This is a genomic window from Cellulomonas phragmiteti (assembly GCF_016862775.1).
Taxonomy (GTDB): Bacteria; Actinomycetota; Actinomycetes; order Actinomycetales; family Cellulomonadaceae; genus Cellulomonas; species Cellulomonas phragmiteti.
In genome coordinates, this window is record NZ_BONP01000008.1 from 1 (window position 1) to 115343 (window position 115343).

Below are 115343 nucleotides of genomic sequence, written 5' to 3' on the forward strand. Positions count from 1 at the left end.
CCACTTCTTCCCGCTGTCGGGCGACCCCGACGGTCGGCACTTCGAGTGCTGGACGATGCTCGGGGCCTGGGCGGAGCAGACCAGCCGCGTCGAGATCGGTGCGCTGGTGTCCTGCAACTCCTACCGCAACCCCGACCTGCTCGCGGACATGGCGCGCACGGTCGACCACATCAGCGGCGGGCGGCTGATCCTGGGGATCGGGGCGGGGTGGTTCGAGCGGGACTACGTCGAGTACGGGTACGACTTCGGCACCGCGGGGTCACGGATCGCGGACCTCGCGCAGGCGATGCCGCGGATCCGTGCGCGGTGGGCGGCCATGAACCCCGCACCGACGCGCGACATCCCGGTGATGATCGGCGGGGGCGGTGAGCGCAAGACGCTGCGCGTCGTCGCGGAGCACGCGGACATCTGGCACTCGTTCGGCGACATCGACACCCTGCGACGCAAGAGCGCGATCCTCGACGAGCACGGCTCCGCCGTGGGCCGGGACACCGCTGCGCTGGTGACGCGGTCCACGGCCGTGGACGGCGCCGACCCCGGCGAGGTCGGCGCCGAGCTGGTGGCGGCGGGCGTCCGGCTGGTCACGTGCAGCACCAGCGGCCCGGACTACGACCTCACCCACGCCGCCGCGTGGGTCCGCTGGCGCGACGAGCGCGCCTGATCCCCCCGCTGCCGTGGCGCGCACCTCACCCGGCGCCACGCGACCGCGGCCGCGCTGACGTGCGCGACCGCGTCTAGGCTCGGCACCGATGACCGACCCGACCACCGACCCGACCACGGACCCGACGACCGGAGCGACGGCTGCCCGCCTCCTGGGGCGCGCCCGGCGGGGCGCCGTCCGCGCGGTGCGGTCGGTGCGCGGGTGGCGGCCCCGGCACGGCTGGCTGCCGATGGTCGGGCTGGTCGTCGCCGGGCTGCTGGCCTCGGTGGTGTTCGGGGTGACGACCGCGTCGGTGCAGTCGGCCCTCGGGCCCCACGTGACCCGGTACGACGTCACGACGGACGCGACCGTCACCATCGACTTCGGGCCGCTGGGCACCCTGCAGATCGACTCGCCGCTGCCGGCCACCCTGGGGATCCGCGCGACGGTCCAGGAGATCCCGGCGAGCGTCACGGAGCTCGGCGAGGCGCGCACGCTGCAGGCGCTGAGCGAGGACCTCAACGCCTACGTGGCCTTCTTCTCGGGTCCGGCCGCCGCGGTGCGGGACGTCGGGTACGCGCTGGTCGCCGACGCCGTGGCGCGTGCCGTCGTCGCGTTCGTCGTGCTGGTGGGCGTCTGGTGGCTGGGATCGCTGCTGCTCGGCGGCGACCGGCGACGCGAGCTGCTCGCCCACCTGAGTGCGCGCGGGCGTCCCCTGCGGGCGGGGCTCGTGGTCGTCGTCGTCGGCACGACCGTGCTGACCTCCAGCGTCGGACCCGGTGACCGCCCCGCGTCCCGGCCGGTGGCGTCCGCCGTGTTCGAGGGCACGCCGTTGGCAGGTGCGCGGGTGACGGGCCGGCTCGGCGGCGTCATCGACACGTACGGCGGGTACGCGCTGGACGCCTGGCGGGCCAACGAGGACTTCTACCGCGGCGCGGACGAGGCTCTGGTCGTCGCCTGGCAGGAGTGGGAGGCCGACGAGGAGCGCCGGGCGGACGAGGCGGAGCGCCGGGACGCGGCGGAGCGCGCAGCCGCGCAGCGCGCGGCGCGCACGACCACGGACGGGCCCGGTGACGCGGCGCCGGAGCCCGTGGACGGCGCGACCGCGCCCGAGGGGCAGGACGAGGACGCCGGGACCGGGTCCGCCGACGCGGCGACGGACGGCGAGGCGCCGACCCCGAGCCCGACCCCGACCCCGAGCCCCACGCCCACGCCGACGCCCGCGGCGGACCCCGTGGTGCTCCTCGTCGTCTCGGACCTGCACTGCAACGTCGGGATGGCCCCGCTGATCGGGACGCTCGCGGAGCTCGCCGGCGCCGACGCGGTGCTCGACGCGGGTGACACGACGATGAACGGGACGTCGGTCGAGCAGTACTGCGTCACGTCGTTCGCGCGCGCCGTGCCGCCGGGCGTGCCGCTCGTGACCTCGCCGGGCAACCACGACTCGCGCGAGACCACCGCGAACTACGCGCGCGCCGGCGCCACCGTCCTCGACGGCTCCGTCCTGGAGGTCGCCGGGGTGCGCATCCTGGGGGACAGCGATCCGAACGAGACGCGCGTGGGAGGCGGCGGGACCGTGGCGGGCGTCGACGAGACGCCGGCCGAGGCGGGGCGGCGCCTCGCGGACGTCGCGTGCGACGACGGCGCGGTCGACCTGCTCCTCATCCACACCCCGACCGTCGGTGACGCCGCGCTCGACCGGGGCTGCGTCCCGGCACAGGTGTCCGGGCACTACCACCGGCGCATCGGCCCCGAGCAGGTCGGGCTCGGCGTGCGGTACGTCTCGTCGAGCACCGCGGGGGCGACGCTCAACCAGCCCACGGTCGGCCCGCTGCGCGGGGTGGCCGAGATGACGGTCCTGCGCGTCGACCCGGACTCGCGGCTGGTCGTCCAGTACCAGGTCGTGCGCGTCTCGCCGGACGCCACCGTCACCGTGGGGCGTCCCCAGCCCTGGCCCGCGGTCGTCGTGCCGCAGGACGAGGACGAGGCCGTCGACGGCCCGGGCGCCGGCGTCCCCGTGCCCGGGGGCGGGCCCGCGCCGCAGGGCTGACGCGCGCCACCCGTCGTCCCGCGGATGAAACCCCGCGCGACCTGTTGCGCATCCGCCGTCCGGGTGATCGCCTGGTCGGGTGCGTCCCGCACGCGGCCCACCGGCGTGCCGCGCGGGGCGTCACCCCGGGGGGTCGGTGTGCGGCGGACGACGGTCGCGGTGGTCACCGCGGTGCTGGTGCTCGCCGTGGCCGGGCCCGCGTCCGCCGGTCCGGGCGAGGACGTGCTGCGTCCGGGGGAGCGGCTCGGCCCCGGGCAGGCGCTGCTCGCGCCCGCCGGCGGCGACGTGCTCGTCGTGCAGCCCGACGGTGCGCTCGGGCTGTACGCGCTCGACGACCAGGTGCGCTGGTCCACCGGCCGCGGCGTCCCCGGAGCCACGCTCACGACCGACGCGACGGGCGACGTGCTGCTCGTCGCCCCCGACGGCGCGGTGCTGTGGAGCACCGCGACCGGCGGGTCGGGCGGGACGCTGCGGCTGCGGGACGACGGCGACGTCGTCGTGGAGGACCCCGACGGCGGTGTCGTGTGGAGCAGCGGGACGGGACGCGCCCCCGCGGTGCTCGACGCACCGGGCCGGCTGGACGACGGTGACCTGCTGTCCTCGCCCGACGGCCGGCACACGCTGCTGGTGGACGGTGACGGGGGCGTCCAGCTGCGAGGTCCCGACAGCTCCGTGCGGTGGGCACCGGGCGGCGCGGACGCCGCAGCGCAGCCGACGGTCGCCCTCGAGTTGCGCGCGGACGGTGACCTCGTGGCGCGCGGGGCTGACGGTGGCGCGGTGTGGCGCAGCCGTACCGCCGGACGCGGCGCGGTGACGCTCGTGGTGCAGGACGACGGGGACCTCGTACTGCTGGACGACGAGGACGAGCCGGTCTGGCGCGCGGGCACGGCGATCGGCCCGTCGACGCTCGACCCGGGCGCCGTGCTCGGCGAGGGGGCCTCCCTGGGCTCGCCGTCCGGGCACCTCGGGGTGTCGGTGACGGGCGGTGCGCTCGTCGCGACGTGGCGGGGCCGCCCCTTCTGGTCCTCGCCGGCCGCAGCGGCGCGGACCCTGCAGGTGAGCGACGACGGCGACCTGCTGCTGCTCGACGGTGCCGGGGCACCCGTGTGGAGCACGGCGACGGGTGGACGTGCGGGTGCGCGGCTCGTCCTCGAGGAGACGGCGGTGCTGCTCGTCGCGCCGCGGGGCGAGGTCCTGTGGCAGGTGGCGGTGCCCGCGGAGCTCGTGGCGGCGACCCCCGCGCCGGCGGTGCCGCCGCCCACGGACTGCGCCCTGGTGGACGCGCCGGTGGCGGAGGCGGACGTGGTGCGCTCGCGCAGCGGGATCCGTGTGCACCCGTGCCTCGCCGGGTCGCTCGACGCGCTCGTGGCCGCGGCCCGGGCGGACGGCGTCGTGCTGGGTGGTGGCGGGTGGCGCAGCAGCGCGCAGCAGGTCGCGCTCCGGCGCGCCCACTGCGGACCCACGGACGCCGAGGTGTTCGACGTCCCCGCGTCGGCGTGCTCGCCGAGCACGGCGCGACCGGGCAGCTCGCGCCACGAGCGGGGGCTCGCCGTCGACTTCACGGTGGGGGGCCGCACGGTGTCCGCCGGGTCCCCGGCGTACGCGTGGCTGGTCGAGCACGCCGGTGCGTACGGGCTGCGGAACCTGCCCTCGGAGCCGTGGCACTGGAGCGTCGACGGGCGGTGAGCCCTCTACGCTGGTCGTCGTGACGGAGAGCCCTGCACCCCTGTCCGCGGTGACCCAGGACTACCTCAAGGTCATCTGGGGCGCCCAGGAGTGGTCCGACGTCCAGGTGACGACGAAGCTGCTCGCGAGCAGGCTCGGCGTCGGCGCGTCGACCGTCTCGGAGACCGTCAAGCGGCTCGCCGACGCGGGCCTGGTCTCGCACCGCCCCTACGGCGCGGTCGAGCTCACCGCGTCGGGGCGTGCGCACGCGGTCGCGATGGTCCGCCGGCACCGGCTGATCGAGACCTACCTCGTCGAGAGGCTGGGCTACGGCTGGGACGAGGTGCACGACGAGGCGGAGGTGCTCGAGCACGCCGTCAGCGACCGGTTCGTCGAGCGGGTCGCCGCCCTGCTCGGTCACCCGGACCGGGACCCGCACGGCGACCCGATCCCGGCGGCGGACGGCACGGTCCACCTGCCGGACGCGCGTGCCATGTGGGAGGTCGAGACGGGGGAGTACCGGGTCGCGCGGATCTCCGACGCGGATCCCGAGCTGCTGCGGTACCTCGAGGGTGTCGGGCTGGTCCTCGACGCCCCGGTCGCCCTCGAGGAGCGGCGTGCCGTCACCGGCGTCGTCAGCGTGCGGATCGACGGGGCGCCGGACCGCGTCGAGCTCGGCGAGGTCGCCGCGAGCGCGATCTGGCTCGCCGCACGCGGCTGACCCGTGCCGTCGGCGTCCCGCCGGCGGTGGACCCGGGCGCCCCGCGCGCGTGGGGTGCGCCGCGCGTCGGTACGATTCCCCGGTGAGCGACCAGTCCCCGACCCCGGCCCCCGACGACGTCCCCTTCCGCTACACCGCCGCCCTCGCCCAGGAGATCGAGCTGCGGTGGCAGGACGAGTGGGAGCGGCGCGGCACGTTCTTCACGCCGAACCCCGTCGGGCCGCTCACGGACGGTCAGGGTCGCCACGCCGACCCCGGCGCGCGGCCGTTCTTCGTCATGGACATGTTCCCGTACCCGTCGGGCGCCGGCCTGCACGTCGGGCACCCCCTGGGCTACATCGCGACGGACGTCGTCGGTCGCTTCCGGCGCATGTGCGGCGACAACGTGCTGCACGCCCTCGCGTTCGACGCGTTCGGCCTGCCCGCCGAGCAGTTCGCCGTGCAGACCGGGCAGCACCCCCGCGTGACGACCGAGGCGAACATCGCGATCATGCAGCGGCAGCTGCGCCGCCTGGGCCTCGCGCACGACCCGCGACGCTCGTTCGCGACGATCGACGCCGACTACGTGCGCTGGACGCAGTGGATCTTCCTGCAGATCTTCGAGTCCTGGTACGACGAGGACGCCGTGCGCCCCGACGGCGGCACGGGCCGGGCCCGCCCGGTGTCCGAGCTGGTCGAGGAGTACGCCGCGGGCACGCGGGCGCTACCCACCGACGTCGAGGGCGTCCCGGCGGGGGCGACCTGGGCTGACCTGGACGACGTCACGCGCCGCCGCGTGGTCGACGTGCAGCGCCTGGCGTACCTGTCCGAGACGCCCGTCAACTGGGCGCCGGGGCTGGGCACGGTGCTGGCCAGCGAGGAGGTCACGTCCGAGGGGCGCTCCGAGCGTGGCAACATGCCGGTCTTCCAGCGCAACCTGCGCCAGTGGAACATGCGCATCACCGCCTACGCCGACCGCCTGACCGACGACCTCGAGCGCATCGACTGGCCCGAGAAGGTCAAGTCCATGCAGCGGCACTGGATCGGGCGATCGACCGGCGCGCGGGTGCGGTTCGCCGTCCAGGGCGGTGAGCAGGTCGAGGTGTTCACGACCCGCCCCGACACGCTGTTCGGGGCCACGTTCCTCGTCGTGTCGCCCGAGCACCCGCTGCTGGACGAGGTGCCGCAGGCGTGGCCCGACGGCACGTCGAGCGCCTGGACGGGCGGCCACGCCTCGCCGGCGGACGCGGTGGCCGACTACCGCCGGCAGGCCGCGGCCAAGACGGCCGTCGAGCGGCAGCAGGACGCCGGGCGCAAGACGGGTGTCTTCACGGGTCACCTGGCCGCCAACCCGGTCAACGGCGACCTGCTGCCGGTCTTCACCGCCGACTACGTGCTCATGGGCTACGGCACGGGCGCCATCATGGCGGTCCCGGGCGGCGACGAGCGCGACTTCCAGTTCGCCGAGGCGTTCCGGCTGCCGGTCGTCTACACCGTCGACGCCCCGGAGGGCACGCCGCCGGGTGCGCGCACGGGCGCCGGCGCGGTGATCAACTCCTCGAACGACGAGATCAGCCTCGACGGGCTGGACGTGGCCGAGGCCAAGGAGCGCATCGTCGAGTGGCTGAGCGCCAAGGGCGTCGGCGAGGGCACCGTCACCTACCGGCTGCGCGACTGGCTGTTCAGCCGGCAGCGCTACTGGGGCGAGCCGTTCCCCATCGTCTACGACGAGCACGACACCCCCATCGCCCTGCCCGACTCGGCCCTGCCCGTCGAGCTGCCCGAGGTCCCCGACTTCTCGCCGCGCACGTACGCGCCGGACGACGCGGACTCCGAGCCCGAGCCGCCGCTGGGCCGCAACACCGACTGGCTGCACGTCGAGCTCGACCTGGGCGACGGCCCGAGGCGCTACCGGCGCGACGCCAACACCATGCCCAACTGGGCCGGCTCGTGCTGGTACTACCTGCGCTACCTGGACCCGCGCTCGGACGACGTGCTGATCGACCCCGAGCTCGAGGCCTACTGGATGGGCCCGGGGCACGGTGCGCAGCCCGCCGGGTCGACCGGTGGCGTCGACCTGTACGTCGGCGGCGTGGAGCACGCCGTCCTGCACCTGCTGTACGCCCGGTTCTGGCACAAGGTCCTCTACGACCTGGGGCACGTCCGCAGCGCGGAGCCGTTCCACAAGCTCTTCAACCAGGGCTACATCCAGGCGTACGCGTACACCGACGAGCGCGGCGTCTACGTGCCGGCGGCCGAGGTCGTGGAGGACGAGGCGTCCGTCACCGGCTTCACGTGGGACGGTCAGCCCGTCCACCGCGAGTACGGCAAGATCGGCAAGTCGCTGAAGAACGCCGTCTCGCCGGACGAGATGTACGAGGCGTACGGGGCCGACACGCTGCGCGTCTACGAGATGTCGATGGGACCGCTCGACCTGTCCCGCCCGTGGGAGACGCGTGCCGTCGTGGGTGCCCAGCGCTTCCTGCAGCGGCTGTGGCGCAACGTCGTCGACGAGACGACGGGCGAGCTCGTCGTGTCCGACGACGAGCCGTCGACCGAGACGCTGCGCGTCCTGCACCGCACGATCGCCGACGTGCGCGAGGACATGACGAACATGCGGATCAACACCGCGATCGCCAAGCTGATCGTCCTCAACAACCACCTGACCACCCTCGAGCGCAGCCCCCGCACGGTCGTCGAGGCGCTGGTCGTCATGACCGCCCCCGTCGCGCCGCACGTGACCGAGGAGCTTTGGGCCCGCCTCGGCCACGACGAGTCGGTCGTGCACGCGGCGTTCCCGCAGGCCGACGAGCGGTACCTGGTCGAGGACACCGTCACGTGCGTCTTCCAGGTCCAGGGCAAGGTCCGGGGCCGTGCCGAGGTCGCCCCGTCCGTGGGGGACGCCGAGCTGCGTGAGCTCGCGCTCGCGGACGCCGGCGTCCAGCGCGCCCTCGCCGGACGGGACGTGCGCACGGTCGTCGTGCGCGCGCCGAGGCTCGTCAACGTGGTGCCCGCCTGAGCCCCGCCACGGTGCCGACCCCCCGCGTCGCGGTCGTCACCGACTCCACGTGCGCGGTGCCGCCCGCGCTCGCGCGGGACGCCGGTCTGCACGTCGTGCCGCTCGACGTCAGCATCGACGGCGCCTGGTACGCCGAGGGTGTCGACGTGACGCCCGACCAGCTGCTCCGCGCCCTCGAGCGCGGCGCGAAGGTCACCACGTCGCAACCGCCGCCCTCGGCGTTCGCCGCGGCGTACGAGCGTGCCGCCGCCGCGGGAGCCCACGAGATCGTGTCGGTCCACCTGTCGGGGGAGATGTCCGGCACGGTGCGCTCCGCGCGGACCGCCGCGACCGTCAGCCCGGTGCCCGTCCGGGTCGTGGACTCGCGCACCGCGGCGCTCGGGCTCGGCTTCGCGGCGCTCGCGGCCGCGCGGTACGCGGCGACGCCTCTCGACCCCGCCCCGGGCGACCCCGCCGACGTCGAGGACGGCGTCGGCGGTGCCGTCCGACGCTGGGTGACGCGGGCGGTCCACCGGGGTGCTGCGGCGCCCGTGTGGCCCGACGCCGCCCAGGTCGCGGGCGTCGCGGCTGCGGCGGCCGAGAGCAGCCGCGTCTGGTTCCTCGTCGACTCGCTCGAGCACCTGCGGCGCGGCGGCCGGCTCGGCACCGCGGCGGCCGCCCTCGGCACCGTGCTCGGCCTGCGGCCGATCCTCGCCGTGCAGGACGGCCGCCTGGTGGTGGGCGAGAAGGTCCGCACGCGTCGCGCGGCGCGCGAGCGACTCGAGCAGCTCGCGCTCGCCGAGCTCGCGGACCGGCCGTCGGCGCGCGTCGCCGTGCACCACGTCGGCCCGCCCGACGTGGCCGCCGAGCTCGCGGCGCACCTGGCCGCGGCGACCGGCGTGCGGCCCGCGGACGTCCTCGTGGCGGACGCGGGAGCGGTGCTGGCCGCGCACGTCGGCCCGGGGTTGCTGGCGGTCGTCGTCGCCGACGGCGAGCCGGCCGCTCCCGCCCCGCACGACGACGAGGCCGCCGCTCCCGGGCGACGCTGAGCCGCCCACAGCCCACCCCGGCGCCGGCGTCGTCCACGGGTCGGCCGCCCCGGCGCCTGCTCGCGAGCCGACGCTCCTAGCGTCACGCCGGTGCCACTCGACCGCTCCCGCGTGCCGCCCGACGTCGCGCGCAGGCTCGCCGCCCTCGGCGCGCACCTGACGGACGCCCCGGCGTCGCAGGACGGTCCCGGGGCCACCCTCCCGGACCCCGGCGGGTCCGCGCCCCCCGCCGTCCCCGTCGCTGGCGCCGGTGTCGGTGTCGGTGTCGGTGTCGGTGTCGCAGCGGACGCGACCGTGCCGCCCCGGACCGCCGGATGGACGCCCGACCCGCCCGTGACCGTGCCGCACGGGGCCGTGGACACTGCCCCGGTGCCCGCCCGTCCCGCGGCACCGGCGCCGCTCGACGGGTCGACGGTCACCGGCACCGCGGGCGCCCCCGGCCCCGCGCCGGCAGCCGAGGCGTCGCGCCCGTGGGACCCGAGCGTCCCGTCGGCGCTCGCGGCCGCCGCCGTCGCGTCGGCCGCGCCCGACGTCCCGCGGGTCCGCTGGGCGCCCGGGTGGCGTGCGACGGGTGCCGCGGTCCTGGTCCTGGCGATCGCCGCCGGGGGCGTCGCGCTCCGGTCCGCCTCGACGCCCCGCGCCGACGCGGTCGAGGTCCCGGTCCCTGCCGTGACCGCGGACGACGCCCCGGGCGCCGGCCCCGCCGGGGACGTCCCCGAGCACGTGGTGGTCCACGTCGTCGGCGCGGTCGCGGAGCCCGGCCTCGTGCGGCTCGCGCTCGGTGCGCGGGTCGGCGACGCCATCGCCGCGGCGGGCGGCGACGTGCCCGAGGCGGACCTCGCGCGCGTCAACCTCGCGCGGGTCCTGTCCGACGGGGAGCAGCTGGTCGTGCCGGTGGTCGGTGCGGTGGACCCCGGAGGTGCCGTGGACCCCGGCGGTGCCGGGCCCGCGGGCGAGGGCCTGGTCGACCTCAACACCGCGGACGCCGCCGCGCTCCAGGAGCTGCCGGGTGTCGGCCCGGTGCTCGCCGGACGCATCGTGCAGCGGCGCGAGGAGCGTCCGTTCGCGACGGTCGACGAGCTCGACGACGTCGCAGGCATCGGGCCGGCACTGATGGCCGACCTGCGACCCCTGGTCCGGGTGTGAGCCCCGGGCCGGCGGCAGCGGCGGCCGCGGCGGACCTGCGCCTGGTGCCGCCCGCGCTCTGCGCGTGGGCCACCGCGCTCGCCGTGGTGCACGCGCCCCACGCCGCGGTCCGCGGCGGGCCGGTCGCGCTCGGGCTGCTGGCGCTGGCGGGCGCGGCGGTGGTGTCGGCCGCGCTCCGGTGGGTGCTGCGTGGCCCCCGCGGCGGCCGGCCCGTCGTCGACGACGACGGGCGGAGCGGTGGGGCGCGGCGCGCCCTGCCCGCCGTCGCGCTCTGCCTGGCGACGGCCGCGCTCGTGGTCGTCTCGGGTGCCGCGGCCCAGCAGGTCCGCGCGCCCCACGCGCTGCTGGCGGCAGCAGCGACCGGCCGCACCGTCGAGGTCGTCGGCCGGGTGTCGACCGAGCCGCGCCCCGCGGCCGGTGACACCCGCGAGCGCTTCACCGTGACCGCCTCGGCCGTCCGACGGGACGGTGCGTGGGTCCGCGTGCGCGGTCCGGTGGAGGTCGTGGCACCGGCCGGGGCGGTCCTCGGCTCCGCGGTGCACCTGCACGGTGTCGCGAGCACCACGACCCGGGGCGACCGGGCCGCGGTCCGGCTGCGGGCCGACCGGGCGCCCCGCGTCACCGCGGGTCCGCACGGGCTCACCGCGCGAGCAGCACGTGTCCGCCTCGGCGCGCGGGAGGTGGCGCGGGACCTTCCCCCCGACGTCCGTGGCCTGCTGTCGGCCGTGACGGTCGGGTCCACCGCCGACGTGCCGGCCGACCTCGTCGAGGCGATGCGGACGTCGGGGCTCGCCCACGTCATGGCGGTGTCGGGCGCGCACTTCGCGATCGTCGGGGCCCTGGTGCTCGCCGTGACCGCCTCGCTGGGCGCGCCGCGGCCGCTGCGGGTGGCGGCTGCGGGCGCTGCCGGCGTCGGCCTGCTGCTCGTCGTCGGTCCCGAGCCCAGCGTCGTGCGCGCCGCGGTGATGGGTGCCGTCGGGTTGCTCGGGCTGCTCGCGGGCCGGCGCTCCGCCGGCCCGGCGGCGCTCGCGGCCGCGGTGGTGGTCCTCCTGGTGGCGGACCCGTGGCTCGCGGTCGACGTCGGGTTCGCGCTGTCGGTCGGGGCGACCGCCGGGCTGGTGGTGCTCGGTGCGCCGATGGTCGCGCGGTGGTCCCCGCGCTGCGGGCGGGACGTCGCCGCACTGCTGGCCGCGCCGGTCGCTGCTCAGCTCGGGTGCCTGCCCGTGACGCTGGCGCTGTGGCCGACGTTCGGCCCGTGGTCCGTCGCCGCCAACGTCGCGGTCGCGCCGGCGGTGGCCCCCGCGACGGTGCTCGGCCTGGGCGCTGCCCTGCTCGCGGGCCCGTGGCCGTCGGGGGCCGCGGTCCTGGCGGCCGGCGCGGGAGCGGCCTGCTGGTGGATCGCGGCGGTCGCGCGGTGGACGTCGGGACTGCCCGGCGCCGCGCTGGCGTGGTGGCCGGGAGCCGGGGGCGCCGTGGCCGCGGCCACGGTCGTGCTCGCGGTGGCGGCACTGGTCCTGCGTCCGCCCGGCCCGCCGGGCCGGTGAACAGTGGCGGTCGGACGCGCGTACCGGCGTTGTCGGCGCCGCGTGGCAGGCTGGGCCCGTGGCCGCCCGCACTCCCGCACGCTCGTCCCGCAGCACGGCAGGCTCCGCGCGTGGCCGAGCCGGTGGCGCGTCCGGCGGCGTGCCGTGGACCCAGGCCGAGCCCGCCCCCGTCGTGCTGGTCAGCGGCCCGGAGGACCTCCTGGCCGAGCGTGCGTGCGAGCGCATCGTCGCCCAGGCCCGTGCGTCGGACCCCCAGGTCGAGGTGACGCGCGTGGACGCGGCGACCTACGCGCCCGGCGAGCTGGCCGTCCTGACGAGCCCGTCGCTGTTCGCCGAGGGCAAGGTGCTCCTGGTCGAGGGCGTCGAGCGCGCGGGCGACGCGCTGCTCGTCGACGCCGAGGCGTACCTGGCGGCCCCGGTCCCCGACGTCGTGGTCGTGCTGCGGCACGCGGGCGGGCAGCGTGGCAAGCGGCTCCTCGACGCCGCCAAGCGCGCGCAGGTGCCCACGGTCGGCTGCGAGCAGGTGCGCAGCGACGCGGACAAGGCGTCGTTCGTGTCCGAGGAGCTCCGGCGTGCCGGTCGGCGCGCCGACGGGCGGGCGGTGCGGGCGCTCGTCGACGCGGTCGGCTCCGACCTGCGCGAGCTCGCCGCCGCGTGCGCCCAGTTGGCGGCCGACACCACCGGGCTGATCGGTGAGGACGCCGTGCAGCGCTACCACGGCGGGCGCGTGGAGGCGACGGGCTTCCAGGTGGCCGACGCGGCGGTCGCGGGGGACGCCGGCCGTGCGGTCGCGCTGCTGCGGCACGCGCTGGCCACGGGGCTCGACCCCGTGCCGGTGGTCGCTGCGGTCGCGGCACGCCTGCGCACCCTGGCGAAGGTCGGTGCGGTGCGGGGTCGGGGTGCCGCTGCGGCTCGGGAGCTCGGCATGGCGCCGTGGCAGGTCGACCGTGCGGCGCAGGACCTGCGCCGGTGGACCCCGGAGGGGCTCGCCGTCGCCATCGCGGCGGTCGCGCAGGCGGACGCCGAGGTCAAGGGGGAGGGGCGCGACCCGCGGTTCGCGGTGGAGCGTGCCGTCCTGCGGGTCGCGGCGGCGGTGGACCGGTGAGCCCGGCGCAGCGGTCGCGCACGTCTGCCCCGAGCGACTGACCTCGCCCGGCCCCCGGCGACCGACCCTGCCGGTCGGACCGCCGGCACCGGTCTCCCCACTGGTCACGCCTGAGGCGCTCGAGCGTGGTCACACCGCCCGTGCGGCGGTGGGCAGGAGGTCATGACGTCCTCGTCCGGGGCGTCACCCGAGCGGCCGCAGCCGGAACGGTGACGTCGTGACCGCGGCCTGAGCCGGTCAGTGGCCGACGAGCCGGGCGCCCGCGCGGTCCAGCACTCCGGCGCGCTCGATGAGGTTCCCCTGGAAGAGGGTGAAGCCGAGGTCGCGGGCGTGGCGCAGGACCTCCGGGGACTCGACGTACTCGGCGACGAGGGTCGCGCCGAACGACCGTGCGACGCGGACGACGGGGTGGCCCTCCACGTCGAGGTCACGCACGTCGACCTTGACGAAGTCGACGTGCGGCAGCAGCCGGCGCTGCTCCGGGCGGTCGGTGAACGAGGGGAGCGCGACACGGAACCCCTGCTCACGCAGGCGGCGCAACCCGGCGAGCGCGGCAGCGTCGACCTCGGTGGTCGTGCTGACCTCGATGACGAGGCGGTCGGGCCGTGCGGGCAGGGGCAGCTCGCCCAGGAGGTGGGCGCGGGGGCACCGGACGAAGAGCAGGCGTCCGTGCGCCACGTCGTCGAGGTCGACGCGGCCGAACGTCGCCCGCAGGACGTGGTCGGTGGCGCGCTCGTGGTCGGCGCGTCCCCACGTCCGCGCGAGCTGCGGGTGGTGCCCGGGCGCCCGGTAGGAGAACTGGTAGGCGAACGGCCGCCCGTGCGCGGAGTAGATGCCCTGGCGTGCGACGAGCACGGGCTCGTGCGCGAGGTGCTGCTCCCACGCCCGCCGCAGCGCCCGCGGGATCGCCGCGTCGACCGCCGCGCCGAGCAGCGCGACCGTCGCCTCCGGGTCGTCCGATGTCATGGCGACTATGACATCACAAGTCCGGACATGTGATGTTCTGGTCGCAGGGTGGAATCTCGACGCACCCGATCGGGTGGTCGGGGTGTTCGCACGGATCCGGTGGAATGTGTCACCCTGTCGGCGACGTGTCCCGACCTGGCGGGGCCGTCGGCGACATGCCCCCAGGGAGCACGGAGTCTCTGACAGGAGAACGACATGAAGGCCCTCACCAGCGCAATCGCCGCTCTCACCATCGTTGGATCGCTCGTCGTCGGTGCCCCGGCAGTGACTGCCTCCGTCTCGCTCAACGGCGGGGCCAGCGGCTGCTGCAAGGACTTCCACTGAGCTGATCGACCCGAGGGGTGCGGTGTCGCGACAGCTGTCGTCGCGCACCGCGCCCGTCCGTGCGGGCACGCGCCGGGGCCTCCGACCCTGCCCAGGGTGGGAGCCCCGGCGCGCCGTGCGCGACGGGGGATGGCAATCACGGACGTCATACGTACAATGACTTCTCATGACGACTATCGGTGACCGTGTGCGCGAGTCGCGGTTGGCCGCTGGGCTCTCCCAGACGGCCCTGGCGGGGAACGCGTTCTCGCCCAGCTACATCTCCCTCATCGAGGCCGGGCACCGTGAGCCCACGGACGCCGCGCTCGGTGTGCTCGCCGAGCGGCTCGGCACGACCCTGGAGTTCCTCAAGCACGGCGAGGACGGTCCCAACGAGGCCCGGACGCGGCTCGAGCTCGACTACGCGCGCCTGGACCTGGCCAGCGGCGACGCCGCCGGTGCCGTCCACCGGATCGGGGCCCTCGACCTGACGGTCGTCACCCCCGTGCTGCGCGTCGAGGCGCTGTCGACCCTCGCGCGCGCCCACGAGCTCCTCGGTGAGCTCGAGACGGCGATCACGCTGCTCGAGCCGCTGCTCGCCGAGACCCAGCAGCGCCCCGACCACCTGCGGGCGGCCGTGCTCACCACGGCACTCGTCGGGTGCTACCTCGAGGCCGGGGACCTGCACCGGGCGGTGGAGGTCGGGGAGCGCACGCTCGCCGACCTGGACAGCGCCGACCTGGTCGGGACCGACGAGCACCTGCGCCTGGCGTCGACCGTCCTCTGGGCGTACGTCGAGCGCGGCGACCTGCTGTACGCGACGCACCGCGCCGCCGAGCTGGTCCGTCTGGCCGAGTCGCTCGGCACGCCGCGGGGCCGCGGCAGCGTGTACTGGAACGCCGCGCTCGTGGCCGAGCAGCGGCGGGACTACGAGCTCGCCCAGCGCTACACGGAGCGTGCCCTCGCGCTCCTCTCGGAGGGCGAGCCCGACCGGGACCTGCCGCGTCTGCGGGTCAACTACGCGTGGCTGCTGCTGCGCTCCGAGCCGGCCGACCCGCACGCTGCGCTCGAGCAGATCGACCGGGCGGAGCCCGGCCTGAACGCCGTCGGGTCCGCCCTCGACGTCGCGCGGCTGCAGGTCGAGCGGTCGCGCGCGCACCTCATGCTCGGTGACGAGGCGGCGGCGGAGAGCGACGCGCGCGCCGCGCTGGCCGGGCTGGGGGACTCCCCGCGCCTGGAGGCCGCGACCGCGCACATCGCGCTGGGTGACGTGCTCGACGCGCGCGGCGACCACGAGGGCGCGTCCACCGCGTTCCAGTGGGGCGCCGACATGCTCGGCATGATGGCGGCCACCCGGCACTCGGCCGGCGTCTGGCGCGACCTCGGGGACCGGTACCTGCGGCGCGGGGACGTCGACGCGGCGGCCCGCGCCTTCGACCGTGCCCTGCGCGAGGCCGGTTTCCAGCCCTCCGTGCCGACGGGTGCGCCGCGGGAGACGTGGTCCCTGGGCGGCTGATCTGGTGGGCGGCTGAGTGGGTGGGCGGCTCAGCCGGCCGCACAGCGCGAAGGGCGGCACCCCCGAGGGGGTGCCGCCCTTGCGTCGTTCGTCGCGGGACGTCGTCCCGACGCGCGCGGGTGGAAGCCGCGCGCGGTCGCCTCAGAGGCTGTTGACGGCCTTCGACAGCGCCGACTTGCGGTTGGCGGCCTGGTTGGCGTGGATCACGCCCTTGGACACCGCCTTGTCGAGCTTGCGGGCCGCGACGACGAGCGCGGTGCTCGCTGCGTCCTTGTCGCCACCGGCGACGGCCTCGCGGACGCGCCGGACGTACGTCTTGAGCTCGGACTTCACTGCCTTGTTGCGCAGCCGAGCCTTCTCGTTCGTACCGATGCGCTTGATCTGGGACTTGATGTTCGCCACGTGTGGACTCTCTTGGGTAGGTCGCCGAAGCGATCTGACAGGTCGTAGAGGGCATGCGCAGCGCCAGGACTGGGGCGTGGGGACACCCGCGGGAAAGGCCTGCGCCCGCGCCCGCCGACCCGGGCGGGCACGCGGTTCAACATGCTACCAGCCGTGCAGGCGCGACGCGGCGCCCGCCTCGGCGTCCTGCGCCGTGACGGCGTCGTCGTGTCACGTAACGCGACGTTGACACGGGCCGACTACATTCGCGCCATGGCGGACCTCTTCGACGACTACCCGGCGGGGACCGCCTGGGACGAGATGATCGGTCCCGGGGGCGAGGTGCGCACGGCGTACCGGCACGTGCACTCGGCGCTGGCCCAGCTCTCCGCAGGTGAGCTGCGGGCACGCGCCGACACCCTGGCGCGCTCCTACCTCAAGCAGGGCGTCACGTTCGACTTCGCGGGCGAGGAGCGGCCCTTCCCGCTCGACGTCGTCCCGCGGGTGATGGGCGGCGACGAGTGGGAGCACGTCGCACCGGGCGTCTCGCAGCGCGTCCGGGCCCTCGAGGCGTTCCTCGCGGACGTCTACGGGCCGCAGAAGGCGGTCGCGGACGGCGTCGTGCCGCGCTCGGTCGTGGTGTCCTCCACGCACTTCCACCGCGCGGCGCGGGGCATCGAGCCGCCCAACGGGGTCCGGGTGCACGTCTCGGGCATCGACCTGGTGCGCGACTCGTTGGGCGGCTGGCGCGTGCTGGAGGACAACGTGCGCGTCCCGTCCGGTGTGAGCTACGTCCTGTCGAACCGTCGGGCGATGGCCCAGACGTTCCCCGAGCTGTTCGCCGCGCTGCGGATCCGGCCCGTCGTGGACTACTCGCGCCGCCTGCTGTCCGCGCTGACGGCGGCGGCCCCGCACGGTGTCGACGACCCGACCGTCGTCGTCCTCACGCCGGGCGTCTTCAACTCCGCGTACTTCGAGCACACCCTCCTGGCCCGCACGATGGGCGTCGAGCTGGTCGAGGGACGCGACCTGTACGTCTCCGGCGGACGGGTCTGGATGCGCACCACGCAGGGGCGGCGGCGCGTCGACGTCATCTACCGCCGGGTCGACGACGAGTTCATCGACCCGGTGACGTTCCGCTCCGACTCGCTGCTGGGGTGCCCCGGCCTCATGACGTGCGCCCGGCTGGGCAACGTGACCATCGCCAACGCCATCGGCAACGGGGTGGCGGACGACAAGCTCCTGTACACGTACGTGCCGGACCTCATCCGGTACCACCTGGGGGAGGAGCCGATCCTGCCGAACGTCGACACCTGGCGCCTGGAGGACCCCGGCGCGCTCGAGGAGGTGCTCGACCGGCTCGACGAGCTCGTCGTCAAGCCGGTCGACGGGTCCGGGGGCAAGGGCCTGGTCGTCGGCCCGCGGGCGACCCGTGCCGAGCTCGACGTGCTGCGCGGGCGGCTGCGCGAGGACCCGCGCGGGTGGATCGCCCAGCCGGTCGTCCAGCTCTCGACGGTCCCCACGCTCGTGGAGGACGGGCTCCGGCCGCGGCACGTCGACCTGCGGCCGTTCGCGGTGAACGACGGCGACTCCGTCTACGTCCTGCCCGGCGGGCTGACCCGCGTCGCGCTCCCCGAGGGGCAGCTCGTCGTCAACTCCTCGCAGGGCGGCGGCTCGAAGGACACGTGGGTCCTCGGGGGACGGGTGCCCCGGCGTGCCCAGACGCAGCACCAGTCCCTGCCGCAGGCGGTGCCGAAGGACGCGTCCGTGCCGATCGACTCCCACCCGTCCGACGTGCGCGGCCAGGTCATGCAGCAGCAGCAGCAGCGGACGACGGGGGGATCGACGTGCTGAGCCGCATCGCGGAGTCCCTGTTCTGGATCGGCCGGTACGTCGAGCGTGCGGACGACACCGCGCGGCTGCTCGACGTGCACGTGCAGATCCTGCTCGAGGACCCGTGGGCCGAGGAGGACCTGGCCTGCCGGTCGCTGCTGTCCGTGATGGACCGCCCGGACCCGCCGGCCGACCTCGACGTCGGGCGCGAGCACGTGCTCGACGTCCTCGGCTACGACCGGTTCTCGCCGTCGTCGATCGCCGGGGCGCTCGTCGCCGCCCGGGAGAACGCGCGCCGCGCGCGGGAGATCGTCTCGACCGAGCTGTGGGAGTGCCTCAACGCCAGCTGGAACCAGCTGCCGTCGCAGATGCGCCCGGCGCGACCGCACGACTACTTCACGTGGGTGCGCGAGCGGGCCGCGATCGTCACGGGGATCATCGAGTCGACGACGTCCCGCGACGACACGTGGCACTTCATGGTCCTGGGCCGTTCCATCGAACGTGCCGACATGACCGCGCGGCTGCTCACGACGCGCGCGCTCGCGGGATCGGCCGGCCCGAGCTGGGCGACGCTGCTGCGCTCGTGCGGCGCGCACGAGGCGTTCCTGCGGACGTACCGCGGCAACACCTCCGACGAGCGCGCGGCCGGGTTCCTGCTGCTCGACCGGCTCTTCCCCCGGTCCGTCGTGTACTCGCTCAACCAGGCCGAGGCGTCGCTGGCGGCGCTCGAGCCCATCGCGGACCGGACGACGATCGACGACGCCCGGCGCCACATCGGCCTGGTGCGCACCAACCTGGAGTACCGGCCGCTGCTCGAGATCGTCGACGCGCTGCCGCGCGAGATGGAGCTCGTGCAGCGGGCGTGCTCGGCGGCGTCCGACGCGATCCGCGCGCGGTACTTCCCGTCGGGTGCGGAGCTGACGTGGGTCGGGGAGGCACTGTGAGCAGGCTGCGGATCGTCCACACGTCGACGTTCCGGTACACGGACCCGGTCGTCGCGTCCTACAACGAGGCCCGGATGACGCCGTTGTCGCAGCCCGGCCAGGCGGTCCTCGAGTCGCGGCTCGACGTCCACCCGCAGACGTGGATGCACGACTACCGCGACTACTGGGGCACGCAGGTGACGGTGTTCGAGGTCCTCGCTCCGCACCAGTCGCTCCTGCTGACCGCGGAGCACCTCGTCGAGGTCGTCGAGCGTCCGGCGGCGTCCTCGTCGGTGGACTGGGAGGTCCTGCACGGTGCGGAGGTGCGCGACCGGCTCTCCGAGCAGCTCGCGGACACGGCGGCGACCGAGGTGCCCGACGAGGTCGTGCAGATCGCACGCCGCGTCGCCGACGGTCTGGACCCCGCGGCCGCGGCCGAGGCGGTGTGCCGCGCGCTGCGCGACGAGATGGAGTACATCCCGGGGGTGACCACCGTGCACACGCCGGCCACCGAGGCGTGGGCCAAGCGCACGGGCGTGTGCCAGGACATGGCCCACCTCGCGCTGGGTGCCCTGCGGGCGATCGGGATCCCGGCGCGCTACGTCTCCGGCTACCTGCACCCCGACTCGTCGGGCGAGATCGGCGCGACGGTCACGGGCGAGTCGCATGCGTGGGTCGAGTGGTGGACGGGGGAGTGGACCGGGTACGACCCGACCAACCGCGTGCGTGCCGGCGAGCACCACGTGGTGCTCGGGCGCGGACGCTGCTACGACGACGTCCCACCGCTGCGCGGCATCTACGCCGGGCCGCAGACGCAGGACCTCGTGGTGCAGGTGCGGATCACGCGCGAGGCCTGAGGTGTGCCGGCGGCCCCGGACCGCACGGCGTGTCAGGGGGTGAGGCCGGCCCCGAGCGCGGCGAGGAGGGCCGCGCGGTCGCCCGTGACCCGGAGGTCCCGGTCGTCGGGGGTCGTGCGCCCCCACACCAGCAGGGCGAGCGAGGCCGCGGGCCCGGCCACCTCGACCGCGGGCGCCTCGTCGACCGCGTCCAGGGTCCAGGTCCGGCCCGCGTCGGCCGCGACGAGCGTCAGCCGCACGGGCAGCGGGGCAGTGCGTCCCAGCGCGACCTGGCGGGGCTGCATCACGTGGACGACCTCGTCGACCGTGTCCGCCCACAGTCCGGGCGCCACGTCCAGGTGCAGCCCGCCCGCGGTCCGCAGGTCCCACAGGTGCACGAGCGTCTCGTGCACCTGCCGGCGGTGCCAGAACCGCACGACGCCGCTGTCGTCGAGCGTCCACGCGGGTGCGTCGGGGTCCAGGCCGGCGAGCGTCTCGCGCAGCTCGGTGGCCTGCGCCGCGTAGAACTCGTCGAGGACGAAGGGTCCGCGCCCCAGCGGCGTCTCCTGCCGGCGGCGTGCCTGGCCCGCCGCCCAGTGGTGGATGCGGCCGAGGTGCACCACGAGGTGCTGCACGCGCCACCGGCCGCACCACGGGACGCGGGTCGACGGGTCGACCTGCCCGATGGTGGTGAGGAACTGCTCCTGCAGGACCGCCAGCGTCGTCAGGTCGGCGGCGGGCCGGTCCACGGCTGCCGGTGCGGCGTCCACGTCGTGCTTCATGGGACCATGGTGGTGCCCACCACCGACGCCCGACAGGGCCGGGCCCGCCACCGCGGGTCGGGATCCCGCCGACCACCGGTCGCGCGGGCGCCGCGGCGGTGCGCCAGCCGTGGTCGACGACCGTCGACCGACCGTCCAGAAGCCGGAGAACGCCGAGTTGCCGATCCCGTCCGCCACCGCCGCCGAGCGGATCCGCCCCGCGGCGACCGCCCCCGAGCTGCTGCGCAACTTCTGCATCATCGCGCACATCGACCACGGGAAGTCGACGCTCGCCGACCGCATGCTGCAGCTGACCGGCGTCGTCGACGCGCGGGCCATGCGCGCGCAGTACCTGGACCGCATGGACATCGAGCGTGAGCGCGGCATCACGATCAAGTCGCAGGCCGTGCGCATGCCGTGGGGCGTCGCGGACGCGTCCGGCACCGTGCAGCCGTACGCGCTCAACATGATCGACACCCCCGGCCACGTCGACTTCACGTACGAGGTGTCCCGCTCGCTCGCCGCGTGCGAGGGTGCCGTGCTGCTCGTCGACGCCGCGCAGGGCATCGAGGCGCAGACGCTCGCCAACCTGTACCTGGCGATGGAGAACGACCTGCAGGTCATCCCCGTCCTCAACAAGATCGACCTGCCCGCCGCGCAGCCCGAGAAGTACGCCGAGGAGCTCGCCAACCTCGTCGGCGGCGACCCGGAGGACGTCCTCAAGGTCTCCGGCAAGACCGGCGTGGGCGTCGAGGCGCTGCTCGACCGCATCGTGCAGCTCGTGCCGTCGCCGGTGGGCGACGCGGGCGCGCCGGCGCGCGCCATGATCTTCGACTCGGTGTACGACACGTACCGCGGCGTCGTCACGTACGTCCGCGTCGTCGACGGCCGCCTCGACCCGCGCGAGAAGATCGTCATGATGTCGACCCGCGCGACGCACGAGCTCCTCGAGATCGGCGTGACGTCCCCGGAGCCCGTCCCGACCAAGGGTCTGGGCGTCGGGGAGGTCGGCTACCTCATCACCGGGGTGAAGGACGTCCGGCAGTCCAAGGTCGGTGACACAGTCACCAACAACGCCAAGCCGGCGGCGGTGGCGCTCGGCGGGTACTCCGAGCCCAAGCCGATGGTCTTCTCCGGTCTCTACCCGATCGACGGGTCCGACTACCCGGTGCTGCGCGACGCGCTCGACAAGCTCAAGCTCAACGACGCGGCGCTCAACTACGAGCCCGAGACGTCGGTGGCCCTGGGATTCGGCTTCCGCGTCGGGTTCCTCGGCCTGCTGCACCTCGAGATCGTGCGGGAGCGGCTCGAGCGCGAGTTCGACCTCGACCTCATCTCGACGGCACCCAACGTCATCTACGACGTCACGCTCGAGGACCTCACCGAGATCGTCGTCACCAACCCGAGCGAGTACCCGGCGGGCAAGATCCGCGAGGTGCGCGAGCCGATGGTCAAGGCCACGATCCTCACCCCGAGCGAGTTCGTCGGGACGATCATGGAGCTGTGCCAGGGCCGCCGCGGCGAGCTCCAGGGCATGGACTACCTGTCCGAGGAGCGCGTCGAGATGCGCTACGTGCTGCCGATGGCGGAGATCGTCTTCGACTTCTTCGACCACCTCAAGTCCAAGACGCGCGGGTACGCCAGCCTGGACTACGAGCCGACGGGCGACCAGGCCGCCGACCTCGTCAAGGTCGACATCCTGCTGCAGGGCGAGCAGGTCGACGCGTTCAGCGCGATCGTCCACAAGGACAAGGCGTACGCCTACGGCGTCTCGATGACCGCCAAGCTCAAGGACCTCATCCCGCGCCAGCAGTTCGAGGTGCCGATCCAGGCGGCGATCGGCTCGCGCATCATCGCGCGCGAGACGATCCGGGCGATGCGCAAGGACGTCCTGGCCAAGTGCTACGGCGGCGACATCTCGCGCAAGCGCAAGCTCCTGGAGAAGCAGAAGGAGGGCAAGAAGCGCATGAAGACGATCGGTCGGGTCGACGTGCCGCAGGAGGCCTTCATCGCCGCGCTGTCCTCCGACGGCGGGGGCGGCAAGGACGCCAAGGACGCGAAGAAGAAGTGAGCCGCCCGCCCACCCGCCGCGGCGGCGTGCGGTGAGCCCCGCACTGCCCGCGGGCGACCCCGCGCCGCCCGACGGCGCGCTGCCGGCCTCGGCGGCCACCGGTGCGGACGGGCGCGGGTTCGGCGTGTACCTGCACGTGCCGTTCTGCGCGGTGCGGTGCGGCTACTGCGACTTCAACACGTACACGGCGACCGAGCTGGGTGGTGGTGCGAGCCTGGCGTCCTACGCCGGGACCGCGCTGGACGAGGTGGCGCTCGCGGACCGCGTGCTGCGCACCTCCGGCCTGCCGTCGCGGCCGGTCGCGACGGTGTTCGTCGGTGGTGGCACCCCGACGCTGCTGCCGGTCGACGACCTCGCCCGGCTCCTCGAGGGTGTGCGCGGCACCTGGGGCCTGGTGCCCGGTGCCGAGGTCACGACCGAGGCGAACCCCGACTCCGTGACGCCCGACGCGCTCGCCCGGCTCGCGACGGCCGGGTTCACCCGGGTGTCGTTCGGCATGCAGTCCGCCGTCCCGCACGTGCTGGCGACCCTCGAGCGGACGCACGACCCGGCCCGTGTCCCCGACGTCGTGCGCTGGGCGCGGGACGCGGGCCTGAGCGTCTCGCTCGACCTCATCTACGGCACGCCCGGGGAGTCCCTCGACGACTGGCGGCGGTCCCTCGAGGTCGCGCTCGCCACGGGCGTCGACCACGTCAGCGCGTACGCGCTGGTCGTCGAGGCCGGCACCCGGATGGCGGTGCAGGTGCGGCGCGGGGAGCTCACGCTGCCCGACGAGGACGACCAGGCCGCCAAGTACGAGCTCGCGGACGACCTGCTCACCGCCGCCGGCCTGCACTGGTACGAGGTGAGCAACTGGGCGCGCACGCCCGCCGACGCGTCCCGGCACAACCTCGGCTACTGGCGCGGCGACGACTGGTGGGGGATCGGCCCCGGCGCGCACAGCCACGTCGGGGGCGTGCGGTGGTGGAACGTCAAGCACCCCCGTGCGTACGCCGACCGCCTCGCGCGCGGCCTGAGCCCGGCGGCCGGCCGGGAGGTCGTCGCGGGTGACACGGCGGCGCTGGAGCGCGTCATGCTCGGCGTGCGGATCGCCGAGGGGCTGCCGCTCGCCGACGTGCCCGCGGCGTCCCGCCCGGCCGTCGCCGGGCTGGTCGCCGACGGGCTCGTGGACGGTGCCGCGGCGCTCGGGGCGGACGGGCCGCGGCGGGTGGTGCTCACGCGGCGCGGACGCCTGCTCGCCGACACCGTGGTGCGGACCCTCGCGGCCTGAGCGACGCGCCGGCCCGGTGGCCGGGGCTCAGCCCACCAGGCGCAGCGTGCCGGGGTAGCGGTACCACTCCCACCGGTTCGCGGCGACGGCCGCCAGGATGCACAGCACGAGCCACGCCAGCAGGACGCCGAGCAGGACGGGCGTCGCCAGCCCGAACGTCACGACGGTCAGGACGGCGGCCACGACCAGAGCGATCAGGGCGGTGATCTGGAAGTTGAGGGCCTCCGTGGCGTGGTGCTCGAGGAAGCGCCCGCGGCCGCGGAACACCAGCCACACGACGAGCGGGACGAGGAGACCCGGTCCCAGCAGCGGCAGCACGTGCGCGAGGATCGCCCACGTGCGCTCCTCGTCGGGCCGCAGCGGCGGCGGTGGCGGCGGCCATCCCGCCGGCGCGTCGCTCACCGGACCAGCTCCAGGCTGAACGGGTACCGGTACGACCCGCCCCGGTAGACGGCGGCGGCCGCGAGCAGGGACAGCACGAGCGCGATGACGCCCACGGCGAGCTGGCCGACCCAGCCGATCACCCCGATGACCGGGAACTGACGGACCACCTCCAGGACCACCATCGCGATCAGGGCGGTGAGCTGGAAGTTCAGGGCCACGCGCGCCTCGTTCGCGGTCGCGGGGTCCTTGTCCCGCTGCACCAGCCAGACGACGAGCGAGGCGACCCACCCGGCGAACAGGTAGGTGAGCACACCGCCGAGGTGCGCCACCATCGCCAGGGTGCTGCCCTGCGAGGGCCGCCCGTGCGGGGCGGACCGAGGGTCGTGGGTCACGTGCGTCTCCCGGAGGTGGTCGTGGCGGCTGGTGCAGGCGGTGGTCCGGTGCAGACCCACCGACGTCGCGCCCGCAGCGTACCGGCGCGGGCGGGTGGATGTGGTTCTTCGCCCGGCGCGGTGTCTTGACACGTTCTGTGGCGTTTCGGTTCCCTGACGCCAGGGGCGTGCCTACGCCCCGCCACGCGCCAGGAGGCATGCATGAGCGAGAACCCCGGCGGAACTCCGCCGCGCGACGACGACGCGAGCGTCCCGCCGCCCCCGCCCCCGTACGGGTCGTCGGGGGGCAGCGTCCCGCCCACCCCGCCGCCGCCGCCCGGTGCCGCGTACCCGCCGCCGGCGTACGGCACGCCGGGCGCGCAGCCCGGCGGCTACCCGCCTCCCGCCTCGCCCTACGGCCAGCCGGGCGGCCAGCCCGGTGCCCAGCCGTACGCGCCGCCGCCGGGTCAGGTCGACATCGGCGCGGGCTTCTCGTGGGCGTTCTCGAAGTTCGGGCAGCACTGGGTGGCGTTCGTCCTGGGTGGGCTGGCCTGGTTCGTGGTCATCGCCGTCGTCGCCGTGGTCGGGCTCGGTCTGATCGGTGGCGCCGCGGCGCTCACCGGCGGGTCGGACGGGGTCGCCGGCGCCGCGGCAGGGATCGGCGCGTCGATCGGGATCGCGATCTACGTCGCGCTGATCGTGCTGCTGCTCGTGCTGTTCAGCGCGGCCTTCATCAAGGCCGCGCTCAAGGTGGCCGACGGCCACGCGATCTCGGTCGGCGACCTGTTCGACACCTCGCACGCCGGGCAGCTGGTCCTGCTCGCCCTCGTGATCGGTGCCGTCGGGCTCGTCGCGAGCTTCATCCCCGTGATCGGCCAGATCGCGTTCGTCGTCGCCGGGTTCTTCGTCTTCTACGCGGTGGTGGCGATCGTCGAGCGCAACGAGGGGGCGATCGACGCGATCCGGACGAGCGTCGCGCTGCAGACGCGCGACCTCGGCACGGGCGTCCTGGTGTACCTGGTCGTGGCCGTGGTGAGCTGGGTCGGGTCGCTGGTCTGCTTCGTCGGTGTGCTCGTGTCGCTGCCCGTGGGCGCTCTGCTCACGGTCTTCGCCTACCGGCGCCTGACCGGCGGCCAGATCGCCGCCTGACCTCCGCGACCCCGTGGGCCCGGCCGGTGGTCGGGCCCACGGCGTCCGTCCGACGCGCCGTCAGGCGGTGACGAAGTCGATGAGCTCCTCGACCCGGCCCAGCAGGCTGGGCTCGAGGTCGGCGTAGGACCGCACCGAGCGCAGGATGCGCTGCCACGCGCGGGCGACGTCCGCCTGGTCCTCGGCGGGCCACCCGAGCTCGCGCAGGATCCCGCGCTTCCACTCGGTGCCCCGCTCGATCGTCGGCCACGCCGTCAGGCCCACCCGCTCCGGGCGCACCGCCTGCCAGACGTCCACGTAGGGGTGCCCCAGGACCAGCACGGTGCCGCGCGGCACGGCCCGCAGGGCGTCGGCGGCGATCCGGCTCTCCTTGGCGCCGGGCACCAGGTGGTCGACGAGGACGCCGACGCGCCGGTCGGCGGTCGGGCCGAAGTCGCGCAGCGCGTCGGCCAGGTGGTCGACGCCGTCGAGGAGCTCGACGACCACGCCCTCGACCCGCAGGTCGTCGCCCCAGACCTTCTCCACGAGCTCGGCGTCGTGCTTGCCCTCGACCCAGATCCGCGACCCGCGCGCGACGCGCGCCGGGGCGTCGGGCACGGCGACGGAGCCCGACGCCGTGCGGGTGGGACGGACCGGGGCGCGGCTCGTCACGGGCGCGGTGAGCACGACGGGCTCGCCGTCGACCCAGAAGCCCGGGCCGAGCCGGAACGTGCGCGTGCGCCCGCGGCGGTCCTCCAGCACCACGACGTGCAGGCCCCCGGACTTCTCCACGCGGACCACGGCGCCGACCCACCCGGTCTCGACGTCCTCGACGACCAGGCCGCGGTCCGCCGCCTGCTCGCGGGCCGCGCGCGGCGGTCGGTGGTGGGCGGTGCGGGGTGCGGTGCGGCCCCCGCCGAGCACGTCGGAGCCGTAGCGGTCGTCGGTCACGCGGGCACTCTAGGAGGTCGGGCGCCGTGCTCGTCGAGCGACGCGCGGCGGCGCCCGGGCCCCGCCGGGACGACCGCGTAGAATTGGCACTCGGTCCTGCCGAGTGCTACGCAGGACCGCCGGCGCACCCGCCTCGGGCACGAGGCGGACGTACGGTGAGGACCCCGGGGGGACGGAGGGAGCGACATGAGCGAGGACCGCAGGCTGGACGTGCTGCGCGCGATCGTCGAGGACTACGTCGCGACCCGCGAGCCCGTCGGGTCGCGTGCTCTGGCCGAGCGCCACGCGCTCGGCGTGTCCCCGGCGACGATCCGCAACGACATGGCGGCGCTCGAGGAGGCCGGGCTGATCGTCCAGCCGCACACCTCGGCGGGCCGTGTGCCCACCGAGCAGGGGTACCGCGAGTTCGTCGACCGGCTGTCCGGGGTGCGGGCGCTGTCCGCGGCCGAGAAGCGCGCGATCGGCACCCTCCTGGAGGAGGCCGTCGACCTCGACGACGTCATGGACCGTGCGGTCCGCCTCATCGCCCAGCTCACCCACCAGGTCGCGGTCGTGCAGTACCCGTCGCTGCGGCGCTCGGCGCTGCGGCACGTCGAGCTCGTGCCGGTGGGCGCGCGCCACCTGCTGGTCGTCATCATCACCACGACGGGCCGCGTCGAGCAGCGCACCCTCGAGCTGACGGGCGACCTCGACGAGGGCGTCGTGGCACGGCTGCGGGTCCGCCTCAACGTCGCGGCCGCCGGCCTGCGGCTCTCGGAGCTGGACGTGGCGCTCGAGGCCCTGGCGGGGGAGTTCGGGCCCGAGGGTGCCGACCTGGCCCGGTCCGTCGTCGCCGTGGTCGCCGAGACCCTCGCGCAGGAGCGTGAGGAGCGCGTCGTCGTCGCCGGCGCCTCGCACCTGGCCCGCAGCGCGGGTGCCGACTTCCCCCACACCATCGGCCCCGTCCTCGAGGCGCTCGAGGAGCAGGTGGTCCTGCTCCGCCTGCTCTCGGAGATGGCCGAGGACTCGGCGGGCGTCGCCGTGCGCATCGGGCGCGAGACGCAGCACGAGGGCCTCGCCGAGACGAGCATCGTGACCAGCGGGTACGGCGGGCAGGGCTCGTCGGTCGCCGTCCTCGGCTCGGTCGGACCGCTGCGCATGGACTACCCCCAGACCATGGCGGCGGTCCGTGCCGTCGCCCGGTACCTCACCCGGATCCTCGCGGGCTGACCCCGTCGTCCCGCGTGCGCGCCGTCCGGCGCCCCGCACGCGGGCCCGGGCACCCCACGCACGAGCAGGAAGCGAGCAGCACGCCACGTGACCGACTACTACGAGATCCTCGGCGTCCCGCGGGACGCGACCCCCGAGCAGATCAAGAAGGCCTACCGACGCCTGGCACGCGAGCTGCACCCCGACGTCGCGGGCACCGACCCCGGCTCGGAGGAGCGGTTCAAGGACGTCTCGCGCGCGTACGACGTGCTCGGCAACCCCGACAAGCGCCGTGCGTACGACATGGGCGCCGACCCCGCGTCCCCCGGTGGCGGCATGGGCGGGGGCTTCGGCTTCCAGGACATCTTCGAGACGTTCTTCGGCGCCGCCGGCGGCGGGGCCCCGCGCGGCCCGGTGCCGCGCGCCCGCCGGGGTCAGGACGCGCTCGTGCGCCTCGACCTCGACCTCGCCGAGGCGGCGTTCGGCGTGCACCGCGAGGTCCAGGTCGACACGGCCGTCCTGTGCCCCACCTGCGGGGGGACCTGCTGCCGGCCCGGGACCTCGCCGCGCACCTGCGAGGTGTGCGGCGGGCGCGGGTCCGTGCAGCGGGTCGCGCGCTCGTTCCTCGGCCAGGTCATGACGACCCAGCCGTGCGCCGCGTGCCACGGCTTCGGCACCGTGATCCCCGAGCCGTGCACGGAGTGCGCCGGCGAGGGCCGGGTGCGCTCGCGCCGGACGCTGTCCGTCGACGTCCCCGCGGGCGTCGACACCGGCACCCGCATCAAGATGACGGGGCAGGGCGAGGTGGGCCCTGCCGGCGGCCCCCCGGGGGACGTCTACCTCGAGGTGCGCGAGCGCAAGCACGAGACGTTCGTGCGACGTGGCGACGACCTGCACGCCACGCTCCAGGTCCCGATGACGGCCGCGGCCCTGGGCACGGTCGTCTCGATGGACACGCTCGACGGACCGCAGGAGGTCGACCTGCGCCCCGGCACGCAGCCCGGCCAGGTCCTGACGATGCGCGGGCTGGGCGTCGGCCACCTGCACGTCGGGGGGCGCGGCGACCTGCACGTGCACGTCGAGGTCCAGGTCCCGACGCCGGCGGACGAGGAGCAGGCCGACCTGCTGCGCCGCCTCGCGGTGCTGCGCGGGGAGGAGCGTCCCGAGGCGCGGCTCGCCGCGGCGAACCCGGGGATGTTCGCCAAGCTGCGCGACAAGCTCTCGGGCCGGTGAGCGCGCCGGTCTTCGTCGTCGAGCCGGGTGATCTCGACGGTGTGCGCGCCGGCGGGGACTTCCTGCTCGACGGCTCCGAGGGCCGTCACGCGGGCGTCGTGCAGCGGCGCGGCACCGGTGAGCGCGTCGACGTCGTCGACGGCGCGGGGGTCCGTCTCGTGGGGCGCGTGCGGTCGGCGGGTCCCGAGGGCGTGCGCGTCGACGTCGAGGACGTCGTCGTCGAGCCCGCGCCCCAGCCGCGGCTGGTGCTCGTGCAGGCGCTCGCCAAGGGCGACCGCGACGAGCTGGCGATCGAGGCCGCCACGGAGGTCGGCGTGGACGTCGTCGTCCCCTGGCAGGCCGAGCGCTCGATCGTCGTGTGGCGCGGCGAGCGCGCGCAGAAGAGCCGGGCCCGCTGGATCGGCACCGTCCGGGCGGCGACCAAGCAGTCGCGACGCGCCCGCACGCCCGTCGTCGAGTACGCCCTCGACGACGCCGGTCTGGTCGCCCGCGCAGGCGCCGTCGTCGCCGACGGCGGCGTCGTGGTCGTCCTGCACGAGTCCGCGACGACCCCGCTGCACCGGGTCGACCTGCCCGGTGCGGGCGAGGTGCTCGTCGTCGTCGGCCCGGAGGGCGGCATCAGCGACCGGGAGGTGGCGGCCCTCGTCGGCGCCGGCGCGGTGACGTGCCGCCTGGGTCCGCACGTCCTGCGCACGTCGACCGCCGGGCCGGTGGCCCTGGCGATGCTCGCGGACCGCCTCGGTCGCTGGGGCTGAGGAGGCCCCGCCGGGGCGGGCCGGGCGTGGGGCCGGCGGCACGTGACGGGGAGTGGTGCGCCGCCGACCCCACGGGTCGGTGGTCAGCGGGAGTCGCTGGCCTCGTGCTCGACGGCCGCGCGACCGGCCTCCAGCCGCGCGATCGGCACGCGGAACGGTGAGCACGACACGTAGTCCAGGCCGACGGCGTCGAAGAACCGGATCGACTCCGGGTCGCCGCCGTGCTCGCCGCAGACCCCGAGCGTGAGGTCGGCACGGGCGGTGCGCCCGCGCTCGACCGCGATCCTCACCAGCTGCCCGACCCCCGTGACGTCGATGGTCTCGAAGGGCGACACGGACAGCACGCCGTTCGCGGTGTACTGCGAGAAGAACGCCCCCTCGACGTCGTCGCGGCTGAAGCCCCACGTCGTCTGCGTGAGGTCGTTGGTCCCGAACGAGAAGAACTGCGCCTGCGTGGCCAGCCGGTCCGCGGTCAGCGCCGCGCGCGGCAGCTCGATCATGCAGCCGACCGGCAGGTCCACGGTGACGCCCTGCTCGGCGCTCACCTCGGCCATGATCGTCGTGGCGCGCTCACGGACCAGCCGCAGTTCCTGCACGGAGGCCACGAGCGGGACCATGATCTCGGCGTGCGGGTGCCCACCGTCGGCGAGGCGGGCCGCGACCGCCTCGGCGACCGCCCGGATCTGCAGGTCGAACAGGCCGGGCACCACGAGCCCCAGCCGCACGCCGCGCAGGCCCAGCATCGGGTTGGCCTCGTGCATGCGGCGCACCGCGGCGAGCAGGGTGACGTCCCGCTCGTCGACCGAGCCGCGCTCGGCGGCGAGCGCGACCCTGACGGACAGCTCGGTGAGGTCGGGCAGGAACTCGTGCAGCGGCGGGTCGATGAGCCGGATCGTCGTCGGCAGCCCGTCCATCACCGCGAGCAGGTCCGTGAAGTCCTGGCGCTGCAGCGGCAGCAGGGCGTCGAGCGCCTCCTGGCGTCCGTCGTCGTCGTCCGCCAGCACCACGCGCTCGACGAGCACGCGCCGCTCGCCCAGGAACATGTGCTCCGTGCGGCACAGGCCGATGCCCTCGGCCCCCAGGCTCCGGGCGCGGGTGGCGTCCTCGGCGGTGTCGGCGTTGGCGTGCACCCGCAGCCGGCGGGTGGTGTCGGCGTGCTCGAGGATGCGGTGCACGGCCAGGACGAGGTCCCGCGTCTCGTCGTCCGGCGCCTCGTCGAGCGCGACCTCCAGGCCGTCCTCGAGGTACCGCTGCACCGGCGAGGGGACGACGGGGACGTCGCCGAGGAAGACCTCGCCGCTGGTGCCGTCGATGGCGATGACCTCGCCCTCGGTGACGGTCCGACCACCGCGGGTCACCATCGTGCGCGCCGTCGCGTCGACGACGAGCTCCTCGGCACCGACGACGCACGTGCGTCCCATGCCGCGGGCGACGACCGCCGCGTGGGACGTCTTGCCGCCGCGTGCGGTGAGGACGCCCACGGCGGCGATCATGCCGCCGAGGTCGTCGGGGTTGGTCTCGCGGCGCACGAGGACGACGTCCTTGCCCTCCGCGGCCCACTGCTCGGCCGTCGCGGGGTCGAAGACGGCCATGCCGACCGCGGCCCCGGGGGAGGCCGGCATCGCCCGCGTCAGGAGGACGCGGTCGACGCCGTCGGCGGCGAACTGCGGGAACTGCAGCTGCGAGAGCTGCGCACCGGTGACGCGGGACAGCGCCTCGTCCATCGTGATGAGGTGCTCGTCGACGAGCTGGCACGCGATCCGGAACGCGGCGGGCGCCGTGCGCTTGCCGACGCGGGTCTGCAGCATCCACAGCTTGCCGCGCTCGATCGTGAACTCGATGTCGCACAGGTCGCGGTAGTGGGTCTCCAGGCGCCGCATCGCCTGACGCAGCTCGGCGTACGCGGCGGGGTCGACCTGCTCGAGGTCGGCCAGGGACAGCGTGTTGCGGATGCCCGCGACGACGTCCTCGCCCTGGGCGTTGACGAGGTAGTCGCCGTAGTCGCCGAGCCGGCCGTTGCCGGGGTCGCGGGTGAACGCGACGCCGGTGCCCGACGTCGGACCCAGGTTGCCGAAGACCATCGAGCACACGTTGACCGCCGTGCCGAGGTCGTCCGGGATGCGCTCCTTGCGCCGGTAGAGCCGCGCCCGGTCCGTCCCCCACGAGTCGAGGACCGCCACGATGGCCAGGTCGAGCTGCTCGCGCGGGTGCTGGGGGAACTCCCGGCCCGACTCGTCGCGCACGATCTGCTTGTACGTGTCGACCAGGGCCCGCAGGTCACCGGCGTCGAGGTCGACGTCCGCCGTGACGCCGCGGGCGGCCTTGGCCTTGTCGAGGGCGTCGGCGAACAGGTCGGGGTCGATGCCGAGGACCGTGCGGCCGAACATCTGGACCAGGCGCCGGTAGGAGTCCCACGCGAAGCGCTCGTCGCCCGACAGCTCGGCCAGCCCCTGGACGGACGCGTCGTTGAGCCCGACGTTGAGCACCGTCTCCATCATCCCGGGCATCGAGAACTTCGCGCCCGAGCGCACCGAGACCAGCAGGGGCTCGTGGAAGTCGCCGAGGCGGCGGCCGAGCTCGTCCTCGAGGTGCCGCACGGCCATGGTGACCTCGACGCGCAGCTCGGGGGGGACCTCACCCGTGCGCATGTAGGCGCGGCACGCCTCGGTCGTGATGGTGAACCCGGGCGGCACGGGCAGACCGAGCCGGGTCATCTCGGCGAGGTTGGCGCCCTTGCCGCCGAGCAGGTCCTTCTGGTCCTTGTCGCCCTCGCTGAAGTCCTTGACGTACCGAGCCATGGGGCTTCCTCCGTCGCACGCAGCCGCCGGGCTCCGTTGCCCGGCGTCCTCGTCCCAGTGTTCTCCCACCCCCTCGGCGCCGCCCGGGGACGAAGGGCCCACGTCGGGGCCGTCCCCCGGGTGCGTCCTGGGGAAACCTGCCGGTACCGGACCGGCCGGAGCCGTAGGATGGCGACGTGCCCGCCGGAGGGCACGCGTCGAGAGAAGGAGCGCACGGCACCCGCCGAGCACATGGCCGAGCCCAGCACCACACCCCGCGTCCCCGAGTCCCGGCACGCGCGCATCGAGCACCGCATCACCGTCCCGCCGGACGTGTCGATGGTCGACCTGCTCGGCCTGCGCGACGAGGTGCTGCGCAGCATCGAGGACGGCTTCCGCACCGTCGACGTGCACGTGCGCGGCAACGAGGTCACGCTCGCCGGCCCGTCCGGGGACGTCGCGCTCGTCACCCAGCTGGTCGACGAGCTCGTCGAGATGGCCGCCTCCGGCACGCCGCTGAGCCCCGACGTCGTCGCACGGTCCGTCGTGATGCTGACGGACGCCGCGGCGGCCCGGCCCGCCGACGTGCTGTCGTTCAACATCCTGTCCTCGCGCGGCCGCACGATCCGGCCCAAGACCTCGGGGCAGAAGGACTACGTCGAGGCGATCGAGCGCAACACCGTGACCTTCGGCATCGGCCCCGCCGGCACCGGCAAGACCTACCTGGCGATGGCCAAGGCCGTGCAGGCGCTCCAGGCGCGCAAGGTCAACCGCATCGTGCTGACGCGTCCCGCGGTCGAGGCGGGGGAGCGGCTGGGCTACCTGCCGGGCTCCCTGTCGGACAAGATCGACCCGTACCTGCGTCCCCTGTACGACGCGCTGCACGACATGGTCGACCCCGAGTCGATCCCGCGCCTCATGGAGGCCGGCACCATCGAGGTCGCGCCCCTGGCGTACATGCGCGGACGCACGCTCAACGACGCGTTCGTCATCCTCGACGAGGCCCAGAACACGTCCGTCGAGCAGATGAAGATGTTCCTCACGCGGCTGGGCTTCGGGTCCAAGGTCGTCGTGACCGGCGACGTCACGCAGGTCGACCTGCCGAGCAGCACCACCTCGGGGCTGCGGGTCGTCGAGCAGATCCTGGCCGGGGTGGACGACGTGGAGTTCTGCCGGCTGACGTCGTCCGACGTCGTGCGCCACCGCCTGGTGGGGGAGATCATCGACGCGTACGCGAGGTGGGACAGGTCATGAGCGTCGAGGTGAGCAACGAGTCGGGCGTCGAGGTCGACGAGGCCGAGTTCGCGGCCCTCGGACGGTACGTGCTCGACGCGATGCACGTGCACCCGCAGGCCGACCTGTTCGTGCGCCTGGTCGACACGGCGACCATGACGGACCTGCACGTGCGGTGGATGGACGAGCCGGGCCCGACCGACGTGCTGTCCTTCCCCATGGACGAGCTGCGGCCCGGGCGCGAGGGCGAGCCGGCCGGCCCCGGCGTGCTCGGCGACGTCGTGCTGTGCCCCGAGGTCGCGGCCACGCAGGCGCGCGCCGCCGGTCACTCGACGGCCGAGGAGATGCTGCTGCTCACGACGCACGGCATCCTCCACCTGCTCGGGTACGACCACGCGGAGCCGGACGAGGAGAAGGAGATGTTCGCGCTGCAGCGACGCCTGCTCCTGACGTTCCTGGCCGGGCGATGAACGGGGTCCCCGTCGCCCTGCTCGTCACCGTCGCGCTGCTCGGGATCGTCCTGGCCGCCGCGCTGTCCGCGGGTGAGGTCGCCGTCCTGCGCGTGACGCGCGCGCGCGTCGCCGAGCTCGAGACCCAGCGACCGGGAGCCGCGGCGCGCGTGCGCCGGCTCGTGGACGACCCGGCACGGGTCGCCGCGGCCGCCGCGTTCGTCCGGCTCCTGGGCGAGATGACGGCGACCGTGTGCCTCACGCTGGCCATCAGCGCCGGCAGCCTGTCGTGGTGGGCCACGGCGCTCCTCGCGATCGCCGCGTGCGCCGTCGTCGCGTTCCTCCTGGTGCGCGTGAGCCCGCGCAGCATGGGCCGGCGCCACCCGGTGGGCGTGCTGGCGACCCTGTCCCGGCTGCTCCTGGTCGTGACGGTGCTCGCCGGCGGGGTCGGGCGACGCGCCGACCCGTCGTCCTCGACGAGCGCCGAGGACGACGCCGAGCTGCGCGACATGGTCGAGCGGGTCAGCGAGTCGGACGCGATCGAGGAGAACGAGCGCGAGATGTTCCGCTCGGTCCTCGAGCTCGGGGACACCCTCACGCGCGAGGTCATGGTGCCCCGCACCGACATGATCACCACGCCGGCCGACACGCCGCTGCACAAGGTGCTCGCCCTGCTGCTGCGCTCGGGCTTCTCGCGCGTGCCGGTGGTCGGGGAGTCCGTCGACGACGTGGTGGGCGTGCTCTACCTCAAGGACATCGTGCGGCGCGTGCCCGCGCGCGGTGCGGGCGCCGAGGCGGTCGCACCGGTCGAGGACGGCGACCCGCTGGACGCGCCGGCGTCCTCGCTGGCACGTCCACCGGTGTACGTGCCCGAGTCCAAGCCCGTCGACGAGCTGCTCCACGAGCTGCGCGACGGCTCCAGCCACATCGCCCTGGTCGTCGACGAGTACGGCGGCATCGCCGGGCTGGTGACGATCGAGGACGCGCTGGAGGAGATCGTCGGCGAGCTCACCGACGAGCACGACACCAGCGCGCCGGGTGTCGAGGAGCTCGCCGACGGCGGCTACCGTGTCCCGGCGCGGATGAGCCGCGACGAGCTGGGCGACCTGTTCGGCATCGACGTGGAGGACGAGGACGTGGACACCGCCGCCGGCCTGCTGGCCAAGGCCCTCGGCAAGGTCCCCCTGCCGGGCTCCGTGGGGGAGATCCACGGGCTGCGCCTGGAGGCGGAGCGCGTCGAGGGCCGGCGCAAGCGGCTCGCGACGGTGCTCGTGCACCGAGCGGTCGAGCCCGAGGACGCCGCCGCCCCGGCGACGCCCGCCCGCGGCACGTCGGCCGCGGGCACACCGGCGCGCGGCACCCCCGCCGCGCGCGACCACGGCTCGGAGGCCACCCGATGACCCACCGTTCCGGCTTCGCGTGCTTCGTCGGGCGGCCCAACACCGGCAAGTCGACCCTGACCAACGCGCTCGTCGGGCAGAAGGTCGCGATCACGTCCGGTCGGCCGCAGACGACGCGCCACGTCGTGCGCGGCATCGTGCACCGCGACGACGCGCAGCTCGTGCTCGTCGACACCCCCGGCCTGCACCGGCCCCGCACTCTCCTGGGCGAGCGGCTGAACGACCTCGTGCGCGACACGCTCACCGAGGTGGACGTCGTCGGGTTCTGCCTGCCGGCCGACGAGAAGATCGGGCCCGGCGACCGGTTCATCGCCGAGCAGCTCGCCCGTCTCACGTCGCCGGGCCGTGCCGGCGCGCCCGTGGTGGCGGTGGTCACCAAGACCGACACCGTGCCCCGGGCACGCCTGGCCGAGCAGCTCCTGGCGGTCGACCAGCTGGGGGAGTGGGCGGACATCGTGCCGGTGTCCTCGCGCGACGGCTACCAGGTCGACGTGCTGGCCGACGTGCTCGTCGGGCACCTCCCGGAGGGCCCGGCGCTGTACCCCGAGGGTGAGCTGACCGACGAGCCCGAGGCCGTGATGGTCGCCGAGCTCGTCCGTGAGGCCGCGCTCGAGGGCGTGCGCGACGAGCTGCCGCACTCGCTCGCGGTCGTCGTCGACGAGATCGTGCCCCGCGACCAGCCCCCGGGTGCCGACGGGCGCCCCCTGCTGGACGTCCGCGTCCACCTGTTCGTCGAGCGGGACAGCCAGAAGGCCATCGTCATCGGTCGCGCCGGCGCTCGTCTGCGTGACGTCGGGACGCGCGCCCGCACGCAGATCGAGGCCCTGCTGGGCGCCCGCGTGTTCCTCGACCTGCACGTCAAGGTGGCCAAGGACTGGCAGCGTGACCCCAAGCAGCTCGGACGGCTGGGATTCTGACGTGGCGGTGACCTCCTCCGGGGCGCGGGCCGCGCGGCCGGACGGCGGTCGGCCGCGCGCGGGACGCCTCTCCTCGGTCTACGGGCTCGTCGCGAGCGTCGCGCTCGGCTCCCTGCTGCTCGCGGTCGTCGGGGCCGTCACCGGGCCCCACTGGGACCCGGGGCCCCTCGAGGACGGCATCGAGGTGGCGACGACGGACACCGCGATCGGCGGCGCGCCCGAGCCCGGGACGTACGAGGTGCGCACCGTCGACGTCTCCGTGCGCCTCGACGGCACGAGCGTCGGCGCCCGGCTGTCCCTGCCCGTCGGGCTGGCCGAGGCCGGTCCCGCGGTCCTGTTCGTCCACGGCGCCGGGACCGGTCGGTCCACCCAGGCGTTCCGGCGCCAGGCGCAGGCGCTCGCCGAGGCGGGCGTCGTGGCGATGGTCCCGGACAAGCGCCTGGACACGTACTCGACGCGGCACCGCGACTACGTCGCGATGGCCGCCGACTACCACCGCTCGCTCGACGTGCTGCGGGACCGGCCCGAGGTCGACCCCGCCCGCGTCGTCGTCTACGCCGAGAGCGAGGGCGGCTGGATCGCCCCGGTGATGGCGGCCGACGACCCGGGGATAGCGGGCCTCGTGCTCGTGTCCTCCCCGGTGGTGCCGCCCCGCCAGCAGGCGGCGTTCGCGGTCGACGCCTACCTGCGCAACACCGGGGTGCCGCACGCGGTGTTCCGGGCGATCCCGCGGGCCGTCGGCATGTCGATGCCCGGGGGCGGGTTCGAGTACGCGGACTTCGACGTCCGGCCGTGGCAGCAGCGGCTCACGCAGCCGGTGCTGGTCGTCTACGGCACGGCGGACGCGTCGATGCCGATCGTGCAGGGCGCGCTGCAGGTCCGCGCCGACGCGGCGCAGGCCGGCAACCGGGACGTCACCGTCCGCTACTACGCGGACGCCGACCACGGCATCCGCGTGGGCGGCTCCCCGACGCCGGAGTTCCTGCGCGACCTGTCGGGCTGGGTGCTGGGTCTGCCCGCGACCGGGGACGGCGCCCCGCGCGTGGCGGGGGCGGAGCCCTCGCAGGCCTACGTCGCCGGTCCGGTGCCGCAGCCCCGGTGGCTGCGGGACGGGACCGCGCTCCTCGTGCTCGTGATCGGCGCGCCGGCGCTCATGGTGCTGTGCGCGCTCGCGGTCGCGGCGACACGCGTCGTGCAGCGCACGACCTCGGCACGGGCGGGCGGCGGCGCCGTGCGGACGCCCCGTCGGTTCGCGCCGGGCGTGGCGGTGCGGCTCGCGGCACTCGGCGGGGTGACGGTGGCGACCGTCGGCGCGCTGGTCTGGTACCTCCTGTCGGTCGCGCGGCTCGCGCTGGACTACCAGCGTGACGCCTGGGTCGTCCAGGGTGGGTGGCTCGGCGTCCGGGTGCTGGGTGTCGGGGCGGTGCTCGTCGCGGTGCTGCTGGCGCGTCGCGTGCACGACGCGCGGCAGGAGGGGGTGCCGGTGGCACCCGGGGTCGTCCGGCGGGTCGCGGCGGCCGGTGTGCTGGGCGGATCGGCCGTGCTGCTGGTCGTCCTGGCCTACTGGGGTGTCTACCAGCTGAACATCTGAGGGTGAACTGGACGGATGCACGTGAAGCGCACGCCTCGGGTGAGGCACCATGTGCGCCGGTGGCTTCTGAGGTTGGGACGGTGGTGGAGTGCGCACGTCGTGGGGTTCGGCGACGGACCGGGGACGCGTCCGTGAGGTGAACGAGGACGCGCTCCTCGCGTACCCCCCGGTCTTCCTCGTCGCCGACGGCATGGGCGGGCACGACGCGGGTGACCTCGCGAGCCGCATCGCCGTCGAGGAGTTCGCGCAGCTGGCCGGTCAGTCGTCCGCGACGTCGGACGACGTGCACGCGTGCTTCGCCCGGACGTCGATGCGCATCCGCACCGAGTTCACGCGCGGACGCCAGGGCGGCACGACGGTGGCCGGGGTCGCCGTCACCGAGCACGACGGCGGCTGGTACTGGCTGGTCTTCAACGTGGGCGACTCACGCGTCTACCGCTGGTCGGAGGGCGCACTGTCCCAGGTGAGCGTCGACCACTCGGTGGTGCAGGAGCTCATCGAGGCGGGCGAGCTGACGCCCGTGACCGCGCGCAGCCACCCGGAGCGCCACGTCCTGACGCGCGCACTCGGCACCGGTGAGCCCCCCGAGCCCGACTACTGGCTGATCCCCGCCGGCGTCGACGACCGGCTCCTGATCTGCACGGACGGCCTGACGCGCGAGCTCGCCGACGCCGAGATCGCGGACGTCCTGGCGGCGCTCGACGACCCGCAGGAGGCCTCGGCCCGGCTGGTGCAGGACGCGCTGGAGCGCGGGGGGCGTGACAACGTCAGCGCGGTCGTGGTCGACGTCGCGACGAGCACCGCTCCCGAGCAGACCCACACCACCCTGCCGCGCTCGGCACCCGACCTCGGCCCGCACCTGTGGGACGAGATGCTCAACGGCGCGACCGTGCCTCGGTCCGCTGCGCCGGACCACCCGCCCACGCCCGTCCCACCGGCGCCGTCGCCGGCCGACGCCCAGGAGGACCCCGCATGACCGAGCGCGCCCACCACGAGTACCAGGACGGGTCGTGGACGGCCGTCGCCGGCGACGGGTTCCTCGCGCTGGTCGAGCCCGACGCGCCGTGGCGTCTCGTCGACGGGTTGTGGCAGGTCGCGCTCGGCGGCGGTGACGTGCTGGGGGCGCTCGGCGTCGTCGCGGCCGACGGGTTCGCGGCACTGCCGCAGTTCGCGCTCGTGCGGACGGACGCCGACGGCTCCGTGCACGCCGTGCTGCGCGGACCGGTGCGGCTGCGGCTGCACGGCGCCGACGGTGCGCAGGAGGTCGACGCGCGCGACGGCGCGGTGTGGACCGAGCACCGTGCGCTGGGCGTGCAGGGGATCGAGGTCGTCGTCGAGGACGCGCCCGCCGCCACCTGGTGGCCCCTGGTCGGAGGCGTCGTGCGGGCCGGTGGTCTGCGCACCGGCGCGACCGCGCAGTCCGCCGTGCTGCCCGACACCGCCACGCACGAGCAGCCGGTGGTCGCCGAGCCGGTCCACGACGCACGGGAGGTCGGGGACGAGCCGGCGTCGGGCGCGGAGGCGGGGGCGGTCGTCGCGTCCGAGCCGGTCGAGCCCGTCGCCGCGGGCGAGCCCGAGCTCGTGGTCGCGCCGGAGCCGGTCGTCGAACCCGAGCCGCAGCCCGTCGTCGAGGCGGCGCCGGAGACCGTCGTCGAGCCGGAGCCGGAGCCCGTCGTCGATGCGGAGCCCGAGCCCGTCGTCGCGCCGGAGCCCGAGCCCGTCGTCGCGCCGGAGCCCGAGCTGTGGCCCGCCGCCGAGCTGTCGACCGCAGCCGTCGCCCCGCCCACGGACGCCCCGCCCACGGACGCCCCGGAGCTCACGGTCGACGCGTGGTCGTTCGCGCCCGAGCCGGCGCCCCAGCCGGCCGCGCCCGAGCCGGCCCCCGCCCAGCACACGGCACCCGAGCCCGAGGCCGTCCCCGACATCCCCTGGTGGCCGCTCGCGTCGCCGGGCGGTCCGGCAGCAGCGGCACCTGCACCGGCGCCTGCCGAGCCCGAGGCGACCGAGCCCGAGGGCGCCGACGACCACGACGGCATGACGATCCTGTCGAGCGACCTCGCGCGGCTGCGCGACCGCCTGCCCGCGTGGTCCCAGGACGCCGTCCCCGGACCGTTCGCCACGCCCGAGGCGACGCCGCTGCCGGCACGGCTCGTGCTGTCCACGGGACTGGTCGTCGCGCTGGACCGGGCGGTGCTGCTCGGCCGTGCGCCCCAGGTCGCGCGGGTCACCAACCGGGAGCTGCCGCGGCTCGTCACGGTGCCCAGCCCCAACCAGGACATCTCCCGCACGCACGCCGAGGTCCGCGTCGAGGGTGAGCACGTCGTGGTGACGGACCTCGACTCCACCAACGGGGTGCACGTCTCGCGGTCGGGCGAGGGCGTGCGACGCCTGCACCCGGGGGAGCCGAGCGTCGTGGGGACCGACGAGGTCGTCGACCTGGGCGACGGAGTGACGTTCACCGTGGAGCGCAGCGCGTCGTGACCGCACGTCGAGAGGCGTCCGCGCCACCGGACCTGCCCGGGTACGAGTACGTGCGCGTGCTCGGCCTGGGCGGTTTCGCGGACGTCTTCCTGTACCGCCAGCACCTGCCGCGCCGCGACGTCGCGGTCAAGGTGCTCCTGGCGGGCAGCCTCGACGACGACGTGCGCGAGAGGTTCCAGACCGAGGCCAACCTCATGGCCCAGCTGTCCCACCACCCGTCGATCGTCACGATCCACCACGCCGCCATCGCGGCCGACGGGCGACCGTTCCTCGTCATGGAGTACTGCTCGCGGGCGGGACTGGCCGAGCGCTACCGCGCCGAGCGGATCCCCGTGCCCGAGGTGCTGCGGATCGGCGTGCGGCTGGCGTCGGCGGTCGAGACGGCCCACCGTGCGGGCATCCTGCACCGCGACATCAAGCCGGCGAACGTCCTGACCACCGACTTCGGCTGGCCGGCGCTCACGGACTTCGGCATCGCGGCGACCACCGGCCCGGCCGTGCAGACCATGGGGATGTCGATCCCGTGGTCCCCCCCGGAGCTGCTGGCCGAGCACCCCACGGGGGACGAGCGGTCCGACGTGTACGCGCTCGCGGCGACCGTCTACTCCCTGCTGGCCGGTCGCACGCCCTTCGAGCTCCCCGGCGGCAACAACAGCGCGCAGCAGCTCGTGGCCCGTATCGAGCGCTCGCCGCTGCCGCCGGTCGGGCGCGAGGACGTGCCGCCGCAGCTGCAGGCGGTGCTCGACCGCGCGATGGCCAAGCACCCGTCGCGGCGCTACGCGTCGGCCATGGCGGTCGCGCGGGCGCTGCAGGAGGTGGAGGCGGCGCTGCGGCTGCCGGTGACACCGCTCGACCTGCCCGACGAGCCGCCGACGCCGCCGGGCGACGCCCGGCCCGACGACGACCCGACACGACTGCGTGGCATCGCCCTGCCGGCCCCGGGCCGTGGAGGGGACGACGAGGACGCCACGCGGGCCCGGTCGGTCGTCGTGGGTCGCCCGACGCTCGTCCCGCCTGCGGCGCCCCCACCGGCGCCGGCGCCCGTCGGGGTGCCCGACGGTCCGGGGACGCGGCGTGGTGCCCGCATCGCGGCGGGCGTCGCGGGTGCCGTCGTGGTCGCGGCCGTCGTCGGCGTCGTCGCCGCGTCGCTGGGCGGCACCGACCCGGGACCGACGCCGGCACCCACGGACACCTTCGCGCCCGCGCAGACCGGCCCGGCGGCCGCGCCCGTGCCCGCGCCGCACTCGCTGGTGGGCACGCGCGCTCCCGACGGTTCTGTCACGTTCACGTGGCAGAATCCCGATCCGCAGGACGGGGACCGGTACCTCTGGGGTGTGCTCGCCGTGACCGGTGAGCCGACGCTCGCGCTCGTCGACGAGGAGCGCGTGACGGTCCCCGCCGACCAGGCGACCGGTGAGGTGTGCGTCCAGGTGTCCATCGTGCGGGCGGACCGCAGCAGCTCGACGCGTCCTGCGCAGGGGTGCGCGTCGTGAGCTGGTGGGACCCCCGGACGTGGCGCCGGCGGCCGATGACCACGGCTGCGGCCATCGTCACGGTCCCCGCGATCGTCCTGTCGCTCGCACTGGTGGACCGCGGCTTCCCGCTCGCGCGGGTGGACCTCAACGACGGCGGCGTGTGGCTGACCGCGACGGGCCAGCTCAGCCTCGGGCGCTACAACGTGCCGGTCGAGGAGCTCGACGGCGGGATCGTCACGACGAGCAGCACGTTCGACGTGCAGCAGGACGCGGGCTGGGTCCTGCTCGTCGAGCCGAACGCGGTCGCCGTGGTGGACCCGGCGACGGTCGCCACGACCACCCAGCTCGCGACGCCGGACACGGACGTGTCGATGGCCGCCGGCCGGGTGGTCCTCGTCGACGGTGCCGGCGACGCGTGGGTGCGCCAGGTCGCCGAGCTCGACGCGCTCGACCTCACCGACGGGGCGCCCGACCTGCAGCTCGGCGAGGGCGGTGCCGCGGTCGTGGCGCGCAGCGGGGCCGTGCTCGCGGTCGCCCCCGAGGACGGTGCGGTCACGCTCGTCCCCGCGACGCAGCCCGTGGCCCCGCAGGAGATCGGCACGCTCGGGGCCGTCGACGTCGACGCGGTGACCACCGTCGGCGACGAGATCGTCGTGCAGTCCGGCAGCACGGTCCGCACGCTGTCCGGCACCGTGACGATCGACGACACGGACCTGGTGCTGCAGCAGCCGGGCCCGCCGGCCGCCAGCGTCCTGCTCGCCGGCCGCGCGGCGCTGTGGGAGGTCCCGCTCGACGGCGGGACGCCCCGGCGCCACGACACCACCGGGTCGGGGACACCCGCGGAGCCGGTGCGCGTGGGCGAGTGCGCCTACGCCGCGTGGGCCTCGACGCTGGGCGCGTCGCTGCGCCTGTGCGACGGGCAGGACGCGCAGGTCGACGACCTCGAGGGCATGCGGGCGGGGGACCGACTGAAGTTCCGCGTCAACCGCGGGTTCGTGGTCCTCAACGAGACGGTCGGCGGGCGGGTGTGGCTCCCGCAGGAGGACACCGCCGTGCGGGTCCCCAACTGGGAGGACATCGTCCCGGAGGAGGACCCCGAGGACTCCGAGGAGGACTCCGAGAGCGGCGAGGTCACGCAGGAGCCGGTGACCGAGTGCAGCGACCAGAGCGCCCCGCCGGTCGCGGTCGACGACGACTTCGGTGTGCGGGCCGGGCGGACCCGCGTCCTGCCCGTCATCGACAACGACTCGTCCGCGGACTGCGGGATCCTCGTGATCTCCCAGGTCGACCCGCTCCCTGCCGACTTCGGCACCGTCGAGCCGGTCCGTGGTGGTCGGGCGCTGCAGGTCCAGGTCCTCGAGGGCGCCACCGGCACGGCCGAGATGACGTACACGGTGACGGACGGCCGCGGTCAGAACGCGCCGTCGACGGCGACGGTGCGGCTCACGGTGAGCGACGGCGACACCCCCCCCACGCAGGTGCGCACGTCGGCGCTGACGGTCGAGACCGGCGGGCAGCTCGTGCACGGCGTGCTCGCCGACTTCCAGGACCCCGACGGCGACGACCTGCTCCTGGTCGGGGCGAGCGCGGACCCCACGGCCGGCACCGCGCGGTTCCGGCAGGACGGCGTGCTGACCTTCACCGCGGACGGCGGCGGGCTGGGACGCACGACCGTGCAGGTGCAGGTCTCGGACGGCACGAACGTGGTCGACGGCGAGGTGGTCGTCGACGTGCGGGCGGCCGGGTCCGTCCCACCGCAGATCGACCCCGTGCACGCCGTCACCTACGTCGGGCAGGAGGTCGTGGTCCGGCCGCTCGCCGCGGTGCGCTCGGCGTCCACCGAGCCGCCGCGACTCGCGGCCGTGTCCGACGTGGTCGGCGGGACGGTCGTGCCGGACCTGCGCGCGGGCACGTTCGCCTTCAAGGCGGCGCGTGCCGGCAGCTACTACGTGAACTTCGTCGTCACGGCGGCGCCGCAGCAGGCGACGGGGGTCGCACGGATCGACGTGCGCGAGTGGCCCGAGCAGGCCCAGCCGCCGGTCGCCGTGCGCGACCTCGCGCTGCTCCCGGCCGGTGGCGTCGTGACGATCGACCCGCTGGCCAACGACGAGGACCCCGCCAACAACGTCCTGGTCCTGCAGGGGGTGACTACGCCGGAGGGCTCGGGCCTGCAGGTGGCGGTCATCGAGCACCGCTACGTGCAGATCCGCGCCGAGCGCACCCCGGACGGGCCCGTCGTGCTCACGTACGAGGTGTCCAACGGGTCGGCCTCCGCGCGCGGCGAGATCGTCGTGCAGCCCGTGCCCCCGGCCGCGTCGTCGCAGCCGCCCGTGGTGCCCAACGTCGAGGCGAGCGTGCGGGCCGGCGGCGTCGTGACGATCCCGGTGCTCGAGGGCGCGTCGGACCCCGACGGCGACCGGCTCACCGTGCTGCGGGACCTGCCCGAGCCGCTCGCGGAGGGCGACGGCCTGCTGTTCGTGTCGGGCGACGTGCTGCGGTACCAGGCGCCCGACCGCGCGCTGACGGCGCGTGCCACGTTCGCCGTGCAGGACACCGCGGGCAACGTCACGGCCGCGACGGTCACCGTGCGCGTCCACGAGTCCGACCCGGCGACCAAGTCGCCGCCGCGCCCGCGGGACGTCGATGCGCGGGTGTTCGCCGGTGACACCGTGCGCATCCCCGTGCCGCTCGTGGGCATCGACGACGACGGCGACGGCGTGACGCTGCTCGGGCAGGCGTCCGCGGCCGGGCTCGGCCGTGTCGTCGAGGTCGGTCCGGACTGGCTCGAGTACGAGGCCTTCGCGGACGCGCGCGGCACCGACACGTTCACGTACGCGGTGGAGGACTGGGTCGGCCAGCGTGCCGTGGGGACGGTGCGGGTCGGCATCGCCCCGCGGCCCTCGGGGGCCTCGGGGGTCGTCGCGATCGACGACGCGGTGACGCTGCGGCCGGGGCAGCGCGTCGAGGTGCGCGTGCTGGCCAACGACATCGACTCCACGGGACGCGCGCTGTCGCTCGAGTCCATCGAGGTGCCGCCGGGGATCGAGGCGCAGATCCAGGGGCGTCGCATCGCCCTGACGGCGCCGTCGTCGCCGACGGTGGTGCAGATCCAGTACCTGGTGACCAACGACGGCGGCGGACGCGACTACGGGGTCCTCACCGTGACGGTCACCGACGACGCCCCCGTGCTCCCGCCGGTGGCACGCGACGTGCGCGTGCCGGCGATCGACACGCTCGGCAAGACCGAGGTCGCGGTCGACGTGCTGGCCGTCGCGCAGAACCCGTCCGGTCCGCTGTCCGACCTCGAGGTGTCGGTGCCGGCGTCGCACGCGTCCGTCGCCCGCGTCACGCCCGCGGGCGACGTCGTCGTCACGCTCGTCGACCACGCCCAGACCGTGCCGTACCGGCTGGTCAACCGGACGGCCGTCGAGGCCGACGCGTACGCGTTCATCACCGTGCCGGCGCTGGGGTTCTTCCCGCCGCAGCTGCGCCCCCGTGCACCCGAGCTGCGGGTCGCCAGCGGTGAGCAGCTGGTGATCCCGCTCGCCGAGCACGTCCAGGTCGCGCCCGGGCGCGTGCCGACCATCGCCGACCCGACCCAGGTGACCGCGACCCGGTCCGACGGTGCTGAGCTCGTGCAGGACCTCGGCACCCTCGTGTTCACGTCGGCGCCCGGGTACGCGGGACCGGCGTCGATCACGGTGCCCGTCACGGACGCCACCGGTCAGACGGACGCCACGGCACGCACGAGCGTGCTGACGCTGCAGGTCACCGTGTACGCGGTGGACGACTACCCGCCGACGTTCGAGGCGACGCCCGTCGAGGTCTACCCCGGCGAGGCGCCCACGCGCGTGGACCTGCTCGCGCTGACGCGTGGCCCGGAGCAGGCCGACAGGACGGCGACCCCTGCGGACCGCTACGGCTTCCGGATCGTGTCCGCGGTGCCCGCCGGGTTCGCGGTGACCCTCGACGGCTCCCAGCTGCGCGTCGCCGCGGAGGCCACGACGCCCAAGGGGACGACCGGTCGGCTCGAGATGCAGGTGACGTACGGCCGCAGCGGGGTCCTGGACGTGGCTGTGGACCTGCGCGTCGTCGCCAGCAACCGCCGCACGGCGACCGTCCAGAACTTCGTCGTCGACGACGGCGAGCAGGGCAGGGAGCGGACCGTCGACGTCCTCGCGGGGTCGGTCAACCCCTTCCCGGACCAGGGGCCGTTGACCGTCGTCGGCGCCGTCGTGGAGACGGCGGGTGCGGGCACCGCCGGCGCGACCTCCAGCAGCGTGTCGGTGCGCCCGGGCAACGACTTCATCGGCCTCATGGTGGTGCGGTACCGGGTCCGTGACGTGACGGGCGACCCCGGGCGCGAGGTCGAGGGCCGCATCACGGTGCGGGTCAGCGGCGTCCCGCTCGCCCCCGCGCCCCCACGGGTCGGTGAGGTGCGGGACCGCACCGTGGTGCTGTCGTGGACCGCTCCGGACAACCGCGGCGAGCCGATCCTCGACTACCGGGTCACCGCGCCGCAGGGCGGGGGCGTGTCGCGCACGTGCGTCAGCACGACGTGCACGATCGACGGCCTGACCAACGACGTCGAGTACACGTTCACGGTCGCTGCCCGCAACCGCGTGGGGCTCTCCGCGGAGTCGCCGGCGTCGGCACCCGCACGCCCCGACGCCGTCCCGGACGCACCCGGCCCGCCGCGACTCGTACCGGGCAACCGGTCGGTCACCGTCACCTGGTCGGCGCCGACGTCCAGCGGGTCGCCCGTGACGAGCTACGAGGTGTGGATCTCGCCGGCGCCCGAGTCGGGCTCCGCGACGAGGACGACCTCGTCGACGTCGTACACCTTCGACAACCTGCGCAACGGCGTCGCCTACACGGTGCAGGTCCGCGCCTACAACCGTGCGCCCGCGCCGAGCCCGTGGAGCGTGTCGTCGGCACCGGAGGTCCCCGCCGCACCGCCGTCGGCGCCCCCGGGGCTGAGCGCGACGCGCGTGGACACCCCCGTCGGTGGGCAGATCAACGTGACCTGGGGGGACCCGGCACCGAACGGGGACCCGGTCAAGGGCTTCGAGCTCGTCGTCCGCGGGTCCGGCGGCGGGACCTTCGGCCTCAACGCCGACGCCCGGGGCTACGCCTTCACGCAGGCCAGGAACGGCGAGAGCTACACGTTCGAGGTCCGTGCCTTCAACAAGGCGGGACCGGGCGAGACCGCCTCGGCCACCGCCGCCACGTACGGGCTGCCGGGGGCCCCGGGGCGGCCGACGGCCGAGACCGTGGTGGGCGCCGGGGCCGTCCGGCTGACCTGGGCACCCGCCGACGGCAACGGCGCCCCGGTGCAGCGGTACGTCGTCCAGGTCTCCGACGGCCGTCGCGTCGACGCAGGGGGGACCTCGACCACGGTGCCCGACCTCGTGGGGGGGCAGGCCTACTCGTTCACCGTCACGGCGGTCAACGCCCAGGGTGAGGGCCCGGCCTCGGAGCAGGCGTCCGCCGACGCCTCGACGCCGCCGGGCACCCCAGTCGTGGACGCCCCGGTGGTGTCCGGCACGACCGACTTCGGGCGCGCGACCCAGCTGCGGATCTCGTGGGGTGCGGTGCCGGCCAACGCGCGGGGGGCCACGGTCACGTACGACTACGAGGTGACGAGCCGGGCGGGGTCGGCGAGCGGGACCACGACGGGCACGTCCGAACCGGTCGACGTCAGCGGCTGGCGCTTCCCCGTCACCGGGACCGACGTGACCGTGACGGTGCGTGCGCGCACCACGGTGTCCGGCCAGACGCTGCAGGGCGTGGCCGGGTCGCGGACCGCACCCGTGGGGCGCTGGGGCTCACCCCCCTCGGCCCCGGGAGCACCGAGCTTCGTCGTGGACGGCGACGTCCTCACGGCGACGTGGTCCGCCCCCGGCGTCACCGGCGGCAGCGACGTCGAGCGGTACCTGCTCACCTGGTCCGTCGCCGGTCGCCCCGACGTCACGCGTGAGACCGACGCGGCGACCCTGCGCGACTCCTTCGACCTCCGGGACGTGGCGCCGGGCAGCGATGTCACGCTCACCGTGCGGGCGCGCAACGCCAGCGGCACCGGAGACCCCGCCACCGGCGTGCACCGCGTCCCCGCGTCGCCCGGCGGCGGCGGCGGATGACGCCGCGCCCCTCACCCACGTCCACCCCCACCGACTGGAGCCCTCGCACATGACCCCGGAGCAGACCACCTGGTTCGCCGAGACCTTCGACGCCCTCGTGGCCAACGTCGGGCAGGCGCTCCTCGGCAAGGAGGAGACCGTCCGCCTGGTGCTCATCGCGATGCTCGCGGACGGGCACGTGCTGCTCGAGGACGCGCCCGGCACGGGCAAGACGTCGCTCGCCAAGGCGATCTCGGCGACCGTGCAGGGCTCGCACCACCGCATCCAGTTCACGCCCGACCTGCTGCCGTCGGACGTGACGGGCGTGACGATCTACGACCAGTCCTCGCAGCGGTTCGAGTTCCACCCCGGGCCGATCTTCGCGTCCGTCGTCCTGGCGGACGAGATCAACCGCGCGTCGCCCAAGACGCAGGCGGCGCTGCTCGAGGTCATGGAGGAGGCGAACGTCACGGTCGACGGTGTCACGCACCCCGTCGGACGGCCGTTCATGGTGATCGCGACGCAGAACCCCATCGAGCAGGCGGGCACCTACCGCCTGCCGGAGGCGCAGCTCGACCGGTTCCTGCTCAAGACGTCGCTGGGCTACCCGGACCGCGCCTCGTCGGTCGAGATCCTCGCGGGGCTCAAGGACCGCACGGCCGCGCTGCGCCCGCGGATCACGACCCAGGCCGTGGGGACCATGGCCGACCTGGCGCTCACGGTGCACGTCGACGACGCGGTCCTCGACTACGTCGCGCGTCTGCTGGAGGCCACCCGCGACGACCCGCAGACGTCGCTCGGCGCGAGCATCCGCGGGGGTCTGGCGCTGGTGCGCTGCGCCAAGGTCGCGGCGGCTGCCGACGGACGGGACTACGTGCTGCCGGACGACATCAAGGTGCTCGGCCAGGCCGTGCTCGCGCACCGGCTCGTGCTGGACTCGGAGGCCGAGTTCGCGGGCGTCACCGCGACGGAGGTCGTCGCTCGCGTGCTCGGCCAGGTCGCGCCCCCGGCCCTGCGGCAGGGCTGAGGCATGGGTCTGCGCGTCGCGCCCCTCGGGTGGGGGGTGGCCGTCGTGGCGCTCCTCGCCGTGGGTGCGGGGCGCCTGCTCGGCTGGGGCGAGCTCGCCGCGCTCGGCATCGCGCTGCTCGGCGTCCTCGTCGCCTCGCTGCTCATGACGGCGGGGCGCACCCGGTACCGCGTCGTCCTCGACCTGGCGGACCACCGTGTGCGCATCGGGCAGCGCGCCGTGGGGCGCGTCGACGTGCACAACGCGGCCAAGCGCCGCTCGTTGCCGTCGCAGGTCGACCTGCCGGTGGGGGACCGGGTCGTCGAGCTGTCCGTGCCCAGCCTGCCGGCGGGCGCCGCGCACGACGACCTCTTCGCCGTCCCGACGGAGCGGCGCGCCGTGATCGTCGTCGGGCCCGTCGTCTCGCGTCGTGGCGACCCGCTGGGGCTGCTGCAGCGCCGGCTGCGGTGGACCGAGCCCGCCGAGCTCTTCGTCCACCCCGAGGTCGTCGCCCTCGGTGGCGCCAACGCCGGGCTGCTGCGCGACCTCGAGGGCCAGGCGACACGCGACCTGTCGGACTCGGACCTCAACTTCCACGCGCTGCGCGACTACGTCGCCGGCGACGACCGCCGCTACATCCACTGGCGCACCACCGCACGCCGCGGCAAGCTCATGGTCAAGCAGTTCGAGGACACGCGGCGCACGCTCACGTCGATCGCGCTCGCGACGGCCGTCGCCGACTACGCGCACCCCGACGAGCTCGAGCTCGCGGTCTCCGTCGCCGCGTCGATCGCCGTGCAGGCCATCCGCGACGAGCGGGACGTCGAGGTCCTCGCCGGCGTCGGCCGGCTGCGCACCGCCACGCCGCCGCTGCTGCTCGACGACTGCTCGCGACTGTCCTGGTCGCCGGCGGGTGCCGGGGTGGTGCTGCTCGGCCGGCGCGTCGTCCGCGAGACGCCCGACGCCTCCGTCGCCTTCCTCGTCACGGGGGGCGCGCCGTCGGACACCGACCTGCGCCTGGGTGCGCGTGCTCTGCCCGCCGGCACCCGCGCGGTCGTGCTGCGCTGCGCCCTGGGGCAGGACGTCGCGGTGCGGACCCAGGGGGCGCTGACGCTGGGGACCGTCGGGCGGCTCGAGGACCTGCCGCGCGCGCTGCGCCGGGTGGTCGGATGAGCGCGCCGGGGGTGCCCTCGTGAGGCCGGGGCAGCGGATCGGGGTGCGGGAGCCCGCGGACGCCATGCGGGACGTCCTCGTCCTCGTCGTCGCCGTGGGTCTGGCCCTGACGCCGCTGCTGCCCGTCTACGGGACGGCGGCGGTCCTGCCCGCCGTCGTGGGCGGCGTCGTGCTCGCGACGGCCGTCACGGTCGTCGGTGCCCTGCGGCGGTGGTCGGCCCTCGTCGTGGTCGCGTTGCTCGTCGCGGCGTACGCCCTGGCCGGGGGCGCGCTCGCCGCGCCGACGACGACGGTCGCGGGTGTGGTGCCCACGCCCGCGACGCTCGCGGCCCTGGCCCGTGGTGCCGCGTCCACGTGGAAGCAGGTGCTCACGCTGCAGCCGCCCGTCGGATCGGGCGGGACGCTCCTCGTCGCGGCGTTCCTGCTCGCTCTCGTCGGCACCGCCGCGGCCCTCGGTCTGACCCTGCGGGTGCGTCGGCCCGCGGTCGCGGCGCTGGCGGCCGTCGTCCCTGTCCTGGTGCTCGTGGGCGCGGTCGTGCTGGGGACGCGCCAGCCGCCCGTGCCCCCGGTGGTCGCGGGCACCGTGCTGGCCGTCGTGGGCCTGACCTGGGCCGCGTGGCGCACCGGCGCGTGGCGGCCCCGGCGCGTCGTCGCGACGGGTGTCCTCGCCGCCGTCGCGGTGGCCGGCGGTCTCCTCGGGGGCCCGGCGGTCACGGCCGAGCAGCCCCGGGTCGTCGTCCGCGACGAGATCGTCCCGCCCTTCGACCCCCGTGACTACCCGAGCCCGCTCGCGTCGTTCCGGCGCCTGGTGAAGCTCGACGACACGGTCCTGCTGACGGTCGACGGCCTGCCGCCGGGCGCACGCGTCCGCCTGGCGACCTTCGACCGGTACGACGGCGTCGTGTTCAACGTGGCCGGCGACGGGTCCGCCCAGGCGTCGGGGGAGTTCCGGCGCGTCGGCGAGAGCATCGACGTCGCGGTCCGCGGGGAGCGGGCGCGCGTCGAGGTCACCGTCGGGGCGCTGCAGGGCGTGTGGCTGCCCACCGTGGGCCACGCCCGCTCGGTCGACCTGGGACGCGCCTCGGGGGACCTGCGGTTCAACGACGCGACGGGTGCCGCGGTCGTCACCTCGGGCGTCCGCGAGGGGATGACGTACACGCTCGACGTGGTCGTGCCGGCGCAGCCCGACGACGAGGAGATCGGCGGTGCGGCGGCCGGCTCGGTCGTGCTGCCGCCGCGGGTGGGCGTCCCGCAGTCCGTGGTCGTCGCGGCCACCGACGTGGCGCGCGACGCCGGCACACCTGTCCAGGTCGCGCGCGCCCTCACCACGTACCTCAGCGAGCAGGGGTACTTCAGCCACGGCCTGACCGACGCCGGGGACTACCCGTCGCTGTCGGGCCACGGTGCCGCGCGGCTCGCCGACCTGGTCGGCGGCGGCGTGATGGTCGGTGACGGCGAGCAGTACGCGTCGGCGGCCGCGCTGATGATCCGCGAGATGGGCCTGCCGGCGAGGGTCGTGCTCGGCTTCGTCCCCGGGTCGGGGGACGACGAGGGCGAGGGTGCCACGGTGCCCACGACGCAGGACGGCGCCGTCGAGATCCGTGGGCGCGACGTCCAGGCGTGGGTCGAGGTCGCGTTCGCGGGCCACGGCTGGGTGACGTTCGACGTGACCCCGCCGCGCTCGCGCACGCCCGAGCAGGAGCAGGAGGAGACGGACACCGACCCGCAGCCGCAGGTCGTCCAACCGCCCGCCCTGCCGCCCGACCGGGTGACGCCCCCGGACGACGACACCGAGCAGCCGCAGACCGAGGACCCGCCCGCCGACGACTCGGGCCTGGCGCTGTGGCTGCGGATCGCCGGCTGGGTGGGGATCGGTCTCGGCGGCGTCCTGGTGCTCCTGTCACCCCTCCTGGTGGTCGTCGCCCTCAAGGCACGCCGACGCCGCCGGCGGCGTCGCGCCACCGATCCGGTGCGGCGCGTCGCGGGTGGCTGGGACGAGGTCGTCGACACCGCGCTGGACATGGGCGGCGCCCCGCCGCCGGCGGCGACGCGGCGGGAGACCGCCCGGCTCTGGACGACGACGATCGCGGGCGACCACCCGGCGGTCGCGGCCCGCGTCGAGGCGCTCGCCCGCCGCGCGGACCGTGCCGTCTTCGCGTCCGGCGTCCCGGACCGGACCGAGGTGGAGTCGTACTGGGCGGACGTCGACGCGACGGTGGGCGCGCTGCGCCGGACGCTGCCGTGGCGTCGACGCATCCGGGCGCACGCGTCACCGGTGTCGCTGCGCCGCCGGTCCGCCGCGCGCCGCACGGCACCGGACCGGGCCGCCCCGCCGTCGACGGGGGCCGCGTCGACCCGTCGTGACCGACGTCCCCGCCGAACCCGTCGAGGTGAACCATGACCAGCCGACCCGTTCCCGCCCTCGACGACCGGCCCGCGGGCCTGGGCCGCCGGTTCCTGGCCGTCCTGGTCGACCAGGTGATCGTCCTGGCCCTCGGTGGTGGTGTCGTGCTCGTCGCCGCCCTGCAGGTCGCTACCGCGGTCCGGGACGGCGCGGTCGACGCGGCTGCGGCGGCGACGGTCCCGTCCCCGCTGCTCGCCGCCGCCACGGTGCTGGCCGTGCTCGTGACGGTGCTGCAGTGGCTCGCGCACGGACGCCTCGGGTGGACGCTCGGCCGACGCCTGCTCGGGGTCCGGACCGTCGACGCGCACAGCCGCCGGCCGGTCGGCGCGGGGCGGGTGCTCGTGCGCGGCCTGGTCGTCGCCGTGGGCGTGCTCGTGTGCGCCGTCGGGCAGTACCTCGTGCTGCTCTCCCCGCTGCTCGACCGGACGGGGCGGCGCCGCGGCTGGCACGACCGTGCCGTCGGCGCCGAGGTGCTGCGGGTGGTCCCCGGTGCACGCCCCGCGGCGTCGGCGGCGTCGCGACGGGCCGCGCAGGTCGCTGCCCGTGCGTCGGCACCGGCCGCGCCGACGTCCCCCGGCGAGGACGACAGCGCGTACCGTCCGCCGGCGGGCGACGCTGCCGCACCGGGGGCCGCAGGCGCGAGGTCTGTCCCGCCCGCTGCCGTGCCGCGGGAGGACCCGGGCGCCGGTGCGCAGCCCGCCGCTCCCGCGACTCCCGCAGGCGGTCTGGTGCTGGCCCCGCTGCACCCGCAGCGCTCGGCCCCCGACCTCGACACCCGTGCGATCCCCGTGGTGCGCGCCGCGCCCACGCTCGCGTTCGGTCTCGCGCCCGAGCTCGAGCTCACGCGCCCCGCCCCGCCGCGCGCGGACGTGGTGCCCGAGCCCCGGCCGGGGACGGGTGCAGCGCTGCGGGTGGCGCTCGACGACGGCCGCGTGCTGTCGGTGACCCGTCTGGCCCTGGTGGGCCGCAACCCGTCGCCGGGCCCGGACGTCCAGGTGCTGCGTGTCGTGGACCCGGCACGCTCGGTGTCCAAGACCCACCTCCAGCTCGCCGTGGACAGCAGCGGCGGCGCGTGGGTCGTCGACCGGGGGTCGACGAACGGCACCCTGGTCACGCTGCCCGACGGTGCGCAGGTCGTCTGCCCGGTGGACCACCCCGTGCGGCTGCGCGAGGGCGCCGTCGTCGCCTTCGGGGACCGCTCGCTGCGCGTCGTCGCGATGCCGGCCGCGACGGGCGGACGCGGCTCTACGGCGTAGGTGCGTCGGACGGGGTGTGCCCCGGGCCGACGTCCGCGCCGCGGACGAGCACGTCGAGCGCGTCGAGGACGCGGTCGAGCCCGAACCGCCACGCGTGCTCCGGGCTGGACGGCGCGTCCATGGCCGCGCCCGCGGCTGCCCCGACGCGTCGGGCCAGGGGGTAGCGGTCGCCGACGTACTCGCCGAGGCGTGCGTGCCACGCGGCCCACACGGCGGCGATCTGCGCGTTGCGGGGGTCGGGGAGGCGGGCACGCGCCGATGCCCGGGCCAGGTCGAGGACGAGCGTGAGCGCGGCGTCGCGGTCCACGTCGCCCAGGCCGGTGCCGTCCAGCGCGTGCAGCTGGTGGTCGTAGACCGCGATGGTCCCCGGGCCGAAGGCGGTCCGCTGGTCCGTGACGTCCAGCAGCCACGGGTGCGCGAGGAACAGCGCCAGCTCGTCGTCGGCGACCTGCCGGACGCGGTCCCGCCACGTGGCGCCGGTGTGGTGCGCGAGCGGCTGCCGGGCCCGCACCGCGTCCGTCATGAGGACGAGCAGGTCGTCACGGGAGCCGACGTGCGTGTAGACCGCGTTCGGCGCGATGCCGAGCGTCGCACCGAGGCGCCGCAGGGTCACGGCCCCGAGCCCGTCGACGTCGGCGATCCGCAGGGCGGCCTCGACGGCCTGCGACGTCGACACCTTCGACCGCGGGCCGCGGCCGCCGCCGGGCGGCGCGGCGGGGTGGTCACGCCAGAGCAGGTCGACGAGCTCGCGCACCACTGCTGCCACCCCTCCGACGTCGGGAACATCCGCCACCGAGATTACCTTGTACGGTGAACAAGGTATCTCGACGAGAGGATCACCATGCGCATCACCGGCAGTGCCGTCTCCCTGAACGTCGCCGACCCCGGGGCGTCGGCCGACTTCGCCCGCACCCACCTCGGCTTCACCGAGACGATGTCCGCCGACGGCTTCGTCGCGCTCGCGCACCCCGACGGCGGGTCCAGCCTCACGTTCCTGCGCACCGGGCTCGCGAGCTTCCGGCCCGCGCGGATCGCCGGTCCCGCCGGGCAGGGCCTGCTGCTCGCCTTCGTCGTGGAGGACCTCGACACCGAGTTCGCGCGCCTCGCCGCCGCAGGTGCCGAGGTCGTCACGCCGCCCGAGACCGAGCCCTGGGGGGAGAGGTACTGCCAGTTCGCCGATCCGAACGGGATCGTCTGGCAGCTCGTCCAGTGGGTCTGAGCGCACGCCCGGCCGGGGGCGCGCACGTGGCCTAGTCTCGGGCCATGGGTGCCGTGCGCCCGGCCTCGCAGATGCGGCCGGTCGAGCTGGTCGAGGAGGACGACGACCGTCCGGGAGCGGGCGGTGCCTCGGCGCGCGACGACGCCCCCCGGGCGGGCGGGCACGGCGGCAGCGGTGACCCGCTCGACGGCACCACGCGGGCGCCGGGGCGCCGGCGGTGGCCCTGGCTCGTCGCCGCCCTCGCGCTCGCGGTCGGTGTCGCGGCGCTCGCCACGGGCGTCACGGAGCGTGCGGCGCGCGAGCGGGCCGACGCCTTCGCCGCGCTGCCGGGTGTCGTCCGCCCCCTCGAGGCCGCGCCCGTCGAGCGGTGGCGCACCACCGCGGACGGTCCCACACCCGTCCTCGGTGCGGCCGGCGCCGTCGTGACCGTCGCCCGCACGCAGGGGACCTGGGCCGTGCGGTCGTCCGACCCGACGTCGGGCGAGGTCCGCTGGCAGGTCGAGGTGGTCGCGGAGGCCGGGTCCGGGTTCGAGTCCGTCGCCGTCGCGTGCGCACCCGGCACGGACCCGGCAGCGGTGCTGATCTGCCTGTGGAACGAGCCGAACGTGCTCTACGGCAGCGCGGGGGAGTCGACGCCGTACGTGCCGCCCACGCACGTCCTCGCGCTCGACCCGGACGACGGTGCCACGTACGGGACGTGGCAGATCGAGGGCCGGCTCCTGGGCGTGACACGGCACGACGACGACCTGGTCGTCGCCACCGGGCAGCGCGACCGCCACGTCCTGGTCGAGCGGCGCGGCAGCGCCGACGGCGACGTCCGCTGGTCGTGGACCTCACCGGGCCCGCTGGTCGACAGCGGCGGCGTGCGCGCCGCCCCTGCGCTGGCCGACGGCGGCAGCGTCGTCGCGCTCGTGGCCGTGTCGACCACCGTCCTCGACGTGCGCACGGGCGACGTGCTCGAGGCCGGGCCGCCCGGTCGGCAGATCCTCGTCGGTGGGCTGCCCGACGGCGGCTACGTGACCTGGGAGTCCGCGGTCGGCGGGACCCTGCGCGACCCGGACGGGTCCGTGCGCGGCGCCGTTCCCGCGCTGCCGTCGCCCGTCGTGGGCGACGGGTCCGTCGACGCCCTCCTGCTGGACGCGGGCAACCGCGCGCTCGCGGTGCAGCCGACCGACGGTGCGGTGACGTGGGCCCTGCCGACGTCGATGACGCCCGTCGCCGTGGCGCGCGGCGTGGTCGTCATGGCGGGCGATGCGACCGTCGGTGCCGTCGACGGCGTCGACGGGCGCCTGCTCTGGGAGCAGCGCCTCGCGGCGGAGCAGCGCATCCGGCCCCTCACCGACGGGCTGCACGTGCTGACGGCCGAGCCCGACGGCGCGGACGGGCACGAGCTGGTGGCGCGCGGGCTGCGCGACGGGGTCGAGGCGTGGCGGGTCGCGCTCCCGGCGGACCTGCAGGGCGTCGCGGCCGTCAGCGGGCTGGTCGTCGTCCGGACCGGGACCGAGGTGATCGTGCTCCGGTGACGGGGCGTGCGGGTTGCGGCGCCCGGCACACCCGGGGGTATGGTCGTCCCGTGCGCGCACGCTCGCTGCTTCTTCGTCGCCGCGACGAGGCCCTCTAGGCCGGCTCCTCGTCGCGGTGTGTGTCGTGCCCGGCTGAGCCCCCGCCGAGACCCGCGATGAAGGACCACCGATGAGCAGCCAGAGCCCCGCCACCCCCGCGCCGATCACCGCCACGCCGGCCGCCGAGCGCAACCCGCAGCAGCCGTCCGGCATGCCGGCGCACCGCTACCGCCCGTTCCACGAGCAGATCCGTGTGGAGCTGCCGGACCGCACCTGGCCCGACCGGCGCATCACCCGCGCGCCGCGGTGGTGCGCGGTCGACCTGCGGGACGGCAACCAGGCCCTCATCGAGCCGATGAACCCGGCCCGCAAGCTGGAGATGTTCGAGCTGCTGGTCGACATGGGCTACAAGGAGATCGAGGTCGGCTTCCCGTCGGCGTCCCAGACCGACTTCGACTTCGTCCGGATGCTCATCGACGAGGGCCGCATCCCCGACGACGTGGTCATCCAGGTCCTCACGCAGGCCCGCGAGCACCTCATCGAGCGCACGTACGAGGCGATCGCGGGCGCCAAGCAGGCGATCGTCCACCTGTACAACTCCACGTCGGTGCTGCAGCGCGAGGTCGTCTTCCGCTCCGACGAGGACGGGATCGCCGACATCGCCGTGTCCGGGGCGCGGTTCTGCAAGAAATACGAGGAGCTGGTCCCGGACACCGAGGTGCTCTACGAGTACAGCCCCGAGTCGTACACGGGCACCGAGCTGGAGTACGCCGTGCGGGTGTGCAACGCCGTGCTCGACGTGCTGGAGCCGACGCCCGAGCGCCCCGTCATCATCAACCTGCCGGCGACGGTCGAGATGGCCACCCCCAACGTCTACGCCGACTCCATCGAGTGGATGAGCCGCCACCTGCGCTACCGCGAGTCGGTCGTCCTGTCGCTGCACCCTCACAACGACCGCGGCACCGCCGTCGCGGCCGCCGAGCTGGGGTACCTGGCCGGCGCGGACCGCATCGAGGGCTGCCTGTTCGGCAACGGCGAGCGCACCGGCAACGTCGACCTGGTGACGCTGGGGCTCAATCTGTTCAGCCAGGGCATCGACCCGCAGATCGACTTCTCGGACATCGACCGCATCCGCCGCACCGTCGAGCGCTGCAACCAGATGCCCGTGCACGAGCGGCACCCCTACGGCGGGGACCTGGTCTTCACCGCGTTCTCCGGGTCGCACCAGGACGCCATCAAGAAGGGCCTGGACGCCCTCGAGGTCCGGGCGGCCGCCGCGGGTCAGGGCGTCGGCGACGTCGAGTGGGCCGTGCCGTACCTGCCGATCGACCCGAAGGACGTCGGACGGTCGTACGAGGCGATCATCCGCGTGAACTCGCAGTCCGGGAAGGGCGGGATCTCCTACCTGCTCAAGTCGGAGAAGGACCTGGACCTGCCGCGGCGGCTGCAGATCGAGTTCTCGCAGGTCGTGCAGCGGCACACCGACCAGCACGGCACCGAGGTCACGGCCGACGAGCTCTGGTCGATCTTCCACGACGAGTACCTGCCGGCGCTGCCCGACGGCCCGCTCGAGCCGTGGGGCCGGTTCGCCCTGCGCGGCACGCGCGCCACCAGTACGGAGGGCGGGCAGGACACGCTCGAGGTCGACCTCGTGGACCGCGGTGTCGAGAAGACGCTGCGCGGCACGGGCAACGGCCCGGTCGCGGCGTTCGTCGCGGCGCTGCGTGAGGCCGGTGTGGACGTCGCGGTGCTCGACTACGCCGAGCACGCCCTGTCCGCCGGCGGTGACGCGACCGCGGCCGCCTACGTGGAGTGCGCGATCGGCGACGACATCCTGTGGGGGGTCGGCATCGACCCCTCCATCACGACGTCGTCGCTCAAGGCGATCGTCTCGGCCGTCAACCGGCACGAGCGCTGACGGACCCGGACCGCACCGCCCGCCGTCGCCGCGCGCCGCGACGGGCGGTGTCGGTGCGCAGGGGGACAATGGCCCCGTGAGCCTCTACCGCGACGAGGCGATCGTGCTGCGCACCCACAAGCTGGGCGAGGCCGACCGCATCGTCACCCTCCTGACGCGCGAGCACGGCAAGGTGCGCGCGGTCGGCAAGGGGGTGCGCCGCACGACGTCCCGGTTCGGCTCCCGGCTCGAGCCGTTCATGCACGTCGACGTGCAGCTGAGCACGGGCCGCAACCTCGACGTGGTCACGCAGGTCGAGACTATCGGGGCCCACGGTCGGCACATCTGCGAGGACTACGCCCTGTACACCGTGGGCACCGTCATGCTCGAGACGGCCGAGCGGCTCGTCGAGGCGGAACGTGAGCCCTCGGTGCAGCAGTACCACCTGCTGGTCGGCGCGGTCCGGGCGCTCGCCACCCGGGCCCACGCGGCCGGCCTGGTGCTCGACTCCTACCTGCTGCGCGCGCTCGCGATCGCCGGGTGGGCGCCCAGCTTCACCGACTGCGCGCGCTGCGGTGCGCCCGGGCCGCACCACGCGTTCGCCCCGGCCGTGGGCGGCGCGGTGTGCGGCGCCTGCCGTCCGCCCGGGGCCGCGGCCCCCGCCCCGGAGACGTTCGAGCTGCTGGCGGCCCTCCTCACGGGCGACTGGGCCGTCGCCGACGCGAGTGCCGAGCGCCACCGGGCCGAGGGCAACGGGCTCGTCGCGGTCTTCTGCCAGTTCCACCTCGAGCGGCGGCTGCGCTCGTTGCCGATGGTCGAGCGGGTCTGAGGACGCACGCCCCCGTGGGGGCCCCGGGTGGCACGATGTGCAGCGTGCCTCGCGAGACCGTCCCGCCCTACCCGCACCCGTCCGGCGCCCGCCCGCCGCAGATCCCCCGCGAGCTGGTGCCGCGGCACGTGGCGATCGTCATGGACGGCAACGGGCGCTGGGCCAACGCCCGGGGGCTGCCGCGCGTCGAGGGGCACCGCGCGGGCGAGGCGTCCTTGCTGGACGTGGTGGCCGGGGCGATCGAGATCGGCGTGCAGCACGTGTCGGCGTACGCGTTCTCGACGGAGAACTGGTCGCGCTCGCCCGAGGAGGTGCGGTTCCTCATGGGCTTCAACCGCGACGTGCTGCGCCGTCGCCGCGACCTCATGGACTCGTGGGGCGTCCGGGTGCGGTGGGCCGGGCGCCGCCCACGGCTGTGGCGCTCGGTCATCGCCGAGCTCGAGACGGCCGAGCGGCAGACCGTCGGGAACACGACGTGCACCCTGACCATGTGCGTCAACTACGGCGGTCGCGCCGAGATCGCGGACGCCGCGCAGGCGATCGCGCGCGAGGTGGCCGCGGGCCGGCTCAAGCCCGAGCGCGTCACCGAGAAGACGGTCCAGAAGTACCTGGACGAGCCCGACCTGCCGGACGTCGACCTGTTCCTGCGGTCGTCCGGGGAGCAGCGGATCTCCAACTTCATGCTGTGGCAGTCGGCGTACGCCGAGATGGTGTTCCTCGAGGAGGCATGGCCCGACGTCGACCGCCGGCACCTGTGGCGGGCCGTCGAGACGTACGCGCGGCGCGACCGGCGGTACGGGGGAGCGGTCGACGTCCCGGCGGCCACCTGAGCGACCCGGCGGTGTCGGTGGCGGCCGCTACCGTCGCCGCATGGGACCGACCGTGAGCATGGTGACCTTCGACACGCACGACGCACCGGGGCTGGCGCACTGGTGGGCGGAGCACCTGGGTGGGCAGGTGCAGGCGTACGACGACGAGTTCGTGATGGTGCTGCCGACCGCGCCGGGGCAGCCGGCCCTCGGGTTCCAGCGCGTCGACGACCCCACGCCGGGCAAGAACCGCGTGCACGTCGACCTCGGCGTGGACGACGCGGCGGCGTGGGTCGAGCGCCTCCTGGCGGCGGGCGCGACGCAGGTGGCCGAGCACACGATGCCGGACGGGTTCCGCTGGACGGTGCTGGCCGACCCGCACGGCAACCAGTTCTGCGTCTCCGCGGCGCACCCCTCCTGACACGTGGCGGCCATCGGGTGCGGCCGCGCGGTCAGGTCGGGTCGTGCGCGGGGGCGAGGTCGGTGTCGGGCGGGGCGAGCTGCGGCTCGCGACGCCGCCGCGAGAGCGTGACGACGGTGGTGACCACGGCCGCGGCCGCCACCGCGAGCACGAGCAGGCCCCACGGCGACCCGGCGGCCAGGGCCAGCGCACCCCACACCGCGCCGATGCCGACCGTGCCCCAGGCGACCGCCCAGGCGGCGGCGCCCGGGACCGACGCGAGGGTGAAGCGCAGGTAGGGCATGCGCAGCAGCCCGGCCCCGGCGAAGACGGCCGTCTGCACCCCGACGGTCAGGTAGGCGAGCGTGACCGCGACCGGGCCCCACCGGTGGACGAGCGCGACGCCGCGCCGTGCGGACGGTGTGGCCGACATCCGCGCCGTCCGGTCGACGGTCCGCTGCCACCAGGCGGGCCCGTGCCGGTGCTCGCCCTCGAAGCGCGCACCGCGGGCGACACCGCGACCGGCCCAGTACGTCAGGTGCGAGCGGGCCATGACGATGCCGAAGAGGCTCAGCAGCGCGACGGCGACGGGGAGGCCGTCCAGCCCGTACGCACGCATCGCCTCGGTCGTCACGGCACGATCCTACGACGGGCGAAGGGTGGCCTTACCTGACCGAGGTCCCGGGCTCGCCGGCGGCGCTGCCGGCCGGGGTCGCGCAGTCGGGGTCCGAGGCCGGCACGACGACGTCGTCCGACATGTCGGGGTGCGGGTCGGAGTCGGCATGCCGGCGTGTGAGCAGCGGCTGCAGCACCGCGGCTGCCGCGTACACGACGATGGCCAGCACGACGATGGTCGCGCCGGGGGGGATGTCGCGCCAGTACGTCACGACGAGCCCGACGACGCTGACCGTCGTGCCGATGCCGCTGGCGACCGCCATCGTGCGCCCGAACGAGCGGGCGTAGAGCTGGGCGATCGCGACCGGCACGATCATCAGGGCGCTCACGAGCAGGACGCCCACGACGCGCATCGCGATGGTGACCGTGAGGGCGGCGAGGGTCGCGACGACCATCGACAGCAGCCGGACGGGCAGCCCGCTGGCGCGGGCGAACTCCTCGTCGTGGCTGACCGCGAACAGCGCGCCGCGCAGTCCGACGCCCACGCACAGCACGAGCACGGCGAGCGCCGCCGTCCACCACAGGTCCTGCGTCGACACGGTCGAGATCGACCCGAACAGGTAGCCCATGAGGCTGGCGTTGGTCCCGCCGGCGAGGTTCATGAGCAGCACGCCGCCGGCGATGCCGCCGTAGAACATGATCGCGAGGGCCAGGTCGCCGCTGGTGCGACCGCGTTCGCGCACGAGCTCGATGACGACCGAGCCCACGATCGCGGCGATGACCGCGCCCGGCACCGCGAGGGTGTCGGCCGGGGAGATGGCGGCCCAGCTGCCGACGAGCCAGCCGAGCGCGACACCCGTGAGCGCGACGTGCCCGACGCCGTCGCCCATGAGGGCCATGCGGCGCTGCACCAGGAAGGTGCCGACCACGGGAGCCGCGGCGCCGACCAGCACGGCCGCGATGATCGCCCGCTGCATGAGCGGCGAGCCCAGCATCGTCAGGACCTGCTCCCAGCCGGTCACGGGGCCACCTCCAGGGTGAGGTCCGGGCCCTCGAGCGGCTGCTCGGGGTCGGCGTGCGGGTGGGTGTGGTCGTGACCCGCCTCGCCGTGCTCGCCGCGCGCGGCGGGCGGTGGCCCGTCGTGCACGACCCGGCCGTGACGGAGCACGACGGCGCGGTCGATCAGGGGGGTGAACGCCCCGAGCTCGTGGAGGATGACGACGACGGTCGTGCCGGCGTCGCGCAGCCCGGACAGCGCCGCGACGAACGTCTCCTGCGTGGGGACGTCGACGCCGGACGTCGGCTCGTCGAGCACCAGCAGCGCCGGCTCGCGCACCAGCGCCCGGGCGATGAGCACGCGCTGCTGCTGCCCGCCGGACATCTCCTGGACGCGGCGGTCACGCAGGTGACCGACACCGAGCTTCTCGAGCGCCGCGGTGGCGCGTGCGCGGCGGTCGCGAGGCGGACGGAGCCGCCGGCCGTGCAGCAGCCCGGAGACCACGATCTCGAGGGCGGTGGCGGGCACCCCGCCACCGGCCGCCATGCGCTGGGGGACGTACCCGATCCGCTGCCAGGGCGTGGCGCGCCCCAACGGCTCGCCGAGGAGGTGCACCGAGCCGGCTGCCAGCGGCACGACGCCGAGCAGACCGCGGACGAGGGTGGACTTGCCGGAGCCGTTGGCACCCAGCAGCGCCAGCACCTGCCCGGACGGCACGGTCAGGTCCACGCCGCGCACGACGGGCCGCCCGCCGAGCACCACCTGGAGGTCGCTGGCGTCGATCGCGTTCACGAGCAGGACAATGCCACGCGCAGCGACTCGAGGTTGGTCCCGGCGATGGAGAAGTAGTCCTGCGTGTCGTCGACGAGGCCCTCCAGGGGGTCGAGGACCGCCGTGTCGACGCCGAGGTCGGCGGCCAGCGTCTCGGCGACCTTGGGCGACACGAGCGTCTCGAAGAAGATCGTCGTCACGCCCTCGGCCTCGACGATGCTCGCGACCTCGCGCAGCCGCGCCGGGGACGGCTCGGTCTCGGGGTCGATGCCGGAGATGCCGACCTGCCGGAGGTCGTAGCGGTGGGCGAGGTAGCCGAACGCCTCGTGCGTCGTGACCATGACGCGCCGCTCGCACGTCGCCAGCCCGGCCGCGTAGTCCGCGTCGAGCTCGGTGAAGCGCGCGGACAGCGCCTCGGCGTTCGCGCGGTAGGTGTCCGCTCCGCCGGGGTCGACCTCCGTGAGCGCGTCGGCGACGGCCTCGGCCACGGCGGGCATGCGGGACGGGTCGAGCCAGAAGTGCGGGTCGAGGCCGCCGTGGTCGTGGCCGTCGTGGTCCTCCGCGGCGTGGTCCTCGGTCGCGTGGTCGTCGGCCGTGTGCTCCTCGGTCGCGTGCTCCTCGGCTGCGTGCTCGTCGTCGTGACCGTGCTCGTCCTCGTGACCGTGCTCGTCGTGGCCGTGCCCGTCGTCCGTCGCGGTGTCGTCGGTCGGCACGTCCGCCGCCGGCGCCTCGGCGGCGGCCGGCTCCTCGTCGTGCCCCTCGTCCTCGGTCGTCAGGAGGTCGGCGTACCGGGTGGCGTCGACGACGTGCTCCGGCGAGGTCTGCTCGAGGGCGTCGTCGACCGCCGGCTGGAACCCCGACTGGTACACGACCAGCTGGGCCGCGCCGAGGGACGCGACCTGCGCCGGCGACAGCTCCAGCCCGTGGGGGTCGGACCCCGGCGGGGTCAGCGAGCTCGCCTCGACGCGCTCGCCCCCGACCTGCTCGACGACCATCTGCAGGGGGTAGAACGACGCGAGCACCCGCACGGTCTCGTCGTCCGCGGTGCCCGGCTCGGTGGCGGCGCAGGCCGTCAGCGCGAGGGCGGGAGCAGCGAGGGCGGCGACGACGGCGAGGGTACGGCGGGGGAACCTGGACATGAGATCAATTCTCAGTCCCAAGGAGAACCGTTGTCAAAACAGCCGGCGTGCGGTCGGGCCTCGCCGCTCCGGTCGGGTCCGCGCCGTTCGACCGATAGCCTGGGCCGTTGTCCCCGCGGCACCCAGCCGCGGGCATCCTCGACCCAGGAGATCCACCGTGGCTGCCGCACCCTCCCGTCTCGACTCCGTCGTCTCCCTCGCCAAGCGCCGGGGGTTCGTCTTCCCGAGCGGCGAGATCTACGGGGGTACGAGGTCCGCGTGGGACTACGGCCCGCTGGGCGTGGAGCTCAAGGAGAACATCAAGCGGCAGTGGTGGCGCGCGATGGTCACGAGCCGCGACGACATCGTCGGCCTCGACTCGTCCGTGATCCTGCCCCGTCAGGTCTGGGTCGCCTCGGGCCACGTCGGCGTGTTCACCGACCCGCTGACCGAGTGCCTGTCGTGCCACAAGCGCTTCCGTGAGGACCACCTCCTGGAGGACTTCGAGGCCAAGAAGGGCCGGGCACCGGAGACCGGGCTCGCGGAGATCGCCTGCCCCAGCTGCGGCAACCGCGGTCAGTGGACCGAGCCGCGCGACTTCAACATGATGCTCAAGACCTACCTCGGCCCCGTCGAGGACGAGTCCGGCCTGCACTACCTGCGGCCCGAGACCGCGCAGGGCATCTTCGTGAACTTCAAGAACGTCTACACCGCGGCGCGCATGAAGCCCCCGTTCGGCATCGGCCAGATCGGCAAGTCGTTCCGCAACGAGATCACGCCCGGCAACTTCATCTTCCGCACGCGCGAGTTCGAGCAGATGGAGATGGAGTTCTTCGTCGAGCCCGGCAGCGACGAGACGTGGCACCAGTACTGGATCGACACCCGCACCGACTGGTACGTCGACCTGGGCATCGACCGTGACAACCTCCGGCTCTACGAGCACCCGGCCGAGAAGCTGTCGCACTACTCCAAGCGCACCGTCGACATCGAGTACCGCTTCGGCTTCAGCGGCAGCGAGTGGGGCGAGCTCGAGGGCATCGCCAACCGCACCGACTTCGACCTCGGCACGCACGCGGAGCACTCGGGCCAGGACCTGTCGTTCTTCGACCAGGCCAAGAACGAGCGCTACGTGCCGTACGTCATCGAGCCGGCGGCCGGTCTGACCCGCTCGCTCATGGCGTTCCTCGTCGAGGCGTACACCGAGGACGAGGCGCCCAACACCAAGGGTGGCGTCGACACGCGCACGGTGCTCAAGCTCGACCCGCGCCTGGCGCCCGTCAAGGCCGCCGTGCTGCCGCTGTCGCGCAACGAGCAGCTGAGCCCCAAGGCGCGCGACCTCGCCGCCGAGCTGCGCCGCAGCTGGAACGTCGAGTTCGACGACGCGGGCGCGATCGGCCGGCGCTACCGCCGGCAGGACGAGATCGGCACGCCGTTCTGCATCACGGTCGACTTCGACACGCTCGACGACCAGGCCGTCACGATCCGCCACCGGGACGACATGTCCCAGGAGCGGGTCGCGCTCGACCAGGTCACCGGCTACCTCGCGCAGCGCCTCGTCGGGGCCTGAGGCCTCCCCCCCGGGTGCACGTCGACCGACGCGCACCCGGCGGGCCCGCCACCCGGGGGCCGCCCCGCGCCCGGTCGGGGACAATGGCTCCGTGCTCCCGACGACCGCCACCCCCGCCACGCCCGTCCCGGGTGCGCCGCCGGCGCTGCCGCCGCTGCGCATCGGCCCGATCACGGTCGGCACGCCCGTCGTCCTGGCGCCCATGGCCGGCATCACCAACGCGGCGTTCCGGCGCCTGTGCCGCGAGTCCGGTGCGGGGCTGTACGTCGCCGAGATGCTCACCAGCCGCGCGCTGGTCGAGCGCAGCCCGGAGTCGTTCCGCATCATCGCGTTCGAGCCGGACGAGGTGCCGCGCTCCGTGCAGGTCTACGGCGTCGACCCCGCCACGGTGGGGGCGGCCGTGCGCCTGCTCGTCGAGGAGGACCGCGCCGACCACGTCGACCTCAACTTCGGCTGCCCGGTGCCCAAGGTCACCCGCAAGGGCGGGGGAGCGGTGCTCCCGTGGAAGCGGGACCTGTTCGCCGCGATCGTGCGCGCCGCCGTGGACGCCGCGCGCCCGGCGGGCGTCCCGGTGACCGTGAAGATGCGCAAGGGCATCGACGAGGACCACCTCACGTACGTCGAGGCGGGCCTGACCGCGCAGGACGCGGGCGTCGCGGCCGTCGCGCTGCACGGGCGCACGGCCGCCGACTACTACTCCGGCACGGCCGACTGGGACGCGATCGCGACCCTCAAGCAGGCCGTCACCGACATCCCCGTGCTCGGCAACGGCGACATCTGGTCGGCCGAGGACGCCCTGGCGATGGTCGCGCACACCGGGTGCGACGGCGTCGTCGTCGGCCGCGGGTGCCAGGGGCGGCCCTGGCTGTTCGCGGACCTCGCTGCCGCGTTCGCCGGCTCCGACGTGCGCGTGCGCCCGGGGATGGCCGACGTCGCGCGCGTCGTGCGGCGCCACGCGGAGCTCATGGTCGACCACTTCGCCGACGAGTCCAAGGCGCTGCGCGAGATGCGCAAGCACATGGCCTGGTACTTCAAGGGCTACGTGGTCGGCGGGGAGCTGCGCGCGCGGCTCGGGCTGGTGTCCTCGCTCGTCGAGCTGGACGACCTGCTCGCCGAGCTCGACCTCGACCAGCCGTACCCGGGCGACGCGGCCGAGGGGCCCCGGGGGCGGGCGGGGTCGCCCAAGCGGCCGATCCTGCCGTACGGCTGGCTCGACTCGCGGGAGCTGTCGGACGACTTCCGGCGCGACCTGCACGAGGCCGAGCTGTCCGTCTCGGGCGGCTGACCGCCGGACGGCGCGCGGCGCGCTCGACGCGCGCGGCGGGCCCGCGGGCTGCAGACTTCACCGCGTGCGAACCATGGGCGTCGAGGAGGAGTACCTGCTGGTCGACTCGGGCGGGGTGCCGTCCGGCGTGGCCGACGCGGCCGTGCGCGCGCACGAGCGCAGCGGCGGCGAGGCCGCGGACGAGGGCCCCCCGGGGGGTGGCCTCGAGCACGAGCTGCAGGAGCAGCAGGTCGAGACCGGGACCCACCCGTGCCTCGAGCTGACCGACCTGGCGGCCGAGGTCCGCGACGGCCGTGCCCGCGCCGCGAGCGCCGCGCGGCAGGCCGGTGCCCACCTCGCGGCGCTCGCGACCTCGCCGATGCCGGGACCGACCACGCTGACGCACGGCGCCCGCTACGAGGCGCTCGCGCAGGCGTACGCCCTCACGGTGCGCGACCAGCTGACCAGCGGGTGCCACGTGCACGTCTCGGTGGCCGACGACGACGAGGGTGTCGCCGTGCTCGACCGCATCGGCCCGTGGTTGCCGGTGCTGCTCGCCCTGAGCGTGAACTCCCCGTACTGGCGTGGCGAGGACACCGGCTACTTCTCGATCCGCTCGCAGATGTGGAACCGCTGGCCGACCGCCGGGCCGACGGCTCCCTTCGGCAGCGCGCAGGCGTACCGCGACACCGTGGCCGGGCTGATCGCCACGGGAGTGGCCCTGGACCCCGCGATGATGTACTTCGACGCGCGGCTGTCACCGCGCTACCCGACGGTGGAGATCCGCGTCGCGGACGTGTGCCTGCGCGCCGACGACGCCGTGCTCGTCGCCGCGCTGAGCCGCGCCCTGGTCGAGACCGCGGCGCGGCAGGCCGCGGACGGGGTTCCCCCGGGCCACACCCGGGTCGAGCCGCTGCGTGCAGCCACGTGGCGCGCGGGACGCTCCGGGCTGTCGGGCGACCTGCTCGTGCCCCCCGCGCTGACACCCGTCCCGGCGCGCGACGCCGTCGCGGCGCTGCTGGACCACGTGCGGCCCGCCCTGACGGACAGCGGCGACCTCGCGTCCGTGCAGGACCTGCTCGGCCGGCTGTGGCAGCGGGGGACGGGCGCCGACGAGCAGCGCGCCTGGGCCCGCGAGGGCGGGCTCCCCGGGGTGGTGGAGCAGGCGGTGGCCGCCACCGTCGCGTGAGACCCGCGGCGACCCGGGCGCGCGACCGCCCGGGCCGTCCTCCGGTCGAGGGTCCGGTCGCGCGTCCTCAGGACGCGCGGAGCCACACGGTGGTCCCGGCAGGCAGCACGGCACCGGCGACCGGGCCGGACGCCAGCAGGACGTGCAGGTGCGCGGGCAGCGGGACGTCGGTCTGGCCGAGGTTGGCGACCACGTCGACGTCGCCGTTGCGGAACGCGAGCACGTGCTCGCCCGCCGGCTCGGTCAGCCACTGCAGGCCGCCCGAGCCCAGCCGCTCGGCGCGGCGCAGCCGCAGGGCCTCGCGGTAGAGCTCGTAGGTCGACCCGGCGCGCCCCCGCTGGCGGTCGAGCGCGAGGTCCGCCCAGCCCTCCGGCTGCGGGAGCCAGCTCGCACCCGTGGGGGAGAACCCCAGCGCGGGCGCGTCACCGTCCCAGGGCAGCGGCACGCGGCAGCCGTCACGTCCGCGCTCCGCCCCGCCGGTCCGGGCGTACGCGGGGTCCTGGCGCAGGTCGTCGTCGAGGGCCGTGTGGTCGGGCAGCCCGAGCTCCTCACCCTGGTAGAGGTACGCGGATCCTGGCAGGCCCAGCATGAGCAGCGTGGCGGCGCGGGCACGGTGCAGCCCCAGCGTGGCGTCCGGCTGCTCGTCGTCGTGGCCGATGCCGTTGGGGCGGTGCGTCGGGTCGGCCAGGCCGAGGCGGGAGGCGTGCCGCACGACGTCGTGGTTCGACATCACCCACGTCGTCGGCGCACCGACGGCGTCGTTGGCCGCGAAGGAGGCGGTGATGACCCGGCGGAGGGACGGCGCGTGCCAGCCGGCGGCGAGGAAGGCGAAGTTGAAGGCCTGGTGCATCTCGTCGGGGCGCACGTACCGCGCCAGGCGCGACAACGGCTCGACCCAGGCCTCGGCGACCATCGCACGGTCGCCGTCGTACGTGTCCAGCACCCGACGCCACGCCCGGTAGATCTCGTGCACGCCGTCCTGGTCGAACATCGGGCCGCGGTTGCCCGAGCCGGTGACGGCGTCCGTGTCGTCCGCGCCGTCGATCATCGCGACGTGCCCGTCCCAGTCGGGCAGGCCCGGTGCCTTGACCATGCCGTGGGCGACGTCGACGCGGAACCCGTCGACCCCGCGGTCCAGCCAGAACCGCAGGACGTCCTCGAACTCGGCCCGCACCTCGGGGTTCTGCCAGTCGAGGTCGGGCTGCTTGCTGTCGAACAGGTGCAGGTACCACTGGCCGGGCGTGCCGTCGGGGTCGGTGGTCCGGGTCCAGGCCGGGCCGCCGAAGATCGACTCCCAGTTGTTGGGCGGCAGCTCGCCGTGCTCGCCCCGTCCCTCGCGGAACAGGTAGCGGGCGCGCTCGGGGGACCCGGGCCCGGCGGCGAGCGCGGCCCGGAACCACACGTGCTCGTCGGACGTGTGGTTGGGCACGAGGTCGACGACGACGCGCAGCCCGAGATCGTGCGCCCGTGCGATGAGCGCGTCGGCGTCGGCGAGCGTGCCGAACAGCGGGTCGACGTCGCGGTAGTCGGCGACGTCGTACCCCGCGTCGGCCTGCGGCGAGCGGTAGAAGGGCGAGAGCCACACGGCGTCGACGCCGAGCTCGACGAGGTGGTCGAGGTGCGCGGTGACGCCGGGCAGGTCACCGATGCCGTCGCCGGACGCGTCGGCGAACGAGCGCGGGTACACCTGGTAGATCACGGCGTGGCGCCACCACTGCCCGTCGGTGTCGGGGCGGTGGGCCACCGCGTCGGTCGGGAGGGCGTCGGGGGTCACGTGGAGCCTTCCTGGGTGGGGGCGGGAACGGGGGCGGGCGCGCCGCCGGTGGGCGCGCGGGCGTCGCCGACCGCGGGACGGGTCAGAGGGCGGCGGGTGTCGCGGCGGCCGCCGGCGCGCTGCCGGTCGAGCCGCGCACCACCAGCTCGGGGTGGAACAGCAGCTCGGCTCGGGCCGCGCGCGTGCCGGTGATCTCGGCGACGAGCGCGGACACGGCGGCGTGGCCCATCGCGGAGACCGGCTGGCGCACGGTCGTCAGCGGCGGGTCGGTGAACGCGATGAGCGGGGAGTCATCGAACCCGACGACCGACACGTCCTCCGGGACCCGCAGGCCGAGCGTGCGGGCGGCGCGGACGGCGCCGAGCGCCATGAGGTCGGAGCCGCACACGACCGCCGTGTGACCGGAGGTGATGAGCTCGGTGGCGGCCGCCTGCCCGCCCTCGACGGTGAACAGGGTGGACACCACGTGCGCGTCGGCGTCGGAGGCCCCGGTGAGCTTCTCGAGGAGCGCGGCGAAGGCGTCGCGCTTGCGCTGCGAGGGGACGAACCGCGTGGGCCCGATGGCGAGCCCGATCGCGCGGTGGCCGAGGGAGTACAGGTGGCGCAGCGCCTGGTCCATGGCGGCGGTGTCGTCGGTCGACACCGCGGGCGCGTCCACGCCCTCGGCGAAGCCGTTGACGAGCACGAGCGGCACCCCGCGGCCGCGCAGCCGGTGGTAGCGGTCCTTGCTGGCCGTCGTGTCGGCGTGCAGCCCGGAGACGAAGACGATCCCGTCGACCCCGTGGTCCATGAGGAGCTCGACGTACTGGTCCTCGGTGGTCCCGCCGGGGGACTGCGTGCACAGCAGCGGCGTGTACCCCCGGTCGCCCAGCATCGTCTCGATGACCTGCGCGAACGCCGGGAACACCGGGTTGGTGAGCTCGGGGACGACGAGCCCGATCAGTCCGGCCGACCGCATCCGCAGCTTCTCGGGCCGCTCGTAGCCCAGCATGTCGAGCGCCGTCAGGACGGCCTGGCGTGCTTGTGCGGACACGCCCGGCTTGCCGTTGAGCACGCGCGACACCGTCGCCGTGCTCACCCCGGCCTGCTCGGCCAGGTCGGTCAGTCGTGTGCGCACAGAGGGCAGCGTAGTCGGGGCCACCGGACCTCCTCGTCCTCCGCACGGTGGCCGTGCGGCGCTCGACTGAAAGTGTTGCCTGAAAGTTACCGTAACGATTTGCGGCAGGGCCTGCAACGCGCTTAACGTCGCCGGCACGGGCCGATGGCGGTGCTGCACCGGGCGTCGGACACGGTCACGACAACAGGAGACGAACGATGCGACGAGGCATCCCGGCCGCTGCGATGACGCTCGGCCTCGCGCTGGCGCTCACGGCGTGCGGCGGAACCAGTGACGACACCTCAGGCGGCGCGACCGCCGACCCGACCTCGGGCGGCTCCGGGGGGAGCCTGGTCGTGTGGGTCGACGAGACGCGCCAGGCGGCGGTCGAGAAGGCCGCCGCGGCGTTCGAGGACGAGAACGACGTCGACGTCGAGCTCGTGCTCAAGAACTACGAGGACATCCGCGCCGACTTCCTCGCGCAGGTGCCCACGGGCGAGGGTCCCGACCTGACGGTCGGCGCGCACGACTGGCTGGGGGAGCTGACGACCAACGGCGTCGTGGCCCCCATCGAGCTCGGCGACCGGACCGCCGACTTCGAGGAGGTCGCCGTCCAGGCGTTCACGCAGGACGGTCAGGTCTACGGCCTGCCCTACGCCATCGAGAACATCGCCCTGATCCGCAACACCGCGCTCGCCGCGCAGGCCCCGGCCACGTGGGACGACGCGGTGGCCGCGGGCCGGGCGGCCGGGGTGACGTACCCGGTGCTCCTCCAGACGGGCACCGACGGCGACCCCTACACGTACTACCCGCTCCAGACCTCCTTCGGAGCCCCCGTCTTCGTCCAGAACGACGACGGCTCGTACACCTCGGAGCTCGCGATGGGCGGTGAGCCGGGCCACGCGTTCGCGACCTGGCTGCAGGCGCAGGGCCAGGCGGGCGTGCTCTCGACGGACATCACGTACGACATCGCGGTCGAGGCCTTCAAGAACGGCGAGTCACCGTTCATCATCGGCGGACCGTGGATGCTCGAGCAGTTCGCGGACCTCGAGCTGGCCATCGACCCGATCCCGTCGGCCGGCGGGCAGCCGGCCCAGCCGTTCGTGGGGGTGCAGGGCTTCTACGTCTCGGCGCAGAGCGACAACGCGCTGCTGGCGAACGACTTCCTCGTGAACTACATCGCGACGGACGAGGCCCAGCTCGCCCTCTACGAAGCCGGCAGCCGTCCGCCGGCGCTGCGGTCCGCCGCGCAGACGGCGTCGGCCGACCCGATCACCGCAGGTTTCGCCGCGGTCGGGGCGGAGGCCGTGCCGATGCCGTCGATCCCGGAGATGGGCTCGGTCTGGGCCTTCTGGGGCGTGACGCAGGCGAACGTCATCGGCGGGACGGGTGAGCCCGTCGCCGCCTGGGACAAGATGGTCGCCGACATCCAGAGCGCGATCGGGTCCTGACCCGCCACCGGCCGCGCTGCGCCACGTGCGCGGCGCGGCCGGCACCAGGGCGCCCCGGCCGGGGCGCCACCTTCCCGGCGCAACGACGCGCCGACCCGACGCACGGAAGGCGCTCGATGTCCACGCACCGCACCCTCGCCGAGGACGGCACCGGCCCCAGCGGGGCACGGGGCGCACCGCCGGGGCCACCGCCACGAACGACGGGCGGCCGCGGCCGGCCCGGTCGGCCCGCGGTCCGCCCGGGCACCCTCGTGAAGATCGCCCTCATGGCCGTCGTCAACGCGCTCGGCGTCTTCGGGATCCTCGCTGCGTGGCGCGAGGGCCACCTGGGGATCCTCGCGTCGATGGTCGCCCTCGTCGTCGTGGCGGACTGGGTCTACTTCTCCCGGCGCACCCTGCCGCTGAAGTACGTGCTGCCCGGGCTCGCGTTCCTGCTCGTCTACCAGGTCTACGTCGTGGGCTACACGGGGTGGGTCGCGTTCACCAACTACGGCGACGGGCACAACTCGACCCAGGAGGACGCGGTCGCGGCGCTCCTCATGCAGAACGAGCGCCGCGTCGAGGGGTCCGCCACGTACCCCCTGACCGTGGTGGAGCGCGGCGGTGAGCTCGGCTTCGCCGTCGTCGAGGACGGCGTGGCCCTGGTCGGCACCGCCGAGGAGCCGCTGGCCGTCGCGCAGGACGCGACCGTCGACGACGGCCGCGTGACCGAGGTGCCGGGCGCGACGGTCCTCGGGCGTCAGGAGGTCCTCGAGCGCCAGGCCGACGTGACGGCCCTGCGGGTCGCGCTGTCGGACGACCCCAACGACGGGTCCGTGCGGACGCAGGACGCGCGCACGGGCTTCGTGTCGGTGCCGTCGCTCGTCTGGGACGCGGCCGCGGACACGATGACGGACGTCACGACCGGCACGGTGTACCGCGCGACCTCCGACGGCTGGTTCCGGGCCGACGACGGGCAGCGGCTCAACGTCGGGTGGCGCGTCATGGTGGGCTTCGACAACTTCGCCACCGCGTTCGGCGACGAGCGCTACGCCGGGCCGTTCCTGCGGATCCTCGCGTGGACCTTCGCGTTCGCGATCCTGTCGGTCGTCTCGACGTTCCTGCTCGGGCTGTTCCTGGCCATCACGTTCAACGACACCCGGCTGCGCGGGCGCCGGGTCTACCGGACCCTGCTGATCCTGCCGTACGCGATCCCGGGGTTCCTGGCCGCGCTGCTGTGGTCCGGGATGCTCAACAGGTCCTACGGGTTCGTCAACCAGGTGCTGCTCGGCGGCGCGGCGGTCCCGTGGCTCACCGACCCCTGGCTGGCGAAGCTGTCCGTGCTCGGCGTCAACCTGTGGCTCGGGTTCCCGTACATGTTCCTCATCTGCACCGGCGCCCTGCAGTCGCTGCCCGGTGACGTGCTGGAGGCGGCCAAGGTCGACGGCGCGAGCGGGTGGCGCACCTGGCGCTCCGTGGTGCTGCCGCTGCTGCTCATCGCGACGTCACCGCTGCTCATCTCCTCGTTCGCCTTCAACTTCAACAACTTCACCCTGATCTACATGCTCACGGGCGGCGGCCCCCGGTTCGCCGACGCGTCCGTGCCGCTGGGTCACACGGACATCCTCATCTCGATGGTCTACTCCGTGTCCGGCCTCGACGGCACGGCGGCCAAGAACTACGGCCTGGCCAGTGCGCTGTCGATCGTCATCTTCCTCATCGTCGCGACCATCTCCGCGATCACCTTCAAGCGGACGAAGCAGTTCGAGGAGATCACCTGACATGGCCACCACCGACCTCACGCGCCCGTCCGGCTCGTCCCGCACGTCCGCGCGCTCCGAGCCGCGCATGCGCCCCCACCGCTGGTTCGTCGAGCTCGGCTGGCGGCACCTCGTCGGCGTCGTCGCCGTGGTGTACGCGGCCTTCCCGATCGTCTACGTCGTCTCCGCCTCGCTGTCCTCCCGCGGCACGCTCACGGGGTCCAACCGGCTGTTCTCCTCCGTGGGCCCGGCCAACTACGAGGCCCTCGGCGGCACGCTGTTCTGGACGTGGCTCGCCAACTCCCTGCAGATCGCCGTCGCGACCGGGGCCGGGACCGTGCTGATGGGGGCGGCCGCCGCGTACGCGTTCTCGCGGTTCCGCTTCACCGGGCGGCGCGGCGGCCTGACCGCGCTGCTCATCATCCAGATGTTCCCGCAGATGCTCGCCTTCGTCGCGATCTTCCTGCTGCTCATCACGCTCGGGAACGTGGTGCCCGCCCTCGGGCTGAACAGCAAGCTCGCGCTGGTCGCGGTGTACCTGGGCGGGGCGCTCGGGGTGAACACGTTCCTCATGTACGGGTTCTTCAACACCGTCCCGCGCGAGCTCGACGAGGCTGCCAAGATCGACGGCGCCACGCACGCCCAGACCTACTGGACGATCATCCTGCGGCTCGTCACCCCGATCCTCGCCGTCGTCGCCCTGCTGTCCTTCATCGCGACGTTCGGCGAGTTCATCATCGCCCGTCTCGTGCTGCAGTCGGAGCGCAGCTGGACCGTGGCGGTCGGGCTCTACGGCTGGGTGTCCTCGCTGCTCGAGGCCAACTGGGGGCTCTTCGCGGCCGGTGCCGTCATCTCGGCGCTGCCCGTCCTGCTGCTGTTCCTCTTCCTGCAGAAGTACATCGTCGGTGGGCTGACGGCCGGGTCGGTCAAGGGCTGAGGTGCACCCCCCGGCCCGTGCGGCGCCTCTACGATGACCCCGTGGGTCCGGAGCGCAGCGCCGTCGAGCGGCGTGCGCGATGGTGGGTCGAGCCGGTCGTGTCGTCGGCGCTCACGGCCGCGGGCCTCGCGGCCGTGTGGCTGCTCGCGGTGCCGCGCGAGGCGGTGTGCCCCGCCATCTACCCGCCGCCCGCCGGGTGCACCACGGCGGACCGGGTCGGGACGGCCACGGCGTGGACGCTCGCCCTCGTCGCCGTGTGGGCCGTGACCCTCGCCACGGCGCGCCTGCGGGGGCGCACGATCCCCTCGCTGCTCGTCGCCGTGACGATCGTGCTGTGCCTCGCGGCCTACGTGGGCACGCTGTACTCCACGGGCTTCGTCCTCGGCCAGGCGCCCGGCGCCCCTACCCTGGGCACGTGACAGCGCTCGACCCCCTGCCCCGCGACGTCGACGGGTACGCCGACGCCGACCGCGAGCGCTGGGTCGCGGAAGGCGAGAAGTCGCGCGAGCGCACCCCGTTCGAGCGTGACCGCGCGCGCATCGTGCACTCGTCGGCGCTGCGCCGGCTCGGTGCCAAGACCCAGGTGCTGGGGCCCTCGTCGGACGACTTCGTGCGCACGCGCCTGACCCACACCCTCGAGGTCGCGCAGGTCGGCCGCGAGCTCGGCAAGGCCCTCGGCTGCGACCCCGACGTCGTCGACACCGCCTGCCTCGCGCACGACCTGGGGCACCCGCCGTTCGGGCACAACGGCGAGCGCGCGCTGGCCGAGCTCGCCCGGGGGATCGGCGGCTTCGAGGGCAACGCGCAGACCCTGCGCCTCCTGACGCGCCTCGACCCGAAGGTCGTCGCCCCGGACGGGCGCTCGGTGGGCCTCAACCTCACGCGCGCCAGCCTCGACGCGTCGGTGAAGTACCCGTGGCGCTACGGGCAGGGACCGATCAGCCCGGCCAGCGGACGACCGACCCACAAGTTCGGTGTCTACGAGGACGACCTGCCGGTGTTCACGTGGCTGCGCGCCGACGCGCCCGACACGCGCAAGTGCCTCGAGGCACAGGTCATGGACCTCGCCGACGACATCTCGTACTCGGTGCACGACGTCGAGGACGCGGTCGTGGGGGGCCGGCTCGACCTGGGGGTCCTGACCCGGCCCGACGAGCGGGCCCGCGTCGTCGAGGCCGTGGACACGTGGTACGGGGCCCAGGTCACCGCCGCCGAGCTGTCCGCCGCGATGGACCGGCTCGTGGCGGCACGGCTGTGGGAGCCGGGGTTCGACGGGTCGCGCCGGGCGCTCGCGGTGCTCAAGGACGCCACCAGCCAGCTCATCGGGCGGTTCGCCAAGGCGGCGCAGCAGGCGACCCGGGCGCGGTACGGCGACGGACCGCTGACCCGCTACGGCGCCGAGCTCGTCGTCCCCCACGAGACGCTCGCCGAGATCCTCGTCCTCAAGGGCCTGGCCGTCGCGTACGTCATGGCCCCGCGCGAGCTCGAGCCGCTGTACCAGCGCCAGCGCGAGATCCTCACCGACCTCGTGGCCGTGCTGGCGGACCGCGGCGCCGACGCCCTCGAGCCGCCGTTCGCCGTGGACTGGCGCGCGGCCGACGACGACGCGCAGCGGCTGCGCGTCGTCGTCGACCAGGTCGCCTCGCTCACCGACGTGTCGGCGGTCGAGGTGCACGGCCGGCTCGTCCGTCCGCGGCGCCACTGACGCGCGGTCGGCGCCCGGTTCAGTCGCCCGTGTCCAGGGGCCAGAACGGCCGGACCTCGACGCGGCCCGCACGGGCCATCGGGTGCGCCGCGGCGATCGCGACGGCCTCGTCGAGGTCGGCCGCCTCGATGACGTCGTAGCCCGCGATCTGCTCGCGGGTCTCGGCGAACGGACCGTCCGTCAGCACCACCCGGTCGCCGCGCCGGCGCACGGTCGTCGCGGCCTCCACCGGCCGCAGGCGGTTGCCGTGGTGGCGCATGCCGCGCCCGTCGACGTCCGCGACCCACTCCTCGATCGTCAGGTCGTCGGGCGCGGCGTCCTCGCCGTCGGGGTCGGTGCAGATGAAGAGCATGTACTCCACGTCGTCCTCCTCGTGTCGTGCGGGCGGGATCCCACCCGTCAGCGCCATGACGCCCGGCCCGCAGGACATTCGACATCACGCGGGCGCCTAGACTCACGCCCGTGGCCGGACGGATTCTGCGGGAGGACGTGGAGGCCGTCCGCGAGCGTGTCCGGATCGAGGAGGTCGTCGGGGCGCACGTCGCGCTGCGGCCCGCGGGCGTGGGCTCGCTCAAGGGCCTGTGCCCCTTCCACGACGAGCGGTCGCCGTCGTTCCACGTGCGGCCCCAGGTCGGGCGGTACCACTGCTTCGGCTGCGGCGAGGGCGGTGACGTCATCGCGTTCGTGCAGAAGGTGGACGGACTGGGCTTCACCGACGCCGTCGAGTACCTCGCCTCCCGCGCCGGCATGCAGCTGCGGTACGAGGAGGGCGGCGGGCCCTCGCGCCCCGGTGAGGAGCCGGGCCGCCGGCGACGGCTCCTGGACGCGCACCGCATCAGCGAGGAGTTCTTCCGCGAGCAGCTGGTCACCCCGCAGGCCGCGGCCGCGCGAGCATTCCTCGCGGAGCGGGGGTTCGACCGGTCGGCGGCCGAGGACTTCGGCGTGGGGTTCGCCCCCCAGGGGTGGGACGCGCTGCTGCGCCACCTGCGCGGGCGCGGCTTCACCGAGGCCGAGCTGACGGCGTCGGGCCTGGTCAGCCAGGGCCAGCGCGGCATCTACGACCGGTTCCGCGGGCGCCTGGTCTGGCCGATCCGCGAGGTCACGGGGGAGACGGTCGGTTTCGGTGCGCGTCGGCTCTTCGAGGACGACAACGGGCCCAAGTACCTCAACACCCCCGAGACCCCGCTGTACCGCAAGTCGCACGTGCTCTACGGCATCGACCTGGCCAAGCGGGAGATCGCCCGCGAGAAGCAGGTCGTCGTCGTCGAGGGCTACACCGACGTCATGGCGATGCACCTGTCGGGCGTGCGCACCGCGGTGGCCACGTGCGGGACGGCCTTCGGCCCGGACCACGCGCGGATCGTGCGTCGGCTCGTCGGGGACAGCGGGGGAGCGAGCGGCGTCCAGCTGGCCGGCGGCTCGTCGGTGGGCGGCGAGATCGTCTTCACGTTCGACGGCGACGCGGCCGGGCAGAAGGCCGCGCTGCGCGCGTTCGGTGAGGACCAGGCGTTCTCGGCGCAGACGTTCGTGGCGGTCGAGCCGTCGGGCATGGACCCCTGCGAGCTGCGCCAGGAGCGCGGCCCGGACGCGGTGAGCGCGCTGGTCGCGTCGCGGCAGCCGCTGTTCGAGTTCGTGATCCGTTCGACGCTCGCCGCGCACGACCTGACGACGGCCGAGGGGCGGGTCGGCGCGCTGCGGGCCGCCGCGCCCGTGGTCGCCGGCATCCGCGACTCGGCGCTGCGCCCGGAGTACGAGCGACTCCTGGCGGGGTGGCTCGGCATGGACGACGTCTCCGGGGTGCGGCGCACGGTCGCCGACGCCTCGCGCCGGGTCGCGCGCGCCGGGTCGCGCCCCGGTGAGGCACGGCGTGCGGGTCACGCCCCCGCCGACGACGCGACGCCCGTCCCGGTCGTGCGCATGGCCGCACCGGACCGTCGCGACCCGGTCGCGCAGGTCGAGCGGACGGCGCTGGAGGTGGTGCTGCAGCACCCGACCCTCGTCCCGCCGGAGTTCGACGCCCTCGCGCCGGACGCGTGCACCGCGCCGGCCTACCGCGCGGTGCACGAGGCCGTGCGCGCTGCCGGCGGCATCGTCACCGCCACCGACGTCGTCGCCCGCGGCGGCGAGTCCGCCTGGGTCGGGGCCGTGGTCGACGCGGCCGCGGAGCCCGTGCGTGCCCTGCTCACCGAGCTGTCGGTGGCCCCGTTGCCCGAGGACCGTCCCGACGCCCTGCCCGCGTACGTGCGCGGAGTGGTGATGCGGCTCGTCGACGTCGGCCTCACGCGGCGGGTCGCGGACGTCCGCGGACGGCTGCAGCGGCTCGGTGCCGACGCCGACGCGGCCGAGCAGAGGGCGCTGCTGGGCGAGCTCCTGGAGCTCGAGGCGCAGCGCCGCACGCTGCGGCCCGCCTGACGCCGTCCGCGCGCTCAGCGCAGGGCGACGAGCCCGGTGCCGTCGTCCTGCACGGCGGTGTCGGTCACGGCCGTGACCGTCATCGACCGCAGGCGCAGGCTCCCGCCGTAGGAGGACAGGAACGCGGTGTCCGTGGCGTCGCGGCCCGTGGCGATCCGCAGCAGCGACTGGCGCGGGGCCAGGTGCGTCGCGTCGACGACGTGCCACCCGCCCTCCAGGTACGCCTCGGCGACGGCGTGGAAGTCCATCGGCTTGAGGCCCGGGGCGTACGCCGACGCGAGGCGCGCCGGCACGTCGCAGGCCCGCAGCAGCGCCACCACGAGGTGGGCGAAGTCCCGGCACACCCCGCGCCGCTTGAGGAGCGTGTCCGTGGCACCGTCCGTCGGCAGGCTCGACCCGGACAGGTAGGTGACGTGCCGGCTCACCCAGGTGACCACGGCGTCGAGCAGCTCGGCGCCCGCGAGGTGGCGGAACTGGTCGCGGGCGAACGCCAGCAGCCGGTCGGACTCCGCGTACCGGCTGGGCCGGCGGTACTCGACGAGGTCCACGTCCTCGACCGGGGGCACGGGGCCCTGGCCCGTCACGGTGGCCTGGTAGTCGATGACGACCCGGCCCGCGGGAGCCAGGATGCGGTGCACCCGCCCGCCGTGGGGGGACTTGATCTCCTGCACGTCGAGAGGAGCGTCGTCGGAGCGCGCGAGCATCAGCTCGGTCCGCTCGAACGGTCCGTCCGCGACGGCCACGCAGAGCAGGAGCTCGAGCGGCGTGTGCACGTCGAGCGAGAGGTGGGCAGCCACGGAGCGCAGCACGGACGACGCATCCTTCCCCGGCCAGGACGGGCCGGACGACGGGTGGTGACAGGGGACGGCGGAGCGACGGACGTGGCGCCGGGCCGCGGGGTCGACGACTCGTCCGGGAACCGGTCGGCGATGCCGGGAGGCGCCCGGACGGGGCACGGTGAAGCGGGGGACGAAGCGGTGAGGAGGTCCCGGGGCGAGCGGGATCGAGGCAAGTGTGAGGCTCGTGGGGGCGTTCGTCCAGCCCCTCCTGCGGGCGAGGTGTCGTCGCAGGTCAGGGACTCGCTGCGGGTGCCCGCAGGTCAGTCCGCGGCCGGCGCCGGGGTGGTCCCGGCACGGCGTCGGGAACGCTTCTCGCGCAGCAGCACCAGCGGGAGCAGGAACGTCGCGAGCGCGGTGACGACCCAGACGACGATCGTCGCGAGCACCCACGTCGAGGTGCCGCTGATCCGCAGGCCCTCGGTGAGCAGCCGGGCGAGCAGCAGCGCGACGAACGTCGAGACCAGGCCGATGCCGCCGAGGAACGCCGGCGCGTACCGACTGCTCATCCGGAAGACGAACGGCGCGAGCACCGACTGCGCGACGGCGAAGACCAGCACGGTGACGACGAACCCCGATACGGTGACCGTGACGCCGTCGAGCACGGCCGCCGCGCCCAGCAGCCCGAGGGCGGCGGAGGCGAGGAAGATCAGCGTGCGGATCAGCAGCCGGACCACGAGGCCAACGTAGACCCGGGCCCGCACCGCCGCGAGGCGTGCACGGTGCGGCCCGGTGGGGGAGCATCGAGCGGTGGCACCCTTCGCGCAGGACACCGACCCGTCGGGCGTGCGGGTCCTCGTCGTCGCCGACACCCACGTCCCCGCGCGTGCGCGCGACCTGCCCGCCGAGGTCTGGCGGGCGGTCGACGCCGCCGACCTCGTGGTGCACGCGGGGGACTGGGTGACCACCGACCTGCTGGACCGGTTCGAGCAGCGGGCGTCCCTGCTGCTCGCGTGCCACGGCAACAACGACCCGCCCGCCCTCGCGGCGCGCGTCCCCGAGGTCGCCCGGTCGACGGTGGCCGGCGTCCGCCTCGGCGTGGTCCACGAGACGGGGGCCGCGACCGGGCGGGAGCGGCGGTGCGACGAGCGGTTCGACGACCTCGACCTGCTGGTCTTCGGCCACAGCCACATCCCGTGGGACTCCGTGACGCCGCGCGGGATGCGCCTGCTCAACCCGGGCTCGCCGACCGACCGCCGCCGCCAGCCCGCGTGCACGTACGTCACGTTCACCCTCCGCGCCGGGGCGGTGCACGACGTCGTCCTGCACCGGCTGCCACCGCGCGTGCCGGCGCGCCGGGGCGGCGCCGGCAGCACGAAGGCCCCCGGCCCGCGGTGACGCGGGACGGAGGCCTCGACGAGCTCCCCCGACTGGACTCGAACCAGTAACCCTTCGATTAACAGTCGAATGCTCTGCCAATTGAGCTACGGGGGATCGTGCGGGAAAACCCTAGCAGGCTCCCGGGGGTGCCTCGCGACACCGCGGCGGTGCCGTGACGCTCCGGTGCCGTGACGCTCCGGTGCCGTGACGCTCCTCAGGGAGCCAGGCCGGCCTCGGCGCGGACGTGCGCCTCCGCCGCCGCGACCCGGCGCCCCGCGGCCGGGTCGGTCAGGTCCACCGTCGCGTCCCCGATGACCTGGGTGAACAGCTCGCCGTCCTCGTCGCGACGCAGCGCGACGCGCACCGGCGTCCCGGCGCCGGGCACGTGCTCCACGTGCACGACCGACTGCTGGACGCGCTCGCGGAACGACTGGACGAGGTCCCACGCGTCGACGTCGTCCGCGAGCACCAGCTCGGTGCGCGCCCCGCTGACCCAGTGCACGGTGAGCGTGCGGGTGCGGGCGTCGAGCGCCCCGCGGTCGACGTCGGCCCACGGGGTGCGCACGACTCCCGACTCGCCGGCGAGGTGCAGCGCGCGGCGCGTCGTGACGGCCCACCGCCCGTCCGCCAGGGGTGCGGTCGCGAGGATCGCGTCGGCCCGCAGGTCGAGCGTGCGTCGCAGGGGATCGGGCAGCCGGCGACGCCGGGAGAACAGGGCCACGGCACCACCGTAGCCGCGCGCGCGGGTCGCGGGATCCGCCGCCGGGTGGACGTCGTGGTCAGGAGGGGGTGCGGCGCACGTAGTTCCAGGCCAGGACGGCGCAGGTCGCTCCGTTGAGGAAGCCGACGACGACGTCGCTCACCGAGTGCAGGCCCCGGTAGACCCGTGCGACGGCCACGGCCACCGGCACCAGGACGCACAGCACCGTCACGACGCGGCGCAGCACGGGGCGCTCGATCTGCTGGGCCTGCATCGCGAGCGTGAGGTAGAACGCGGCCGCGGCACCCGTGTGGCCGCTGGGGAAGCTCGAGGTCGGCGGGACGTGGTCGAGGTGCTCGACGTCGGGCCGTTCGCGACCGACGACGAGGGAGGCGGACAGGAAGATGGCCGCCTGGACGGTGACGGCGAGCCCGGGGATCACGGCGTACCACCACCGTCGCGTCCGCCACCAGACCAGGGCGATGGCCAGCACGCACGCACCGATGAGGAACTCCGTCTGCCCGATCGCCGAGAGCACGGTGGTCACGGTGTCGACCGGCGGCGTGCGCTGCTGGACGAACCAGTCGTTGACGGCGTACTCGCCCTCGAGGTTGCCCAGCGGTCCGGTGATGAGCAGACCCAGGCCCACCACGACGCACCACAGCACGACGGCGGGCAGCAGGACCCGTCGCACGACGTCGCGTCGCGCCTCGCGCGCCGGTGGGGCGCTCGGGTCGGTGCGGTAGCGGTGCCAGAAGGCGTGCACGTGTCCTCCGGTGTCACGGGGTGGAGCGGGCCCGGTCGACGGGGTCGTCGACCGGGGTGCCGGCGGCGGTCCGCCGGAAGCCGACGAACGACGCGACGGCGACGGCCGCGCCGAGCATCACCCCGCCGACGACGTCGGAGGGGTAGTGCACGCCGAGCAGCACGCGGTCGGCGGCGGTGACCAGGACGAGGGCGGCGGCGGTCGCCGGCACGGCGACCCGGCCCCGCCGTCCCAGCACCGGCCAGACCAGCAGCGTCAGCGTCACCGCGACGAGCGCGGCGTTCGTCGCGTGCCCGGACGGGAAGCTCGAGCCCGGGGCGCGGGCCACGGCGTCCTCGATCACCGGACGCGCCCGCTGGACGATCCCCTTGGCGGCGAGCTGCAGGACCCACCCGGCGGCGACCGTCCCGCCGGCCCACAGCGCACGGTCGCCCAGGCCGCAGCGACGCCATGCCGCGAGGCACACCGCAGGCACCAGGACGAGGTTGACCCACCGCGCTGCGGTGACCTCCTGCCAGGCGATCAGACCCGACCGCAGCACGTCGGACCCCCGCGTGACGTCGGTCGCGGCACGCACGACGGACTCGTCGAGCGCCACGACCGCGCCGGACCCGCCGCGCACCGCCACCGCCAGCGCGACGACGGGCAGGACGACCGCGGTCCCCAGGGCGAGGGCGTGCAGCAGCGCACGTCGACGGACGGGGGCGGCTCGCATGGCGAGACCCTAGAGGCGGGTCCGGGGGGCCGCACGCCGGTGGGCCAGGTGGGGCTTGAACCCACGACCGACGGATTATGAGTCCGCTGCTCTGACCGACTGAGCTACTGGCCCCTGCTGACGTGCAGGTTACCGGAGCACGTCGCTGACCTGCCGGGACGGTGGGCCCGCTCGGGACGTCGCCGGGTGCCGCCCATGGTCCGGAATGCCCGCTCCGGATGCCGAACCACCCGACCGCTGCCACCATCGCTGCGGGCACCGACGGACGTCGGGAGGTGGGGGCCCGCGTCGAGGAGGTGACATGGGCACGGTCGCGACGAGGTCGCCGCAGGGCGCCTGGGAGATGGGCGCTCGGGCGGGGTACGCCGCCAGCGGGCTGGTCCACGTGCTGATCGGCGTGCTCGCGGCGCAGCTGGCCCTCGGGTCGTCCGAGGGCAGCGCGGACGAGTCCGGAGCCTTCTCGACGATCGCGGCCACGCCCTTCGGGGCTGTGGTGCTGTGGTTCAGCGTCGTCGCGTTCGTGGCGCTGGCCGCCTGGCAGGCGGCGGCCGCGGTGAGCGGCGCCGCCGGCGAGACGTCCGACCGGGTCAAGGCGGGTGCCAAGGCCGTGGTGTACCTGGCGCTGGCCGGGACGGCGTTCACGGTGGTGCGCGGCGGCTCGGGCGGTGGGCAGACGTCGAGCACGACCGCCGAGCTCATGCAGGCGCCCGGCGGCCGGCTGCTCGTGGGGGCCGTCGGGGTGGGTGTCGTGGTCGTCGGGGCGTACCACGTCTACAAGGGGTGGACGAAGAAGTTCCTCGAGGACCTGCACCGCCTGCCGTCGGGGACGGCGGGGCGGGTCGCACGCCGCGCCGGGGTCGTGGGGTACGCCGCCAAGGGCGTGGCGCTCGGCATCGTCGGCGTCCTGTTCGTGGTCGCGGCAGCCACGGCCGACCCGCAGGAGGCGACCGGTCTGGACGGCGCGCTGCAGGCCCTGCGGGACGCTCCGGCAGGCCCGGTGCTGCTGCTGCTGGTCGCCGCGGGCCTCGTCGCTTTCGGGGGCTACTGTGGCGTTAGGTCCCGGTTCGGCAGGCTATGACTTTTCACCCGCTCCGGACAGATCTGGCACGGCGGCGGTTGTTGCACAGTTGTCCAGATTGGGGCATAGTCGTAGTCGTCAGCGACAACGGCAAACCCGCCGCAAGGTGGGGACGCAAAGCCACGGGGCCTACTGGGCCAGCCGAGCTACCGAACGACAAGGAGTACCAGCCATGGCTGTTCACACTGAGGCCCCCCTCTCGCAGGGCGCACTGCTCACCCCGGGTGAGGTCGCGGTCCTGTTCCGCGTCGACCCGAAGACGGTCACGCGCTGGGCGCAGGCCGGCAAGCTCTCCGCGGTCCGCACCCTCGGGGGCCACCGCCGCTTCCACGAGGCCGAGGTCCGGCAGCTCCTGACCGGCGTCCCGCAGCAGCGCGCCGGGGAGTGAGCCCCGCGCCGTCAAGGACGACGCACCCACGACGTCGACGCCGGTGGTGACCAGTTCACCACCGGCGTCGTGCTGCGTCCGGACGGCCGCGCAAGGACCGGCGGGCGGGTCGTCCGCGGACCGGGGGCCCGGCGCGACGTGAAAGGATCAGGGCATGGCTCTGCGTGAGATCCGCATCGTCGGCGACCCCGTCCTGCGCACCCCCTGCGACCCCATCACCACCATCGACGACCGCGTCCGCTCCCTGGTCGAGGACCTCCTCGAGACCGTGGACATGGACGGTCGGGCCGGGCTGGCCGCCAACCAGATCGGCGTCGGCCTGCGCGCCTTCTCGTGGAACATCGACGACGAGATCGGCTACGTGCTCAACCCGGTCATCGTCGAGGTGTCGGAGGACGAGTACCAGGACGGGGACGAGGGCTGCCTGTCGGTGCCTGGTCTGTGGTACCCGACGCACCGCGCCTGGTACGCCCGGGTGGTCGGCACCGACCTCGACGGGCGTGAGGTCGTCGTCGAGGGCACCGAGCTGATGGCGCGCTGCCTGCAGCACGAGGTGGACCACCTCGACGGGATGCTGTACCTCGACCGTCTCGAGCGCTCCGTGCGCAAGAAGGCCATGCGGGCGATCCGCGAGCAGCTCTGAGGACGCGCAGCGCGCGTCCGCTGGACCTGCGGCGACGCATGAGGCATCCTGTGCCGTGCACGCCGCGTGCGCTGCATCCGTGCTGGTGACGGTTCCCGATCAGGGGCGAGGTCGTTGGGGAAGGCGACCCTCGAGCCCATCCGGGAGGACGACATGGCCGGTGCTATCACCCGCGGTGTACTTTTCGTGCACTCTGCGCCGCGCGCTCTCTGCCCCCACGTCGAGTGGGCGGCAGGCAACGCGCTGGGCGCGCGCGTCAGCCTGGACTGGACACCCCAGCCGGCCGGGCCGAGCTTCTACCGGGCCGAGCTCTCGTGGCAGGCCGCTCCCGGGACGGGTGCCAGGCTCGCGTCCGCGCTGCGCGGCTGGGCGCACCTGCGCTACGAGGTGACGGAGGAGCCGAGCGCGGGCGTCGACGGGTCGCGCTGGAGCCACACGCCTGAGCTCGGCATCTTCCACGCCGCGACGGACGTGCACGGCAACGTCGTCGTCCCCGAGGACCGCATCCGCGCCGCCCTGGAGCACGCCGCCGACCCCGACCGCCTGCGTGCGGAGCTCGACCTGGCGCTCGGGCAGGCGTGGGACGACGAGCTCGAGCCGTTCCGTTACGCCGGCGCCGGCGCGCCGGTGCGCTGGCTGCACCGCGTCGGCTGACGCCTCCGCCGCGGGCGGGCGGTCCACCTTTCGGGTGGACCACCCGCCCGTGCCGGTGGTGAAACCTTTCGCACCTGGAGCGACGGTTCGCGTGGACCCGTCGCTCGGCTACCGTCCGTCACGCGTCCCGGGTCCGCCGGGGCAGGTCGAGGAGCCATCCGGGGGGAGACGGGCCGTACCAGCGGCGCGTCTGTCACACGCGGAGGACGCCGATGCCAGCACGCCGTCGGCCGCTGCCGCCCGCCCTGGGCGTGATCGCCGGCCTCGGCGCGGGCCTCGCGCTGACCGGGGGCCTGCCGTCGGGCGGCACCGGGACCGAGCCCCGGGCGGTCGCTGCCGACCGTGACGACGAGCGACCCTCGGCCACCGGTGCCGACGGCACGTTCCGTGGCAGCGGCGGGTACGAGACACCGGGTGGACGCCAGCAGATCGACGTGACGGTCGTCCTGGACGACGGCCGCGTCACGGCCGTGCGCGTCGACCCGGCCGCCACCAACGCGACCTCCCGGCACTTCCAGGAGAGGTTCGCCTCCGCGGTCGTCGACGCGGTCGTCGGGCGACCGCTCGACGAGGTGGCCGTCGACCGGCTCGCCGGCTCGTCCTCGACGGGTGCGGGATTCATGGCGGCTCTCGACCAGGTGGTGCGCGATGCGTCCGGCACCTGAGCCCGGCGCGTCGGAGGGGTGCGCGCCGGGCCGGAGGGCACCGCGATGAGGGCGGCGGTCGACGGTCTCCTCGGCAGGGTCAGCGCCTACCGGACGGCGACGGTCGCCCTGGTCGTGGTGCACGCCGCCGCCGGGGTCCTGGGACACCTCGGCCTGCTGGACGTGGATCCCGTGGCGCTCGCCGCCACGGTGGCCGCCGCGACCGCCGGCACGCTGCTGACGAGCGTCACCGGGGCGCTCGTCCACGGTGCTCGCGCGCACGTCGAGTCGTCGCTCATCACCGGCCTGATCCTGGCCCTCCTGCTCTGGCCCGCGACGACGGTCGACGCGCTCGTGGGAGCCGGTCTGGTCGGCGCCGCCGCCGGTACGTCCAAGGTCCTCGTGCGCTGGCGTGGTCGGCACCTGCTCAACCCGGCGGCGGCCGGAGCGCTGGTCGCAGGGCTCGGTGTGGCGCCCCTGCTCGGCACCGCGGCGCCGGTGTGGTGGGTCGCCACGCCGCTGCTCGCCCCCGTCGTGCTCGTCGCGGGGGCGGTCGTGCTGCGCCGGGCCGGCACCGGGACCGTGGCCGTCGCGTACGCACTGACCTACCTCGCCGTGACCGTGCCGCGGCTGGTGCTGCACGGGCAGCAGCCCCTCGACGCCCTGGTGAGCGCCCTCGGCTCGCACCCCGTGCTCGTCGTCGCGGCGTTCATGGTCGTCGAGCCCCTCACCCAGGCGCCGCGACGTCGCACCCGCACGGCCGTCGCCGTCCTCGTCGGTGCACTGGCCGGGACACCGTTCGCGTTCGGCCCGCTGTCCACGTCGCCCGAGCTGGCGATCGTGGCGGGCAACGTCGTCACGGCGCTCGTCGCGGCCCCGTACGCGATGCGGCTCGTCGTCGTGGGGCACCGGTCGCCGGGCCCCGGCGCGCACGAGGTCCTCCTGCGACCGGTGCGGGCGTTGCGCTGGCAACCGGGTCAGTGGGTGGAGATCGACGTCGGGCACGCCCGGCCGGACGGTCGGGGACGACGCCGCGTGTTCTCGCTGGTCCCGGCGGGGCGCGAGGCCCTCGCGGTCGGGTTCACGGTCCGTGACCGGCCCTCGGCGTTCAAGCGTGCGCTCATGGCGGCGCCCGTCGGCTCGACGGTGCGCGCCACGTCCGTGGGCGGGGACTTCCTGCTGCCGCAGGACCCCACACGGCCCGTCCTGATGATCGCCGGGGGGATCGGCGTCACCCCGTTCATCTCGCAGCTCGAGCACGCCGGGCCGCGGGACATGGTGCTGGTCCTCGTGTGCCCGACGGGCATGCCCCCGCCGTACCTGCGGCGCATCGCCCGCAGCCGGGCCCGGGTGGTGGTCGTCTCACCCGAGCCCGTCCCCGACCTGCCCCCGCGCTGGACCTGGCACTGCGGCACCCGGCTGACGCCGCAGGTCCTCCGCTCCGCGATGTCCGACCTGCCCCGACGGGCGGCGTACGTCTCCGGGTCCCCGGACCTGGTGCGCCGCGCCCGCGCCGTGCTGCGGGAGGTGGGCGTGCGCCGCGTGCGCACCGACAGCTTCGCGGGGTACGGGCGGCGCCCCGCGCACCGCTCCACGGGCCCGCTCCCCGGCGCAGCGCCCGCTCGCACGCGTCGGAGCGCGGCTCGCCGCGAGCAGCCCGTCGACGCGAGCGTCTGAGGACGTGCGCGTCTCCCGTTCCCGCGTCCCGGCGCACGTGCAGGTGCGCCAGCCGGCGCCGGGCCGCCCGACCTGGCGCCCGCCCGCCCCCGCCGGGGCTGCAGGGGAGGAGGTCACGTCCGGTGCCCCGTGCTGAGACGAGGTTCGAGGCGATCGGCACCGCGTGGTCGATCGTCACGCCCCAGCCGCTCGCCGACACGACGCTCGACCGCGTCCGGGCGGTGATCGAGGAGTACGACGTGGTCTGGTCCCGGTTCCGCACCGACTCCGTGGTGGCGCGGATCGCCCGCGAGGGCGGCACGCACGCTCTTCCAGGGCACGCGGCGGAGCTGCTCGACCTGTACGACGTGCTCGACGACCGGACCGGGGGAGCGGTCACGCCGCTGGTGGGCGGGTGCCTCGTCCGGCTCGGGTACGACGCCACGTACCGTCTGCGTCCTTCTGGCCCACCCCTGCCCGCCCCGCGGGGTGTGCTCACCCGTACCGGGACGACCCTCACCGCGACCCGACCCGTCGTGCTCGACGTCGGTGCCGCGGGCAAGGGCCAGCTCGTCGACCTCGTCGGCGACGAGCTGCTCGCCTGCGGCGTGGGCGAGCACCTCGTCGACGCCGGCGGTGACATGGTGCACCGCGGACCGGACCCGGTCCGCGTCGGTCTGCAGGCGCCCGGCGACCCCACGCGGGTCGTCGGCGTCGTCACGCTGCGCGACGCGGCCCTGTGCGGGTCGGCGTCCGACCGACGGGCCTGGGGCGAGGGCCTGCACCACGTCCTGGACGCCCGCACCGGCGAGCCGACGCGCGACGTGGTCGCCACCTGGGTGCTGGCCGACCGTGCGATGGTCGCCGACGGGCTCGCCACGGCGCTGTTCCTGGCCGACCCCGACGTGCTGCAGGGGATCGTCGCGCACACCTACGTCCGGCTGCACGCCGACGGCCACGCGCGGTACGCGCTCGGCCTGCCGGGAGAGGTCTACGCCTGAGGCACCTCGAGGCCGTCCTCGGCCGCACCCCCCGACGGTCTCGTCACGGCGGTCCCGCCGACCGTCCCGGGTCGGACACCGGTCACACGGACGTGACGACCAGAGCCACGTTGTGACCGCCGAAGCCGAACGAGTTGTTGATGGCGGCCACGGGCCCGGCGGGCAGGGCACGCGGCTCGTCGCGGACGAGGTCGAGCACGAGCTCCGGGTCGGGCTCGGCGACGTTGATGGTCGGCGGAGCGGTCCGCTCGTGCAGCGCGAGGACGGTGAAGATCGTCTCCAGCGCGCCGGCACCACCGAGCAGGTGCCCCGTCATCGACTTGGTCGCCGAGAGCACGGCGTGGTCCGCGTCGTCGCCGAGCACGGCGCGGATCGAGCGTGCCTCGATGAGGTCGCCGACGACCGTCGACGTCGCGTGCGCGTTGACGTGCGCGACGTCCGACGCCGCGACCCCCGAGTCCGCCAGCGCGGACCGCATCGCGCGGATCTGGCCGTCGCCCGACGGCTCGGGTGACGTGATGTGGTAGCCGTCGGCCGACAGGCCGAGCCCGGCGATGCGCGCGTACACGCGCGCACCGCGCGCGGCGGCGTGCGCGGCGGACTCCAGGACGACGACGCCCGCACCCTCGCCGATGACGAAGCCGTCGCGGTCGACGTCGTAGGGACGCGAGGCGCCCGCGGGGTCGTCGTTGCGGGTCGACAGCGTGCGCGACGCCGCGAACGCGGCGATCGGCATGGGGTGGATCGTGGCCTCGGTGCCGCCCGCGACGACGACGTCGGCGCGGCCGTTGCGGATCATCTCGACGCCGTAGGCGATGGCCTCGGCGCCGGACGCGCACGCCGAGACGAGCGCGTGCGCACCGGCACGCGCACCGAGCTCGAGGGAGACGTACGCGACGGGGGAGTTCGGCATGAGCATCGGCACGGTCATGGGCAGGACCCGACGACCGCCCTTCTCGCGCAGCGTGTCCCACCCGTCGAGCGTGGTCCAGATGCCACCGATCCCGGAGGAGACGACGGCGCCGAGCCGGTCGCCGTCGACCTCGGGTGAGCCCGCGTCGGCCCACGCCTCGCGCGTCGCGATGACCGCGTACTGCGCCGAGGGGTCCATGCGCTTGAGCTCGGGGCGTGCCAGCACCTGGTCCGCGGGGACCTTGAGCGTCGCACCGAAGTTCACGGCGATCTCGTAGCGCTCGGCCCAGTCGTTCTCGAAGGGGCGCGCGCCGGACTCGCCGGCGAGCGCGGCCCGCCACGTGCTCGGGACGTCACCACCGAGCGGCGTGGTGGCGCCCAGGCCGGTGACGACGACCTCGGGGACGGTGCTCATGGGTACTCCTCGGTTCAGGCGGGCGGTGCGCACGGCCGTCGGCCGGCGCACCGCCCGGGTGCACGCGGGGTGCGGCGCAGACTCAGGCCTGGGCGCCGGCGATGAAGCTCACGGCGTCGCCGACGGTCGCGAGGTTCTTGACCTCGTCGTCCGGGATGCGGACGTCGAACTTCTCCTCCGCGAGCGTGACGATCGTCATCATCGACAGCGAGTCGATGTCGAGGTCGTCGGTGAAGGACTTCTCGGGCAGGACGGAGTCGGTCGGCAGACCCGTCTCCTCGCTGACGATCTCGGCCAGTCCGGCCAGGATCTCCTGCTCGCTGTGCGCCATCGGGTGTCTCCTCGTGTCGGGTGGTGCAGGGACGTGCTGAACGGTACAGGCGCACGGTGCGCCCGCCGTCGGCGCGGATCAGGGCAGGACGACGACCTGCGCGGCGTAGACCAGGCCCGCGCCGAAGCCGATCTGCAGCGCGAGCGCACCGGGGCGGATGCTGCCCTCGCGGCGCAGCCGCTCGGCGGCCAGCGGGATGGACGCGGCCGACGTGTTGCCGGTCTCGGCGATGTCACGGGCCACGACGACGGACTCGGGCAGCTTCAGCTGCTTGATCATCTGGTCGATGATCCGCATGTTCGCCTGGTGGGGGATGAAGGCCTCGATGTCCGCGGCGGTCACCCCGGCCGCGTCCATGGCCTTCTGCGCCACGGGCGCCATCTGCCACACGGCCCACTTGAAGACCGACTGGCCCTCCTGCCGCAGCGTCGGCCAGCCCGCGCCCTCGTCACGCGTGGCGACCCACGAGTGGGTCTGCCGGATCGCCTGCGCCTGGGCGCCGTCCGAGCCCCAGACCGTCGGGCCGATCCCGGGCGTGTCGGACGGACCGATGACGACCGCCCCCGCGCCGTCGCCGAGCAGGAACGAGATGGACCGGTCCGTCGGGTCGACGAACTCGCTCATCTTCTCGGCGCCGATGACCAGGACGTGGCGTGCCGTCCCGGCGCGCACCAGGGCGTCGGCCTGCCCGACGCCGTAGCAGTAGCCGGCGCACGCGGCGGAGATGTCGAAGGCCGCGGCGGGCGTCGCGCCGATGCGGTCGGCGACGATCGCGGCGCCCGCGGGGGTCTGGTGGAAGTACGTGACGGTCGACAGGATCACCGCGTCGATGTCCGCGCCCGTCAGGCCGGCGTCGTCCAGGGCCGCGCGTGCCGCGGCCTCGGCGAGGTCCAGGACGTCGGTGCCGTCGGCCGCGCGACGGCGGGTCACGATGCCGGTGCGCTGGCGGATCCACTCGTCGGACGAGTCGATCGGGCCCACCAGGTCGTCGTTGGGGACGACGCGCTCGCCGCGCACCCCGCCGAGGCCGAGGATGCGGGTGTGCGCGGGCCCGGTGGCCTGCGTGAGGGTCGGACGGGTCACGACTGGCTCTCCTGTGCGGTGGGGGTGGTGCCGGCGTGCCGACGGACGAGGTCGCGCGCGGCGTCGAGGTCGGCGGGCGACTTCAGGGCGACGGTCTCGACGCCCGGCAGCGTACGCCGCGCCAGCCCGGTCAGGACACCGCCCGGTGCCACCTCGAGCAGCGCGGTCACGCCCAGCCGCAGGAGAGTGGCCTGGCACAGGTCCCAGCGGACCGGTCGCGCCACCTGCGCGACGATGCGCGCGAGCGCGTCGTCGCCGTCGGTGACCTCGGCGCCGTCCGCGTTGGCGAGCAGCGTCACCACGGGTCGGCGGGGGACCAGCGTGGCGGCCGCCCGGGCGAGCTCCTCCACGGCCGGGGCCATGTGGCGGGTGTGGAAGGCTCCGGCCACCTGCAGCGGCACGACGCGGGCGCGGGTCGGCGGCTGCGCCGTCAGCGCGGCGAGCGCGTCGAGCGTGCCGGCCGCGACGACCTGCCCGCCGCCGTTGACGTTGGCGGGCACCAGGTCGAGCTCGGCGAGCCGCGCGAGCACCTCGTCGGGGTCGCCGCCCAGGACGGCGCTCATGCCGGTCGGGGTCGCCGCCGCGGCGCGGGACATCGCGGAGCCCCGCACGGCGACGAGCCGCAGGGCCTCGTCGTCCGAGAGCACACCGGCCGCCGCAGCAGCGGCCAGCTCGCCGACCGAGTGGCCGGCGGCGACGTCGAGCGCTCCGGGGGTCACCGTGGCGAGGTCGCTCCCCGGGGTGGCCTCCAGGACGGCGCGCAGGCTCGCCAGGGCGGTCGCGACCAGCAGGGGCTGGGCGACCGCGGTGTCGCGGATCGTCTCGGCGTCGGAGGTGGTGCCGTGGGCCAGCAGGTCGGTCCCGACGACGTCGCCGGCGTGCCGCAGCGCGTCGGCGAAGCCGTCGACCTCCGTCCAGGGGACGAGCATGCCGGGGGACTGGGCACCCTGACCGGGGCAGGCGACGACGAGCACCCGACAACCATGCCGTCCCCACCGCGCGCGGCCCGGTCACGGCAGGCACCAACCTCGTGGCCCAGCGTTGTCGGACCCGCACAAAGCGCGCGGCACGAGGGCGGCGCCCAGCCCGTCAGGTGCGCGCGGCGTCGAGCCGACCGACCGCCAGCGCCGTCTGCAGCACGTACGACTCCCGCGCGTCGAGGGGGTCCCAGCCGGTCACGTCCGACACCCGCCGCAGCCGGTACCGCACCGTGTTGGGGTGCACGTACAGGGTGCGCGCGGCGGCCTCGAGCGACCGCCCGGCGCCCAGGTACGCCGACAGGGTCCCCAGCAGCGACCCCTGGCTCGCCGCCAGCGGCTCGTACGCGCGCTCGACGAGCGCCCGCCGGGCGTCGGCGTCGCCCAGCAGCACGCGCTCGGGCAGCAGGTCGTCCGCGTGGACGGGACGGGGCGCCTGCTCCCATCCCGGGGCCGCGAGCAGGCCGGACAGGGCGGCGCGGGCCGACCTGGTGGCCTCGGCGAGCCCTGCTGCGGTCGGCCCCACGACCACCGGGCCCGGGCCGAAGCGCGGCAGCAGGTTCATCGCGGCCGCGCGCAGGTCGCCCTCCCCGCCGAGGAACACCACGAGCCGGTCGCCGAGGATGCCCACGAGGGCGTCGTCCGCCGCGCGCCGCGTGGCCCGGCGCAGGTCGGCGGCGCGGACCTCGTCCATGTGGGCGCCGGCGGTGCCCACGACGACGAGCGTGGACCCGCGCCCGCTCCAGCCGAGCGCCGAGACGCGCGAGCGCAGCGCGTCGTCGACGTCGCCCCGGACGAGCGCGTCCACCACCAGGGCCTCGAGGCGCGCGTCCCACGCACCGCGCACCTCGGCGGCGCGGGCGTAGACCTCCGCGGCCGAGAACGCCACCTCGCGGGAGTACCGCAGCACCGCCTCGCGCAGCTCGCGCTCCGCGCCGGGCGCGGCGAGACGGTCGGAGTGGGTCTCGACGACGTCGACGACGACGCGCACCAGCTGCAGCGTGTGCTGCAACGAGATCGAGCGCGTGAGCTCCGGCGGCGCGGCCGCGAAGATCTCCCCGACGCCGTGGGGCGGCCGGGTCGGGTCGGCGTACCAGGTGACGAACGCGGTGATGCCGGCCTGGGCGACGAGGTTGACCCAGGAGCGGTCCTCGGCCGGCAGGGCCCGGTACCACTCGAGGTCCTCGTCGAGCCGGCGCATGGCGGCGGCGCCGAGCAGCCCCGTGCCGTCGCGGACCCGGCGCTGCGTCTCGCTCTGGTCGCCCGGGCCGACGGGTGGCACGGCGGGGTCCGCAGGGGGCGCGGTGGAGCGGCGGGAGGGACGCGCCGCCGGCGTCCTCGGAGACGTCGCCATGACGCGAGCATAGAGCGACGTTGTGGGAAGTCGACAAACCCGCACGAGCGCCCGCGGGCCCCGGACGCGGCTCCGGACGGGTGCGCGCGGGGCGGAGCGGATAGGGTCTCGGCATGGCTCTTCTGCCCCGCCTGCGCCAGCTCATGCGGCGACCCTCCTCGGCCTCCAAGGTCGGGGCGCGTCGCCCGACGAAGGCCTCGCGGCGCGGGGACACCCTCCACGAGGACGCGCTGCGCTCGATGCTGAGCGACGACCCCAACAACGAGCGCGCGTTCCTGGCCCTCGCCGAGATCGTCCGCCGTCGCGCCGCAGAGTCCGTCCCGGAGGAGGACCCGCTCAGCGCACCGAACGTCGAGCACGAGCGGCAGCACGCCGCCGACCTGGCCGTCTGGTCGCTGGGGGAGGAGCTCGCCGGCAACCCGCGGGCCTGGTACCCCCTGATCGAGGTCGCGCGCCTGTCGGTGCGCGACGACCACGAGGGGACGATCCGGCGCCTGACCACGGCGGCCGAGCGCGACCCGTCGGGTCAGGCCCTCGTGCAGGGCCTCGCGCTGCTGTGCCAGGCCGGGCAGCCGGTCGACGCGCTGAACCTCGGCGTCGGTCACTGGCGCCCCCGCGAGCACGTCCCCGAGGTCGCCCGCGAGCTCGTCCGTGCCGCGATCGCGGCCGAGCGTCCGCTCGAGGCCAAGCAGCACCTGTCCTCGCTCGACCTGTACCCGGACCAGCGGGCGATCGCCGCGCTGCGCGACGAGCTGACGATCGAGGTCGCCCAGGCCCAGCAGACGACCCCCGGTACCTGAGCACACCGCGCCTCACCCGGTTCGACCGGGTGGGCGGCCCCCGGTTCGACCGGGTGGTCCCCGGACGCACGGACGCCCCCGGCCTCGCGGCCGGGGGCGTCCGTGTGTCAGCGGAACGTCAGGAGTCGCCGCCCGTGTTGCCGGAGGTGCCGGCCGAGACGTCGTGCAGGCGGTAGCGCTCGATCGCCTGCGCCGGCAGGGACGCGTCGACCTTGCCCTCCAGCACGAGCTGCTGCAGGACCCGGACCACCGTCGACGGCCCGTCGATCTTGAAGTGCCGGCGAGCGGCGGCGCGGGTGTCGGAGAACCCGAAGCCGTCCGCACCGAGGGTGGCGTAGCGGCCCGGCACCCAGGCGCGCACCTGGTCGGCGACGAGGTGGTCGTAGTCCGTCGTGGCGACGAACGGGCCCTCGGCGCCCTGCAGCTTCTGCGTGAGGTACGGCGTGCGGGGCTCGTCACCCGGGTGCAGGAACATGTGCTCCTCGGCGGCGAGCGCCTCGCGGCGCAGCTCGTTCCAGCTCGTCACGGACCACACCGCGGCGCGGACGCCCCAGTCGTTCGCGAGCAGGTCACGGGCCTCGAGCGCCCACGGCACCGCGACGCCCGACGCGAGGACCTGGGCACGCGGCCCGTCACCCTCCGCCGGGGCGACGAGGTGGATGCCCTTGAGGATGCCCTCGACGTCCACACCCTCCGGCTCGGCCGGCTGCACCATCGGCTCGTTGTAGACCGTGAGGTAGTAGATGACATCGCGGTCCCGGCCGTCGCCCTCGCCGAACATCCGCTCGATGCCGTCGCGCACGATGTGACGGATCTCGTACCCGTACGCCGGGTCGTAGTGCACGACGTGCGGCATCGTGCCCGCCAGCAGCGGGGAGTGCCCGTCGGCGTGCTGCAGGCCCTCGCCGGTGAGCGTCGTGCGGCCGGCCGTGGCGCCGATGAGGAACCCGCGCGCCATCTGGTCGCCCGCGGCCCAGAACTGGTCGCCGGTGCGCTGGAACCCGAACATCGAGTAGTAGAAGTAGAACGGGATCAGCGGCTCGCCGTGCGTGGCGTACGAGGTGCCCACCGACTGGAACGCGGCCGCGGAGCCGGCCTCGTTGATGCCGGTGTGCATGATCTGCCCGGCCTCGGACTCCTTGTAGCTCAGCATGAGCTCGCGGTCCACGGCCATGTAGTTCTGGCCGTTGGTGTTGAAGATCTTCGCGCTGGGGAAGATCGAGTCCAGACCGAACGTGCGTGCCTCGTCCGGGATGATCGGCACCAGGCGGTGCCCGAACTCCTTGTCCTTCACCAGGTCCTTGAACAGGCGCACGAGCGCCATGGTCGTGGCGACCTCCTGCGTGCCCGAGCCCTTGGCCAGGCCCTCGTAGACCTTGTCGCCCGGCAGCGTGAGCTTGGTGTGCTCGGTGCGCCGCTCGGGGACGAACCCGCCGAGCTGGCGGCGCCGGTCCAGCATGTACCGGATGGCGTCGTCGTCGGGGCCCGGGTGGTAGTACGGCGGCAGGTACGGGTCGGCCTCGAGCTGCTCGTCGCTGATCGGGATGTGCAGCGAGTCGCGCAGCGTCTTGAGCTCGTCGATCTTGAGCTTCTTCATCTGGTGCGTCGCGTTGCGCCCGGCGAACCCGGAGCCCAGGCCGTAGCCCTTGATGGTGTGGGCGAGGATCACCGTGGGCTGCCCGGTGTGCTCACGCGCCGACTTGTAGGCCGCGTAGAGCTTGCGGTAGTCGTGCCCGCCGCGCTTGAGCGCCCAGATCTCGTCGTCCGTCATCTTCTCGACGAGCTGCTTGGTGCGCGGGTCGCGGCCGAAGAAGTGCTCGCGGATGAACGCGCCGTTCTCGGCGCGGTACGTCTGGAAGTCCCCGTCGGGCGTGGTGTTCATCAGGTGGACCAGGGCACGGTCCTTGTCCGCGTTGAGCAGGGTGTCCCACTCGCGGCCCCAGATGACCTTGATGACGTTCCAGCCGGCGCCGCGGAACTGCGCCTCGAGCTCCTGGATGATCTTGCCGTTGCCGCGCACGGGACCGTCGAGCCGCTGCAGGTTGCAGTTGACGACGAACGTGAGGTTGTCCAGGCCCTGCTGGGCGGCGTGCTGCAGCATGCCGCGCGACTCCGGCTCGTCCATCTCGCCGTCGCCGAGGTACGCCCACACGTCCTGCTGGCTGGTGTCCTTGATCCCGCGGTTGTGCAGGTACTTGTTGGTCCACGCCTGGTAGATCGCCGAGGCCGGGCCCAGACCCATCGACACGGTGGGGAACTCCCACAGCTCGGGGGCCAGGCGCGGGTGCGGGTAGGACGGCAGGCCGCCGCCGGGGTGGGACAGCTCCTGACGGAACCCGTCGAGCTGGTGCTCCGACAGGCGGCCCTCGAGGAACCCGCGGGCGTAGACGCCGGGGGACGCGTGACCCTGGAAGTAGACCTGGTCACCGCCGCCGGGGTGGTCCTTGCCGCGGAAGAAGTGGTTGAGCCCCACCTCCGTGAGCGTCGCGACCGACGCGTAGGACGAGATGTGCCCGCCCACCGCCACGCCGGGTCGCTGCGCGCGGGTCACCATGACGGCCGCGTTCCAGCGGATCCACGAGCGGTACCGGCGCTCGAGGACCTCGTCGCCGGGGAAGTACGGCTCGTTGTGCACGGCGATCGTGTTCACGTACGGCGTGTTGAGGGACGCCGGGATGGCGACGTTGCGCTCCCGGGCGTGCCGCAGCAGGCTCATGAGGACGTAGCGGGCACGCGGGCCGCCCTTGTCCCCGATCAGCCCGTCGAGGGACTCGAGCCACTCACCGGTCTCCTCCGGGTCGATGTCGGGGACCTGGCTGAGCAGGCCGCCGATGAGCGGGCCCGTCTCGTCGATGGAAGCCACCGGTGCTCCTTCGCGTCTCGTGCGCGCCCGGCGCCTCGTGGCGCCACAGCACGCTCCAGTGCCTGCACCCGGCGACCCGCGCGTGGCGCGCGGGTGCGGTTGCGGGTAGTGGGACCATTCTCCGTCCGTCCGGCCCCGAAAGTCACACGGGGGACCCGGATGCGGGGCGTGACGTCCGTGACACGCCCGGCGGACGCCCTCTTGCCAGCGCTGCCCCGGCTGCGGTGGGCTAACGTGTGGCGACATCGACAGGTGGGTCCGCGGACAGTGCGGCGCACCGGGGGAGAAGGGAACGGGCCGACGTGTCATCCACCGCGGACGACTCCGCGACGCAGGCGGTCGCCCGCCTCGGCTTCACAGCCGGGCAGGTGATCCAGGAGCTCAACTACGACGACGACGTCGACGCCGACGTCCGTGCGGGGATCGAGGCCGTGACGGGCAACGAGCTCGTCGACGAGGACTACGACGACGTCACCGACGGGGCGGTCATCTGGTTCCGGGAGGACGACGGGGACCTCACCGACGCGCTGGTGGACGCGACGAGCGTGCTCGAGGACAGCGGACCGATCTGGGTGTTCTCGCCGAAGGCGGGTCGCGCGGGCCACGTGTCGCACTCGGACATCGAGGAGGCGGCGACCACCTCGGGCCTGCACGCGATGTCGACGTTCGCCATCGGCCCGGACTGGTCGGCGACGAGGCTGTCCACGCGCGGTCGCGGCAAGTGAGCGGTGCGAGCGTCCCGGTCGTCGGGGCGCCCGCACCCGGACTGACGCTCCCCGACACGCACGGCACGCCCGTGGCGCTCTCCGCGCTGCGCGGCGCCCCGGTGGCCGTCGTGTTCTTCCCGTTCGCCTTCTCCGGCATCTGCACCGGTGAGCTGTGCGAGCTGCGCGACAACGTCGCCGCCTTCGACGAGGTGGGCGTGCGACTGCTCGCGGTGTCCTGCGACCCGATGTTCACCCTGCGGGCGTGGGCCGAGCAGGAGGGCTTCCCCTTCGACCTGCTCTCCGACTTCTGGCCCCACGGCGCCGCGGCCCGCGCCTACGGGGTGTTCGACGAGTCCACCGGGCACGCGCTGCGCGGCTCGTTCCTCGTCGACGCCGACGGCGTGCTGCGCTGGAGCGTCGTGAACCCCCGGGGGCAGGCGCGACCGTTGTCGGCGTACCGCGCGGCGTTGGCGGAGCTGTCGGCCTGACGCGTGGGTGGACCTCCATGACCGCGGCGAGCTGCACGAAGCTCGCAGCTCATGCCAGTCAGGCGGGCGCGGCAGCTCTGCCGCTGGTACTTGCATCGGGAGGGTGCTGGGGCCTCTGTGGCGGGGATCGGGATCTCTTGGTCTACCGATGCGACAGCAGCTCGAGGGCGATGACGGCCACCGCGAGGATGCTCTCGGCGGCGAGGATGGCGATTCGCTGGGCGCGGGGAACCGAGAGCCTGCGGACAGCGAGGAGCCCGACCGCAGCAAGAGTAGCGATGGTGACCAGCATGGCAGCGAGCAGGCCGGTCGCTGTGTCGTAGAGGCCGACCCAGGCGAGCGTGAGGCAGGCCAGAGGGGGAACGGCGACAGCTCCCGCGCCGAGGGTGCCGGCGATCATGTGCCGGTGTTCGCTGACTGCGGGGAGGCGGGCGTGGATGACCATGTGGCTGAGGAGGTCTGCGACGTAGACCGCACAGATGGTCGCTGTGACCGTGATGGCGAGGGTGCCGAGGGCGAGGCTCGCGGCCGGATGCTGGTCGTGAGCGCGCAGCGCGATGATGACGGCGAGGGCTGTGAAGGTGACGTAGATGCGCTCCTTCAGCGCCGATGCTCGGTGCGTCCGCGTCGCCGCTTCGCTGTCGGCGTCAGAGCGAGGAGTGGTCATCAGCAGCTGCTTCTCGGGATGCGTAGGCGCGCATGAACACACGGGCGCCGTCAGACATCACGTGGCGAATGTGTTCGGCGTCGGCGCGTCTGCGGAGGGGCTCGTTGAGGACCCGGAGCGTCGTGAGGGCGTGGAAGTGGTCGGCAGCGAGTGTGGGGTCGTCGACGTCGAGCAGGCCGATGCTGGCGAAGTGCGCGAAGCGCTCGGCCAACGCCTGCGTATGAGCCTCGCCCAGGGGATGGTCCTCGAGTTCGGGAAGGAGCGACTCGTTCTCGGCGATCAGCTTGACCGCGGCCGCATAGTTGGACGACACGAGCAAGGAGCCGCCGAGGTCGGTCGCGAAGTCGGTCACGGCCCGCTCCAGCTCGACCTCGTCGTCGACCGCGACCACACCGGACAGATGCCGCTCGACGAGGTCGCGGAGCGTCCCCAGTGCCGCTTCGCCCGCGTCCTCGATGACGCCGAGCAACAACCGCCGCTTGTCGCCGTAGTAGTCGTAGACGGTCCGCTTCGACACTTCTGCCCGAGCGGCGATGGCATCCATGCTGGTGCGCTCGACCCCGGTCTGGACGAACAGTTCACGCGCCGCAGCGAGGATCGCGGCGCGCTTCTGCGCCTGCCCCTGCCGCACCGGCTTGTGCGTTGCCTCCGTCATGCCTCGTCCTCCTGAAACTCGCGAGCCGATCGTACACCGAACGGTGTAGCACTACACGGTACCGTGTAGTGTCGTCACATGCGAACGTCCACTCCGGCTTCCCTCCACGCCCATGCACTCGTCAAGCGCTACGGCGACATCACCGCCGTGGATGGCCTCTCGTTCCAGGTCAAGCCGGGCATCGTGACCGGCTTCCTCGGTCCGAACGGTGCTGGGAAGTCCACCACCCTGCGGATGTTCCTCGGCTTGGACAAGCCGACCAGCGGCGCGGCGACGGTGGACGGACACCGACTGGCGGAACTGCCTCAGCCCATGCGCGTGGTCGGCGCGATGCTCGACGCACGCGCGGTACATCCACGGCGCACGGCAGCCGCTCACCTCGCGGCCGTCGCTCGCGCCGGGGGCGTGCCGCGAAGCCGGGTCGCCGAGACGCTGGAACTCGTCGGCCTGGCAGACGACGGGAGTCGCCCGGCCGGTGACTTCTCCCTCGGGATGAAGCAGCGGCTCGGCATCGCGACTGCTCTGATCGGCGACCCCGGCATCGTCATCTTCGACGAACCGCTCAACGGCCTCGACCCCGAGGGCATCCGCTGGGCGCGTTCACTCATGCGCGACCTGGCGGCAGAAGGTCGCACGGTGTTGTTCTCCAGCCACCTGATGGGCGAGATGGAACTGACCGCCGACCACCTCATCGTGATCCACCACGGACGGCTCCTGGCCGACCAGTCCTTGAAGGCGTTCATCGCCGCCTACACGAGCGAGCACGTCCGCGCCCGCACGCCCGACCGGGACGGGCTGCGCGACGCGCTCTCGCGCGCCGGGCTCACCGCCACCTCAGACGCGCAACCCGCTGATGTGCTCACCATCCCCGACGCGACGACCGATCGCGTCGGCCACATCGCCGCCACCTCCGCGATCGAGCTGTCCGAGCTCACGCTCGTTCGGGACTCCCTCGAAGACGCCTTCCTGACCATGACCGCCACCGAGCACGAGGCTGCCTGACATGAACCTTCTCGCCTCCGAGTGGATCAAGACCCGCAGCGTCCTCAGCACGTGGATCATCGCGATAGCCGCCGTCGTGGTCACGGTGATGGTCAGCGTCCTCGGCATCAGCGGTCTGATGGCCGATTGGCAGGCTGATCTGCCTGCCGATTTCGACCCCACCGGCAACAGCTTCAAAGGCATCCTCGTCGGCCAGATCCTCGTCGCCACCCTCGGCGCACAGGCCATCACCAGCGAGTTCGCCACCGGACAGATCATCACCAGCCTGACCATCGCCCCCAAGCGCGGAGCGCTCCTGGCGGCCAAGCTGGCCATCGCTGCGCTCGTCGCCCTCGCCACCGCCGTCGTCATCGTGGGATGCAGCTTCGCCGCAAGCCAGGTAGCGCTCGCCGCCGCCGGACTGCCGACCGCGAGTCTCGCCGACCCCGGCACCATCCGGGCGACCCTCTGCGCGGTCGCCTACCTCGTCCTCACCGCTGTCCTCGGCCTCGCGTTCGGCACCATCACGCGCAGTTCCTCCGGGGCGCTCGCGATCATCGTCACTGTCGGACTGCTCGTTCCCGCTCTCGCGCCGGGCATGCCGGGAATCCTCGGCGACGTTGCCGGCACCTACTGGCCCACCACCGCCGGGCAGACCTCGTACACCATCACCGGAGCCGGTCCATTCCCGCCCCTGCTGGGACTCGGCATCATGGCGGTCTTCACCCTCTGGATGGCGCTCGCTGCCCATCTCACGCTGAAGACACGTGACGCATGACCACACATACCTACGACCTGTGCCATGTGTCTGTCGACCCAGCACGGAATCTGGAACTCGAACCGGTGATGTCGTTGGGTGTGGACAACGATCCTCGGGTGGGCCCGGCCGGTCTCGAACCGGCGACCTCCGCGGTGTAAGCGCGGCGCTCTGACCAACTGAGCTACAGGCCCTTGCGGTCGGTCAGCCTACCGGGGTGGCTCGCGGCCGCGGCACCCGCAGGGCCGCGGTGTGCCGGGCGCCGACGGGCGCTCGCGTGCGTAGGCTGCGAGACGTGCGAGCCACCCTCATCCACGGTCCCGGTGACGTCCGCGTCGAGCAGGTGCCGGACCCCGTCCTGCACCGTCCCACGGACGCTGTCGTCCGGGTCGTAGCGACCTGCGTCTGCGGCTCCGACCTGTGGGGCTACCGCGGCGTGCGCCCCCCGCGGGAGCCGCAGCGCATCGGGCACGAGTTCGTGGGCGTCGTCGAGGAGGTCGGCGCCGACGTGCAGCGCGTGCGCGTCGGGGACTTCGTCGTGGCGCCCTTCTCGATCAGCGACGGCACGTGCGCGCACTGCCGCAACGGCGTGCACACGTCGTGCGCGCAGGGCGCCTGGTGGGGGTCGCCCGACCACGAGGGCATCGCCTCCGACGCCGCCCAGGGTGAGTACGTCCGCGTCCCGCTGGCCGACGGCACGCTCGTCGTGACCCCCGAGCACCCCGACGCCGCCCTGCTGCCGCACGTCCTGACGCTCACCGACGTGCTCGGTACCGGGCACCACGCGGCACTGTCCGCGGGCGTGCACGCCGGGTCGAGCGTGGCGGTCGTCGGCGACGGCGCCGTGGGCCTGTGCGGCATCATCGCCGCGCGCCGGCTCGGCGCCGAGCGGATCGTCGCGATGTCCCGCAACCCCACGCGGCAGGCACTCGCGCGGCGGTTCGGCGCCACGGACGTCGTCGCCGAGCGCGGCGACGAGGGCGCCGCCGCCGTGGTCGACCTGCTCGGCGGGGTCGGTCCGGACGGCGTGCTCGAGTGCGTCGGCACGCGGGAGTCGATGGCGCAGGCGCTGGCCACCGTGCGCCCGGGCGGCCGCGTCGGGTTCGTCGGCGTGCCCGCCGGTGGCCCGGAGCTGCCCGTCCAGACGATGTTCTCGACGAACAAGGGTGTCGTCGGAGGCGTCGCTCCGGTGCGCGGGTACATCGAGGGCCTGCTGCCCGACGTGTGGGCCGGGGCCATCGAACCCGGCCTGGTGTTCGACCGGACCTTCGCGCTCGACGACATCGCCGACGCGTACCGCGCGATGGACGAGCGGACGTGCACGAAGGCGCTGGTCCTGCCGTGACCGCGACCCTCGCCGACGTCGTCAGCGCCCTCGAGCGCCGCTACCCGCCCCGGACCGCCGAGTCGTGGGACCGCGTGGGACTGACGGCCGGCGACCCCGACGCGCCCGTGCACCGCGTGCTGTTCGCCGTCGACCCCGTGGCCGTCGTCGTCGACGAGGCCGTCGCGTGGGAGGCGGACCTGCTGGTCACGCACCACCCGCTGCTGCTGCGGCCCGTGCACTCCGTGGCCGCGACCACGTTCAAGGGGGCGCTGCTGCACCGGCTCGTGCGGGCCGGGTGCGGGCTCTACGCGGCGCACACCAACGCGGACGCCGCGCACGGTGGTGTCGCCGAGGCGCTCGCCGACGCCGTCGGCCTGCAGGGCACCTCACCGCTGGTGCCCGCCGACGCGCCCGCGCTCGACAAGATCGTCGTCATGGTCCCGGTCGCCGGGGCCGAGGCACTGGTCGACGCGCTCGCCGCGGCGGGAGCCGGTGAGGTCGGGGACTACGCGCGCTGCGCGTGGACGACGACGGGCGAGGGCACCTTCACGCCGCAGCCGGGCGCGACTCCCGCCCTCGGTGAGGTCGGACGGCGCGAGAGCGTCGTGGAGGCACGCGTCGAGATGGTCGCGCCCCGCCACCTGCGCGGGCGGGTCGTCGCGGCGCTGCGGTCCGCGCACCCCTACGAGGAGCCGGCGTTCGACGTGCTCGAGCTCGCGGCGCTGCCCGGGTCGACCGGCCTGGGGCGCGTGGGCACGCTGCCGACGCCCGTGCCGCTGCGGGAGTTCGCCGCCGCGGTCGCCCGGGCCGTGCCCGCGTCGGCGCAGGGGGTGCGCTACGCGGGCGACCCCGACATGCCCGTGCGGCGCGTGGCGGTGCTCGGGGGGTCAGGGGACTCGTTGTTCGACGCCGTGCGAGCGGCCGACGTCGACGTGTACGTGACCGCCGACCTGCGGCACCACCCGGCCTCGGAGCAGCAGGAACGTGCCGCCTTCGACGCCGGCGACGGTCCGCCGCGCCCCGCGCTGGTCGACCTCGCGCACTCCGCGTCCGAGTGGCTGTGGCTGCCGCGCGCCGCCGACGCGCTGCGCGCGGACCTGGCGGCCGTGGGCACTACGGTGGAGACCCGCGTCAGCACGCGGCGCACCGACCCGTGGACGGGTCACGTGCCGCAGACGTCCCCGCCGGAAGGAACCACGTGACGAGCGCCCCCGCCGCCGACCAGCGCCGACTCCTCGACGTCCAGGAGCTCGACACCCGCCTCGCGCAGCTCGCGCACAAGCGACGCACGCTGCCCGCGCTCGCGCGGCTCGTCGAGCTCGACGGGCGGCTCGCCGACCTGGACGCCGCGCTCGTGACGTCCCGCACGGCCGCGTCCGACCTGCGCACGGAGCTGGCGAAGGCCGAGGCGGACGTCGCGCAGGTGCGCAGCCGGGCCGCACGGGACCAGCAGCGCCTCGACGGCGGCCAGGTCGGCGCCAAGGACGCGCAGGCGCTGACCAGCGAGCTCGCGAGCCTGGCCGCGCGGCAGTCGCACCTCGAGGACGTCGAGCTCGAGGTCATGGAGCGTCTGGAGTCGCACGAGGCCGTGCTGCAGGACCTGGAGCAGGCGCAGGGTGCGCTGGTCGCCGACCGTGACGCGGTCGTCGCCGAGCGCGCCGCCGGCTACGCGGAGATCGACGCCGAGGCGGCGCGCGTCCGCGCGGACCGCGAGCGTGCCGCCGACGGGCTCGACGCCGGGCTCGTCGCCCTCTACGAGCGGCTGCGCGGCCAGCTCGGGGGCAGCGGTGCCGCGGCGCTGCGCGGCAACCGGTGCGAGGGGTGCCGCCTCGAGCTCAACCCCCTGGACCTCGAGGCGATCCGGGCACGGCCCGCGGACGCCGTGGTCCGGTGCGAGGAGTGCGGACGGATCCTGGTGCGCCTCACCGACGCCTGACCGGCGACGCGCCCCGGCTGGACCAGGACGGGTGCCGCGGCGAAGACTGCGGGGGTGATGAACGCACCCGCACCCGACGCCCGCCGGACCGACGGCGGCACCGCCGAGCAGACCGTGCGGCGTCGCGCCGCGCGCCCGTCGGGCACCTCGCCGCGCTTCGACGACGACGAGCCGACCACGGTGGTCCTCGTCCGGCACGGGCAGACCTCGATGACGGTCTCGCGCGGCTACTCGGGCTCCTCGGAGCCCGGGCCGTCGCTGGACGAGCTCGGCCGCGGACAGGCGGCTGCCGCCGCGGCGCTGGTGGACCGTGTGGGCCGCGACCTGTGGGGTGACATCGACTACCCGAGCGAGGTCGTCGCGTCGCCGATGGTGCGGACGCAGGAGACGGCCGCGATCATCGCCGCCCGGCTGGGGCTCGACGTGCGGACCGACGCGGCGTTCCAGGAGGCGGACTTCGGGCAGTGGCAGGGCCTGACGGCCGACGAGATCGAGGAGCGGTGGCCCGGCGAGCTCGAGCCCTGGCACACCGACGGCCGGGTCCGCCCGCCCGGCGGGGAGTCCATCGCGGACGTCGGGGTGCGCCTGCGTGCGGGCCTCGACGGGCTCCTGGCGGGTGGTCCTCGCACCGTGGTGGTCGTGTCGCACGCCGTCGCGATCCGCGCCGCGCTGGGCGTGACCATGGGGGCGCACCCCGGGACGTGGAGCCAGCTGCGCGTCGCCCCGGCCTCCGTCAGCATCGTCCGCCTCTTCGCGGACCGTCGGGACGAGATCGCCGTCGCCGGCGCCCCCAGCGAGGGCTGGTGACGGCGGCGCGGTGACCCGAGGAGGGCTACGCGACCACGAGCGACAGGGTGCGCGCGCCCCGACGGGGCTCGGGGCCGAGCTCGACGGCGATCAGCGCGTCGCCGACCAGGGCGCTCGCGGCGTGCGCGAGCTCGTCGGCGTCGCGCGGCTCGCGCCCCCGACGCGTGACGAGGTGGCGGGTCAGCACGCCACGCGTGTGCTTGGCGTGGTGCGAGACGACCGCACGGCGGCCGTCGACCTCGCGCAGCACGCGCACGTCCACCCACCGCGTGCCGGGCGGCGGCGTCCACGCCGCGCGGTACGCCGCCGACCGGCAGTCCACGACGAGGTCGCCGTCGACCCGCGCGGTCAGCTCGACGCCCAGCGGGCCACGCCACGCGGCGGCGAGGAGCCCGATGCCCGGCAGGTCGGTGCCCATCGCCAGGCGGTACGCCGGGACGACGTCGTCGACGGTCAGCACACCCCACAGCGCCGACACGACACGCACGCTCGTGACCGCCCTGGCTCGCGCCGCGGGCGTGAGCCGGTCCAGCCCGGCCGCGCCGTACAGGACACCGGAGTACACCCGGGAGGCGCGGGCCGCGCCGGCCCTGCGCAGCGCGACGTTGCGCGCGACCTCCTCCGCGAGGCCGGGGGAGACACCGAGCACCTCGCACGCGTCCGGCCGGGCGCTGACCTCGACGAGCGCGTCGATCACCTTCTCGCGCAGCGGCGTCAGACCCGGGTGCGACAGCGACGCCAGGTCGAGCGGGGCAGCGGTCGGCGGTGCGGGCGTCTTGCCCTCCGAGGGCGGCAGCAGCACGAGCACCGCACGAGGGTACGTTGGCCGTCCCGCTGTCCCGGCGACGTGAGGGTGTGAGATGGCCCAGGTCAAGGTGTACGGCCGACGCTCGGTGTGGGCCGACCGACGCGGTGAGGTCTCCGACGCCGTGCACGCCGCCCTCGTCGGCGTGTGGGGACTGCCCCGCGAGAAGCGGTTCCACCGGTTCCTGCTGCTGGACGACGAGGACCTCGTCGCCCCGCGCTCGGCGGAGTACCTCGTCGTCGAGGTCGTGTGCTTCACGGGCCGCAGCCCGGGCGCGGTCCGCGCCCTCGTCACCGCGTTCTTCGACGACGTCGCGCCGGCGCTCGGCCTGGCCGCCGACGACCTCGAGGTCGTGATCCTCGAGAGCCCGCCCACGCACTGGGGGATCCGGGGCGTCGCGGGAGACGAGCTGACCCTGCCGTACCGGGTCGACGTCTGACACCGGTAGGCTGACCGGCGCGGATGAGTCAGCCAGGCGGCCGCGTCAGGGCCCTTGTGGTCCTGCCGAGGAACGTCCGGGCTCCGTAGGGCAGGGTGGTGGGTAACGCCCACCCGGGGTGACCCGCGGGACAGTGCCACAGAGAACAGACCGCCGCGACGGACCGGCTCGCCGGGACGACGCGGTAAGGGTGAAACGGTGGGGTAAGAGCCCACCAGCGTGCCGGGTGACCGGTGCGGCTCGGCAAACCCCACCCGGAGCAAGGCCAGACAGGGAGCGTTCGAGGGTTGCCCGCCCGAGCTCCCGGGTAGGCCGCTGGAGGCGTGCGGCAACGTACGTCGTAGATGGATGGTCGCCACCCGCGCGGGGGAGACCGCGCGCGGGGACAGAACCCGGCGTACCGGCTGGCTCATCCGCCCGCCGGGGACGCCTCCGCCGGCGGCCTCGGCGGGTACACCCACGCGACGAGCACGACCGAGATGATCATCAGCAGGAACCACGACACGAGCTTGCTGCCACCGACGACGTGCCAGCCGTCGACCTGCGAGGGGTAGAGCCACGCTCCGGCGAACGTCGCGACGTTCTCGGCCGCCCAGATGAACGACGCGACCAGGGTGAAGGCCAGCAGGATCGGCATCCGCAGCCGCCGGGCGTGCACCCGGAAGTGCATGACGGTCCGCCCGTACACGAGGACGACGCCCGCGAGCAGGAGCCACCGGACGTCCGCGACCCAGTGGTGCGTGAAGAAGTTGGCGTAGATCGCCGTCGCGAGCACGGCCGTGACCCAGCGGCGCGGGTACCGGTCGAACCGCAGCTCGAAGATCCGGAACACCCGGACCAGGTACGAGCCGACGGCGCCGTACATGAACCCCGAGAACAGCGGCACGGCCCCCACCCGCAGCACGCCCTCGGCGGCGTACGACCACGAGCCCACGTCGGTCTTGAACACCTCCATCACGGTCCCGACGACGTGGAACAGCAGGACGACGCGCATCTCGCGGACCGTCTCGAGCCGGGTCGCGAGCATGCCGACCTGGAGCGCGAGGGCGGCGAGCGTCAGGGCGTCGTTGCGGACGAGCCACGCGTCGTCGGGGTACCAGAAGCGCGCGGCGAGCAGCAGCGCGAGCAGCAGCGCTCCGAAGAGGCAGGCCCAGCCCTGCTTGAGCACGAACACCGTGAGCTCGACGAGCCCCGCGCGGACGCTGCGGGCGTGCAGACGGGCGAGCCGGTCACGGGCCCACGCGTCGATGCGCTCCTCGACGACCGTGAGCTCGCGCGTGCCGGGGCGGGGGAGGGACGCACGCAGGTCGCGGAGCACGACGCCCATCTCACCGCGGCGGTGCGGGAGACGGGCGTCGTCCTCGGTCGGTTTCCCGGCGGGACCTGTGCAGATCCTGTGCGACGCCGCGCTGGGGGCGCCGCGCGACGTCAGCGGGTGGAGCGGGGGCGGTACCGCTGGACCATCGGGCAGTCGAAGGGGTCGCGTGCGGACAGGCCGACGCGGTTGAGGTACTGGATCACCAGGGCGTACGAGCGTACGAGCGAGGTCTCGGTGTACGGCATGCCGACGCTCTCGCAGTGCGCACGGACCAGCTTGCGGGCGCGCGCCAGGTGGGGGCGCGGCATGTTCGGGAACAGGTGGTGCTCGATCTGCGCGTCCAGGCCGCCCATGAGCTGCGTGACGAACGTGCCACCGCCGATGTTGCGCGACGTGAGCACCTGCTTGGACAGGAAGTCCAGCCGGCTGTCGGCCGGGATGATCGCCATGCCCTTGTGGTTCGGGGCGAACGAGGCGCCCATGTAGACGCCGAAGACGGCGAGCTGCACGGCGAGGAACGCCGCGGCCAGGCCCAGCGGGAGCGCCCAGACCACGAGGGCGACGTAGATGCTCAGCCGCGCCGTGAGGATGACGAGCTCGAGCGTGCGGGCACGCGACGCGGGAGCGGCGATGAGGCTCTTGTACGCCAGGACGTGCAGGTTGACGCCCTCGAGCGTCAGCAGCGGGAAGAACAGCCACCCCTGCTTGCGGGTGATGGCGGCCATGAGGCCCCGCTGCTTCGCGGCGTCCTCCTCGAGGAAGGAGATCGTGTCCCACTCGATGTCCGGGTCCTTGCCGACGCGGTTGGGGTTCGCGTGGTGCCGCGTGTGCTTGGTCATCCACCAGGAGTGGCTGATGCCGACGACGCCGTTGGCGAGCGCACGGCCGAGGCGGTCGTTGGCGGGGCCGGTCAGCAGCACCTGGCGGTGCGACGCCTCGTGGGCGACGAACGCGAACTGCGTGAGGACCAGGCCGAGGCCGGCGGCGACCAGCAGCTGCCACCAGGAGTCCCCGAGCAGCACGAACGCCGTGACCAGGCCGGCGAGCAGCGTGGTCAGACCCGCGAGCAGGGAGATGTAGAAGCCGGGGGTACGGTCGAGCAGGCCTGCCTCGCGCACCTGGGCGGACAGCTCGTGGTAGCTGCCGGTCGCCGCCGCCTGACGGGGGCGCGTCGGGACGGGGGGCGCAGATACGGGTGCAGCAGCCACATGACCTCCAGGGCTGATTCGACTTCCCAGCCGTGGGGTGGAGCGGGTGCTCGTCGTGCGGATGCCCCTACCCTACGCGACCGTAGGTTCGCTGTCCCGAGGTCGGGCAGGGTGAGTTGCGCGGGCTCAGCGCCGGTCGGTCGCGGCCAGCCTCGCGGCCCCGACGATCCCGGCGGCGTTGCGCAGCCCGGCGGGCACGATGCGGGTGCGCAGGTCCAGCAGCGGCAGGAACTGCTCGTGCTTCTTGCTCACCCCGCCCCCGACGACGATGAGGTCCGGCCAGAACAGGTTCTCGACGACCGAGAAGTAGCGCTGCAGCCGCGCCGCCCACTGCTCGAACGTCAGGCCGTCGCGGTCCCGGGCGGCGTCCGACGCACGCGACTCGGCGTCGTGGCCGTCGATCTCCAGGTGCCCCAGCTCGGTGTTCGGGACGAGCACGCCGTCCACGACGAGCGCCGACCCGATACCGGTGCCCAGCGTGACGACCAGCACGACCCCGGGCACGTCCTTCGCGGCGCCGTACACGACCTCGGCGTAGCCGGCGGCGTCCGCGTCGTTCACGGCCACCACCTGGCGGCCCGTGGCCGCGCCGATCGTCGCGGCCACGTCCGTGCCGATCCAGGAGTCGTCGACGTTCGCCGCCGACTGCGCGACCCCGTGCAGGATCACGGCGGGGAAGGTCACGCCGATGGGGACGTCCTTGTCGAGGTCGAACGAGTCGACGACCTCGGCCACGGTCCGGGCTACCGCCGGGGGAGTCGCGGGCTGCGGTGTGGGGATCCGCACGCGGTCCCCGGTGAAGTCCCCGGAGGCGAGGTCGACCGGCGCGCCCTTGATGCCGGACCCGCCGATGTCGATGCCGAACGCCGTGCCGACCTCGTGGTGCTTGTGCTTCGCGTCGTTGCTCATGGCAGCGTCAGGATCTCCGCTCCGGTGTCGGTGACCAGCAGGGTGTGCTCGAACTGCGCCGACCGGCGGCGGTCGGCGGTGACGACCGTCCACCCGTCGTCCCACATCTCCCAGTCGGCGGTGCCCAGGTCGAGCATCGGCTCGATGGTGAAGACCATGCCCGGCTCGATGACGGTCGCGTACTCGGGTGCCGCGTCGTAGTGCGGCACGATGAGCCCCGTGTGGAACGCGGGGCCCACGCCGTGGCCGGTGAAGTCCCGCACCACGCCGTAGCCGAACCGGGCCGCGAACTTCTCGATGACGCGGCCGACGACGTTGATCTCGCGTCCCGGCCGCACCGCGGAGATCGCGCGCCGCAGGGCCTCGGCGGTGCGTTCGACGAGCAGCCGTGACTCCTCGTCGACGTCGCCGACGAGGAAGGTGGCGTTGTTGTCGCCGTGCATGCCGCCGGTGTACGCGGTGATGTCGACGTTGACGATGTCGCCGTCCTGCAGGACCGTCGAGTCGGGGATGCCGTGGCAGATCACCTCGTTGACGGACGTGCACAGCGACTTCGGGAAGCCGCGGTAGCCGAGCGTCGAGGGGTACGCGCCGTGGTCCAGCAGGAACTCGTGGCCGATGGCGTCGAGCTCGTCGGTCGTCACGCCGGGGGCGACGTGCCGACCGACCTCCTGCAGTGCCTGCGCCGCGATGCGCGCGGCCACCCGGACCCGCTCGACCGACTCGTCGTCGAGCACGTCGGAGCCCCGCCACGGAGCGGGCATCGGCTTGTCGACGTACTCGGGGCGGGGGATGTGCGCGGGGACGGCGCGCCGCGGGCTGACCTGCCCGGGGACGAGCGCCGTGCGCGGCGGGTGGACCGGCGGCATGCCTGGCAGTCTACGTAGCGGCAGGGCTGCCCGGCCCGCCGGACGGGAGGAGCCCACGTGAGCGAGTACTTCTACAACACCCGCACCCACGAGGTCGAGGAGGGGCGCCAGAGCACGTCGTCACAGCTCATGGGCCCCTACGCGACGCGCGAGGAGGCGGCCGAGGCCCTGGACCGTGCCCGTGCGCGCAACGAGACCTGGGAGGCCGAGACCGAGGCGTGGGAGGACGAGGACCGGTCCTGAGCGGCGTCCGGCCGGGCAGCGGCCGCCGGGCGCCGGCGGCGCGGGCTCAGGCGTCGAAGGCGTGCGACGCGGCGGGGAACGTGCCGGCGCGGACCTCGTCGGCGTAGTCGCGCGCCGCGGACGTCAGCGCCGCGCCGATCTCGCCGAACCGCTTGGCGAACCGCGGCGACCACTCGCCCATGCCGGCCATGTCCACCCACACCAGCACCTGCCCGTCGCACTGCGGGCCGGCGCCGATGCCGATGGTGGGGACCCGGACCACCTCGGTGATGCGGGCCGCGACGGGTGCGGGCACCATCTCCAGCACGATCGCGACCGCGCCGGCGTCGGTGACCGCGACGGCGTCCTCGCTGACCTCCTCGGCCGCCGCGCCGCGACCCTGCACGCGCGGGCCGCCCAGCGCGTTCTCCGACTGGGGGGTGTAGCCCAGGTGGGCCACGACGGGGATGCCGGCCTGCGTCAGCGCGCGGATCTGGGGGACGGATCGACGCCCGCCCTCCAGCTTCACGGCGGCGACGCCCGTCTCTTTCATCAGGCGCACGGCGCTGGCCAGCGCCTGCTCCGGCCCGGCCTCGTACGTGCCGAACGGCAGGTCCGCGACGACGAACGCCCGCCGCACCGCGCCGGCGACGGCACGCGCCGCGACGACGATCTCGTCGAGCGTGACGGGCAGCGTCGTGGCGTGACCGTGCATGGTGTTCCCGATCGAGTCGCCGACCAGCAGCATGTCGATGCCGGCCTCGTCGAAGATCCGTGCCGTGGGGGCGTCGTAGGCGGTGAGCATGGTGAGTCGCTCGCCGCGGTCCTTGGCGGCCTGCAGGTGGTGCACGCGCACGCGTCGGGGCGTCGGGGCGTCACTGGTCGACATGCCGCGAGCCTATCCGCGGGCGCCCGCGCGGCGCTGTGAGTCCCCGCACAGGAGCTGCGGGCCGCCACGTGCGGGACGGTCGCACCGGGACGGCCGGTCATCAGGCAGGATGTACGCATGGACAGGCAGCAGGAGTTCGTGCTCCGGACCGTCGAGGAGCGGGACATCCGCTTCATCCGTCTGTGGTTCACGGACGTGCTCGGGATGCTCAAGTCGGTGGCGGTCGCCCCGGCGGAGCTCGAGCAGGCGTTCAGCGAGGGCATCGGGTTCGACGGCAGCGCGATCGAGGGCCTCACGCGCGTGTACGAGGCCGACATGATCGCCAAGCCGGATCCGTCGACGTTCCAGATCCTGCCCTGGCGGGGTGAGCGCCACGGCACCGCGCGCATGTTCTGCGACCTGCTGACACCGGACGGCGAGCCGTCCCTGGCGGACTCGCGCTACGTGCTCAAGCGGGCGCTGGACCGGGCGAGCGATCGCGGCTTCACCTTCTACACGCACCCCGAGGTCGAGTTCTACCTCTTCGACGCACCCGCGGACCCGACCCGCCCGCTCGTGCCGGTCGACCAGGGTGGCTACTTCGACCACGTGCCGCGCGGCACCGCGCACGACTTCCGGCGCGCCGCGATCACGATGCTCGAGTCGATGGGCATCTCGGTGGAGTTCTCCCACCACGAGGCGGGTCCGGGGCAGAACGAGATCGACCTGCGGTACGCCGACGCGCTGACGACGGCGGACAACATCATGACGTTCCGCACCGTGGTCAAGGAGGTGGCGCTCGAGCAGGGCGTGTTCGCCTCCTTCATGCCCAAGCCGCTGGCGGACCAGCCGGGCTCCGGCATGCACACGCACGTCTCGCTCTTCGAGGGTGACCGCAACGCGTTCCACGAGCCCGGTGCGCCGCTCGAGCTGTCGAAGGTCGCGCGCTCGTTCATCGCGGGGCTGCTGATCCACGCGGCCGAGATCACGGCGGTGACGAACCAGTTCGTCAACTCCTACAAGCGGCTGTGGGGCGGCGCCGAGGCGCCGAGCTTCATCTGCTGGGGGCACAACAACCGCTCGGCGCTCGTCCGGGTGCCGATGTACAAGCCCGGCAAGGGCAACTCGAGCCGCGTCGAGTACCGCGGCGTGGACTCGGCGACCAACCCCTACCTGGCGTTCGCGCTGCTGCTCGCCGCCGGGCTCAAGGGCATCGAGGAGGAGTACGAGCTGCCCGAGGGCGCCGAGGACGACGTGTGGGAGCTGACCGACGCGGAGCGCAAGGCGCTCGGCATCGAGCCGCTGCCGACGTCGCTCGAGGCGGCGATCGAGGTCATGGAGCGCTCCGAGCTGGTGGCCGAGACGCTGGGCGAGCACGTGTTCGACTACTTCCTGCGCAACAAGCGCCAGGAGTGGGCCGAGTACCGGGCCCAGGTGACGCCGTACGAGCTGCAGCGGTTCCTGCCGCTGATCTGACGCCATGTCCACGCCGACCGGACGTGGGGCCTCGCTCGCGACGCGTCTGACGCGCGTGGGCGTGGCGGACGTGCCGCGCGCCGAGCGGCTGCTGGCCGACGCGGCACTGACCGACGTCGACCCCGGGGTCGCCGACCACGTCGTCGGCGACCTCTCCGAGGTCGGTGACCCCGACGAGGCGCTGCTGGCGGTCGCGAAGATCGCGGGCGCCGTCCAGCGGGACCCGGAGCTGTCGCACCTGCTGCGAGAGCTCCTGGCCGAGCCGGGACCTGGCCGCACGCGCCTGCTGGCGGTGACCGGGGCGTCGCTCGCGATCGGCAACACGCTGGCCGCCCACCCCGGCAACCTGCGGGTCGTCGCGGACCCCGC

Annotated in this window: 103 protein-coding genes, 3 tRNA genes, 1 other RNA gene and 1 riboswitch (1 of these 108 running past the window's edge); of the genes, 70 read left to right on the forward strand and 37 right to left on the reverse strand. The window is 74.6% G+C overall.

Features of this window, described 5'->3' with window-relative positions; all coding sequences use genetic code 11:
- The 9 genes from Cph01nite_RS08305 to holA all read left to right on the forward strand — a co-directional run.
- A partial coding sequence (locus Cph01nite_RS08305; RefSeq protein ID WP_203673161.1) for an LLM class F420-dependent oxidoreductase occupies nt 1–661 on the forward strand: 661 nt, incomplete at its 5' end.
- A gap of 88 nt (nt 662–749) precedes the next feature.
- Nucleotides 750–2690: a metallophosphoesterase family protein gene (locus Cph01nite_RS08310; RefSeq protein ID WP_239069138.1), complete on the forward strand. Its 1941-nt coding sequence runs from the start codon at nt 750–752 to the stop codon at nt 2688–2690.
- 138 nt (nt 2691–2828) lie between these two features.
- Nucleotides 2829–4376: a D-alanyl-D-alanine carboxypeptidase family protein gene (locus tag Cph01nite_RS08315; RefSeq protein WP_203673163.1), complete on the forward strand. Its 1548-nt coding sequence runs from the start codon at nt 2829–2831 to the stop codon at nt 4374–4376.
- A 19-nt stretch (nt 4377–4395) separates the two neighbouring features.
- Nucleotides 4396–5076: a metal-dependent transcriptional regulator gene (locus Cph01nite_RS08320; RefSeq protein WP_203673165.1), complete on the forward strand. Its 681-nt coding sequence runs from the start codon at nt 4396–4398 to the stop codon at nt 5074–5076.
- A gap of 82 nt (nt 5077–5158) precedes the next feature.
- Complete coding sequence (gene leuS, locus Cph01nite_RS08325) at nt 5159–8074, forward strand: leucine--tRNA ligase (RefSeq protein WP_203673166.1); 2916 nt, start codon at nt 5159–5161, stop codon at nt 8072–8074.
- 11 nt (nt 8075–8085) lie between these two features.
- Nucleotides 8086–9102 (forward strand): DegV family protein, encoded by a 1017-nt coding sequence (locus tag Cph01nite_RS08330; protein ID WP_203673167.1) that lies wholly within the window; start codon nt 8086–8088, stop codon nt 9100–9102.
- Between the two features lie 369 nt (nt 9103–9471).
- A complete protein-coding gene (locus Cph01nite_RS08335; RefSeq protein WP_203673168.1) occupies nt 9472–10248 on the forward strand; it encodes a ComEA family DNA-binding protein in 777 nt (258 codons plus the stop codon).
- Nucleotides 10245–11792 (forward strand): ComEC/Rec2 family competence protein, encoded by a 1548-nt coding sequence (locus tag Cph01nite_RS08340; RefSeq protein ID WP_203673176.1) that lies wholly within the window; start codon nt 10245–10247, stop codon nt 11790–11792. Before Cph01nite_RS08335 ends, Cph01nite_RS08340 begins: the two co-directional genes overlap by 4 nt.
- A gap of 139 nt (nt 11793–11931) precedes the next feature.
- The gene (gene holA, locus Cph01nite_RS08345; protein ID WP_239069153.1) at nt 11932–12897 is read left to right on the forward strand and encodes a DNA polymerase III subunit delta; all 966 of its coding nucleotides are present in this window, start codon (nt 11932–11934) and stop codon (nt 12895–12897) included.
- Between the two features lie 237 nt (nt 12898–13134).
- On the opposite strand, the gene Cph01nite_RS08350 is transcribed toward holA, so the two are convergent.
- Nucleotides 13135–13863, reverse strand: a complete 729-nt coding sequence (locus tag Cph01nite_RS08350) for an EAL and HDOD domain-containing protein (RefSeq protein WP_203673178.1) — start codon at nt 13861–13863, stop codon at nt 13135–13137.
- A gap of 195 nt (nt 13864–14058) precedes the next feature.
- On the opposite strand from Cph01nite_RS08350, the gene Cph01nite_RS19225 reads away from it, so the two are divergent.
- Nucleotides 14059–14187, forward strand: coding sequence for a hypothetical protein (locus Cph01nite_RS19225; RefSeq protein ID WP_275407392.1), 129 nt, complete (start codon nt 14059–14061; stop codon nt 14185–14187).
- Nucleotides 14188–14353: 166 nt separating this feature from the next.
- Nucleotides 14354–15682 carry a helix-turn-helix domain-containing protein gene (locus Cph01nite_RS08355; RefSeq protein ID WP_203673180.1) on the forward strand — a complete coding sequence of 443 codons (1329 nt, stop codon included), beginning with the start codon at nt 14354–14356 and terminating at the stop codon, nt 15680–15682.
- Nucleotides 15683–15823: 141 nt separating this feature from the next.
- Here the strand turns inward: Cph01nite_RS08355 and rpsT are convergent, their stop codons facing one another.
- On the reverse strand, nt 15824–16084 hold the full coding sequence (gene rpsT, locus Cph01nite_RS08360) for a 30S ribosomal protein S20 (protein ID WP_203673182.1): 261 nt from the start codon (nt 16082–16084) through the stop codon (nt 15824–15826).
- 252 nt (nt 16085–16336) lie between these two features.
- Here rpsT and Cph01nite_RS08365 point away from each other — a divergent pair, with 252 nt between their 5' ends.
- Genes Cph01nite_RS08365 through Cph01nite_RS08375 form a run of 3 tightly spaced genes read left to right on the forward strand, consistent with a single transcriptional unit; the run spans nt 16337 to nt 19676 of the window.
- A complete protein-coding gene (locus Cph01nite_RS08365; protein WP_203673183.1) occupies nt 16337–17917 on the forward strand; it encodes a circularly permuted type 2 ATP-grasp protein in 1581 nt (526 codons plus the stop codon).
- Nucleotides 17911–18840, forward strand: coding sequence for an alpha-E domain-containing protein (locus Cph01nite_RS08370; RefSeq protein WP_203673185.1), 930 nt, complete (start codon nt 17911–17913; stop codon nt 18838–18840). Before Cph01nite_RS08365 ends, Cph01nite_RS08370 begins: the two co-directional genes overlap by 7 nt.
- Nucleotides 18837–19676 (forward strand): transglutaminase family protein, encoded by an 840-nt coding sequence (locus Cph01nite_RS08375; protein ID WP_203673187.1) that lies wholly within the window; start codon nt 18837–18839, stop codon nt 19674–19676. Before Cph01nite_RS08370 ends, Cph01nite_RS08375 begins: the two co-directional genes overlap by 4 nt.
- 32 nt (nt 19677–19708) lie before the next feature.
- Here Cph01nite_RS08375 and Cph01nite_RS08380 read toward each other — a convergent pair whose 3' ends face one another.
- Complete coding sequence (locus tag Cph01nite_RS08380; RefSeq protein WP_203673188.1) at nt 19709–20437, reverse strand: maleylpyruvate isomerase family mycothiol-dependent enzyme; 729 nt, start codon at nt 20435–20437, stop codon at nt 19709–19711.
- 157 nt (nt 20438–20594) lie between these two features.
- Here Cph01nite_RS08380 and lepA point away from each other — a divergent pair, with 157 nt between their 5' ends.
- Complete coding sequence (lepA, locus tag Cph01nite_RS08385) at nt 20595–22487, forward strand: translation elongation factor 4 (protein ID WP_275407394.1); 1893 nt, start codon at nt 20595–20597, stop codon at nt 22485–22487.
- A gap of 31 nt (nt 22488–22518) precedes the next feature.
- A complete protein-coding gene (gene hemW, locus Cph01nite_RS08390) occupies nt 22519–23757 on the forward strand; it encodes a radical SAM family heme chaperone HemW (protein ID WP_203673189.1) in 1239 nt (412 codons plus the stop codon).
- A gap of 27 nt (nt 23758–23784) precedes the next feature.
- Here the strand turns inward: hemW and Cph01nite_RS08395 are convergent, their stop codons facing one another.
- Both Cph01nite_RS08395 and Cph01nite_RS08400 read right to left on the reverse strand, forming a co-directional pair.
- Nucleotides 23785–24159, reverse strand: coding sequence for a DUF4870 domain-containing protein (locus Cph01nite_RS08395; RefSeq protein ID WP_203673190.1), 375 nt, complete (start codon nt 24157–24159; stop codon nt 23785–23787).
- Nucleotides 24156–24533, reverse strand: a complete 378-nt coding sequence (locus Cph01nite_RS08400) for a DUF4870 domain-containing protein (protein ID WP_203673191.1) — start codon at nt 24531–24533, stop codon at nt 24156–24158. Before Cph01nite_RS08400 ends, Cph01nite_RS08395 begins: the two co-directional genes overlap by 4 nt.
- Nucleotides 24534–24734: 201 nt before the next feature.
- On the opposite strand from Cph01nite_RS08400, the gene Cph01nite_RS08405 reads away from it, so the two are divergent.
- Nucleotides 24735–25661, forward strand: coding sequence for a hypothetical protein (locus Cph01nite_RS08405; protein WP_203673193.1), 927 nt, complete (start codon nt 24735–24737; stop codon nt 25659–25661).
- A 60-nt stretch (nt 25662–25721) separates the two neighbouring features.
- On the opposite strand, the gene Cph01nite_RS08410 is transcribed toward Cph01nite_RS08405, so the two are convergent.
- The gene (locus tag Cph01nite_RS08410) at nt 25722–26591 is read right to left on the reverse strand and encodes a DUF3097 domain-containing protein (RefSeq protein WP_203673195.1); all 870 of its coding nucleotides are present in this window, start codon (nt 26589–26591) and stop codon (nt 25722–25724) included.
- A 186-nt stretch (nt 26592–26777) separates the two neighbouring features.
- Here Cph01nite_RS08410 and hrcA point away from each other — a divergent pair, with 186 nt between their 5' ends.
- From hrcA to Cph01nite_RS08425, 3 genes are all read left to right on the forward strand, one after another.
- Nucleotides 26778–27800, forward strand: a complete 1023-nt coding sequence (gene hrcA / locus Cph01nite_RS08415; protein ID WP_203673197.1) for a heat-inducible transcriptional repressor HrcA — start codon at nt 26778–26780, stop codon at nt 27798–27800.
- A gap of 87 nt (nt 27801–27887) precedes the next feature.
- On the forward strand, nt 27888–29012 hold the full coding sequence (dnaJ, locus tag Cph01nite_RS08420) for a molecular chaperone DnaJ (RefSeq protein WP_203673204.1): 1125 nt from the start codon (nt 27888–27890) through the stop codon (nt 29010–29012).
- The gene (locus Cph01nite_RS08425) at nt 29009–29767 is read left to right on the forward strand and encodes a 16S rRNA (uracil(1498)-N(3))-methyltransferase (RefSeq protein WP_203673205.1); all 759 of its coding nucleotides are present in this window, start codon (nt 29009–29011) and stop codon (nt 29765–29767) included. Before dnaJ ends, Cph01nite_RS08425 begins: the two co-directional genes overlap by 4 nt.
- Before the next feature lie 83 nt (nt 29768–29850).
- Here Cph01nite_RS08425 and ppdK read toward each other — a convergent pair whose 3' ends face one another.
- Nucleotides 29851–32565 (reverse strand): pyruvate, phosphate dikinase, encoded by a 2715-nt coding sequence (gene ppdK, locus Cph01nite_RS08430; RefSeq protein WP_203673206.1) that lies wholly within the window; start codon nt 32563–32565, stop codon nt 29851–29853.
- Between the two features lie 231 nt (nt 32566–32796).
- Between ppdK and Cph01nite_RS08435 the strand changes: the two genes are divergently transcribed.
- The 13 genes from Cph01nite_RS08435 to Cph01nite_RS08495 all read left to right on the forward strand — a co-directional run bounded on the left by Cph01nite_RS08435 (nt 32797) and on the right by Cph01nite_RS08495 (nt 54048).
- Nucleotides 32797–33798, forward strand: coding sequence for a PhoH family protein (locus Cph01nite_RS08435; RefSeq protein WP_203673413.1), 1002 nt, complete (start codon nt 32797–32799; stop codon nt 33796–33798).
- Nucleotides 33795–34247 (forward strand): rRNA maturation RNase YbeY, encoded by a 453-nt coding sequence (gene ybeY / locus Cph01nite_RS08440; protein ID WP_191782013.1) that lies wholly within the window; start codon nt 33795–33797, stop codon nt 34245–34247. Before Cph01nite_RS08435 ends, ybeY begins: the two co-directional genes overlap by 4 nt.
- A complete protein-coding gene (locus tag Cph01nite_RS08445; protein WP_203673207.1) occupies nt 34244–35626 on the forward strand; it encodes a hemolysin family protein in 1383 nt (460 codons plus the stop codon). The genes ybeY and Cph01nite_RS08445 overlap by 4 nt, the downstream gene beginning before the upstream one ends.
- On the forward strand, nt 35623–36543 hold the full coding sequence (gene era, locus Cph01nite_RS08450; protein WP_203673208.1) for a GTPase Era: 921 nt from the start codon (nt 35623–35625) through the stop codon (nt 36541–36543). The genes Cph01nite_RS08445 and era overlap by 4 nt, the downstream gene beginning before the upstream one ends.
- Nucleotides 36509–38134 carry an alpha/beta hydrolase family protein gene (locus tag Cph01nite_RS08455; protein WP_239069139.1) on the forward strand — a complete coding sequence of 542 codons (1626 nt, stop codon included), beginning with the start codon at nt 36509–36511 and terminating at the stop codon, nt 38132–38134. Before era ends, Cph01nite_RS08455 begins: the two co-directional genes overlap by 35 nt.
- Before the next feature lie 136 nt (nt 38135–38270).
- Entirely contained in the window at nt 38271–39110 is an 840-nt protein-coding gene (locus Cph01nite_RS08460) for a PP2C family protein-serine/threonine phosphatase (protein WP_239069140.1), read from the forward strand.
- On the forward strand, nt 39107–40615 hold the full coding sequence (locus Cph01nite_RS08465; RefSeq protein ID WP_203673213.1) for an FHA domain-containing protein: 1509 nt from the start codon (nt 39107–39109) through the stop codon (nt 40613–40615). Before Cph01nite_RS08460 ends, Cph01nite_RS08465 begins: the two co-directional genes overlap by 4 nt.
- Entirely contained in the window at nt 40612–42108 is a 1497-nt protein-coding gene (locus tag Cph01nite_RS08470) for a serine/threonine-protein kinase (protein ID WP_203673215.1), read from the forward strand. The genes Cph01nite_RS08465 and Cph01nite_RS08470 overlap by 4 nt, the downstream gene beginning before the upstream one ends.
- Nucleotides 42105–48230 (forward strand): fibronectin type III domain-containing protein, encoded by a 6126-nt coding sequence (locus tag Cph01nite_RS08475; protein WP_203673219.1) that lies wholly within the window; start codon nt 42105–42107, stop codon nt 48228–48230. The genes Cph01nite_RS08470 and Cph01nite_RS08475 overlap by 4 nt, the downstream gene beginning before the upstream one ends.
- A gap of 49 nt (nt 48231–48279) precedes the next feature.
- Entirely contained in the window at nt 48280–49236 is a 957-nt protein-coding gene (locus Cph01nite_RS08480; protein WP_203673220.1) for an AAA family ATPase, read from the forward strand.
- A 3-nt stretch (nt 49237–49239) separates the two neighbouring features.
- Nucleotides 49240–50388, forward strand: coding sequence for a DUF58 domain-containing protein (locus Cph01nite_RS08485; RefSeq protein ID WP_203673222.1), 1149 nt, complete (start codon nt 49240–49242; stop codon nt 50386–50388).
- Between the two features lie 19 nt (nt 50389–50407).
- Nucleotides 50408–52789: a transglutaminase-like domain-containing protein gene (locus Cph01nite_RS08490; protein WP_203673224.1), complete on the forward strand. Its 2382-nt coding sequence runs from the start codon at nt 50408–50410 to the stop codon at nt 52787–52789.
- The gene (locus tag Cph01nite_RS08495) at nt 52786–54048 is read left to right on the forward strand and encodes an RDD family protein (protein WP_203673226.1); all 1263 of its coding nucleotides are present in this window, start codon (nt 52786–52788) and stop codon (nt 54046–54048) included. The genes Cph01nite_RS08490 and Cph01nite_RS08495 overlap by 4 nt, the downstream gene beginning before the upstream one ends.
- Here Cph01nite_RS08495 and Cph01nite_RS08500 read toward each other — a convergent pair.
- The gene (locus Cph01nite_RS08500) at nt 54038–54814 is read right to left on the reverse strand and encodes a TetR/AcrR family transcriptional regulator (RefSeq protein ID WP_239069141.1); all 777 of its coding nucleotides are present in this window, start codon (nt 54812–54814) and stop codon (nt 54038–54040) included. The genes Cph01nite_RS08495 and Cph01nite_RS08500 overlap by 11 nt on opposite strands.
- Before the next feature lie 75 nt (nt 54815–54889).
- Between Cph01nite_RS08500 and Cph01nite_RS08505 the strand changes: the two genes are divergently transcribed.
- The 6 genes from Cph01nite_RS08505 (at nt 54890) to Cph01nite_RS08530 (ending at nt 60785) form a co-directional block, all read left to right on the forward strand.
- A complete protein-coding gene (locus Cph01nite_RS08505; protein ID WP_203673229.1) occupies nt 54890–55267 on the forward strand; it encodes a VOC family protein in 378 nt (125 codons plus the stop codon).
- Nucleotides 55268–55311: 44 nt separating this feature from the next.
- Nucleotides 55312–56790, forward strand: coding sequence for an outer membrane protein assembly factor BamB family protein (locus tag Cph01nite_RS08510; protein WP_203673230.1), 1479 nt, complete (start codon nt 55312–55314; stop codon nt 56788–56790).
- Nucleotides 56791–56959: 169 nt separating this feature from the next.
- Nucleotides 56960–58747, forward strand: coding sequence for a 2-isopropylmalate synthase (gene leuA / locus Cph01nite_RS08515; protein WP_203673232.1), 1788 nt, complete (start codon nt 56960–56962; stop codon nt 58745–58747).
- A gap of 76 nt (nt 58748–58823) precedes the next feature.
- A complete protein-coding gene (recO, locus tag Cph01nite_RS08520; RefSeq protein WP_203673234.1) occupies nt 58824–59555 on the forward strand; it encodes a DNA repair protein RecO in 732 nt (243 codons plus the stop codon).
- Nucleotides 59556–59590: 35 nt separating this feature from the next.
- Nucleotides 59591–60385 (forward strand): isoprenyl transferase, encoded by a 795-nt coding sequence (locus tag Cph01nite_RS08525; RefSeq protein WP_203673236.1) that lies wholly within the window; start codon nt 59591–59593, stop codon nt 60383–60385.
- A 40-nt stretch (nt 60386–60425) separates the two neighbouring features.
- Complete coding sequence (locus Cph01nite_RS08530; protein WP_203673238.1) at nt 60426–60785, forward strand: VOC family protein; 360 nt, start codon at nt 60426–60428, stop codon at nt 60783–60785.
- A 31-nt stretch (nt 60786–60816) separates the two neighbouring features.
- On the opposite strand, the gene Cph01nite_RS08535 is transcribed toward Cph01nite_RS08530, so the two are convergent.
- Genes Cph01nite_RS08535 through Cph01nite_RS08550 form a run of 4 tightly spaced genes read right to left on the reverse strand, consistent with a single transcriptional unit; the run spans nt 60817 to nt 64286 of the window.
- Complete coding sequence (locus Cph01nite_RS08535) at nt 60817–61398, reverse strand: SNARE-associated domain-containing protein (RefSeq protein WP_239069142.1); 582 nt, start codon at nt 61396–61398, stop codon at nt 60817–60819.
- Nucleotides 61399–61429: 31 nt separating this feature from the next.
- Nucleotides 61430–62401, reverse strand: a complete 972-nt coding sequence (locus Cph01nite_RS08540) for a metal ABC transporter permease (RefSeq protein ID WP_239069143.1) — start codon at nt 62399–62401, stop codon at nt 61430–61432.
- Complete coding sequence (locus Cph01nite_RS08545; RefSeq protein WP_203673240.1) at nt 62398–63168, reverse strand: metal ABC transporter ATP-binding protein; 771 nt, start codon at nt 63166–63168, stop codon at nt 62398–62400. The genes Cph01nite_RS08540 and Cph01nite_RS08545 overlap by 4 nt, the downstream gene beginning before the upstream one ends.
- A complete protein-coding gene (locus Cph01nite_RS08550) occupies nt 63165–64286 on the reverse strand; it encodes a metal ABC transporter substrate-binding protein (protein ID WP_203673241.1) in 1122 nt (373 codons plus the stop codon). The genes Cph01nite_RS08545 and Cph01nite_RS08550 overlap by 4 nt, the downstream gene beginning before the upstream one ends.
- Before the next feature lie 157 nt (nt 64287–64443).
- Here Cph01nite_RS08550 and Cph01nite_RS08555 point away from each other — a divergent pair, with 157 nt between their 5' ends.
- The 3 genes from Cph01nite_RS08555 to Cph01nite_RS08565 all read left to right on the forward strand — a co-directional run bounded on the left by Cph01nite_RS08555 (nt 64444) and on the right by Cph01nite_RS08565 (nt 68285).
- Nucleotides 64444–65832: a glycine--tRNA ligase gene (locus tag Cph01nite_RS08555; RefSeq protein ID WP_203673243.1), complete on the forward strand. Its 1389-nt coding sequence runs from the start codon at nt 64444–64446 to the stop codon at nt 65830–65832.
- A gap of 91 nt (nt 65833–65923) precedes the next feature.
- The gene (dusB, locus tag Cph01nite_RS08560; protein WP_275407393.1) at nt 65924–67117 is read left to right on the forward strand and encodes a tRNA dihydrouridine synthase DusB; all 1194 of its coding nucleotides are present in this window, start codon (nt 65924–65926) and stop codon (nt 67115–67117) included.
- A 73-nt stretch (nt 67118–67190) separates the two neighbouring features.
- Nucleotides 67191–68285 carry a carboxylate-amine ligase gene (locus tag Cph01nite_RS08565; protein WP_203673431.1) on the forward strand — a complete coding sequence of 365 codons (1095 nt, stop codon included), beginning with the start codon at nt 67191–67193 and terminating at the stop codon, nt 68283–68285.
- Nucleotides 68286–68352: 67 nt separating this feature from the next.
- Here the strand turns inward: Cph01nite_RS08565 and Cph01nite_RS08570 are convergent, their stop codons facing one another.
- The gene (locus tag Cph01nite_RS08570) at nt 68353–70059 is read right to left on the reverse strand and encodes a glycoside hydrolase family 13 protein (RefSeq protein ID WP_203673245.1); all 1707 of its coding nucleotides are present in this window, start codon (nt 70057–70059) and stop codon (nt 68353–68355) included.
- Nucleotides 70060–70141: 82 nt separating this feature from the next.
- Nucleotides 70142–71176, reverse strand: a complete 1035-nt coding sequence (locus tag Cph01nite_RS08575) for a LacI family DNA-binding transcriptional regulator (protein WP_239069144.1) — start codon at nt 71174–71176, stop codon at nt 70142–70144.
- Nucleotides 71177–71373: 197 nt separating this feature from the next.
- Here Cph01nite_RS08575 and Cph01nite_RS08580 point away from each other — a divergent pair, with 197 nt between their 5' ends.
- The 5 genes from Cph01nite_RS08580 (at nt 71374) to Cph01nite_RS08600 (ending at nt 76987) form a co-directional block, all read left to right on the forward strand.
- Nucleotides 71374–72606 (forward strand): sugar ABC transporter substrate-binding protein, encoded by a 1233-nt coding sequence (locus tag Cph01nite_RS08580; RefSeq protein ID WP_203673247.1) that lies wholly within the window; start codon nt 71374–71376, stop codon nt 72604–72606.
- Nucleotides 72607–72722: 116 nt separating this feature from the next.
- Entirely contained in the window at nt 72723–74366 is a 1644-nt protein-coding gene (locus Cph01nite_RS08585; protein WP_203673248.1) for an ABC transporter permease subunit, read from the forward strand.
- A 1-nt stretch (nt 74367) separates the two neighbouring features.
- The gene (locus Cph01nite_RS08590; RefSeq protein ID WP_203673249.1) at nt 74368–75282 is read left to right on the forward strand and encodes a sugar ABC transporter permease; all 915 of its coding nucleotides are present in this window, start codon (nt 74368–74370) and stop codon (nt 75280–75282) included.
- A 41-nt stretch (nt 75283–75323) separates the two neighbouring features.
- Nucleotides 75324–75701, forward strand: coding sequence for a hypothetical protein (locus tag Cph01nite_RS08595; RefSeq protein ID WP_203673250.1), 378 nt, complete (start codon nt 75324–75326; stop codon nt 75699–75701).
- Nucleotides 75698–76987 (forward strand): deoxyguanosinetriphosphate triphosphohydrolase, encoded by a 1290-nt coding sequence (locus Cph01nite_RS08600; protein ID WP_203673251.1) that lies wholly within the window; start codon nt 75698–75700, stop codon nt 76985–76987. The genes Cph01nite_RS08595 and Cph01nite_RS08600 overlap by 4 nt, the downstream gene beginning before the upstream one ends.
- Before the next feature lie 19 nt (nt 76988–77006).
- Here Cph01nite_RS08600 and Cph01nite_RS08605 read toward each other — a convergent pair whose 3' ends face one another.
- Nucleotides 77007–77339 carry a YciI family protein gene (locus Cph01nite_RS08605; RefSeq protein ID WP_308439430.1) on the reverse strand — a complete coding sequence of 111 codons (333 nt, stop codon included), beginning with the start codon at nt 77337–77339 and terminating at the stop codon, nt 77007–77009.
- A gap of 110 nt (nt 77340–77449) precedes the next feature.
- Here Cph01nite_RS08605 and dnaG point away from each other — a divergent pair, with 110 nt between their 5' ends.
- Nucleotides 77450–79399, forward strand: coding sequence for a DNA primase (gene dnaG, locus Cph01nite_RS08610; protein ID WP_203673255.1), 1950 nt, complete (start codon nt 77450–77452; stop codon nt 79397–79399).
- Between the two features lie 14 nt (nt 79400–79413).
- Here the strand turns inward: dnaG and Cph01nite_RS08615 are convergent, their stop codons facing one another.
- Nucleotides 79414–80208, reverse strand: coding sequence for a transglutaminase-like domain-containing protein (locus Cph01nite_RS08615; RefSeq protein ID WP_203673257.1), 795 nt, complete (start codon nt 80206–80208; stop codon nt 79414–79416).
- A 290-nt stretch (nt 80209–80498) separates the two neighbouring features.
- A complete protein-coding gene (locus Cph01nite_RS08620) occupies nt 80499–80912 on the reverse strand; it encodes a phage holin family protein (protein WP_203673259.1) in 414 nt (137 codons plus the stop codon).
- Nucleotides 80913–80985: 73 nt separating this feature from the next.
- Here Cph01nite_RS08620 and Cph01nite_RS08625 point away from each other — a divergent pair, with 73 nt between their 5' ends.
- On the forward strand, nt 80986–81573 hold the full coding sequence (locus Cph01nite_RS08625) for a metallophosphoesterase family protein (protein ID WP_239069145.1): 588 nt from the start codon (nt 80986–80988) through the stop codon (nt 81571–81573).
- Nucleotides 81574–81596: 23 nt separating this feature from the next.
- On the opposite strand, the gene Cph01nite_RS08630 is transcribed toward Cph01nite_RS08625, so the two are convergent.
- The 5 genes from Cph01nite_RS08630 to Cph01nite_RS08650 all read right to left on the reverse strand — a co-directional run bounded on the left by Cph01nite_RS08630 (nt 81597) and on the right by Cph01nite_RS08650 (nt 83850).
- A tRNA-Asn gene (locus Cph01nite_RS08630) sits at nt 81597–81669 on the reverse strand.
- Nucleotides 81670–81769: 100 nt separating this feature from the next.
- Nucleotides 81770–82276 carry a hypothetical protein gene (locus tag Cph01nite_RS08635; RefSeq protein WP_203673261.1) on the reverse strand — a complete coding sequence of 169 codons (507 nt, stop codon included), beginning with the start codon at nt 82274–82276 and terminating at the stop codon, nt 81770–81772.
- Between the two features lie 58 nt (nt 82277–82334).
- The gene (locus Cph01nite_RS08640) at nt 82335–83021 is read right to left on the reverse strand and encodes a phosphatase PAP2 family protein (RefSeq protein WP_203673264.1); all 687 of its coding nucleotides are present in this window, start codon (nt 83019–83021) and stop codon (nt 82335–82337) included.
- A gap of 13 nt (nt 83022–83034) precedes the next feature.
- A complete protein-coding gene (locus tag Cph01nite_RS08645; RefSeq protein ID WP_203673265.1) occupies nt 83035–83736 on the reverse strand; it encodes a phosphatase PAP2 family protein in 702 nt (233 codons plus the stop codon).
- A 40-nt stretch (nt 83737–83776) separates the two neighbouring features.
- Nucleotides 83777–83850: transfer RNA gene (locus Cph01nite_RS08650), tRNA-Ile, on the reverse strand.
- Between the two features lie 187 nt (nt 83851–84037).
- On the opposite strand from Cph01nite_RS08650, the gene Cph01nite_RS08655 reads away from it, so the two are divergent.
- The 7 genes from Cph01nite_RS08655 to Cph01nite_RS08685 all read left to right on the forward strand — a co-directional run bounded on the left by Cph01nite_RS08655 (nt 84038) and on the right by Cph01nite_RS08685 (nt 89800).
- Nucleotides 84038–84814: a DUF1206 domain-containing protein gene (locus Cph01nite_RS08655; protein WP_203673266.1), complete on the forward strand. Its 777-nt coding sequence runs from the start codon at nt 84038–84040 to the stop codon at nt 84812–84814.
- A gap of 79 nt (nt 84815–84893) precedes the next feature.
- Nucleotides 84894–84968: riboswitch (cyclic di-GMP riboswitch) on the forward strand.
- 18 nt (nt 84969–84986) lie between these two features.
- On the forward strand, nt 84987–85202 hold the full coding sequence (locus Cph01nite_RS08660) for a BldC family transcriptional regulator (RefSeq protein ID WP_203673267.1): 216 nt from the start codon (nt 84987–84989) through the stop codon (nt 85200–85202).
- 154 nt (nt 85203–85356) lie between these two features.
- Complete coding sequence (gene def, locus Cph01nite_RS08665) at nt 85357–85845, forward strand: peptide deformylase (protein WP_203673268.1); 489 nt, start codon at nt 85357–85359, stop codon at nt 85843–85845.
- Nucleotides 85846–85998: 153 nt separating this feature from the next.
- A complete protein-coding gene (locus tag Cph01nite_RS08670; protein WP_203673269.1) occupies nt 85999–86499 on the forward strand; it encodes a DUF3145 domain-containing protein in 501 nt (166 codons plus the stop codon).
- A gap of 212 nt (nt 86500–86711) precedes the next feature.
- Nucleotides 86712–87164: a hypothetical protein gene (locus tag Cph01nite_RS08675; protein ID WP_203673271.1), complete on the forward strand. Its 453-nt coding sequence runs from the start codon at nt 86712–86714 to the stop codon at nt 87162–87164.
- A gap of 45 nt (nt 87165–87209) precedes the next feature.
- Nucleotides 87210–88820, forward strand: coding sequence for an FAD-dependent oxidoreductase (locus tag Cph01nite_RS08680; protein ID WP_203673273.1), 1611 nt, complete (start codon nt 87210–87212; stop codon nt 88818–88820).
- A gap of 122 nt (nt 88821–88942) precedes the next feature.
- The gene (locus Cph01nite_RS08685; protein WP_203673275.1) at nt 88943–89800 is read left to right on the forward strand and encodes an FAD:protein FMN transferase; all 858 of its coding nucleotides are present in this window, start codon (nt 88943–88945) and stop codon (nt 89798–89800) included.
- Between the two features lie 82 nt (nt 89801–89882).
- On the opposite strand, the gene Cph01nite_RS08690 is transcribed toward Cph01nite_RS08685, so the two are convergent.
- The 5 genes from Cph01nite_RS08690 to Cph01nite_RS08710 all read right to left on the reverse strand — a co-directional run bounded on the left by Cph01nite_RS08690 (nt 89883) and on the right by Cph01nite_RS08710 (nt 94872).
- Complete coding sequence (locus tag Cph01nite_RS08690) at nt 89883–91127, reverse strand: beta-ketoacyl-[acyl-carrier-protein] synthase family protein (RefSeq protein ID WP_203673277.1); 1245 nt, start codon at nt 91125–91127, stop codon at nt 89883–89885.
- 82 nt (nt 91128–91209) lie between these two features.
- The gene (locus Cph01nite_RS08695; RefSeq protein WP_013117379.1) at nt 91210–91458 is read right to left on the reverse strand and encodes an acyl carrier protein; all 249 of its coding nucleotides are present in this window, start codon (nt 91456–91458) and stop codon (nt 91210–91212) included.
- A 78-nt stretch (nt 91459–91536) separates the two neighbouring features.
- Nucleotides 91537–92541, reverse strand: coding sequence for a beta-ketoacyl-ACP synthase III (locus Cph01nite_RS08700; protein WP_203673279.1), 1005 nt, complete (start codon nt 92539–92541; stop codon nt 91537–91539).
- Nucleotides 92538–93515, reverse strand: a complete 978-nt coding sequence (locus Cph01nite_RS08705) for an ACP S-malonyltransferase (protein WP_203673280.1) — start codon at nt 93513–93515, stop codon at nt 92538–92540. Before Cph01nite_RS08705 ends, Cph01nite_RS08700 begins: the two co-directional genes overlap by 4 nt.
- A gap of 115 nt (nt 93516–93630) precedes the next feature.
- Nucleotides 93631–94872 carry a PucR family transcriptional regulator gene (locus Cph01nite_RS08710; RefSeq protein WP_239069146.1) on the reverse strand — a complete coding sequence of 414 codons (1242 nt, stop codon included), beginning with the start codon at nt 94870–94872 and terminating at the stop codon, nt 93631–93633.
- A gap of 113 nt (nt 94873–94985) precedes the next feature.
- On the opposite strand from Cph01nite_RS08710, the gene Cph01nite_RS08715 reads away from it, so the two are divergent.
- On the forward strand, nt 94986–95672 hold the full coding sequence (locus tag Cph01nite_RS08715) for a hypothetical protein (protein ID WP_203673281.1): 687 nt from the start codon (nt 94986–94988) through the stop codon (nt 95670–95672).
- A 118-nt stretch (nt 95673–95790) separates the two neighbouring features.
- On the opposite strand, the gene aceE is transcribed toward Cph01nite_RS08715, so the two are convergent.
- Nucleotides 95791–98535: a pyruvate dehydrogenase (acetyl-transferring), homodimeric type gene (gene aceE, locus Cph01nite_RS08720; RefSeq protein ID WP_203673283.1), complete on the reverse strand. Its 2745-nt coding sequence runs from the start codon at nt 98533–98535 to the stop codon at nt 95791–95793.
- A gap of 302 nt (nt 98536–98837) precedes the next feature.
- Between aceE and Cph01nite_RS08725 the strand changes: the two genes are divergently transcribed.
- Both Cph01nite_RS08725 and Cph01nite_RS08730 read left to right on the forward strand, forming a co-directional pair.
- Nucleotides 98838–99260, forward strand: coding sequence for a DUF3052 domain-containing protein (locus Cph01nite_RS08725; RefSeq protein WP_203673285.1), 423 nt, complete (start codon nt 98838–98840; stop codon nt 99258–99260).
- Nucleotides 99257–99730: a peroxiredoxin gene (locus tag Cph01nite_RS08730; RefSeq protein ID WP_203673286.1), complete on the forward strand. Its 474-nt coding sequence runs from the start codon at nt 99257–99259 to the stop codon at nt 99728–99730. The genes Cph01nite_RS08725 and Cph01nite_RS08730 overlap by 4 nt, the downstream gene beginning before the upstream one ends.
- A gap of 142 nt (nt 99731–99872) precedes the next feature.
- On the opposite strand, the gene Cph01nite_RS08735 is transcribed toward Cph01nite_RS08730, so the two are convergent.
- Together Cph01nite_RS08735 and Cph01nite_RS08740 are read right to left on the reverse strand one after the other, a co-directional pair.
- The gene (locus tag Cph01nite_RS08735) at nt 99873–100397 is read right to left on the reverse strand and encodes a hypothetical protein (protein WP_203673287.1); all 525 of its coding nucleotides are present in this window, start codon (nt 100395–100397) and stop codon (nt 99873–99875) included.
- Nucleotides 100378–101052, reverse strand: coding sequence for a TetR/AcrR family transcriptional regulator (locus Cph01nite_RS08740; protein ID WP_203673288.1), 675 nt, complete (start codon nt 101050–101052; stop codon nt 100378–100380). The genes Cph01nite_RS08735 and Cph01nite_RS08740 overlap by 20 nt, the downstream gene beginning before the upstream one ends.
- Before the next feature lie 78 nt (nt 101053–101130).
- On the opposite strand from Cph01nite_RS08740, the gene Cph01nite_RS08745 reads away from it, so the two are divergent.
- Together Cph01nite_RS08745 and Cph01nite_RS08750 are read left to right on the forward strand one after the other, a co-directional pair.
- Nucleotides 101131–102054 (forward strand): ABC transporter ATP-binding protein, encoded by a 924-nt coding sequence (locus Cph01nite_RS08745; protein WP_203673292.1) that lies wholly within the window; start codon nt 101131–101133, stop codon nt 102052–102054.
- A gap of 1 nt (nt 102055) precedes the next feature.
- Nucleotides 102056–102811: an ABC transporter permease gene (locus Cph01nite_RS08750; protein ID WP_203673294.1), complete on the forward strand. Its 756-nt coding sequence runs from the start codon at nt 102056–102058 to the stop codon at nt 102809–102811.
- Between the two features lie 99 nt (nt 102812–102910).
- Here the strand turns inward: Cph01nite_RS08750 and Cph01nite_RS08755 are convergent.
- A tRNA-Val gene (locus Cph01nite_RS08755) sits at nt 102911–102984 on the reverse strand.
- Nucleotides 102985–103085: 101 nt separating this feature from the next.
- On the opposite strand from Cph01nite_RS08755, the gene Cph01nite_RS08760 reads away from it, so the two are divergent.
- Genes Cph01nite_RS08760 through Cph01nite_RS08775 form a run of 4 tightly spaced genes read left to right on the forward strand, consistent with a single transcriptional unit; the run spans nt 103086 to nt 106860 of the window.
- Nucleotides 103086–104135: a zinc-dependent alcohol dehydrogenase family protein gene (locus Cph01nite_RS08760; RefSeq protein ID WP_203673296.1), complete on the forward strand. Its 1050-nt coding sequence runs from the start codon at nt 103086–103088 to the stop codon at nt 104133–104135.
- On the forward strand, nt 104132–105319 hold the full coding sequence (locus Cph01nite_RS08765) for a Nif3-like dinuclear metal center hexameric protein (protein WP_203673299.1): 1188 nt from the start codon (nt 104132–104134) through the stop codon (nt 105317–105319). Before Cph01nite_RS08760 ends, Cph01nite_RS08765 begins: the two co-directional genes overlap by 4 nt.
- Nucleotides 105316–106053 (forward strand): zinc ribbon domain-containing protein, encoded by a 738-nt coding sequence (locus Cph01nite_RS08770; RefSeq protein WP_203673300.1) that lies wholly within the window; start codon nt 105316–105318, stop codon nt 106051–106053. Before Cph01nite_RS08765 ends, Cph01nite_RS08770 begins: the two co-directional genes overlap by 4 nt.
- 57 nt (nt 106054–106110) lie before the next feature.
- On the forward strand, nt 106111–106860 hold the full coding sequence (locus Cph01nite_RS08775) for a histidine phosphatase family protein (RefSeq protein WP_203673437.1): 750 nt from the start codon (nt 106111–106113) through the stop codon (nt 106858–106860).
- 25 nt (nt 106861–106885) lie between these two features.
- On the opposite strand, the gene Cph01nite_RS08780 is transcribed toward Cph01nite_RS08775, so the two are convergent.
- A complete protein-coding gene (locus tag Cph01nite_RS08780; RefSeq protein WP_203673302.1) occupies nt 106886–107668 on the reverse strand; it encodes a YaaA family protein in 783 nt (260 codons plus the stop codon).
- Between the two features lie 52 nt (nt 107669–107720).
- On the opposite strand from Cph01nite_RS08780, the gene Cph01nite_RS08785 reads away from it, so the two are divergent.
- Nucleotides 107721–108104, forward strand: coding sequence for a tautomerase family protein (locus Cph01nite_RS08785; RefSeq protein ID WP_203673304.1), 384 nt, complete (start codon nt 107721–107723; stop codon nt 108102–108104).
- A 24-nt stretch (nt 108105–108128) separates the two neighbouring features.
- An RNA gene (gene rnpB, locus Cph01nite_RS08790) (RNase P RNA component class A) lies at nt 108129–108520 on the forward strand.
- Here the strand turns inward: rnpB and Cph01nite_RS08795 are convergent.
- From Cph01nite_RS08795 to map, 4 genes are all read right to left on the reverse strand, one after another.
- Nucleotides 108514–109422, reverse strand: a complete 909-nt coding sequence (locus Cph01nite_RS08795; protein WP_239069147.1) for a DUF817 domain-containing protein — start codon at nt 109420–109422, stop codon at nt 108514–108516. The two genes, rnpB and Cph01nite_RS08795, sit on opposite strands and share 7 nt — an antisense overlap.
- Nucleotides 109423–109532: 110 nt before the next feature.
- Complete coding sequence (locus tag Cph01nite_RS08800; RefSeq protein ID WP_203673308.1) at nt 109533–110630, reverse strand: fatty acid desaturase family protein; 1098 nt, start codon at nt 110628–110630, stop codon at nt 109533–109535.
- Between the two features lie 126 nt (nt 110631–110756).
- Entirely contained in the window at nt 110757–111539 is a 783-nt protein-coding gene (gene ppgK / locus Cph01nite_RS08805) for a polyphosphate--glucose phosphotransferase (RefSeq protein ID WP_203673310.1), read from the reverse strand.
- Nucleotides 111536–112408, reverse strand: coding sequence for a type I methionyl aminopeptidase (gene map, locus Cph01nite_RS08810; RefSeq protein ID WP_203673312.1), 873 nt, complete (start codon nt 112406–112408; stop codon nt 111536–111538). Before map ends, ppgK begins: the two co-directional genes overlap by 4 nt.
- Before the next feature lie 57 nt (nt 112409–112465).
- Between map and Cph01nite_RS08815 the strand changes: the two genes are divergently transcribed.
- On the forward strand, nt 112466–112651 hold the full coding sequence (locus tag Cph01nite_RS08815) for an SPOR domain-containing protein (protein ID WP_203673314.1): 186 nt from the start codon (nt 112466–112468) through the stop codon (nt 112649–112651).
- A 46-nt stretch (nt 112652–112697) separates the two neighbouring features.
- Here Cph01nite_RS08815 and panB read toward each other — a convergent pair whose 3' ends face one another.
- Nucleotides 112698–113519: a 3-methyl-2-oxobutanoate hydroxymethyltransferase gene (panB, locus tag Cph01nite_RS08820; RefSeq protein WP_203673316.1), complete on the reverse strand. Its 822-nt coding sequence runs from the start codon at nt 113517–113519 to the stop codon at nt 112698–112700.
- Between the two features lie 117 nt (nt 113520–113636).
- Between panB and Cph01nite_RS08825 the strand changes: the two genes are divergently transcribed.
- Complete coding sequence (locus Cph01nite_RS08825) at nt 113637–114974, forward strand: glutamine synthetase family protein (protein ID WP_203673318.1); 1338 nt, start codon at nt 113637–113639, stop codon at nt 114972–114974.
- Nucleotides 114975–114978: 4 nt separating this feature from the next.
- Nucleotides 114979–115343, forward strand: the start of a protein-coding gene (locus Cph01nite_RS08830) for a bifunctional [glutamine synthetase] adenylyltransferase/[glutamine synthetase]-adenylyl-L-tyrosine phosphorylase (protein WP_203673320.1). 2677 nt of this gene lie beyond the right edge of the window; 365 of the gene's 3042 nt are visible here — the first part of the coding sequence; the start codon lies at nt 114979–114981; its stop codon lies off the right edge, out of view.

Bases quoted from the DNA above. Each gene is read 5' to 3' on its own strand.
- Cph01nite_RS08310 (WP_239069138.1), top strand. From the start codon at position 750: ATGACCGACCCGACCACCGACCCGACCACGGACCCGACGACCGGAGCG.
- Cph01nite_RS08350 (WP_203673178.1), bottom strand. From the start codon at position 13,863: ATGACATCGGACGACCCGGAGGCGACGGTCGCGCTGCTCGGCGCGGCG.
- Cph01nite_RS19225 (WP_275407392.1), top strand. From the start codon at position 14,059: ATGAAGGCCCTCACCAGCGCAATCGCCGCTCTCACCATCGTTGGATCG.
- Cph01nite_RS08355 (WP_203673180.1), top strand. From the start codon at position 14,354: ATGACGACTATCGGTGACCGTGTGCGCGAGTCGCGGTTGGCCGCTGGG.
- Cph01nite_RS08365 (WP_203673183.1), top strand. From the start codon at position 16,337: ATGGCGGACCTCTTCGACGACTACCCGGCGGGGACCGCCTGGGACGAG.
- Cph01nite_RS08380 (WP_203673188.1), bottom strand. From the start codon at position 20,437: ATGAAGCACGACGTGGACGCCGCACCGGCAGCCGTGGACCGGCCCGCC.
- Cph01nite_RS08405 (WP_203673193.1), top strand. From the start codon at position 24,735: ATGAGCGAGAACCCCGGCGGAACTCCGCCGCGCGACGACGACGCGAGC.
- hrcA (WP_203673197.1), top strand. From the start codon at position 26,778: ATGAGCGAGGACCGCAGGCTGGACGTGCTGCGCGCGATCGTCGAGGAC.
- ppdK (WP_203673206.1), bottom strand. From the start codon at position 32,565: ATGGCTCGGTACGTCAAGGACTTCAGCGAGGGCGACAAGGACCAGAAG.
- Cph01nite_RS08435 (WP_203673413.1), top strand. From the start codon at position 32,797: ATGGCCGAGCCCAGCACCACACCCCGCGTCCCCGAGTCCCGGCACGCG.
- ybeY (WP_191782013.1), top strand. From the start codon at position 33,795: ATGAGCGTCGAGGTGAGCAACGAGTCGGGCGTCGAGGTCGACGAGGCC.
- Cph01nite_RS08445 (WP_203673207.1), top strand. From the start codon at position 34,244: ATGAACGGGGTCCCCGTCGCCCTGCTCGTCACCGTCGCGCTGCTCGGG.
- era (WP_203673208.1), top strand. From the start codon at position 35,623: ATGACCCACCGTTCCGGCTTCGCGTGCTTCGTCGGGCGGCCCAACACC.
- Cph01nite_RS08465 (WP_203673213.1), top strand. From the start codon at position 39,107: ATGACCGAGCGCGCCCACCACGAGTACCAGGACGGGTCGTGGACGGCC.
- Cph01nite_RS08480 (WP_203673220.1), top strand. From the start codon at position 48,280: ATGACCCCGGAGCAGACCACCTGGTTCGCCGAGACCTTCGACGCCCTC.
- Cph01nite_RS08485 (WP_203673222.1), top strand. From the start codon at position 49,240: ATGGGTCTGCGCGTCGCGCCCCTCGGGTGGGGGGTGGCCGTCGTGGCG.
- Cph01nite_RS08495 (WP_203673226.1), top strand. From the start codon at position 52,786: ATGACCAGCCGACCCGTTCCCGCCCTCGACGACCGGCCCGCGGGCCTG.
- Cph01nite_RS08505 (WP_203673229.1), top strand. From the start codon at position 54,890: ATGCGCATCACCGGCAGTGCCGTCTCCCTGAACGTCGCCGACCCCGGG.
- Cph01nite_RS08510 (WP_203673230.1), top strand. From the start codon at position 55,312: ATGGGTGCCGTGCGCCCGGCCTCGCAGATGCGGCCGGTCGAGCTGGTC.
- leuA (WP_203673232.1), top strand. From the start codon at position 56,960: ATGAGCAGCCAGAGCCCCGCCACCCCCGCGCCGATCACCGCCACGCCG.
- Cph01nite_RS08525 (WP_203673236.1), top strand. From the start codon at position 59,591: ATGTGCAGCGTGCCTCGCGAGACCGTCCCGCCCTACCCGCACCCGTCC.
- Cph01nite_RS08530 (WP_203673238.1), top strand. From the start codon at position 60,426: ATGGGACCGACCGTGAGCATGGTGACCTTCGACACGCACGACGCACCG.
- Cph01nite_RS08550 (WP_203673241.1), bottom strand. From the start codon at position 64,286: ATGTCCAGGTTCCCCCGCCGTACCCTCGCCGTCGTCGCCGCCCTCGCT.
- Cph01nite_RS08565 (WP_203673431.1), top strand. From the start codon at position 67,191: ATGGGCGTCGAGGAGGAGTACCTGCTGGTCGACTCGGGCGGGGTGCCG.
- Cph01nite_RS08580 (WP_203673247.1), top strand. From the start codon at position 71,374: ATGCGACGAGGCATCCCGGCCGCTGCGATGACGCTCGGCCTCGCGCTG.
- Cph01nite_RS08585 (WP_203673248.1), top strand. From the start codon at position 72,723: ATGTCCACGCACCGCACCCTCGCCGAGGACGGCACCGGCCCCAGCGGG.
- Cph01nite_RS08590 (WP_203673249.1), top strand. From the start codon at position 74,368: ATGGCCACCACCGACCTCACGCGCCCGTCCGGCTCGTCCCGCACGTCC.
- Cph01nite_RS08605 (WP_308439430.1), bottom strand. From the start codon at position 77,339: ATGCTCTTCATCTGCACCGACCCCGACGGCGAGGACGCCGCGCCCGAC.
- Cph01nite_RS08645 (WP_203673265.1), bottom strand. From the start codon at position 83,736: ATGCGAGCCGCCCCCGTCCGTCGACGTGCGCTGCTGCACGCCCTCGCC.
- Cph01nite_RS08655 (WP_203673266.1), top strand. From the start codon at position 84,038: ATGGGCACGGTCGCGACGAGGTCGCCGCAGGGCGCCTGGGAGATGGGC.
- Cph01nite_RS08660 (WP_203673267.1), top strand. From the start codon at position 84,987: ATGGCTGTTCACACTGAGGCCCCCCTCTCGCAGGGCGCACTGCTCACC.
- def (WP_203673268.1), top strand. From the start codon at position 85,357: ATGGCTCTGCGTGAGATCCGCATCGTCGGCGACCCCGTCCTGCGCACC.
- Cph01nite_RS08670 (WP_203673269.1), top strand. From the start codon at position 85,999: ATGGCCGGTGCTATCACCCGCGGTGTACTTTTCGTGCACTCTGCGCCG.
- Cph01nite_RS08675 (WP_203673271.1), top strand. From the start codon at position 86,712: ATGCCAGCACGCCGTCGGCCGCTGCCGCCCGCCCTGGGCGTGATCGCC.
- Cph01nite_RS08680 (WP_203673273.1), top strand. From the start codon at position 87,210: ATGAGGGCGGCGGTCGACGGTCTCCTCGGCAGGGTCAGCGCCTACCGG.
- Cph01nite_RS08690 (WP_203673277.1), bottom strand. From the start codon at position 91,127: ATGAGCACCGTCCCCGAGGTCGTCGTCACCGGCCTGGGCGCCACCACG.
- Cph01nite_RS08695 (WP_013117379.1), bottom strand. From the start codon at position 91,458: ATGGCGCACAGCGAGCAGGAGATCCTGGCCGGACTGGCCGAGATCGTC.
- Cph01nite_RS08710 (WP_239069146.1), bottom strand. From the start codon at position 94,872: ATGGCGACGTCTCCGAGGACGCCGGCGGCGCGTCCCTCCCGCCGCTCC.
- Cph01nite_RS08715 (WP_203673281.1), top strand. From the start codon at position 94,986: ATGGCTCTTCTGCCCCGCCTGCGCCAGCTCATGCGGCGACCCTCCTCG.
- Cph01nite_RS08735 (WP_203673287.1), bottom strand. From the start codon at position 100,397: ATGACCACTCCTCGCTCTGACGCCGACAGCGAAGCGGCGACGCGGACG.
- Cph01nite_RS08740 (WP_203673288.1), bottom strand. From the start codon at position 101,052: ATGACGGAGGCAACGCACAAGCCGGTGCGGCAGGGGCAGGCGCAGAAG.
- Cph01nite_RS08745 (WP_203673292.1), top strand. From the start codon at position 101,131: ATGCGAACGTCCACTCCGGCTTCCCTCCACGCCCATGCACTCGTCAAG.
- Cph01nite_RS08750 (WP_203673294.1), top strand. From the start codon at position 102,056: ATGAACCTTCTCGCCTCCGAGTGGATCAAGACCCGCAGCGTCCTCAGC.
- Cph01nite_RS08775 (WP_203673437.1), top strand. From the start codon at position 106,111: ATGAACGCACCCGCACCCGACGCCCGCCGGACCGACGGCGGCACCGCC.
- Cph01nite_RS08785 (WP_203673304.1), top strand. From the start codon at position 107,721: ATGGCCCAGGTCAAGGTGTACGGCCGACGCTCGGTGTGGGCCGACCGA.
- ppgK (WP_203673310.1), bottom strand. From the start codon at position 111,539: ATGAGCAACGACGCGAAGCACAAGCACCACGAGGTCGGCACGGCGTTC.
- map (WP_203673312.1), bottom strand. From the start codon at position 112,408: ATGCCGCCGGTCCACCCGCCGCGCACGGCGCTCGTCCCCGGGCAGGTC.
- panB (WP_203673316.1), bottom strand. From the start codon at position 113,519: ATGTCGACCAGTGACGCCCCGACGCCCCGACGCGTGCGCGTGCACCAC.
- Cph01nite_RS08825 (WP_203673318.1), top strand. From the start codon at position 113,637: ATGGACAGGCAGCAGGAGTTCGTGCTCCGGACCGTCGAGGAGCGGGAC.